The organism is Pedobacter sp., assembly GCF_037719805.1.
GTDB lineage: Bacteria > Bacteroidota > Bacteroidia > Sphingobacteriales > Sphingobacteriaceae > Pedobacter.
The window spans coordinates 346,029-445,211 of record NZ_JBBJLZ010000006.1 but is presented as its reverse complement, the minus strand read 5'-3'; the positions used below and the strand labels follow the sequence as shown (position 1 = coordinate 445,211).

Below are 99,183 nucleotides of genomic sequence, written 5' to 3'. Positions count from 1 at the left end.
TCATTCCGGCGAAAGCGGAAACTTAATACCGTATTGTAGTTGTTAAAAAGTGTGAAATTCTAATCCACAGCGTAATAAAAACGTATATTGGTTATCCCGTAACTAATAAATAATTTCTAATGAAATTCGCTAAAATAGTCTCCATCACCCTTTTAATACTTGCCAACTTAACTTCTTTTTCCCAAAGCAAAGACGTAAAACTACCACCGAATTGGTACAATCTTGATTTGATTAAGGACGGCTATTTTGGTATTAGCACCGAGAAAGCTTATTCTACTTTACTTAACGGAAGGTCACCTAAACAAAAGATAATTGTCGCCGTCATTGACGGTGGTGTTGATATTAATCATGAGGACCTAAAAGACATTTTATGGACCAACACAAAGGAGATTGCAGGCAATGGTATAGATGATGACGGAAACGGATATGTTGACGACGTTCATGGTTGGAACTTCATTGGCTCTAAACAGGGAAATTTGGCTTATGACAATTTGGAGTTAGTCCGAATATTACGAAAATATGCACCCCTTTATACCTCTACACTTCCTTCTACTGTATTAGACAGTACACAGAAGGAAGAATTTCGACTTTTCAATAAGGCTAGAACTGAGTTCGGTGTTCTTTACAATAACGCTGTCGATAATTTTAGATATATAAGCATTATCAATCATGTAATAGATTCGGTGGCTCGAGTTAATGGAAAGCCTATTCCCAGTGAGGAAGATTTCGATAGGTATACTCCAGATAATGAGGAAGAAGAGCAGGTGAAAAAGATTATTCGCTCTGGAATAAAAGAAAATAAAGGAGTTGATAAGTTTATTTCAGAAATGAAAGATGCTTATAAGCAATTTGATGTTATGCTTAAATACAATCTTAATCTAAAATATAATGAGCGTAAAGAGCTGGTTGGAGATAATTACGAAGATGCGTTTCAGCGTAATTATGGTAATAAGGACGTTATGGGTCCGAATGCTGACCATGGCTCACATGTTTCAGGTATTATTGCGGCGTCTCGAAATAATGGGATAGGAATTAATGGTATAGCGGCATCTGCAGTCATTATGCCCATTAGAGTTGTACCGGAGGGTGATGAGCGTGATAAGGATGTTGCAAATGGTATCCGTTATGCTGTAGATAACGGAGCAAAGGTTATTAACATGAGCTTTGGTAAAAGCTTTAAGTGGAATAAAAAAGTAGTAGATGACGCAGTCAAATATGCAGAACAAAAAGGTGTGCTTTTAGTCCATGCAGCCGGGAATGATAATGAGAACAATGATGCTTCTGAGAATTATCCTAACAAATATTTTGAAACACCCGAATCTATCGCTTATGAAAAAGCCAATAGGAAGTCAATAAGTATGATAACAATCACTAGGCCGGATGTTTCCACAGGAGGCCCTTATGATAGAAATCGAAGAACACCCCCGGCATCATTTAAAAAGCCTCCAATGGACACTACTAAATTCAATTTTCCACATGCATCAAACTGGATAGAAGTTGGGGCGAGTGCTTATTCCAATGACGCTAATTTGAAGGCCACTTTCTCAAATTACGGAAAGTATACCGTCGATGTGTTTGCACCTGGATTTATGATTAACTCAACAATACCTGGATCAAAGTATAAAGAATTCGATGGGACCAGCATGGCGTCGCCAGTAGTTTCCGGTTTGGCTGCACTAATCTTAAGTTATTATCCAGATTTGAAACCTGCACAAGTGAGAGAAATTATCATGAAGAGCGTGACAAAAGTTGATATAAAGGTTAAACACAAGACTGAGAAGGGGGAAGGTACTCGGGTTCTTTTTAGCGAACTATGTGTGAGCGGTGGAGTAGTGAATGCTTACCAAGCATTGTTGCTAGCTGAGAAGTATAGGAAGTAGTAACTGCTTTTAAGCAAATAGAAAATCCCTCGACTTTTAAGTTAAGGGATCTAATTCAAGTAGCGGGGAGCAGGATCGAACTGCCGACCTCAGGGTTATGAATCCTGCGCTCTAACCATCTGAGCTACCCCGCCGGGGATGTTATTTTTTGAAGAGTTGCAAATATAGAATAAATTACTTTTCTTTAGAAACAAATAGAAAATAATTAGTCCAATAATTCAGGTATAAGAATTAATCAATGTCAGAAAAGAAAAGGTTTACGCTAGAATACGAATTAAGATCATCTCCACGTATTTTATTTAGTTTTATAAGTGAGCCTAACGGTTTGTCCCAGTGGTTTGCTGATGACGTTGTTTTTAGAGATCAAGTTTATACATTTACCTGGGATGATGAGATCCAGAAAGCGAAACTGTTAAGCATTAAGGAGAACAGACTAGTTAAATTTAAATGGTTAGAGGATGAGCCACATTGCTATTTCGAAATGGAAATTGTCCAGGATGAACTTACTAACGATGTAGCATTATCAATCACAGACTTCGCTACTGATGAAACTTTAGCTGAGCGAACTTTGATATGGGATAATCAAATTACTTATTTACATAGTGTAATAGGTGCTTAATCTTCCAGCGTCTTTTTCTTAACTTTGTACCTTGAAAAAGATTCACTTACTATTACTAAAAGCATTCATCCGGCCATTTATAGTCACTTTCTTTATTGTGATGTTTATCTTGCTAATGCTTTTTCTTTTTAAGTATGTCGACGATTTAATAGGAAAAGGCTTTGAATGGTATACAATTTTAGAATTGATGTATTATGCATCTGCTTCTAATGTGTCTATGGCTCTTCCACTTTCGGTGTTGTTGTCATCCATCATGACTTTCGGAACCTTAGGTGAGAACTATGAGCTTGTAGCGATAAAATCAGCAGGGGTTTCGTTGCAGAAAGCAATGATGCCACTTTTAATTTTAATTATCGGGTTAGCAATAGGTTCGTTTTTATTTTCGGATTATATGCTGCCAAAAGCAAACCTAAAATTCGGCTCACTTTTATGGGATATACGAAATAAGAAGCTTTCGTTTTTAATCAAAGAAGGTGTTTTCAATAATAGCATTCCAGGGTATTCAATCAGAGTAGATAATAAAAGCTCGGACGGCATACTACACAATGTTATGATCTACGATCACACCAATACCGCAGGGATCGCAAAAATCATTATCGCAAAAGAAGGCGAAATGTCAAGTAATGATCAATTCTTGTTACTGAAACTCCGGAACGGTGTGAGCTATGAAGAATCTCAGGGAAGAAACACCTATAACAACCCAAGGCAAGAACTGAGACGGATCAGGTTTGGTGAAACGGATCAAAAGTTTGACATCTCTAGCTTCAAGATGAACAGGACTGATGAACAGGACTTTCGAGGTAATACACAGATGCTAAATCTCAAGGGACTTTCCAAAAAACGAGACTCTTTATCTAATGAGCTTGATAGTATCGATAAATTTGCAGCCACCAGCATTAGTACTTACTACAAGCAGTATAATTTTGCAAAGGGATACATGAAATTAAAAGTTCCTGCAACTGGTATTAAAGGCGATATTTTAGCTATAATTCCTGCTGACAAAAGAGCCGCAGTTATCCAAAATGCCATGGATCTGGCTACATCTGTTAAGCAAACAACAGCAGGCAGAATTGCTGATCATGATGATCGCTCACGCACCATTATAAAGGTAAAGATGGAATATCAGCGAAAATTCACGCTAGCGGCGTCTTGTTTATTGCTCTTCTTCATCGGGGCGCCTTTGGGTGCCATAATAAGGAAAGGTGGTCTTGGTTTGCCAGTAGTAATGGCAATCGTTTTCTTTTTGCTATATCATATAATAGCCACTGTTTCTGAGAAGTCAGCTACAACCGGATCATTAAACGCCTTCTTCGGTATGTGGTTGTCAATATTTGTTCTTTCACCTTTAGGTGCCTTCCTAACTTACAAAGCAACGGTAGATTCTGCCCTATTTGATGTGAATTATTTCAAGCAGCTTTTTATAAATCTCTTCCGCAAAAAAGGACTATCTCAAAAGGTCGATTAAGGCGCGGTATTGATTACTTAGTTGTGATAATATTAATAGGTAATGTTGGTCTCTAACATCGTAACTTTGGCAATAGTAACGGATGATCAACAAAACAGAGTTGATTCTGAACAAATAGAAAATGGAAATTAAACTTAATACGATAGAAGAAGCTATCGTTGATATTCAGGCAGGAAAAGTTATTATTGTTGTTGACGACGAAGATAGAGAGAATGAGGGTGATTTTGTAACAGCAGCACGAAATGCTACGCCTGAGGTGATCAACTTCATGGCAACATATGGACGTGGATTGATCTGTACACCGCTTACTGAATCCCGATGTGATGAGCTGGATTTGCCACTTATGGTAGGCAAAAATACCGCGGTTCACGAGACCAACTTTACAGTGTCAGTCGACCTTCGTGGTCATGGTTGCACTACCGGAATCTCCGCTTCCGATAGATCTAAAACAATTTTAGCCTTAATTAATCCTAACACAGATCCTACTGAACTTGGCAGACCAGGGCATATCTTTCCATTGAGGTCAAAGGAAGGTGGCGTATTGAGACGATCTGGACACACCGAAGCATCGGTAGATCTGGCAATATTGGCGGGCATGGAACCTGCTGGTGTTTTAGTTGAGATTATGAAGGATGATGGTGAAATGGCTAGACTACCGGATTTGATCAAAATCGCTGCTCAACATCAACTTAGCATTATTTCAATAAAAGATCTTATAACCTATCGTTTAGAACAAGAAAGTCTTATTAGGGAAGAAGTAAAAGTAAATCTCCCTACCCAATGGGGTGATTTTACGATGACTGCCTATACGCAGCTTGATACAAACGCGACTCATTTGGCCATCAGTAAGGGAGAATGGGCTATAGATGAGCCGGTATTAACCAGGGTTCACAGTTCATGTGTAACTGGAGACATATTTGGATCGTGTCGATGTGATTGCGGTCCGCAGTTACACAAAGCCATGGAGATGATTCATAAGGAAGGTAAGGGCGTAATTGTTTATATGAATCAGGAAGGCCGTGGGATCGGATTAGTTAACAAGCTGAGATCCTATAACCTGCAAGATGCTGGCTTCGATACCGTTGAGGCAAATATCAAGCTTGGGTTTAAAGGGGATGAGCGTGATTACGGCGTTGGAGCTCAAATTCTACGAGCGCAAGGTGTTACCAAAATGAAGTTAATGTCTAATAATCCAACGAAGCGTGCTGGGTTAACAGGATATGGCCTAGAGATTATAGAAAATATTCCTATCGAGATTAAGAGTAATGTTCACAATGAGCACTATCTAAAAACGAAAAGAGACAAAATGGGTCATCAAATCATGAAAGGCTAAATTATTTTTTCTTAGGGTCCCTGGTAACTGGTGTAGTATTAGGAGGTACAGAAGCGGATGGAAGCACAGGAGCCTTAACCGGTTCTGGTCTTTGTTCTGCTTCTTTTTGTTTCTGCGTCTTTTTATACTGTCCAGTAATCTTTCTCAAGAACTCACTAAACGAATCAAACTGTTGAGTGTAAATGAGTCCCATAGAAGTAACGTTATTATTCTGACTTATCCCAGTATTAAAGAAGTTGTTTTGCTGAGTCGGCGGTTTGTTCGCGAGCTTTCCAATGAGGGTACCGTCTTTCTTAATTAATCCAAGTACCTCTACCTCACCGCCGACGTTATTTCTAGAGAACCCGATCGGTGAAAGATCGTTCGTACTTCTTCTGTCTACGATACCCGCATTTAGTATTATACGCTCATTAAAAAACCTGAAGGACGCATTTGCTTCGCTTAAAGAGCGGATATTTATGTCAACAAAGTCAAGATTCAAAGAGGATAGGACATTGTTAAATTGGTTGAATAGGAGCTCTGTGGCTGTACTTGCCACACCTGATGTCAATTGCTTGCCGAGTGCTTCTTTTCCAGTTCCAGGAGCAAAACTCCGTCTAATAATTAAACTTAAAGCTTGAAGGTTACGGTTATTATCATCGTTAAAATATGATTGCATTTCCTCTTTAATTGCAGGGTTTGAGGGGAAGAAGATATCCAGTTTAATATCTGGCTTCAATAGCGATCCGGTAAGGCCCATTTCAACTTCAGTCAATACCCGTTCGTTCGCATTGGTCCCTTCACGGTTTGCCGCCGTATATAGATCACTTAAACCGGCTCTAAGAGCATAGATAGCTTTTAAATTAATTTGTGCGGTAGTGGGATTGCCGGTCCACCGAATGGTTCCCCCTTGCCTGATCTGGAATTTCTTGTTAATTATTTCCTGGGCTGTAAAATCAAAACTACCACTCTCGATAATGTAATCTCCAGACATTTCAAAATCCCCTAGACTGTTGATGTTCAAGGCCAGATTTTTTGAGTAACCTCTTCCTGAAAGATTTCCTAGAGTAGTAAAGAGGTTTGCAGTGCTATTAGCATCAACAACGAGGTTCAACCTCATTGTCAGACCATCGAAACTTGTCTCCTTTTTAGTTATTTTTGTGGTATCGCGACTTACAAACGTGATAAAATCTTTGCTCGAGACTGTCTCTGAACTGTTCAAAGGAAGATTGAATACAGTGCCTCTTTCCGTTTTTGCATCAATGTCGATGAAAATTTTATTTGTAGGCCCCTTGAATCTGAAGGTCCCGGTGCCATAAGCACGACCGAAATACAAAGGATTATCCTTTGCTGTGGTATTTAAGGCCATAAAGTCCTTCGCTTCGACAGTTACATTAATTGTCGGTGTGCTTAACACATTAAGGTCCACAGACCCGTTAGCTACTGCTTGGTGATTTTCTACGTCATTTAGCTTCAAATCGACTATTTTAATTACGCTGTTCTCCACTGTTACCTTATCGGAAATATTATACGCAGTTTTTAAATAGTTGATGGTCATTTCCCCTTTGTCGAACGAGATTTCCCCATTTATGGCAGGCTTAGAAAATGGACCAACGACAGCCAAATCCGCAGAAATTTGACCTTTTAAATTCGTTACGAGCTTCTTAACAAACGGTCCCAGAACAGCCAATTCACTTTCGTCTAGTTTAATTTTAACATCGATTTCCTTATTCTCTAAATCGAGGTTGCCTGTTGCTTTTAGTGTCTCTTTATCGCCGGAAACGATATTAGTGTAGACATTTGCAAGGTTCTTAGTTTTGTCGTAGGATGATGTATCAGTTAGTGTACCTATATATGTAGTGTTAAAGGTTAATGAATCGATTTTTAGATTATCATTTATCCTTGGAGATTTTAACACGTTGTAAAGCTGAGTCTGTCCATTCGCTTTACCGGACAACTTCACACCGAGTGTCTTCACAAAAGGATTCATTGTTTTTAAATCAAAGTCCTTAAAGCCTACGGAGAGAAGATCTGCCGGATCGTTAGATAGGATACCATCGATAGTTAGTAGTTGATTTCCATTACTTAGGTCGAAGTTTGTGATTTCTGTCTTCCCGTTTTGGAAACTAATTCTAACCTTCTCCTGGATTTTCCAATCTTCACTATTAATCTTTAAAATAGAAGGAAGTATGCTAACTTTAGCGGTAGTATCGTTTGCAAACTCGATCAAACCATTTAAATCCAGCTGGTTTGCGTCGTCTGCGTTTGACAGCTTAACGTTAAGTGTCAAACTATCATTACGCAAAATGTTTGAAATGTTAACGTTCTTAATGTATAAGCTGTCGTTCAAATCGACCCTGTCAGATGTTAAGGTCGCTTGTAGCTGGTTACTCGAGGTGCTTTCATCAATAATGATATTATTAACGATAACCCCCTTGTAATTAAGTTTTTTTACAAAACCGTTTAGAGTTGCAATGTTGTTTGGAGAATCAAAATTCCCTATCAAGATGGCTTGATCCTCAATCTCAAGCCCTGGCGCTACCAGTTCTGCGATTGGCTCGAATTTTTTAATGTTTAAGTTTAACGTGAATATCTGATCACGATACTTTAAATCCTTTGCTTTCAGTGACGGAATATATTTTTTGGCCAGCGCTGTATAATATGGAATGATCGTGTTTAAATCATATTGCCCCCTCAAGCTTGCGTCTAGAATGTCAGAGTTGATCTTCAATGTCCTGTCTCTACCGATTCCGTTCGCCTGCAGCCTCACAGAATCAATATTATAAATACCTTTTACGTTTTCCAATCTTATCTGTTGGATTACCAGGTTTCCCTGGATATTATTGAGGTTGTTACCAGAAAAGTTTGTACTGAATTTTGCATCAATCTTTAGGGAATCTTTATGAAGCTTAAGCTCCTTTAGTTTCGCATCCTTGATGGTAGCTTTGAAATTAAATACAGGTAATTTAGGATTTAGGTTGACGCCACCGTCGAATACAAGCTGAAGATTTTTATCATCTACTTGTACAGAACCATCAAAATACTTCTTAACAAATGTTCCATCAATTTTAACGTTTCTATATCGGTAGTTGTTAAAGTCGATGTAGTCGATGTCGCCCGACAGCTCTTCGGATAAGGTATTTATCTGCGTGCCACGTCCTTTGATATAAAGTTGAGCAGTGATGTTGCCTAGACTCTTTTCGTTTATTAACGGGCCGATGCCGAAATCATAAGTCTTTACATTGCCAGAATAGGAGGGAATACCCTTTTTGTCAATTTTCATGTTGACATCAGATACTAACCGGCCTATCTTAGTTTTAAACTCTCCATAAGCGATGAAATCGTTTTGGAACCCAGTAAAAGAGCCGTTGAAGTTTATATTACCAAACTTCCCTACCACAGCTGGGATTAATTTGGATTTCTTTCCCGAAACTGACGCTAGGATCTCGTCCAGATCTACCTTATTCGTGCCAGCCATTTCTATCTTCAGATCCATAAAGGTTTCTTTGAGATTTGGTAAGCCTTTTAAAAGAAAGTCTCCCTTTATATAGGTGGCTTTACCCGCTTTTATCGAAAACTTCTTTGCCTTTAAATTACTAACAAAACCCGATAATTGACCATCAACTTCCAGATTCAGACTGATCTTATTAAGCTGAGGGGTAAAATAGGAGATGTCACTAGAAGCTAGAAAACTATTTTTAAAGTTACCTTTCATTCTAACCTTATTAACAAAATCACGAAAGTCGGTGTATTTTTCAAAACTCATCTTGAAATAATCCGACAAACGGCTTTTGTTCGTTACCAGCATCAACTGTTTTAATTCTATCTGGTTTGTATCAATTGTAGCAAATGAGGTAAGGTTTTTTAAATAAAATCCGCTCTTTTCCTGGAAACTTAAGTTTTTAATATTCGCCTGCATCAGGTGATCGGAAGTGTTAAGCTGTTCGAAGATTCCGTTTAAAGAATTCATTTGAATATCATCAAAATTCACCCCTTTCATTAAAGTGTCAACTCTTAAGTTTTTGTATTTGAAACCAATGTTATTCAAAATGACTCTGTCGAACGATAGATTAAATGGCTTTTTCTTAGTCTTTACTTTAGGAGATCCCGAATTAAAATAGTTTATGATAAAGTCTACGTTCGTTGAACGGTCTTTGTAAGATTTAAGAAAGAAGTTACCGTTATTAATTTGAACAGTATTAACGTTAAGAATACGGCGTTTTAGAGAAAACTCATTTATATCGATTAAAAACTCTGGTGTATGGAGTAAAGTATCTTTCTGAAGATCCAAAACCAACAGGTCCTCAATGACTAGAGATTTAAAAGGTTTAAAGTATATACCAGAGAGTGAAACTCTGGTATTCAGCTCCTTCGACAGATAAGCTGCAGCGCGCTTTGCTACATACGTCTGAACGGGTTTGAATTGAAATGAAAATAAAATAATTGCTACCAATAATATAACTGATGCAACTATCCAAAGAAGTATTTTTAATAGTTTTTTAATAGTTTTGTAGCTTAATAATATAAAACGTGTCGATAATACTTGCTATTGAATCTTCCTGTGATGAAACCTCGGTTGCTATTAGTAACAACGGCAAAATTACTGCCAATGTTATTGCTAACCAAACAATTCATCAAAATTATGGAGGGGTCATTCCTGAGCTTGCCTCGAGAGTTCATCAACAAAATATTGTTCCCGTAATTCATCAGGCTTTATCCGACGCTAAAGTTAACAAAAAGGATCTTAATGCAGTTGCATTTACACGTGGTCCGGGCCTTCTGGGATCACTCCTGGTTGGTGTTTCTTTTGCGAAGTCCTTTGCCCTTGCACTCGGTCTGCCTTTAATTGCAGTCAATCATATGCATGCGCATATCCTGGCTCATTTTATCGATGATCCAAAACCCACATTTCCTTTCTTATGCCTTACTGTTTCGGGAGGTCATACACAGATCGTGTTGGTGAAAAGCTACTCCGAAATGGAAATAGTAGGAGAGACACTAGACGATGCTGCCGGCGAGGCTTTCGATAAGACCGCGAAGATACTAGGGCTTCCTTATCCAGGAGGACCATTAGTCGATAAACATGCAGGATTAGGAAATTCTTTGGCTTATAAGTTTGCAATCCCTCAGATTAAAGATTTCGATTACAGCTTTAGCGGTTTTAAGACCTCGATTTTATACTTCATAAGGGCACAAGAAAAGGACAACCCTAATTTTGTAGCTGAAAATTTGAACGATATTTGCGCTTCTGTACAATATAGTATCATTAATATCCTCTTGACAAAGCTTAAAAAAGCTGCCATTCAATTGGGAATCTCAGAGATTGCCATAGCAGGGGGCGTGTCCGCAAATTCAGGGTTACGCGCTAGCTTGCAGTCTATGGCCGCAGAACAAAACTGGAAGGTTTATATTCCTGGCTTTGAATATTGTACAGACAATGCAGCGATGATTGCGATGGCAGCACACTTTAAATATATTGATCAGGACTTTGTGCAGCAAGACGTCGCACCGTTGTCCAGAATGGAGTTTTAATCTAATTATAATTATTATGAGCGTAATGAGTTTTGTGTTTTTCGGTCTGATGTTGATACCGCTGATTGTATTTCTAATCTGGGTTATTAAAAAAGATAGAAATAAGAATTATTTAGGACTGGCTGTGTTGGTGTTTATGGCGGTTGTAGCGATCTATACCATCGTTAAATATGACAGTGCCTTCCTGGAAACTAATCCAACCTTAAACGGTAAATCTCAGACACCAAGTTATAGGTAAGTTCAAGATCGCAGTTTTGAACATAAAAAAAGGGGCAATCCACTCGGCTTGCCCCTTTTCTATAAAAATATAGAATCTTACTTTGCTTCCAATTTTTCCCCTGAAACTTCAGCTCTGATCTTGGCTTCAATTTCTTCCGAAAGCTCAGGATTATCCATTAGCAATTGCTTAACCGCATCACGTCCTTGTCCCAGTTTAGTATCACCATAGGAGAACCATGACCCGGCTTTCTTGATGATATTGAAATCAACGCCTAGATCGATGATCTCACCGGTTTTAGAGATACCTTCTCCAAACATAATATCGAATTCCGCAATACGGAAAGGAGGAGCAACCTTATTTTTGACAATCTTGACCTTAACACGGTTACCTGCAACCTCATCAGAATCTTTAATTTGTGAAGTTCTTCTGATGTCCAAACGAACTGAAGCATAAAACTTCAATGCGTTACCTCCGGTGGTAGTTTCCGGATTTCCGAACATCACGCCAATTTTCTCCCGCAACTGGTTAATAAATATACAGCAACATCCTGTTTTCGCAATGGTACCTGTTAACTTACGAAGAGCCTGAGACATCAAACGGGCATGTAATCCCATTTTTGAGTCTCCCATCTCCCCCTCAATCTCAGCTTTAGGCACAAGGGCGGCAACGGAGTCAATTACAATAACATCTATCGCTCCAGACCTGATCAGGTTGTCAGCAATCTCTAATGCCTGCTCACCATTGTCTGGCTGTGCAATTAACAAGTTGTCAACATCAACGCCCAACTTTTTAGCGTAACCTTTATCAAAAGCATGTTCTGCATCAATAAAGGCAGCAATACCACCTTTTTTCTGAGCCTCAGCAATAATGTGGGTAGCTAAAGTTGTTTTACCTGATGATTCCGGACCATAGATTTCGATTACACGACCTTTAGGTACACCACCTATGCCCAATGCAATGTCAAGGCTAATCGATCCTGTAGAAATTGATTCGATAGGCTCCACAGCATTATCGCCTAGTTTCATAACAGCACCCTTGCCATATGATTTTTCCAACTTATCAAGTGTAAGTTGTAATGCTTTTAACTTATCTGCGCCTGCGCTCATATTATTTGGTATTTCTTAATCATGTGCTAACTATATTAGCAAATATACGTTATATTTTAGATTAGCGAAAGAAAATGTAAAATATAATTTTGTTATCCACCCGTAACGCTAAATATATTAGTTATTTTATATGCTTTTTGGAAGTACTTACAAAAGGTTGTAATTTCACAGATGCTACATTTCGGCGATCTCGCTACACAAACATACCTACCATGTAGTATCAGCCAATGATGTGCGATGTAAATTGTGTCTTCCGGTAAATTCATTACCAACTCCTTTTCCACAGCCAAAGGTGTTTTGCCACTGGATAACCCAATTCTATTTGCTACTCGGAAAACGTGAGTATCTACCGCCATAGCCGGTGCATTATATATAACAGAAGCAATAACGTTTGCAGTTTTCCTTCCAACACCTGGGAGCTTCTGTAATTCGTTAACGTCAGAAGGGATCTCACTGTTAAACTCTTCCACCAGCATCTTAGCCATCCCTACCAAATGCTTTGCCTTATTATTAGGATAGCTTACACTTCGAATGTAATCGTATACTAAATCAGGTGTTACCTCTGAAAGCGCTTTAGCGTTCGGAAAACGTTGAAATAAAGCAGGTGTTAATAGATTAATACGCTTGTCTGTGCATTGTGCCGAAAGTATAACTGCCACAAGCAGTTGATAAGGATTGTCGTAGTGCAGTTCTGTTTCCGCATCAGGCTGACGCGCTGCAAAATGGTTAACAAAGAGCTTATACCGTTCTTTTTTGAGCATCAGCAAACATATATAAAAAGTATGTAACCAAAAAGGTCAGTCAAAATGAGCGTATTCGCAATCATTTCAACTGACCTTAAATCTTTAATAAATTACTTCTTCTTTGAGTAAGCTAAAATTTTCGAGATGGTCTCATCCGAGGGGTTTTTACTTAAAGCATCAAGTGAAAGCTTGATCGTTTCGTAGAAGGCTAAATCAGATGTATCTATATCTTCTATAGAAGTTTCCATCATTGATTTTTCGTAATTGAACTGATTAACTGAAGTAGAGGTTTCCATCATAAGCAATAACTGGGTGTAAATTTCTATTACAACGCTACTGATTATAATTTATTTTATACTTACAATAATTTTTTCAGATTCTTACTAGTTTTTATGAAACTTCTTTTACTTTCATCATTTTTCGCAAATTACTCAGGGCATATCTCATTCTCCCTAACGCTGTATTAATACTAACACCCGTTAAATCAGCAATTTCTTTAAAGCTTAAATCGGCATAATGTCGCATGATCAGAACTTCTTTTTGGTCTTCTGGAAGTAGTCTAATCATAGATCGCAGATCTAAATGCGTTTGTTCACGTAAAATCCTGTCCTCAGCGCTCTCCTCAAGAAATTGAAGCGTGTTAAAAACATCTGTGCCATCGGCACTTGTAATGATCGGCGCTCTTTTCTCCCGTCTAAAGTAATCGATAACTAAATTATGAGCAATCCGCATTACCCAAGGTAAAAACTTACCCTCTTCATTGTATTTGCCGGATCTGAGTGTGTTGATTACTTTTATAAAAGCGTCTTGAAAGATGTCTTCTGCCAGGTACTGGTCTTTCACTAATAAATATATAGAAGTGTAAATTTTTGACTTATGTCTGCGTAAAAGTTCTTCCAAAACAGACTCTTCGCCGTTGAGGTATAATTTTATCAGATCCTGATCGTTATAATGTTGTAATTTCATAGAAGTCCCTTACTAAATTCCCTTGCTGTTTGCTAAAAAAATACTTAGTAGATGTTTGATTCGATATCGGTTTCTCCTATTAAAGATTAGTGGGGTGAAAAGATTAAACAGTTATTAATTCAAAAGAAGCATTTTTTTATCATATTCCACTATAAAAAATGTTAAATAATATTAAATCTTCCCTGATGGGATTATTTTAGCCCATCCTTTCAAATCTTCATATCCTTATTTTGCGGTATATTTGCAATCTTCTATCGTGAAATTAATGAGTAAAGAAATAGAGAAAGATCCTCACAAACATATAATTATTAAAGGTGCAAGGGTTCACAACCTTAAAAACATTGACGTCGCCATCCCCAAAAATCGTCTTGTTGTCATTACAGGGATGTCTGGCTCCGGCAAATCGTCCTTAGCTTTTGATACCTTATATGCTGAAGGTCAGCGGCGATATGTAGAAAGTCTTTCCTCCTATGCCAGACAGTTTATGGGGCGGATGAATAAGCCCGATGTAGATTACATCAAAGGGATTGCACCCGCCATTGCCATTGAGCAAAAGGTCATAACCTCCAATCCAAGATCTACCGTAGGCACATCTACAGAAGTTTATGATTACCTTAAATTACTGTTTTCAAGAATTGGTAAAACCTATTCACCCGTATCTGGTAGTGTTGTAAAGCGCGATACGGTGACCACTGTGGTCGATTACATCCTCAGCCTTGGAACTGATAGTACCTCAACAGTCTATTGTCCATTATTTCCTCACAACAATAGATCAATAAAGGAAGAACTAGCAGTCTTGCTCCAAAAGGGCTTCTTAAGGATCTCCTATCAAGATAAGATCCAAAAAATAGAATCTATTCTTGAGGATGAATCCTTCGAAGACTTCGAGCTTAAAGATGAGTTTACAGTTAAGATTCTGATAGACCGCATCGTGGTCAGCGACGATGAGGAAACATTAAGTCGTACCGCCGATTCTGTTCAGACTGCTTTTTTTGAGGGTAAAGGTGATTGTTATGTAGAGTTTGAAAGTAAGCTTAAGCACTTTTGTGATCGTTTCGAACTCGATGAGATTCGCTTTGAAGAGCCAACACCAAACTTTTTCAGTTTCAATAATCCATATGGTGCATGCAAGCGTTGCGAAGGCTATGGTAACGTAATCGGAATAGATGAAGATCTTGTTATTCCCGATAAAAGCAAAAGCGTGTTCGACAATGCTATCGCTCCGTGGAGAGGTGAAAAGATGCGGGAATGGTTAAACAAATTTATTAAGGTATCTACTAAATTTGACTTCCCTATTCACAGACCATTTTCAGAGCTAACAGAAGAACAGCAACGCCTCATTTGGACTGGTAATAAATATTTTGCTGGCTTAGACGCTTTCTTTAAAGAACTTGAAGAGCAGACCTATAAGATCCAGTATAGAGTAATGTTATCTCGCTACCGCGGCAAAACCATCTGCCCGGATTGTAAAGGTTCCCGTTTAAGAAAAGACGCTTCTTACGTTAAGATCAACAACAAATCAATTATCGACATAGTGCTCATGCCATTATCAACGATACTTGACTTTTTTAGCAACCTTGAGCTCAGCAGTACAGAAGAAAAGATCGCTAAACGTTTACTAGCTGAAATCTCTACCAGAGTTCTTTTTCTTAATAACGTAGGTCTGGGATACTTAACACTTAATAGATTATCAAATACATTATCCGGCGGTGAGTCTCAAAGAATCAATCTTGCAACTTCACTAGGCAGTAGCCTGGTTGGGTCAATATACGTCCTTGACGAACCTAGTATTGGCCTCCACCCAAGGGATACCAATAAGCTTATCGAAGTTCTCATCTCCCTTAGGAACGTGGGCAATACGGTTATTGTCGTTGAACATGAGGAGGAAATGATGAGGGCAGCTGATCATATCATTGACATCGGCCCGGAAGCCGGCACTCACGGTGGTAATCTTGTATTTAGTGGCACCTACGATCAGATTATCAAAGATAAAAATAGTTTAACCGGTAAATACCTTTCGGGTAAAGAGCAAATTTCCGTTCCTGGTAGGCGAAGAGCATGGACAGATCATATTTTAGTAAAAGGTGCTCGGGAAAATAACCTCAAAAACGTAGATGTAAAGTTTCCTTTAGGAGTGTTTACTGTAGTAAGTGGCGTGTCTGGATCCGGAAAAACCAGCCTGATTAAAAAGATCCTATATCCTGCGCTTCAAAAGGCTATCGGAAATTACTCGGGAGAACAAACCGGCGCCTATGATGGTATTTTCGGCAATTATGACCTGGTGAGTCAGGTGGAGATGGTTGATCAGAATCCTATTGGAAGATCGTCCAGATCAAACCCTGTAACTTACGTAAAGGCCTGGGACGATATTAGAGCCCTTTTCTCCGCTTTACCTGCTTCCAAAGCATCTGGTCTAAAACCGGCAGCCTTCTCATTCAATGTTGAAGGTGGTCGCTGCGACGTTTGTCAGGGTGAAGGTGAAGTCAAAATAGAGATGCAATTTATGGCAGATATTTACTTGCCATGCGAAACCTGCGGAGGAAGAAGATTCAAGCAGCAAGTTCTTGATGTTACGTATCAGGATAAGAACGTTGCAGATATACTAGACCTCACTATTGAAGAAGCAGTAGCATTCTTTAAAAGCGAGTCAAAGATCCTCAATAAACTACAGCCACTTGTTGATGTAGGTCTTGGTTACGTCCATTTGGGTCAGTCATCCAATACCTTGTCTGGAGGTGAAGCTCAGCGTATAAAACTTGCATCATTTTTAATTAAAGGTAATAACGCTAACAAAACTGTGTTCATCTTCGATGAGCCCACTACTGGTCTCCATTTTCATGATATCAAAAAGTTATTGATTGCTTTAAATACACTTATAGAGCAAGGCAACACCATTCTGGTAATTGAGCACAATATGGACATGATTAAATCCGCTGACTGGATTATTGATATCGGACCTGAAGGCGGAGACAATGGTGGTAATGTAGTGTTTGAAGGTTTACCTGAAGATTTAGTGAAAGTAAAAGCTTCTTATACTGCTAAGTATTTAAAAGCCCATTTGAAATAAATGTATCTTCGGAAATGTTGTTTTTAACTCTCTTTCTAGGTGTGATATTAAATCTGATTGGATACATCCCACCGGGAAATATCAATCTAACCGTTGTACAAATCACGATCACGCGTGGTATAAAGCAAGCGCTTTATTTTATCGTTGCCTTTGCTTCGGTTGAAGTCTTGTTTACTTTCGGTGTGATGCGCTTCGTACAATGGCTCTCGAGTGAGATCAAACTTGGAGATATCATAGACGTGGTCATGATTCTAATGTTTGGTGTTTTAGGTGTTATCACTTGGCGGTCACGCAAGGAAATGCCTAAAGCAGACTATTCAAAGAAAGACAGCATCCGTTACGGGTTACTATTGGGAGTAATCAATCCCATGCAGATTCCCTATTGGTTGTTTGTGGGGACATACCTCATTTCGCATGAGTGGATCAGTATCGGCTACCTTTCTCTTTCCGTTTTCAGTATCGGATCAGGGATAGGGGCAGCCCTAGCCTTGTATGGCTTTGCCAGATTTGCACAGTTCGTTCAGGAGAAGTTTGCGCTAAGCAGCTATAAAGTAAGTAAAGGAATTGCACTTCTATTTTTTGCGCTTTCCGCATATCATCTTGTTAAGGTAGTTTACATCCACCTCATCAAATAGCTTAGCGCTTCAAAAACTCTACATTCCAAATCTTTTCTGCCTTTCTTCCAATCAGCCAAAATGATACTGCAAGTACGCAAAAGAATAATGCCTTATTCCAGCTGTCCCAGAAGTATTCAAAATAACGTGTGTAAAGATTTAAGAAAAGAAAAGTAATACCAAACTCGCGTGCAACATCGTCTCTGTATTTCAATCCAACAAAAATACTGCCTAGGGAGACGGCAGCTGATATAATTCCCCAGTAGAAAAGACTTAACTGTCTAACGCTATACCATTCCTCCAACGTTCCAAAATTGCCAAATACAGAGAGCAGCCAAAGCGAAACAAATAAATAAACCATCCCGCAGATGTAATTGGTCTGATAGAATAGACTCAATTTCTCGCTTCGACGCATTAAAAAGGAGAGCGCCGTTATTATTGCGCCAAAAAACACAAATCTTAATGGGTAGTTCATTCCTATGAAATACCATGACCATCTGGAAAGGTAGCCAGTTTCCGTTCCAAACCAGGCACCAAGGGATAACAATACAAATGCCCAGATTAGTCTGGACTGGAACACATATGCCAGAACGCCATAAATGAAAACAGACGCCAGTATCAACAACGAAAAATGCGAATTGCCGTTGTCAATAGCTTTCCCAAGGTACGCGATGGCATTAGCTGTAAGCATAATGCCGCTAAACACAAGTGCTTCGTTACTGAACACCTGATGCGACATAGATTTTTTCCTTTTAAAAGCGAAGTAGTAAATTAATACTGCTGCTATAGCAGAAATTATGCTGATCAGAACATCAGAAGCGTCAAATATAAATTTGAGATAGTTTAGAATTTTATCATCAATCAGCAGCGCACCTAAAGAGATCACGCCGCAGGCCATGGCTATCCAAAAAGAATACTGAGCCAAACGCCTCCAGTCAAACGTTTTTGTCTCATAACTGCTTTTAAGTTTTTTAATGTCCTCTTCCGTTAGCAGTTTTTCTTCCAGCCAATGACTAAGCATCTCATCTAAAAACTCGCTTTTTTCCTGGTCTACCTTCATGAAATCTATAGCGTTAGCTACTTTAACAAATTAGGTATCTTTTTGTTGTTTCCAACAATCCAAACCACATCTCCGTTTTCAAAGATCAGATTAGAGTCTGGATTCAAAATCCGCTCCCCTGCACGTTCAATACCAACAACAAGGCCTTGAGTGGTCTCCCTGATCCCTGAAGTACGTATACTTTGATTAAAGACGGGCGAACTGCTGTTAATGATTACTTTTTGTAAAGACATATCCTCCTTTGGAAAACTAGACTCTGCATTTGCAGCCATACCGCCTTCAAACAACTCTTTAATAGCCGCTAGTTGATCATCGGTACCTATTACCAATAACTTGTCATTAGGATAAAGCCTATCGTCTCTTCCCGGCGTTGGTATCATGACTTTACCACGCTCAATGAGGGCAATGTTGACACCAAACTTTTCACGTACTGAAAGTTCCATTAGCGTTTTGCCGACCAGGGCTGATTCCGGAGCAACTATCATTTCAGCAAGGTGAGTGTCCCAGGGTAAGATTTCAGGCTGCCTGTTTTGTGCTTCCCTGGCGTTCAGGTTCAACAAGAAGCGCTTTTCCAACTGGTCATAAAAGGACTGCAGCTTTCTCGAAAAAATAATCATTCCCAATATGATAAGCCCCAGTGCAATGATCGCAGCGATGGCGGTGTCGAAAAATTCATACATCAGAAAGCCAACATATAATACGCCTAATGCTATTCTGAATACCTCGATTGAGATGAGAGGCCCGCGTGTGTATTTTTTATTAAGCCAAAGATGTGAATAAGCCGTTCGCTTAATTCTTCTGATTGACAGCGCCCATAAAAATGGCGCCATTAGTATAAAAGATAAAACTACACTAATTATAGTTCCATTGATACCGGATGCAATGTTACCATGTATAAAAGGGTGAAGATATCGGTAGGCAAGAAAAATGATTGCTATGATAATGACCGAATGAATAATTGTATTGAACACATAAGCGCTTAATAATATTTTCCAGTCGCTTAGTTTTGTAATGCCTTCTGTGCCCGTACTATATCTGCCAATCGCGTCCTGCCAGCTTTTAGGTAAGATCCTTTGAAGAAAAATATAAAATGGATCTGCTAGTTTAATTAGGTAAGGGGTGGTGAAGGTCGTTACCGCCGCTGACGCAACGGCAATAGGATATAAAAAGTCACTGGTAACTTTCAACGTAACACCTAAGGTGGCGATGATAAAGGAAAACTCCCCAATCTGGGCCAGACTCATCCCTGCCTGTACTGACGTTTTCAATGGTTGTCCTGCCAATAACGCACCGAGTACTGTGAAAATTACTTTACCTAAGATGATCACAAACACAGCAAGTGCAATTGGTCCTGCATGCTTAACTAGCATTGCCGGATCTATAAGCATTCCAACCGAAACAAAGAATACTGCGGAAAAAAGATCCTTAACCGACTTTGTTAAATGTTCTATACGTTCTGCCTGAGTTGTCTCAGCAAGTATTGAGCCCATAATAAACGCACCCAGAGCAGGGGAGAAGCCAACTTTCACTGCCAACATCACCATCACCAAACAAAGTGCTAAGGATACCACCAACATGGTTTCGTCATTCATCAAAGGTTTCGTAACCTTCAGGAAAGTAGGAATAAGAAAAATGCCGCCCAAAAACCACAGTACCAAAAAGAATGCAAGCTTTAGGATGGAAAATAACATCTCAGATCCAGCAGATTGCTGGCTGACCGCCAAGGTAGAGAACAGCACTAACAATAAAATGGCCACCAAATCCTCCACAATAAGTACTCCAAAAACAAGGCCGGCGAACTTCTTATGTTTTACGCCAAGCTCCTCGAAGGCCTTGATCGTAATCATAGTGGAGGAGATCGAAAGGATACCTCCGAAAAAAAGGCCATCCATGTCAGACCACCCTAGCAACTTTCCCATACCATATCCACCAAGGATCAAAAAGCCGACTTTCACAATAGCTGTTATGGAGGCCGATCCCCCAACCTTAACAAGTTTCTTGAAGCTAAACTCTAAACCCAGGCTGAATAAAAGGAAAATAACACCAATTTCTCCCCAGATGTTAATGCTTTTACTGTCACTGACTGATGGGAGAAAGTCTAGATATGGACCTACTAAAACACCCGCCAAAATGTAACCTAATACCAGTGGTTGATTTATCTTTTTAAAGATCAGCGTGGTGATTCCGGCTGCGGCTAAAATAAGTCCTAAATCGGCTATTAAGTCGGGTAAGTGCATAGTTATGTTTGAGGGTATTCGCTAATATAAGAAAAAAACCCGCTTTTTCACTATTTAAAGGCACTTTCTTCGTTTAGACTGACTCCTCGAAGAATTTCATCGTAGCCAGCTTATCTGCATGCAACTGATCCTTTAGCGCGTCTAATCCAGTAAACTTTACATCATGACGCAAGAATTTGAGGAAGTTCATTGTGATCAGCTGACCATATATTTCTTGATCAAAATCGAAAATATTTACTTCAATGTTTCTGGTCATGCCATTTATTGTAGGTCGCTGACCTATGTAAGCCATCCCTTTGTAAGTAACCCCGCTCAGCTCCACCGTTACCGCATAAATTCCATCAGATGGAATCAGTTTATAAGTCTCTTCAACAAAAATATTAGCAGTTGGGAATCCAATTGTCCGACCAATTTTATCGCCTTTAATCACCCGCCCATGAATTGAAAAATTATACCCGAGGTAGCTTGACGCCAAAGCCACATCGCCATCAAGTAAAGCAGTGCGGATCTTCGTTGAACTAACTGCAACATCATTAATGTCCTGCTCTGGAATCTCTTCAATCTCGAAGCCATAAATGCTCGCAAACTTTTGGAGGTCGGCCATACTGCCCTGCCGATCCTTGCCGAACCTATGGTCATAGCCCACAATAGTGTGTTTTACTCCAATTGTGTCGATTAGTATTTCTTTAATATATTCCGACGGACTTAAATTAGAGAAATCACGTGTAAAAGGAGTGATTATGAGATGATCCACACCCAGAGCAGCCAGAATCTTAGCTTTTTCTTCGATGGTATTAATCATCTTTAGCTGTTGATTTTCAGGATCAATAATCAGTCTGGGATGAGGGAAAAAAGTGAGAATAACACTTTCCCCACCAGTCGATTTTGCCAATTCACATAAACGTCTGATAATCTTTTGATGTCCGAAATGCACGCCATCAAATGTGCCGATTGTAACAACGGCATTGTCTAGCTTTTTGAATTCGGAAAAGTGGTTATATATTTTCAAAGGGCCAGGTTTAATGTATAGATTGTCTCTTTACTACACCGCCTTTTATATCGGCGATTTGCTGTTGCACTACAAATGCATCCGGATCGATCTGCCTAATCTCTCCTTGCAATTTACTCATTTCTAACTTTGTGACAACGGTGTAAACGATGTCAATATCTTTCTTAACGCCGTAACCACCTTCACCTTTGTAGATAGTAACTCCGCGCTTCATTTTGTCTATAATAAACTGCTTGATTTCGTCATTCTTTTCAGAAATGATAGTAACCCCAGTATATTGCTCAAGTCCATTAACCACGAAGTCTATGGTCTTCGAAGCAGACAAATAGGTAAGAATTGAATACATTGCTGTCACAAGATCTAGAAATATTGCAACTACTCCGAAGATGAGAATGTTAAGCACCAGAATGATATTGCCTACTGTTAGTATGCTATTTCTGCTGATATAAAGTGCCAGCACTTCTGTACCATCAATAACACAACCGCCTCTCATAGCAAACCCAATCCCCGCTCCAAGGAATAAGCCGCCAAATACAGCAATTAGTAACTTATCGTGCGTAACTGGTTGAAACGGGATAACCAATAACGATATGGCTAACAAAGAGATCGCTATTGCGGTCTTTATGGCAAAACCTTTTCCTATCTGTTTAAAACCGAGGATAATGAAAGGAATATTAATAGCAACTATTAGATAAGATAATTCCAGTCCTGTTAGCCGGCTTACCAGCAGGGAAATTCCGGTCACGCCACCATCGATGAAATCATTAGGCATTAAAAAGCTTTTCAATCCAAAGCAAGCAGAGGTGATGCCGGCCGCAACTAACAAAACATCTCTTAAATACCGCGCCTTGTTATTGAGGTGCTTTTGCATTGGTTCTAGCTTAAAGAATTTGAACTGGATTGCTCTTCTCGCTTGCTACGGAGGTGTGCTACTAGATCAGAGACTTCAAATGCGTTTTCCAGCAGAAAACTTCCACTTCGTGTCCTGGTAAGTTTTGAAAGGTAGGCGCCGTTATTAAGGGCTTTCCCGAAATCTGAAACCAATGATCTGATGTAAGTTCCTTTACTACAAACGATCCGGAAATCTACTTCAGGTAAGTCAATGCGAGTGATTTCAAATACTGGAACGCTAACAAACCGCAAACGCAGTTCTGTTTCCTCCCCTCTTCTAGCCTTTACATACAAGCGTTCTCCATTTACCTTTACGGCAGAATGAGCAGGAGGATACTGTTGAATATCCCCAGTAAAAGCTTTGGTCGCAGCGTAAATCTGATCATCTTCAAGGCCATCCAGAGGAAATTCCTCTTCAACCACAGTTTCCATATCAAATGAAGGAGTTGTAGCGCCAAGTACCATTGTTCCGGTGTATTCTTTTTCTTCAGCCTGAAAAGTGTCTATTTGCTTCGTCAACTTGCCCGTACATAAGATCAAAAGTCCAGTCGCCAGCGGATCTAACGTACCGGCGTGACCAACCTTGAGTTTCAATGGTTTCAATGAGTTTCTGATCTTACCAACTACATCGAAACTAGTCCACTTGTAAGGTTTATTAATCAATAGAAGCTCACCTTCTGCAAACTTAAAATCAGGGAAGGCTATCTCAAGATGAGCGTTACTTTGTTGATCTGTCATTATGATACGTTCATTTCGATGCCAGCAAAGTAAAGTGCCAGAATTACAATACCTACTACGATTCTATACCATCCAAACATCCAGAAACCGTGTTTAGAAAGAAAACCAATGAAAGATTTAATGGCAATTATCGCTACGATAAAGGCGATCAAATTACCAAATAGCAACAGCTTTATATTGTCTGTATTTAACAATTCATAACCTTGTAGTAGCTTATAGCCGGTCGCAGCACACATCGTAGGCACTGCTAAAAAGAAAGAGAATTCAGCAGCAGCATGTCTGGTTAGCTTCTGTTGCATACCTCCGATGATGGTAGCTGCACTTCGGCTCAATCCAGGGAAAACAATTGCAAGAACCTGAAAACATCCTATTTTAAAGGCTGAAAGGTTAGTGATATTCGCTTCTTCGCTTATTTCAGGAGTCTTGAACAACTTATCAATAAATAATAATATAATACCTCCAACTAACAATACAATGGCTATAAATATCGGGTTGCCAAGTTTGTCGTCAATAAAGTCATTTAATAGCTTGCCAAAGATCAGAGCAGGTATCACTGCAATGATTAGCTTAAGATAAAACTGCCATTTACTAAAGTCGAAGAACTTTTTCCAATATAGTACTACAACTGCAAGGATTGCTCCTAACTGGATAGCTACCTCATATAATTTAACAAAATCATCATCACCTATACCCATGAAAGAGCTCGCGATTACCATATGCCCTGTGGACGATACCGGTAAAAATTCAGTTAATCCTTCAATTATTGCAAGGATTAACGCCTGTAAGTAATCCATTAAATATTACTTCTTTAAGATGGCGTATACACCGAATCCGAATCCGAACAATACCACCATTGGTGCAAGTAAGGTCTTTCTAAAATCATAGATGTCGGTGGTTCCCATCATTAAGACGAAGCCGACAACTACTATCGCAATGCTAATCAACAAAAGTTGATAATTTTTCTTGGTAAATACCAGTTCTGAATTTGCATCCTGCGTTGCAGGAGCTGATTTTTTCTCGATCATTATCTGTAAAGGTCGTAAATTTTAAGGCGTAAATATTTTCCAACGGCAAACGAAGTGCTTATTGCAGTAATAAAAATTCCAATGCCAACCAGGCTTAAGAGTACAATTCCGAACTCAGTATAATTTCTAAGAATGACAATTTCAGGAATCTCTCTTTGCGCATAATACAAAAGGCCTAAAAGTATTAATATGGCTATAAACGCTGCAATCAGCCCATGCAAAGCGGCCAGCAAAATGAAGGGCTTACGAATAAATGCACGTGTTGCACCCACCAATTGCATACTCTTAATAAGAAAGCGCTGGGAATAAATAGCTAATCTAATCGTATTATTAATTAGTGCTACGGAGATGATAAGTAAGATGGCTGCAAAACCCAGGATAATCAAACCGATGGTATTAATGTTATTATTAACCATATCGATAAGCGAACTCTGATAAATCACTTCCTTAACAACAGGATTTTTAGCGATACTCGCTTTGAGTGCATCAATCCCTTTTGCATTAGCAAAATCAGCTTTTAGATACACGTCAACAGTAGAGAGAAGCGGGTTGTAACCTAAAAAGTTAACGAAATCTTCCCCTAGATCAGCGGTAAGGTTTCTTGCAGCCATTTCCTTATTGACATATTGAGTGTTCTTTACAGCGGGATTGGCGTTTAATTCCTTTTGGAACTGCAGCACATCAGTATCTTTTGCACCTTCATCGACAATGATATTAAGCACAATATTCTCCTTCACATAGTTGGAAAGGTTCTTGGCGTGTACCAATATAAGACCGAGCATTCCAAGCATCAATAAAACCAACGCAATACTAAAGATTGTCGAGATATAAATGGTTTTTGTCTTCTTAGAAGCATCACTTACTTCAAATTCTTCCATGTACAGTAAATTATGTTCTGCGAAAATAAAAAAATATAAGCAACTAAATTACATTATATACCCTTTATCTGATTTTAAAACGAAGCATTTAACATTATTTAACGCGACAATGTCCGTAGGTTTGTCGTTCAGAAAGCTCGACCATTGATTATGATCCGCAAATATTTGGCAGATGATTTTGAAATACTTAATAGATGAGTTACTGATAGTTACCGACTCGTACAGTTGGTTTCAAATATCTACCGGATAAACAGATGACGATGTTTCATAATAACAAACGATTTACAAAATGACCCTGACCTTAAAAAAGTGATCACAATTTCAGCCACTTGGTAATTCTTAAATGACTTCTTGCCAGTGGTTTTGAATGATTAAACTATTTCATTGCCTTTTCCAACGCAACTAAGCCTCCTACAACAGGTATGGTCAATGTTGTTCCATTCAAATCAATGGTTACTTCTGTTCCTGCTTTCGGCCAAAGCGTAAATTCTTTATCGCTTGAAAAAATCATTAGCCCGATCTGCTTACCTGCCGGAATGATCTGGTCGTCGGGTTGAAGGTTAAACTTTAAATCGTAAAACTTACCGGGTACCAGGGGACTACTTTTGCTAATAGACTTGCTGTTTTGAGGATCTGCCCAACCACGCGTGATTACGTTATCCATCAACTTTGTACCCGCACCTTCAGTCCATGGCAATGCAACCAACCAAACTGAAAAGTTCGCTGCTGGTTTGCTACTCGAAAGTTTCACCGTAACCTGCGTAAGTCCTGATAAATGCAGCGACTTTTTTAATATAGGACTAACGTAAAGCAAACGGTGATCTGATGTCTCAGCTTTAGCTAACTCACTTCCCGAAAACGCAACGTCGTCAACTAACTTCTCAGAAGTCTGTTTCGCAGGCTTAGCCAAAACAAGCTTTCCTTGGCTTGTCCCACCAGCAGAAATATAAATTTTGACATCTTCCGCTGCAGGATTAGGGTAATCAGCGTAAGGAGTAGGGTTAGCATTCCCATCTTTCTCTCTAACGATCCATGCTTTGGGATCCTTTTCTACACCATTATCAATGCCGAAAAGATATCGCGTAAACCACCTGTTCATCATTTTCATGGGTGGTGGTCCGCCATGCTCGCCCTGGTGATAATAGATTTGAACAGGCAAACCTTTCGCCTCGGCCGCTTTGTAAATACGGTAGCTGTGCTCGGGCATCACGTTCCAGTCATTAAATCCGTGGGACATAAGCAAGGCGGCTTTCATTGGTTTCATTGCGTTTAGATAATCTCTTCCTGCCCAGAAACTGTTATAATCTCCGGTAACGCGATCCATTCCTTTTGCCATCTCTCTATCTCTCACGGTGCTGTCAGAATATGCTCGTTTATCCTCAGCTCCACTATGTATAAAATCATACAATACATCGATATCCTCGCCTAAATATCCACCCGGGTTTCTGATCAGCCCGTTTGAGCGGTAATAGTGGTAGTACGAAGTATTGGGTGCAACAGGAATAATGGCTTTCAGACCTTCAACACCGGTAGTCGCCGCTGCTAAAGGAAGTGTACCGTTGTAAGAAGTGCCGGTCATGCCTACACTCCCTGTACTCCAAAAGGCCTTAATTTTTTCATTTCCATCAGCAGATGTATACCCATTGTCCTTACCAGATAGCCACTCGATTACTGCCTTCGGAGCTAGCGATTCGTTGATGCCTCCAACAGTTGGTGATCCTTGTGAAAGCCCCGTTCCTGGTGATGAAGAGTGCACAATGATGAATCCTCTTTTTACCCACTCCCTAATCAGAGAGTTTGAGATTATTGGACGCTTTCCCGTTCGTATGACGCTTGGGTGAACCCTGGCTATAGGAGGTTTCTCACCGACTTCATGCTTTACATCCCAAAATAACCCCGGAACATCGGCGGCTGTTCCCGCATAATACGGACTACTCTCATAAATGACAGGAAGTTTTAAACCTTCAGTTTCGGTCTGAAAAGGTCTGGTTACATCCACGTGCATCCGATCAAGTTTCCCATTACCATCCGTATCAAATGTGGTTTCTACCCAAAGATCATGGCGGATCCATTTGTCGGGAGTATCAAACAAGGCTACAACCTGCGCTTCCCCATCTTTGAATACGGGTTTTGCCTTCTCCTGTGCGTTTGTAGAAAAAGCAGTCAAATAAAGCGACAAAGACAATAGAACTATAGTTCTGTTCTTGAAGTTGAAATACATCATAATGGTTAGCTTGGAAAAGATAAATATAGAAATAATCTCCATAGCGGTGATTAACCGCTTTCCAAACTTTATTCCTAATGAATCTGATCACAAATCAGCTATTATTTATATCTAATTACATATAAATCTTAGAATATCTAACTTATTATATCTTTTTACATATACTTTTGCATTTGAATATTAAATACGCGTAATTGCATATAATGAAACACTTGTCGCAGTTTATAAAGGAAAAGAGAAAAGAAGAAAAGTTAACGCAGGAAGAATTTGCTGACCGGGCCGGAGTTGCGCTAACTGTGATCAGAAAAATTGAACAAGGAAAGGAGAACTTAAATCTTTCAAGTATAAATCAGGTACTAAAGATGTTTGGATATACGCTTGCACCGGTGTCACTAACTAAAACCGATCAAGGTTATTTATAATGAGAAAGGCAGAAATATTTTATCAGCACTTATTGGCGGGGATACTTACTGAAACTGATGACGGAGAATATACTTTTCAATATAATGCCGATTACATAGCTCATTATCCCAATCTGTTTATTACATTTTCAATGCCTGTCAAAGAAGGAGTGTATTTAGAAAAAAGACTTTTTCCTTTCTTTGAAGGCTTAATACCTGAAGGATGGCTTTTGAATATTGCATCACAAAGTTGGAAGATTAACCCGAACGACAGGATGGGTCTCTTACTCGCCTGTTGTCAGAATTGTATCGGCGCTGTGAGTGTTCAACGTATAAATGGAAACGATGAATAGGAAATGTCTTTATTGTTACGATACTCTTAATGAACTGGAAGGTGATTTTCATAGCAGTTGTAGCCTTGATTTTTTTGGCACAAAGCAACCTCCTGAATTTTCCTATTCTTTAGCACAAATGGATGAATTGGCAAAAGATGTTGTTGAGCGAAGTATAGCCGTTCCAGGAGTGCAACCCAAGCTCTCTTTAACAATGGTGATTAGTGGTGCGTTAGAAGATGGTAAAAGCGGTCGCTTGACAGTCGTTGGTGCGCTCGGTGGCAACTATATTTTCAAACCACCATTGACCTTGTTTCCCGAAATGCCTCAAAATGAACATGTAACTATGAGACTAGCCGAAGCTTATGGAATAAGGACGGCAAAGTCAAGTCTTATCCGTTTAAAATCAGGAGAACTTTCCTACATCACTAAACGCTTTGATAGGAAAGATCAAGGTGAAAAGATACACATGTTAGACATGTATCAAGTCCTGGAGGCCTTCGATAAATATAAAGGCTCCATGGAAAAAGTGGGGAAAGGGATTGGTCAGTACTCGAGCCGTGCCCTTTTCGACAAGCTTACCTATTTTGAACTCACAATCTTCAGCTATTTAACGGGAAATAATGATATGCATCTCAAGAACTTCTCGTTATTGGCAAGGGAAGGAAATTGGGCATTGTCCCCTGCTTATGATCTGCTAAATGTTGCGATTGTCAATCCGGAAGATAAAGAGGAACTGGCGCTTACACTTGATGGCAAAAAGCGAAAGCTTAGGTTGGAACATTTCCAAGGTTTGGGCAATGGACTCGATCTTAACAGTAAACAAATAAGAAGGGTATTCGAAAAGTTCAAAAGCTTCCAGTTGGAAGCTCAAGGGTGGGTCGGAAAGTCCTTTCTATCACAAGAGTATCAACAGAAATATATTGAGTTACTAAAAGAGAGATACACTACCCTTTTTTCGTAAGCTAATTAATTCTTGATTTTTATTGAAGAACTGTTACCGCCAAACCTGCCCATTAAATCTGCTCCTTGAACATTCAAAGAATAATTGCCCGCTTCATCAGTAGCATAAAAACTTATCACTGCCTTTCCATCTTTATTGGTGATAATGTTTGGTTCCCAGTGAACTGTGGACCGCTGATTTTTGACTTCTACGAACTCTGGTAAGTATTTTGGCTGATAGTACCTTTGAGGTGAAAGCATAGATAGTGCATTATAAAAGTTAGATGAAGACTTAACAATTGTAAACCTTACCACTACAGGTTTCGGCCCATTTTCATTGGGCATTATCAATCCCGCTTCTGCATAAGCTTTCAACAACAGCGCCCGCTCTCCGGGTTTGAAGGTTTGTGGTGGCTTAAGAGGGAAAAATTTGTTAGTGTATTGTTCTGAGTACATAATCTCAATCATTTTAGAAGAACTTACGTACTGGCTCATCCAAAACTCTTTAACTCCTTGCCTCGTCTCATCAATCATTACGTGTAAGTCATCAAATTTCCCATCCAATTCACTGATTGTGTGAATCTGCCGTCCTTGCCACGTAAGTATATATCGTTTATCTGTCGAAAATGCTGAGAGATACGGTTCAATCGTCATACCCGGTAGCTTCTGTCTCAATATTTGATACACGTTCTCCGCACCAGTAATTTTTATATCATTTGAGTCTAAAACTATATCTGCAAAACCTACACCTTTCCATTGTCTTTTATTCGTTATGGTTACCTCATCAAGAACGTTGGCAGTAGCGGTGATAGTTTTGCCGGAACCAGCGACTGCGTCTTTAGGAAACAGGACCTTTTTAGGCAATCTATCAAAAAACCATGGTTCTACTAGATAGTGCTTGACAATGGGAAATTCCATATACTTTATGTGATTCCATCTAGTTAGGCTAAGAGTTGTCTTATCAAACCTTGGGAGTTCAAAAGGCTGAAATGCTGCCTTCCATTCGTAACCAACCCAACCTTGCGTCAATAGCAAATTGTCTAAGGCCCTCCACGCGGTAGGTGTGGATCTATTTAAATAAAAGCCAGGCTCTTCAATCAATCCTTTTAAGTTGGAATTGAGCAATAAGCTAACATCAATCCCATGATTACCTTTCATATCAGGCAATACCTGACCGTCGTCGGTTACGGCCAAAGAAAATGAACCCATTACCGGCTTACCAAACTTATCCTTCACATCCACTTCAAGCGAAATGCTATCTCTTGACTTGTAAAATGGCTTACCAGCTGATATAGCGATTTGAAGATTGTCATGATGGTCGATAAAAACAGATCGTTCGTTTATTGCTATCTTCTCTTTAAGCAATAGGATTCTCGCAATTCCTCCAGGAAACAATCTTTTCGAAATCTTAATAACCTTCGGACTGTTCAATATCAATGGCCTGGCATAAGAGACCAGACCTCTCGCTGAACCCACTAAATAAAACAGTTGCTTTTTTACTATAAGGTCTGGACTCGCCTTAACAAATACGCTTATTGAATCACTCTGTTCATCGTTTTCTACTAAAAGAGTTGTACCTGAAACCTTTACTACCGGAAGCTTGTAAGTTGTCTCAGATCCTGTAGGCTTAGTGAGTTTTGCGAGGTACTTCTCCCCAGAAACTGGTTTAAGCTTAAAATTGCCCATGCCTTTGTGCAAGCTTTCAAATGCAGCAACTTCCTTACCTTTGCTGTCAAAAACAATCCCACTTACATCGACGCCTGCTCCGCTCTCTGAAACAGCCTTGAAACCTACAACTCCTGTCACTCCCACAACAAGCTGACCACCTTCCGGTAAGAACTGCAGGTCTATTTTACCAGCCCGGTTCGGGAATAAAGGAATTTGAAGTCTTTGTTTGGTCCCATCTTTTCGGAGATCCAGAATCTCCACTCGAAGACTGCTGATACGTCGTGAATCAGTTAAAGGTGTTAGTAGTTCAAATTTACCATCCTGGGATGTTTGAAGATTTTTATCCAGTAATACCCTGTTACTATCCATCACCATAACATTCAGATTTCTCAACCCTACAGGCATGCGGTCTAAATCCTTTAACGATACTTCGCCTGTCAATTGCTCCTTCCCGTTTACAGTCTTCAAATCAATTGTTGAACTCGCGAGCCAAGAATCGTTAGCGATTTTACCAATGTAAATACGCTTGCTAAAGGCAGAGGCGCTTCCAAAATTCTGCATCCAGTTTGTGTAGGCTTTTATCGTATATCCTCCCTCATGGAATGCGTTTCTAGTCAGAGGAATTTGAGCATTGCCTATGCCGTTCTTGATAACGACTGAAACTCTTCTAATGATGTCTGTGCTATCGTCATGCACTTCTATAAACAGAACTTTGCTTTTGTCGGCGGCCGAGAGATACGTCGCATCCAACACATAAGCCTTGAACCAAAGCGTATCCCCAGCAAAGTATAAGTCCTTGTCTGTGTGTAGGTATATTTTTTCCTGAGGCATCGCCCTTTGAAAGTTTGAAGCAGCCTGCCGAAGTTTACTGACCCCTATTGTGGAGATCTTTTGAGCCTGAACGGCGCTTAGGCCAAGCGTTGATATGAGCAGGTATCGTAAAAGATGCCAAAGAATACCAGTTTTGAGAGCGGTAATTTGAATCATAATTTTTGGCTAGAGAGTTAACTAATATAGTTAAACGCTTGATGTTAAACAAGTAAATGCCTAATTTCATCTTTATGAAAACTTACGCTCTCCTCGTTTTTCTGCTTTTTAACCATTTCAATACAGTCGCTCAGTCCCACTTCACCTTGAGCGGAACTATCCTTGATGAGAATTCTGAGCCTGTCGAAGCAGCTACAGTGTTTATCGATGGCTCCCAGAAGATATCCCAAACTGATGCAAAAGGCCGTTACAGTTTTACCGGATTAACCAGTGGTGGGTATCAACTTGTAGTAAACATGATTGGCTCCGGATCGATGAAACAAGAGGTGTTGATTCAAGACAAATCAATAGTTCTGAATATTAGGCTAACTACCAAATCCCAAAACTTAAAGGAAGTTATAATAACTGGCGATGGCCAGCGACTGAAATATCTGACCACTTTTAAAAAGTTCTTCCTTGGCGAATCCGAGAATGCGAAAAGATGTAAGATACTCAACCTGGAGGTGCTTAATTTCTCTCTTGAAAAACAGATACTCCGAGCCAGTACAAACGATTTCTTATTAATAGAGAACCCAGTATTAGGCTATACAGTCAAATACCTATTAAGGGATTTTCAATACAACGGATACCTTGAAACTACTCAGTATCATGGCGAATGTATCTTCGAAGAGATGGAAGGTTCAGACGCCCAAAAGCAAACATGGCTGGAGAGCAGGAGAGAAGCTTACTATGGCTCACTAATGCATTACCTACGATCGTTACACAAAGGTGATATCAAAAGCCAGGGCTTTTTAACTTATAAAGTGACTAATGATAGACTTCCTGCCGTGATTAATATAGACGCCATAGCGCCTAAGCAATTCGCCCAGCGAGTTGACAGCAACCTCATCAGAATTAGATATAAACGACGACTTTACACCATTTACAACAGAGACCTTGCTGCCCGGAATTATTCCTTCGAAAAAAAAGACCGAATAATTACGCAGTTTAAAGATACAGGGTCAATATTCAGTACAGACGGGCAGATAGATAGTAAAGGTAATTATTTTAGTTACAAAGCATTGCTCATCCAAGGGTATTGGGGGCGAAAGCGGATAGGCGACCAATTACCATACGAGTATGTTCCTGATTAATTCGATCTTTGTTGATATTACAGTAATTGTCAACAATTAAGAAAGCCTTGCATAGACAAATAAGGACGGTAAAATACATTTTATATAAAGAAACATTAGTCCGAACCGGCAGCCTTAAGCAATCCTTTAATTTCTCTGTTCCTTGTGTCTGAATCAGCGAGCGTCCAGCTTACTTGTACAGGTAAAGCTATTCCACCTTCCGGATAGATTTACTTCGTCAAAAAAGAACATGCATTTTCCAGACTAGTTTGCGGATTGAGTTCCTGCCAGGCTTGTAGAATGAAATCTAGTTGATGAGGTTCAAATTGTACCCGCTCATCTTCAAAATTGAAATAGATAATTTGCCCGGGCAATTTCCCCCTGGTCGTTTTTAGTTCTTCAATAGCCAATCGCATCGCTGAAGTTTTACCTACACGCCGAAGACCAATAATAGCCTGTATCTTTTCAAGATCCAAGGATATTCCCGTGTTGCGTACCTAAGCCCTATAGAAGGGTCCCGTTCCTGATTTTGAACCAAAATTTCCTTTATGATCTCTTTCATGTCGAAAAAAGATATAAAATCGTCTTTATTAAAACTATGATTATTCAATAATCGTCTTTTTCAGAAAGACAGTTAAGAGTTAGGCTCGGCTTTGAATCGTACACTTTTCTATTCTAATCACTGTCAAGTGTTTCATTCCCAACTTCGCCGACTTCAAAGTTTTTAGCTATATCTTTGAGTGCAACGTTTTCATTGCTTTAAAATAAGTGCAAGCTATTCGATTGGCTCACTATTATTATATTCTTCGATCAGTTCCAACGCGCGCTGGCTATCTGCTTGAGAAACTTTTAGTGTAACATGACTTGCCACGGTAGTACTTATAATGACTGGATCTATGCTACTTAACAGCTCATTACCAATGTATGCGAATATATCATGTTCCGATAGTAACTGACGCATTAACGATGCTTGCCAAAATTCACCGGAAAAAACTTCGATTTGCATTGATGTGTTTGGAGTGCTCATGTGTTTTTTATTGGGAATTACAAGGTAGACAATTTCGTGATAACGTTTACTACTGGCGTCATCAAATCAGTTTAAGCTTCTGAGCGCTTCTTTAACAATTTCTCGGTTTTGTCTCGATATGGGTACTTTTTCTTGATTTGTTAAAAGTAGCCCTCTCGTATGCTGTATTCTTTCACGTTTTTCACCTCTACCAAAAGTTGTTTACCCAAGGCTTTGAATGTACCTATGAATCCATATGGTTGCTTGGCGCCGTACTTTTGTTCAAGACGTTGGATTTTGCTCCAAGGAATTACTTCGGTACTATCGTTCTCCACAACCCTATACTCATACTCATGGTAATTGTCTTTATTGATTCCAACAGCAATTACAATGGCTTCCGATCCATCAGAAATTATGTAACCCACGAACGACTTCGACATTGATTTTATTGGGGTAGTGAAATAGTCGGTAAGTAAAGGGTTGAGCTTTTTCCCGAGAAGAATAGGGCTAGCAGGTTTTCTTCCAAAGTGCAACTCATCTGTAGGATTATTCAGCCAGTCAAGTGCTTGGTAGACAGCAGTATCTTGCGCAAGGAGGGTGGTGGGCATCTCAGCGTTCAGAAACCTATCTCTAGTAAAAAATTCAAATGCGACGTGCCGACCAAACTTCATAGGAGCTGTTTGAGCACTTGAACTTCCTGAAGTCCACCAACAGGATACTAACCAAACTAAAAAAAGTACACTTTGTTTCATGATGCTTAATTGTTAAATGTTAATTATTACTGCATCAAAAATGTGTTAATGCTAATCCGTTTACAATGATAAAAGAGTATTCGGTAAGTTTGGCATAGCAACCAGCAAAATAACAAACATGTATCAATCGCTCTCCAATTATTGGCAGTTCCTAAAAAGACCCAGACTCTTAAGATTTAGCAAGAATAAACTTGAACTCCGGAAGGATTTTATTACCCTCTTGATCCTCGATTTTGTGATAGCTTTTGCGGTGATGGGAACTATAAGTACTCTACTCCACTATAAGCTCATAAAAGAATATCCAATCATAGATTTAACTAAACAGTACGGTTTGCTGGTTACTGGTATTTTACTGTGCGTAGTAGCGCCTCTTCTGGAAGAAAGCGTCTTTAGATATCAACTCCGAAAGAGAAGGCTTTCTATTTATTTTATAGCGATTTCGCTTGCTTGGATTGTAATTTCAAATGTCAATAACAGCTACCTACAGCTTTCGTTTCTCATTGCATTCATAATTCTGGCGATACTTTGTGATATGCGTTTTAAATCGATGTCAATGACTCGGAGTTATTTGCTATGGCAAAGATGGTATGGATGGTTGTTTTATTTAACGGCCTTTATTTTTGCGTACGCTCACCTAAGTAACATAAAGGGCCTGACAGTAGCTGACCCTTCCTTCATTCTTTACATTTTAGCGCAGTTGGTTGTCGGTATGTCGCTTGGGTATTTGCGCATTAAATATGGGCTGATTTATGCCATGCTCGGTCATGCGAGTTATAACGGCTTGATTTTTATTGCAATGGCATTTAGCGGCAGCTAATCATTAGTCATTCTATTTAGCATTGTGCCGTGGGTCATATCTGGTTTAATACCAAAAGCATAATTGTGTCGTTACTATTCTAACCTCAAAATATGTAATCATATGAAATTATCCCTGACTAAACGAATAAATCTAGCTACCAAACCAGTGCTAATCTTTACTGCCCTTCTCCTGATCTTTGCCAGTTGCAAAAAACAGGATGACGAGACAAAATCTTTGAAATCTAAGATGGTAGGTAAGTGGCAACTCGCAAAAGTGGAAACTACTGTCGCAGGTTCAGCTACTACAACGGTAAATGGAGGAAGTAACGACTACGTAGAATTCAAAAGCGGTGAAGATGATATTGTAGAAATCAACTTAGCCCCTTCACTTCAATCAGGTACCTATTCTGTAACCGTTGGTAATACTTTTTACATGTCAATAGGGGCTAAACTACATGCAGGTGCACCCACGTTAATCAATGACAATAAGTTTGAGTTTACCGCAACCGAGGAGAAATCAACACCAAATACAGTTAGAAAGTATTTTCTTGTCCGCTAAGAGATAAACAGTGATCCTGATGTCAAGGTTCCGAATAAAATGTCTCTAAGTTTTCACACTCATATCCGAGTTTGTTCACTACGGAGATAATTTCTTCGTTTTTGTTAACGCTGGATATTACCCGTAAGATCCTATCAGAATCAAACAAATCAATTGTCCATTTTAAGTCTTCTTTTAGAGAATTCAGATAGGGCGTTAATTTGTTTAGATCCTGACTAGAAGCTACGCTTGTTTTAAAGATTGATATCATAATAGGTTTAATTTATTCTAATCCTGTTTTAGTTGGGTTCCAGAAAGGCTTTGTTTTTATACGGCGAGCGTCCCATTTCAATTCCTTACGGAGGTGGGTGCTTAGCGCAAGACAGACCCGACTATCACCGCCTATGTATACGATTGTATTAGACGAAATATCTTTTAAGGTGTCAGGAAGTAAATTTAATAGCGTTGGAACAGCGTTCGTGCTGGAGATTTCAAGGAAATCAAAAGGTTTGCTGCCATTCAGGTCTGCAAAAAGATTTTCTTTTCTGTCATCGTAAATGAGACTTTTAATCACCTTCCCCTTACCAAGGTTCCGATGCACTTCGTACAAGTGGCCTAGTGCAGCGGAGTCTCCTACAAATAGATAGTTATCTGCGGAGTTATCTACCACCAGATTGCATTTTTTCCAGGTAAAAGATACTTCATCACCCACTCTGCATTCCTTTGCCCATGTAGAACCTGGGCCTCCGGCATGTGTGCATACTGCCAACTCAAGTGTTCCATTCAGTTTATTGAGTTTCCATGCTGAATAGCTCCGCAGGTTGTCTTTAAAGGCCAGATCCTTACCGCGGCCAACAAAAACACGAACAAAATAACCGGGTAGATAATTGGCTTTTTTTAATGCTTCACCATGCAACTGTATATGATAAGTTGTAGGATTGAGCTGCGTTTTATAGGAAATAGTAGCCTTTTCCAAAAAGCCCGCAATTAGGTTAGTTATAATTCCCATGTTAAACCTCAGGTTGACTGCTTGCTGTGTTCTTTCCATCACCTTTGCGGATGTCTTCGCAGCAATTAAACATTCTACTCCCCAATTTTTCCTTAAAGCGCTCGCGTTCTTCAGGTGTCATTGTTTTTACCCGTTCCGCCATGCGATTTTTGAAGTGCGTCTTGTCTCCCCTAAAACCACCCATCCGTCCGAAGCCAAATAGAAGCTTGCAAAGAATGAAGATCCCTGCTGCCTGCCAAATGTTTACTGCTTCGACTTGGATAATTTGAGGTAGAAGGTTATTCCAAAGCAACATTACCACCAGACTAACCAGTGAAAGGAATGCTATTGCCATAATTGGGATAAAAATGAAGCGGGCTGCCCGCGGCATTCTGTAATATATCTTTTTCATAATTACTTGATTAATCAGTTAACTCGTCGTACAATTGTTTTAGCCGCTCCCGCAAATGCAACACTGCATACCTTTTTCTTGAAACAAGGGTTTGCACGTTCACACCCGTTTGTTCCGCAATCGTCTGGAATGGAATACCGTCTAGCTCCTGCCATATAAAAACCTGTTTCTGCTCTTCAGGCAAGTCGTCCAGCGCCAGGAACAATTGTTTCCAGAATAGATTTCGCAGATACTCAGTTTCCGGTGTAGTAGAGTCAGAGAAGAGTATGGAACTGTAATCGAATTCGTCTTCTTCTTCAAACAAATCATCCAATGAACTTTCCGTTCGCTTCCTGTATTTATCGGTGATTTTGTTTCTGGCAACTTTATAAAGCCAGGCACTCGTTTGTTCCACTGGTGAGGTATTCACGATGAGGCTTAGACTATACCAGATATCCTGCAGAATATCTTGTGCATCAGCATCGTTTTTTACCCTTCCACGGATGAACGACAACAGCCCTTTTCCATAATCTTGTATGGTTTTTAATAGGTAACTGTTATTGTCTTCGCGCATCGGCCGTTAAAAAAATGTACTTTGTTTAGTAAGGTAGACGATCGACGAGGGTAAACATTTCAAAGAAATGCAAATTAATTTAAGAACGTTGGTTTCCGGGCTTAGAAATGTACCACGCCCAGTAGATCAACACAAACTGCACTGGAAGTCTTATGATTGCCAGGGTAATGGAACCAATGGCGGGATGACTTTTAAAGACGTCAATGAAATGTAATGGTAGAAACATAATCATGAGCATCACAACACCAGTAGCAGCAGGTTTACGATATTTTTCAAATAACAAGCCAGCACCTAAAATGACTTCTACTATGCCGACTAGAATATTGGTCAGTAGAAGTGGCATCCAATCAGGAATAAAGGGACTGTAAATTCTGAAATTGATAAAATGATTGATACCTGCAATAATGAGGATTGCAGCAAATAGTATAGTAAGGGTCCGCTTAAATGTTTTCATTTGAAAGCATACTATTGATAGTAGAAATTAATTAGGCCATTTCTTTGAAAATGTCGTTAATTTGAAGCAAAATGTCAAACGATAAATATTTCAGCTCGTCAGCGATTTTAAAATGGACACTGTTATTAATTATTGTGGGAGTAGCCGCCGGAACACTATCGGCCTTGTTTTTGGCTTCGCTGAACTGGGTTACTAATTATCGAGAATCACATCAGTGGCTAATTTATCTGCTTCCAATTGCGGGGTTGATTATTGGTTTGCTTTATTACCACAAAGGAAAAGAGGTGGAGCGTGGAAATAACCTCGTGTTTGATTCAATTCATAACCCAAAAGACGTTATTCCTCTAAAAATGTTGCCCCTGGTTTTAGGAGGTACTTTGATTACACATCTGTTCGGAGGATCGGCTGGGAGAGAAGGAACGGCATTGCAGATGTCCGCTTCTGTAGCAGATCAATTACATAAGCCCTTTAAACTAAATTCAGAAGAGCGGAGTATTTTGCTCATTGCTGGTTTAAGTGCCGGTTTTGCATCTGTGTTTGGTACACCGCTCGCCGGTGCTATCTTCGGAATAGAGGTTTTGCTGATGAGGAAGTTTCCGGTAAAAGCGATTATCCCTGCTGTACTAGCAGCCTATCTCGGTGCACTCGTTACTGAACTTTGGGGCGTTGGCCATACCCATTATTACATTACCGAGGTTCCTTCCTTTTCTCTAAAAGGTATGGGCCTTGGTACTATCGCTGGTATTTCATTCGGACTAGCTGCCGTATTATTCGTGAAATCGACACATTATATTTCTAGTTTCTCAAAGTTGATCAAGTACCCGCCGTTAAGGCTAGTCGTCGGAGGATTAATAATAGTTCTTGCTTTTCTGATACTCGACAGCACCAAATACCTTGGGCTAGGCGTACCCGAAATCGTCAGATCTTTCGAGCAACCTTCTTTACCTCAAGACTTTTTGCTAAAGATATTACTTACGGCAGTCACATTAGGGTTCGGTTTTAAAGGAGGAGAAGTTACTCCACTATTTTTTATAGGCGCAACCTTAGGCAGCGCATTGTCTATATATCTACCACTGCCTGTAGGGTTGTTGGCAGGCATGGGCTTCATGGCGGTCTTTTCTGCTGCTGCAAAAACACCGATTGCCTGCTGTTTCATGGCCATTGAGCTCTTTGGTATTTCTTGTGGAATTTTTGTAGCGATCGCCTGTATTGTGGCTTATCTTGTTTCCGGCAAACAAGGCATTTACAATTTCCCGGAGAACAAAACTCCACGTCACTTTGTATTCGGCTCCTTCTCTCTATTTTCTTAATCCTTTCCCAAAGCAATCTATAATTCTTATTTTTGCCGTTTATTAAGAATTACACCACGCTGCGGAAGCGTTAATCAACATAGTACTAATGGATTACCAATTTACAGAAATCGAGCAAAAATGGCAAAAACACTGGGCTCAAAATCAAACCTTTAAAGTAGAACAAGATAGCGCAAAGCCTAAATTCTATGTGCTTGATATGTTTCCTTATCCATCTGGAGCTGGTCTGCACGTTGGTCACCCGCTTGGTTACATTGCTTCAGACATTTTCGCGCGTTATAAAAGACTAAAAGGATTCAATGTTTTGCACCCAATGGGATATGATTCCTTCGGACTACCAGCAGAGCAGTATGCAATACAAACCGGTCAGCACCCCGCTTTAACTACGGATACCAATATCAATACCTACCGTACGCAGTTGGACCAGATTGGGTTCTCTTTCGATTGGAGTAAAGAAGTTCGTACCAGTGATCCGGAATATTACAAATGGACACAATGGATATTCATGCAACTTTTTAACTCCTGGTATAACCTGGAGACGGATCGTGCAGAAGACATCACTACCTTGGTTGAAAAGTTCAACAGCGCCGGCAGTGCCGATGTAAAAGCTGTGTGTGATGAAGATGTCCGTTCTTTTCTGCCGACAGACTGGGCCACCATGTCTGAAGAAGAGCGGCAAGCTGAACTTTTAAAGTATCGTCTTACTTACCTTCGCGAAAGTACCGTAAACTGGTGTGCCGCTTTGGGAACAGTTTTGGCGAATGACGAAGTTAAAGATGGCTATTCTGAAAGAGGTGGCCACCCGGTTGAGCAGAAGAAAATGATGCAATGGAGCATGCGGATTTCTGCCTATGCTGAGCGTTTGCTTCAAGGCCTAAACACCATTGATTGGCCAGAACCGGTCAAAGAAATGCAACGCAACTGGATTGGTAAGAGCATCGGTGCAAGCGTAAGGTTTGCGATTGATAATGTTCCTGCCGGATTACCAGAATATATAGAAGTTTTCACAACCAGAGTGGATACTATTTTCGGTGTGTCTTATCTGGTATTAGCACCAGAGCATGAGTTGGTTTCCGCATTAACCACTGTAGAACAGCAAGACGCAGTTAGCACTTACATCGCTCAGACTAAAAAGAAATCAGAACTCGACCGTATGGCTGATACTAAAACGGTATCAGGGGCCTTTACAGGAAGTTATGTAATTAATCCTGTAGATGGCACGCGTATTCAACTTTGGATTGCCGATTATGTGCTTGCAGGGTATGGAACGGGTGCAGTAATGGGTGTGCCAAGTGGCGATCAGCGCGACTGGTTGTTTGCGACACATTTCAACTTACCAATCATCCAAATCTTAGACGGTCAAAAAGATATCGATCAACAAGCCGATCCAACAAAAGAAGGTGTTTATATCAACTCTGGATTTGTGAATGGCTTAACTTATAAAGAAGCAATTTCTACTTTAAATATTTGGTTGGAGGAAAACGGAGCTGGTAAAGCAAAGATCAATTACCGGATGCGTGACGCAATCTTTGGTCGCCAGCGTTATTGGGGAGAACCACTTCCCGTATACTTTAAAGATGGATTGCCATATCTAATTAAAGAAGAAGAGCTTCCATTACTGCTTCCTGAGATAGACAAATACTTGCCGACAGAAACTGGCGAACCGCCTTTAGGTAGGGCTGAAAACTGGAGTTATGAAGACCAATTTGAATATGAATTAAGTACGATGCCAGGTTGGGCAGGTTCCAGCTGGTATTGGTACCGGTATATGGACTCTCAGAACAGTTCAGAATTTGCTTCCAAAGAAGCGATCGAGTACTGGAAAGATGTGGATCTTTACATCGGTGGTGCAGAACATGCAACAGGGCATTTGCTCTATAGCAGATACTGGAACAAGTTTTTGAAAGATCTTGGCTATGTGAAGGAAGAGGAGCCTTTCAAAAAACTAATTAACCAAGGTATGATTCAGGGGCGTAGCAACTTTGTTTACCGCGTGGTAGACGAGGATGGCCGTGGCACTAATACGTTGGTTTCGCAAGGACTAAGAAAAGATTACAAGACTACTGCGTTGCATGTTGACGTTAACATTGTAGAGAACGAAATTTTGAATATCGACAAGTTCAAGCTGTTCAGGCCAGAGTTTGCAGAAGCTGAATTTATTCTGGAGAACGAGAAATACGTCTGTGGCGTTGAAGTTGAGAAGATGTCTAAGTCCAAATTCAACGTGGTTAACCCGGATGTGCTGATTGCAAATTACGGTGCCGATACCTTGCGCATGTATGAAATGTTCTTAGGGCCCTTGGAGCAAAGTAAGCCCTGGAATACCAATGGTATTGAAGGTGTGTTCAAGTTCTTGCGTAAGTTTTGGAGATTATTTCACAACGATCAATGGGTGTTCAGTGTAGAAGATTCCATGCCTTCGAAAGCCGAATTGAAAGCGCTGCATAAGATTATTAAGAAAGTCCAGGATGATATTGAGCGTTTTTCATTCAATACCTCTGTTTCTAGCTTTATGATTGCCGTAAATGAGCTTACAGATTTCAAATGCAAAAACCGTCAGGTTTTAGAAGATCTGGTTATCGTTTTAGCATCTTATGCGCCGCATATTTGTGAAGAGCTGTGGTCGCAATTGGGTCATGAGCCAGGCAGCTTGTCATTTGCTAAATATCCAACCTTCAATCCGGAGTACCTAGTAGAAGATGAGTTCAGCTACCCAATATCTGTAAACGGGAAAACAAGGTTGAACTTGAATCTAAGCTTGTCGCTTGATGTCAAAGAAATTGAAGATCTTGTTTTAGCGAATGAAGACGTTCAAAAGTATTTAGACGGTAAAACTCCAAAAAAGGTTATCGTGGTTAAAGGCAGGATTGTAAATTTAGTCGTTTAATTCGATGGATGTGACCAGGAATGTTCATGTAATTTTTGGTCTATATTTGAAAAGCAGCTTGGAAAGAAGTTTTTCTGTCGCAGCACATTTAGCAGGTGAAGTGTTTAGCTTAGGCGATGATCATCGAATAGGCCCAATAGCAACATTAGATACTCCAGAAGGCTTTTTAGCCAGGAAGGAGTGGTTCAAAAACATTGATGATGATTGCCTTAACCGTAACTTTGAAGCCGAGGGTGTCAATGATTATGCGACTATTGAAGCCATTAAGCAACTGCTTTTAAAAGGCCAGGTCATTCATATTTGGTTTGGAGATAATTCATTTGATCTTTTAGCTTTGGGCAGACTTTTTACGGCAATCCAGCACTTTGCGAAGCAATTGATTTTAGTCCCTGTATCAGAATCGATTCAAAAATCGCTAAATAATCGGGAGTTTGTTCCAAAGGCGCTAGCCGTGTTAAGAATTGAACAAATCCCACTTTTAGAGCAACATTTTAGAGCTACTACTGACTTAGATTTAGAACGGTTTTTGAAAATTTGGTCAGCAGCGACCCTGCGGACAGAAAGCTTAAGAATGGTTAATGCTAAAGGTGAATTTCAAGAAAATGTATTGGAAAAAATTAACGATGTGCTCATTTCTTTCTGTACAGATGAGTATCAGAAATCTGCCCGGGTAATTGGTGAAACTTTCGTGCAATTAGATTTTGAAGTATCTGATGCAACGCTGAACTGGATGCTTAAGACACTCATTACAACCGGGCAACTCCAGGCACAGGGAACATTGGGGGCGATGCGTGATTACAAGGTTAAGCTCATCCCTTTAGCAATCAAAAATGCAAAGTAATTTTCCTGCTTAATCGTAGCTCATTCTGCTTTGTGCACAAAGCCTTCCTAATATTTATAAAATCGGGTTTATTTCACTGCTGTGAGAATTGATCGGCGAGCTTTACAAATTGTCATCACTTGCCCGTGTAAAGGTTTAGGTTGGTAGGGCCTTGGTTCCCCCTTCCGACCGCGTTGGTACCGGGTTGGTTCCGCTAACGCGGAAACAATGCGGTATTAATGCGGAAACATCGGGATATTAACGATACCTTACAGAATCACAAACCAAATATAATCATGGGAAAATTACCTCAAGGCCCTTTCGGGGCAACAACCGGGAAAATAGGGAACATCGTTAGTTATGTGCTTAAAGGGGAAACTGTCTTTCGAAGGGTCGGAAAGACTAAGAAAAAGCGTTCGGCTGGACAAGCAGCTTCCAGACAACGATTTAAATTGGTAAACGATTTGCTACACCACATCACAGGATTTATCAATCTCGGCTTCTTGTTCAAGATGGAGGGTACACCACTAAATCAACACAACATTGCAACATCCCTTAATATGCGAAACGCCATTAAGGGAAGCTATCCTAATTTTGAAATTGACTATCGTAAAGTCGTCGTTAGCGAAGGTAAACTTTTAGCTGCTAATTCACCTACAGCCATAGTTACGCAACACAATGTGACCATAAATTGGGATTACGTGGAAGAACGGGACTTTTCTTTTAGAAATGACCGGGCAATGGTCTTACTCATTTATCCGTTAAAACAGTCTTCAATATACTATTTAAGCGCCGCGGAACGCTCCGCCGGAACTCAGGTTTTCACAATTGCTGCGGACGAAACAAACGAAAGCCCGGAAATTTATATTTCTTTTTTAGCTGAGGACAGGTTGAGCGTGAGTAATAGTACCTGGATAAGTTATTTGGCAAACGAACAAAGTTCCAGTGTAATTCCATTGCTGTGCAACAGTTGCTTTTTCAACGTCAAGTAAGGGAAAGTTTATGGGGGAAGAATTATTTAAATCGTCATTTTAACTGGAGCGGTAATTACTGCAGAAAGCGGCATTAATAATTATTGGGTTCCAAGCTTTGTAGCAGCGAAGTTATTTCCTTATTTTCGTATCGATGAGATCGATTTTAATGTGGCTCTTACTTTTCGCCGTTCCCACATTCGCACAGACGCAGCCAACGGATTCGTTGTCAACTATTAAAGCGGTTGAAAAAACGAATATGCCGAGGACTTCCGGCTGGATAATTCCTGGCATGCTGATTAGTTATGGTGCAATATCACTGCTTGGAAACACGGAGGTTAGAAGTCTCGATTATACCACTCAAGCTGAACTTCAGGAAGATCATCCCACCTTTGCTTTTAAAATAGACAATTATACCCGGTACGTTCCAGCTATCGCTGTTTACGGCTTAGATTTAATTGGGGTTAAAGCGAAGAACAATATAAAAGACAGGACCGGAATGTTACTTCTCTCTGCTGGCCTGGTTAGTGGCAGCGTGGGAGTTACCAAGCTACTTGCACACCGGCTTAGACCCAATGGCGCAGATAACAGATCATTTCCTTCCGGGCATACTTCGTTTGCATTTATGACTGCTGAATTTTTGCATCAGGAATATAAAGATCAATCGATCTGGTATAGTGTTGGAGGATATGCCCTCGCAACGGGAACAGGAATGCTCCGTTTGTACAACAACGCACATTGGTTTAGTGACGTGGTAGCTGGAGCTGGTTTCGGAATTCTCTCCACAAAAGTATCTTACTGGATTTACCCTTCGTTGAAACGAAGGTTATTCAAGAATAAGCCTGGCAGCATGCAGTTTGCTCCAAGTTATCAGAAAGGTAACGCAGGCTTCAACTTCAATTATCAGTTCTAATCCTTACAATTAGTTTTGGCGACCGTCAAAAAGCGTTTGTTCACCGATGAAATTTGGTGAATAGTCAGTAGTCTGTTTAGAAATTATGTAACATAATCGACCTTGCGCAGACTAATTGATCAAGAACAAACGAAATGAAACAACTTTTACTTTTACTTGCTGTTTGGGGAATTGCACTTTCAGCTTATGCACAATATCCAACAGGTCCCGGGGCTCAAAAACCAAAAGTTACCGGCCGGATCTCGGCATTAATACTTGACTCGCTTACTAAAAAGCCAATAGATTATGCTAGTATAGCCCTGACCAAAGGGCCAACAAATATATCTGTAAATGGTGGAGTAACTGATGTAAAAGGTAAAGTGGTGTTGCAAAACATCGCTCCAGACACTTATACACTTTCAATCGGCTTTCTTGGATATAAAACAAAGTCACTTCGTGTTAAAACAAGTCCAGAAAAACCCGATGCAAACCTGGGCACCATTTATATTAGCCCCACAGAAAGCAATCTGAAAGAAGTAGCAATTGTTGGTCAGAAGGCCATGATTGAAAACAAAGTGGACAAGCTGGTATATAATGCAGAGAATGATATCACTAATGCTGGCGGAGATGCGACGGATGTGTTGCGTAAGGTGCCAATGCTTTCTGTAGATATGAATGGAAACATCCAGCTTAGAGGAAGTGCAGTTCGGGTACTTATCAACGGCAAACCTTCTGGAACTATGGCAAACAGCGTAGCTGATGCCTTGAAAATGATTCCGGCAGAGCAGATAAAAAGCGTCGAGGTCATCACAAGTCCGTCGGCTAAGTACGATGCGGAGGGATCAGGGGGGATCATCAACATTATTACCAAAAAGACTAGTGCAGAAGGTGTGAGTGGAAGTGTAAATACATCTGCAGGTACTCGCTCAAATAACGGAGCATTTAATCTAAACGTTAAGTCCGGCCGGTTGGCGTTGACTACAAACTTAGGAGTTAACCATGCCTATCCACAAAGTTCCAGAATGGATAACTTCAATAGCTCGACTATCAACGGAACGACTAACACTGTTTCTCAAACTGGTTTCTCGAAATGGTCACGAGTTGGGTATAATGGTAGCGCAGGTTTAGATTACGATTTAAATGGTTATAATAATTTCTCTACCAATGTGAAGTTTAATAGCTTCTCTAATGGGGGGCCGGGTAGCTCTGACATCTTAATTAACCAGGTATTGTCGCGCAACATCAGAGACATGGATATGGGCTTCAATAATGTGGACTGGACTGCAGATTATAGGAAGACGACAAAAAGGAAAGGTGAAGAATTTAGTATTTCAGGCCAACTTACTTCAGGAAGAAACACAAGTGACTTTTCTAACGAATTTATCAATGCCAATCTACCTTCACAATTTGTGATTAACAGCAATACCGGAAAGAATAATGAATACACTTTGCAGAGTGACTATGTGTACCCATTTAGCAAAACAACAACATTTGAAACTGGTGTAAAAGGCATAGCAAGAAAAATATCGAGCGACTATGATGTTGCTGCTCAAGACTTCGACTATGATCAGAATGTAGCCTCTGCATATGGTGTGCTTGGTTTCAAGCTGACAAAGAAGATCACTGCAAAAGCGGGTTTACGCGCTGAGTATACAGATATTAGTGGTTTAGCCGGAAATGCTCAGAATTTCGACAATGACTATTTCAACCTTTTTCCTAGTCTAATCCTATCTCAAACGCTGAAAGGTATGAGTACGATCAAGTTAAGTTACAACAAAAGGGTACAGCGCCCGAGTTTGTTCTACTTGAATCCATTTAGAAACGAAAGCGATATTTACAACCCGATTGAGGGTAATCCACAGCTTGATCCGGAGTTGACGAATAACATAGAAATGGGTTATTCTACTTTTATCAAGGGAGCTGTAATCAGTGCCTCTATTTTCTATAAAAATACTCAGAATGTAATAGAAAGTGCGATTCGTCCGCTTGTGGAGAATGGAGTAAATAAGAATTTAACATCTTATTTGAACGTCGGTACCAGTGAATCTTACGGTGTTAATGTATTTGGATCTTATAATCCAAACACTAAATGGACATTGATGAGCAATTTTGGATTGAATACCTACGAAGTAAATAACGATGCGCTCGATATCAACACAGGAACTTTGATAAACTACAATGTCTATGCACGTTCGTCCTATCGGTTTAACGCAGGTTGGAGCACAGAGCTTTGGGGCGTGATTAACTCTCCAAAACGGACCTTCCAGGGAAAAACTGACATGATGTATTTTTACGGTGCTGCGGTTAAAAAAGACTTAATGGGTAAGAAAGCAACTATTGGATTGAATGTATTAAACCCATTCAACAGGGATCTGAACATTAAAACAGTGAACAATACAGCGAACTCGATTCAAAGTACAGATATTCATTATCCATTGCGTTCTTTCGGATTAAGCTTTAGCTACAACTTTGGAAAATTAAAGTTTGTGCAGAAGAAATCAGTTAAGAATGACGACTTAAAGAAAGAAGAGCAACAGCAAGGTGGAATGGGCGGAGTACAAAATTAATTCTTTTTAACAGTCTTGAGGATCATCAAATTTAGCGGGTTGTTACCATACCCGCTAATATTGTTTTGAGTCATGATGACTGACTGGTCATAAAAAATAGGAACCATATTGCCGTTTTCCATCACCATATTGTCCATCTTCTGATACAATTTAAAACGCTCCTTGTCGTCACTCACGTAATAACTCTTTTCAAATAGTTTATCAAACTCCTTGTTGTAATAAGCAGTATAGTTCGGTCCGTTAGGAACCTTATTTTTAGAATAAAAAACTGCGAGGTAGTTTTCAGCATCGGGATAATCTGCTATCCAGGAACCACGAAAGAAATTAACTTCATTTTTAGACATCAGATCTCTGAGGCTGGCACTAGGACTAGCATCAACTTTCACCTTGATGCCAATTGCATTTAGCTCGCCCTGTATAAATTCTATAAGGTCTTTGTAAGTTGTAGAGGTATTCAAAGTGACTTCAGGCATGCCTTTCCCGTTAGGGAATCCAGCTTCGGCAAGTAATCTGGCTGCCTTCTCAGGTTCGTAATGATAACCCTTTACAGCGGTGCTGTCGTAACCTGGCATTCCCTTAGGAACAAATCCTGCAGTTGCGGGAATTCCAACTCCATTGCGCAAGTATTTAATGAGCTTTTGCTTGTCGATCGCATAGTTGATCGCCTGGCGCACTTTCTTGTATTTTAAAGGAGAGTTTTTGACCATGGCAAGGTTAGTGTCAACCAGAATCCCTACGTATTCAGTACATAAATAGGATCCTTTTGTCAGGTTGAATTTACCCTTATACTTATTGGTCATCTTACCGCTTTTCGTGAGAATGTCATCCCGGTAGCTTCCGTCAACCTTATCAAAGAAGTCAAGTTCTTTTTTAATGAAATTCATAAAAGCACTTTGTTTGTCGCTGATGAAGCTGACTTTGACTGCATCGAGGTAGGGGAGTTGTACCCGGCCTTCCTTTTCCCAGTAGTGCTCATTTCTAAGCAAGACCATGACTTCATCTTCTTTCCAGTATTTGAATTTGAACGGCCCTGTACCTACAGGATGGTTTCTAAAATCTTTCCCATAATGATCCACGATTTCTCTGGGTACTACCGAGCAATATTGAATAGCAAGAATCTTCATGAAAGCAGGAGAGGGCTTAGTCAAATGAACTTGAAATGTCGTGTCATTTAACGCTTTGAAGCTGTTTGCATCTTTCACTTTATCATTGAAGATCCAACCGCCTGAAGAGCCGACCTTAGGATCTATGAGTCTGTAAAAACTGTAAGCGAAATCAGAGGCGACAACTTTACGTCCCTTACCCTTAGGAAACAGCGGATGGTCATGAAAGTAAACGTCGTTTCTTAAGTTAAAGGTATAAGTGAGGCCATCAGGACTGATTTGCCAGGTTTTGGCTATTGCAGGAACTGTGTTTAGGGCACTGTCAATTTGTACGAGACCATTAAAAATCTGGTTGGTCATCCACATCGCGTTTTGGTTACGCGAGAAAGCCGGGTCCAGTGAAGTTAAGCCCTGGTCAAGATTCATATTGAAAACCTTTTTATCAGATTGCTTTTGGGAAGTACCGCAGGAAACCATAAGCGTAAGCAAGACGGCACAAAATATATTGGGGAAAATACAACGCATCGGCTCAGGAATACTATTTTTGCACAAATTAGGAAGAAAGTTGGATAAACAAATCATATGTCTTTTTTAAATACGCTTATTGATACGGTAAGAGATGAGGACTTGCGTGAGCGCCTACAAGAGCGTGTAGACATCATACAGCATAAGATTAAATTTATGGACCCGGTTTCTGTAGCTATTCTGGAAACAGATAACGGGGGGTCATATCATCTTACCGTTCTGCTGGAAGAAGCTGGTGGATCCTTGCAAGATGATCCGATAAACGCGAGAGTAATAATTTATACGGAACAAGGCTATCCGGTGCTTCAGCTGATGGGGATCGTACCTTCGTTATTGAGAGAAGAATGGCCTGCTGTGCAATTTAGCCGTGTGTATCTGTGGGATGATGAGGCCGCAGTAACGGATACGGCAGAACAAGCCGTTCTCGCATTAGAAGATCTTGCAGAAATGTTATATCCAGGGTACTTTGTTTTTGGAAATGAGGGCGAAACCTGGATCAGCTTTAAAACGAGATAAACTTATCCATCTGTTCGTTCGTAAACTTTAAAGTATCCTCTTTAAAAAAATCTCCTTCGTCATTAAACTCTGTTTTGATATAAGGAATGTGCAGCCTAAGCGGCAAGACAGTCAGGTGCAGATAGCTGCATACGCCTGCAAAGTGGTCTATCCCACGAATATTGCCATATTTACCAGAAGAAACGCCTACTAAGGCTGCTTTTTTATCGTAAAAGCTTTCCGGAAAGTTGCAGGCATCGATGAACGTCTTAAGCACACCAGGGAAACTTCCGTTGTACTCAGGGATAATAAATAAGAATTTCGTAGTCTTGGTCACCTGATCCTGTATCACCTGAAACTGCTCGCTTCGCTTACCAAAAAGGTCGGTGCTGATCAAGGTGTCTGGTAAATCGGTCAAATTGAATAAGTTGGTTTCCAGCCCCTTTGATGACAAAGTTTTCTGGTAATATTTAGCGACTTTATAGGTATTACTTCCCTGTCTGTTAGTGCCCGAAATGATGGTTACCATGTTTGAATTGTTAATAAGATGTGTAAAACACGTGTGGCCGGAGTACCGAAATTATCATTTACTTTGTATCTTAGCTGATCGTGTAAAAATGCCCAAAACGTCGCAAAAATAGCATTTTTTACGCATTTATACCGAGCAACACAAGTCTTCACACAACAATTGAACCTAGTTATAGAATAGATGAGTAAAATTATTGCATTAGCAAATCAGAAAGGTGGTGTTGGTAAAACTACTTCATCCATCAATCTGGCCGCAAGTTTAGCAGTACTGGAATATAAAACGTTATTAGTTGATGCAGACCCTCAGGCAAATTCGACCTCAGGCATCGGATTTGACCCAAGAGCTATTAAGAATAGCATTTACGAATGTATCATCAATGATATTGAGCCATCTGAAGCCATTCAGAAAACGGAGACTCCAAATCTTGACCTTTTACCTGCACATATTGATCTGGTAGGTGCAGAAATAGAAATGATCAACCTGAACAACAGGGAATATAAAATGAAAGCTGTTTTGGAAAAGATCAAAGATCAGTACGACTTTATCATCGTCGACTGCTCTCCATCTTTAGGTTTGATTACCATCAACGCATTAACGGCTGCTGATTCTGTGATTATCCCGGTCCAGTGCGAGTATTTCGCTCTGGAAGGTCTGGGTAAGTTGTTGAATACAATTAAAATTGTGCAGAACCGTTTAAATCCTGAGTTGGAGATTGAAGGAATTTTGTTAACAATGTATGACGTACGTTTGCGACTTTCTAATCAGGTTGTGGAGGAAGTTAGGACGCATTTCCAGGATCTGGTTTTTGAAACGATCATTCAACGAAATACCCGTTTAAGTGAGGCGCCTAGCTATGGAGTTTCAGTAATTATGCACGATGCAAATTGTAAAGGTGCGATAAACTATTTGAACCTTGCAAGAGAGATCGTTCGTAAGAATGGGATGGTTAAAGAATTGGAAAGCGAGACTACAGCTATTATTAAATAAGTATTGATGACATCTTTTCAGCGAAAAACGGGTTTAGGTAGGGGATTGAGTGCGCTTTTGGACGACTCCGATGCCGTTAATCTGCCTAAGAGCGGTGGCGTTATTCCAACTGGGGAAACCAAGCCAGAGAGCAAGAACGGCAACAGTATCGGCAATGTAAACATCAATGATGTCGAGACCAATCCTTTCCAGCCGCGTACCGAATTTGATCAGGTCGCACTAAACGAACTGTCGGAGTCTATTAAAATCCAGGGTCTGATTCAGCCAATAACAGTAAGGAAAAAAGATAGCGGTGGTTATCAGTTAATTGCAGGGGAACGGAGGCTTAGGGCTTCTAAGTTGGCTGGTTTAACTGAGATCCCCGCATATATTCGCCTGGCGAATGACCAACAGATGCTGGAAATGGCGCTTATCGAGAACATTCAACGTGAAAACCTGAATGCGATTGAGGTGGCGTTAAGTTTCCAGAGAATGATGGAAGAGTGTAATTTTAAACAGGAGCAACTTGGAGAACGGGTTGGTAAAAACCGGTCTACTGTAACCAACTATCTTAGGTTATTGAAGTTGCCTCCGGCAATTCAGGTATCCATCAGAGACGGAAAAATATCTATGGGACATGCAAGGGCGTTGATCAGCGTGGAAAGCACGGAACAGCAATTGTTTATTCACCATGAGATTATCGACAAAGGCCTTTCTGTACGTAAAGTAGAGGAACTGGTTAGAAACATAGGGATTATACCGGATGCGAAACCTGGTAAAAAGTCCGCGCCTATCTCTTTCGAGTATCAAAAGCTGCAGAGGGAACTTACTTCGAAGTTTTCTACACGGGTGAAGCTTAAGGTCTCTGAAAATGGAAAGGGTGCAATTGAAATCCCCTTCGGTTCTCAAGATGATTTAAGTAGAATTCTGGAATTACTTGACTGGTGATGTATAGGTTAATATTTGTATTGTTAATGTTGACTGCTTTTGCAGTTCATGGACAAGTTCGGCCTGTGCCTTCAACTGGACGCCCGGATACCAATAGATTGGATACGTTGAAATCTGCTGGTACCGACACGTTAAAACCTAAATACATCAACATGGGTAAGATCCAGGGGCGACGCGCAGCGATAAGCTCAGCAATTCTTCCGGGTCTTGGACAGATTAGAAACGGAGTTACGTTTTATCGTTTATTGAAGGTTGCTGGTATTTATACTGGAGGTACGTTGCTAACCCTGTCTTATATCGACAACAGTAAAAAATACAAAGACTTTTTGGCCGAGATTAATGCCAGAGCAGCCAATGGTGGAGTTGCTAAGCCTGGAAGTCAGTATGAAGCATACCCTTCGCCTGGCCTCGTTGCAGCTAAGGATAATGCCAGAAGGAACAGGGAGGTAGTTATATTCTCAATGGCAGGGCTATACCTTTTAAATATTATTGAGGCATACATAGACGCAAGATTGAAATATTTCGATGTTGGTGAGGTTACTTTCAAGGTCAGGCCAGGCCTTCTTAATACTGGCAGCATGTATGGCTTTAGTCCGGTATCTCCCGGATTAAGAATTACACTTGCTTTATAATATCTTTGCAATTAAGAGATACTTAATCTGAAGCTTTGGTTTCAACAAATTAACAGAGAATAATAATGAAAATAGCTTTACTCGGATACGGTAAAATGGGTCAAATCATTGAACGTTTCGCCATAGATAGAGGTCACGAAATTGTGTTGAAGATAGCGGGTGACAATAAAGAAGAATTAACTGAATCCAATCTGCGTAAGGCAGATGTGGCTATAGACTTCAGTGCTCCTGATGCAGCCTTAGAAAATATATATGCCTGTTTTACAGCGAATTTACCTGTTGTAGTTGGCACGACTGGATGGTATGGGCAGTTGCAAGAAGTAAAGAATGAGTGCCTCACAAGTAACAATACGCTGCTTTATGGGTCGAACTTTAGTATTGGGGTTAATATTTTCTTTCATATGAATAAGATGCTGGCAAAGTTAATGAACAACTTTCCTGCATATGAAGTTCAGGTAGAAGAGATTCATCATACTCAAAAGTTGGATTCACCAAGCGGGACGGCCATGACGATTGCTGAAGGGATCATTGATAACCTTGATCGCAAAACAGAATGGGTCAATGAACTGATCGGAACTCCCTTCGAAAACATTTTGAAAAAAGAAGAGCTGTTGATTGAATCGCATAGGATTGAGAACATCCCTGGTACACACACCGTAGTTTATAGCTCTGAGGTTGATGAGATTGAATTTAAACATACTGCACATAGTCGCTCTGGTTTCGCACTAGGTGCAATTGTTGCCGCAGAATGGTTAGAAAACCGACAGGGCTTTTATAATATCACTGATATATTTAATTTTAAATAAGATACAATATGAGTTGGAAATTCTGGCAAAAGAATAACGATGGTAAGCCAAAAAAGAAAAAGACCAAGAGCAGGGAATGGGTTGATGCCATCCTTTTCGCTGTAATAGCTGCTACTATAATTCGTGTATTCTTTATTGAAGCCTATACGATTCCAACTGGATCAATGGAGCGCTCTTTGTTAATAGGAGACTTTTTATTTGTAAGTAAAGTTAATTATGGCGCACGTATACCAATGACTCCGGTTGCTTTTCCATTTGCGCATCATACGATGCCATACACCACAAGTACAAAGGCATACTGGGACGGCGTTCAATGGAAGTATAGGAGATTACCTGGTTTACAAGAGATCAAAAGAAATGATGTTGTAGTGTTTAACTATCCGCAAGGCGATACAGTAGCTGTTGAAGCGCAGGATAACGATTATTACAGGATGGTGAGAAATACAAGCTGGAAGCAGATCAACTCTTCTTATACCATCATTTACAGGCCTGTTGATAAAAGAGAAAATTACATCAAGAGATGTATAGGTATCGCAGGGGATATTATATCCATGAAAAATGGCTTGGTATCAGTTAATGGAAAGCCAGAAAAACTGAAGAATACCGGTCAATTCACTTACGAAGTTAAGTTCAAGAGTGCAGAGGTCAATTTCGGCATATTCGAGGAGATGGGCTTTAATTTAAATGGCGACTATCCGGATATTTATCCGCAATCTGATGGTTCCTATAAATTTACTGCAACGGAGCCAATGATGAATGAGGTGAAGAAGCTTGACTTTGTCGGATCGGTGAGAGAACTATCTGCAGCCTCCGGAGAAGCGGAGTCAGACGTGTTTCCATTTGACGCCAAAAGAAAGTGGAATGTAGACAACTTTGGTCCTGTGCAAATTCCTAAAAAGGGTTGGACGGTTCAGTTAGACAGTAACACGATGCCTTTGTATGAAAGGAGCATTAGGATCTATGAAGGTAACAAAGTAGAGAAATCGGGTACAGGATGGCTGATCAATGGGCAGCCGGCAAGCAGTTATACTTTCAAGATGGACTATTACTGGATGATGGGTGATAACAGGCACAATTCATTAGATTCAAGATATTGGGGTTTTGTACCAGAAGATCACATAGTAGGTAAAGCGTTATTCATTTGGATGAGCTATGATACCAATGGGTCATGGTTCGGAAAGATCCGCTGGAACAGACTATTGAGAGGAATAAACTAAACCTTCAACGCCTAATTTGGAAGCGAGTTCATTTAAATCGTTTACAACGGCATCTATCAACGGGATGCCGTTTTTTTTACGATCAATCTCAAAAGCATACTCCGGTTCTCCCGGAATGATTACTTTCTTATCTGGATCAATCGTCTTTGCGCTTTTAAAGCGTTCTATCCAGTTATCCAGATGATCTTTAAAGTCTTGTGCAGGTCTAAACCCATCTATTCGCATAGCGCCTAAGAAGTGACCAATTCCTTCACCCACTGGGTTCGCAGACGGCTCAAGAAATGCGACAAATGGCGGCACCCATGGGCCGTAATTGGCGCCGGATAGTACTGCAGATAAAATATCGACTGTTGCGCTAAGTCCATAGCCCTTATGACTCCCATGTTCTTTATCACTTCCAAGTGGCAACAAGGAACCCCCTGCTTTCAGTTCATTCGGATCAGTCGTAGGATTTCCTGATTTATCTTGTGCCCAACCTTCGGGAATTGGAAGATTGGCACGTTGCGCAATCTCAAGCTTACCATTAGCTGCGGCCGCCGTTGCCATATCAACGATTACCGGTGGATATTTTCCGGCAGGGAAGCCATAGCACATTGGATTTGTCCCTAAAAGGCGTTCATTGGCATAAGTTGGAGCAACGAGTGGGCTTGCATTGGTCATGCTTATACCAATCATATCCTGTTCTACAGCCATTAACGAATGGTAAGCTGCAATCCCGAAATGATTGGAATTTTTAACAGCCACCCAGCCGCTTCCGTATACTTTTGCTTTTTCGATGGCTACTTTCATAGCAAAGGGCGCCACAACTAATCCAAGGCCAGCATCTCCGTCTATTGTGGCAGTTGTAGGCGTCTCGTGGACTATTCTGATGTTAGGTTTTGGATTGATTCGTTCTTTTTCCCATAAGCGGATGTACCCGCTAAGACGAGCAACTCCATGCGAGTCAATTCCTCTTAAGTCAGACTTTAATAAAACATCTGTTGCAAGGTCAGCATCATTAGTAGGGCAGCCCATTTTAAGAAAAACCGACTTAGTGAACGCACGAAGTTGCTGTTCGGGAAAGGTTATAAAGGTCATCAGTTAAGCAAATAGGATGGTAAATTGGAAGTCCAGCGGCTTAAAGCTTTGAACCAGGAAGTCGATAAATTCATCGCCATATAACACATACATCGGGGCGATATTCATAGTACGCTCTTGCAAACCATCTGATGGAAATAGCTTTGCCTTTAGGTTTTCAATTTGTGCGAGCGAAGTTGTATGCTTTCTCTTTTCCGCCCTAAGCATTTTCTTCTCAAGATTACTGATAAGTCTTGATGCCCTAGTTTTAGCAGCATCAACCGACTGTGAAAGTGTTTTATCGATCTTATAAGCGTTGAGCTTTATTTGATCGAATAACGCGTTAAGCGTCCTCTCCTCATCCTTGAGAGTCAACTGTATATTGACATGGGATTTTATCCACTCATTTTTGAGAAGTAGTGTGTCATTGAAAATATCCCGTTGAGAGATGCCGAGAATATGCATTCGTTGGGCCGTCCTTTTATCTATGAATTGTGCAGAATTCCTCAAGATCAGTACAGGGAAATCAATGTTGTAGTGAATAAAATTTGCCTTAAGCTGCAGCCAATAAGTGATTTCCGCACCGCCTCCTATATAGGCGAGATTCGGTAAAATTAACTCCTGATAAACAGGGCGCATGACAACATTAGGGCTAAAACGCTCGGGGTAATCGCTAATCTCTTCTTTTAGTTCTTCTGCAGAAAAGCGAATGTCGGAATGATGTACTTTATAGCTTCCCATTTCCTCTATTATTCGCTCTCGAAGACCGTCAATCATGTAAAAAAAGTTAATCTCTCTGGGGTTAACCTGCGGTTTGTATCCGAGTTCTTCAAGTTTAGCGTTGCTTTCCGCTATGTATTTAGAACTGTTTTCTTCAATGATATCCTTCTGGATGATCTGAGCAAATTGCCTTTTCAAAGCCGTTTCATCAGCATCGATGCACACTAACCCATAGCGTCCGAACAATGCATCTACAAGCTCGCGAGTTGCGTCAGTTAAATTATCATGACGAGAGTAAGCTTCTTCAACAATCTGTGAAAGACTTAAACCGTTATCACTTATACCTAAAAAGCCCTTGTAGGCATTGAGGACTTCCTCTATGTCTTTGGGATTAAGCTTGCCAGTTGCACCCGCTGCCTTCTTTTCCCAGGTTAGCATCTTGTCCTCCAGTTTCACATGATTGATCTCTTCAAAGTCATGGTCTTCTGTAGCCATCCAATAAACAGGTACAAAGTTAAAATCCGGGAACTCTTGCTTCAGTTGCTCAGAAAGATTAATCGCAGTTACGATCTTATATATGAAGTAAAGCGGACCTGTAAAAATGTTCAGCTGATGGCCTGTAGTAATAGTGAATGTACGTTCATCAGCCAGTAAGTTCAAGTTAGCTTTGACACTGCTCGATGTTTTGATGGAACTATACTGATCGTGCAAAACCTCAACCAGCGTTGCTCTGTCACCTTGAAAGTTTCGCTTTGCAATCGCGTCCCGAAATCCATTTAAGTCCGGACTAAATTGATAAAAAGGTTTCAGCTGATCTTTGCCACTAATGTAGTCAAGAATGGCAGCAGAGAAAGCGTTGGTTTCCTTGTAAGAGATGTATTTAGCCTGCATTGCCACGAATTTAAATTAATATACTACACTTCGTAAGATCCAGCTTTTATTTTACAATCCGTCCATACAGATCGAAATCTTCAGCACGATCTATTTTTACGTTAACAAAACTACCTACAGCGGCATATCCGGTAATCGCATCGATTAGAACTTCATTGTCGACCTCTGGAGAATCGAATTCAGTTCTTCCAATTAAAAATTCACCTTCTTTCCGATCAACCAAGACTTTATAGGTATTTCCGATCTTTTCCTGATTGATATCAAAAGAGATACCTTGTTGGATTTCCATTATCGCATCTACACGTTCCTGTTTAATCTCATCCGGGACATTATCTATCAAGTTGTGTGCGTGTGTTTTCTCTTCATGAGAGTAAGTAAAACAACCTAAACGGTCAAAACGTGTTTCTTCTACCCAATTCATCATTTCTTCAAAGTCTTCTTGAGTCTCTCCAGGATAACCACAAATTAGAGTAGTACGCATAGCAATGCCAGGAACCTTATCTCTTATCTGATTTACAATATCTATCGTTTTTTGCTTCGTTATTCCGCGACGCATAGATTTCAACATATTATCGGTAATATGCTGTAATGGCATATCAAGGTACTTGCAGATGTTTTCACGCTCATTCATTGCATCGAGTATTTCCATAGGAAATCCAGATGGATAGGCATATTGTAGTCTGATCCACTCGATACCGGGAACGTCAGATAATCTGCGTAGCAATTCATCAAGGTTCCTTTTTCCGTAAATATCCAGGCCGTAATAGGTAAGATCCTGGGCGATAAGTATCAGTTCTTTCGTTCCGTTTGCTGCAAGTATCTTAGCCTCATTTACCAACTCATGCATATCACGGGAAACGTGTTTACCGCGCATTAATGGAATGGCACAAAACGAGCAGGGGCGATTACATCCCTCAGCAATCTTAAAGTATGCGAAGTGAGCTGGAGTAGTTAGCAATCGCTCACCAATCAGCTCATGCTTATAATTTGCGCCCAATGAATGCAGCAGGTTATTTAAATCGTTGGTGCCAAAAAACGCATCAACATTAGTTATCTCAGCCTCTAATTCCGGTTTGTATCGCTCAGAAAGGCATCCGGTTACAATCACCTTCGATATCTTACCTTGCTCTTTAAGCTCACTATACTGCAAAATAGTGTCAATAGATTCTTGCTTGGCATTATCTATAAACCCACAGGTATTGATAACTACAATGTCGTCTTTACCCACGCTATTTGCTTCGTGAACAACATCCATGCTATTGCCCCGCAATTGACCCATTAACACTTCAGAATCATAGGTGTTCTTTGAACAACCTAGGGTAATGACGTTAACTCTGGGTTTTTTAACGGGTATAATTTTAGATATTGTTTTAGTATTCATGTATATGTATTTGTATTTAATTGAATAGGCTATCAACAAAAGCCTTCTTGTCGAACAATTGTAAGTCATCCATACTTTCTCCCACGCCAATATACTTGACTGGGATTTTGAACTGATCAGATATTCCAATCACCACACCGCCTTTAGCAGTACCGTCTAACTTGGTAATTGCCAATGCATTTACATCCGTTGCTTCTGTAAATTGTTTGCATTGTTCAAATGCGTTTTGGCCAGTAGAACCATCAAGCACTAGAAGTATCTCATGTGGAGCACCAGGAACAACCCTGTTCATCACATTTTTAATCTTGCCTAGCTCATTCATCAACCCCACTTTATTATGTAATCGGCCCGCAGTATCTATAATTACCACATCCTCACCGTTTGCTACTGCAGACTGTAAAGTGTCAAAAGCAACAGAGGCAGGATCAGATCCCATTGCCTGTGCTACCACTCTAACACCGACACGCTCGCCCCAAAGCTTGATTTGCTCAACCGCTGCTGCCCTGAAGGTATCGGCTGCTCCCAATACTACCTTCAAATTTTCAGCTTTAAGTTTGTGTGCAAGTTTACCAATGGTGGTTGTTTTGCCTACACCATTAACGCCAACTACCATAATAACGTATGGCTTATGCTCGCCGCCATATTCGAAACTTCGGAAATCGTTACTGTTGTTCTCAGCAAGTAACAGTTGGATCTCATCCCGAAGCAGGTTGTGAAGCTCAGTAGTTGATAAATATTTATCCTTAGCTACACGGGCCTGGATTCTATCAATTATTTTAAGGGTGGTACTAACGCCCACATCAGAAGTGACAAGAACCTCTTCCAGATTATCCAAAACATCATCGTCGACCGTAGACTTACCCGCTACGGCTTTAGTAATTTTGGTAAGAAATCCTGATTTAGTTTTTTCTAATCCCTTATCCAGGGCCGCTTGAGCTTCCGGAGCAGTTTCTTTCTTCTTGAAAAAATCGAATAAACCCATAATAATGTATAACAAAACAAAAAAAGCCCTCCCAGAATAAAGGGACGGCTTTAATATTAAAAAATATTAATATTATTTTTTAGATGCGATTGCATCAGCAACGTGATCGTTATGAACAATAACTTCTTTGAAAGAATAAGCACCTTTAGGTGACTTCGCCATTGTGATAACTTTCGAATATTCTTTTCCTTTACCCGTTTTCAGGGTCGCAACTACTTTCTTTGCCATGATCTAAATAGATTTGTATTTAATGAATACGAAAAATGTATTACTTAATTTCTTTATGAACCGTTACTTTTCTCATTACCGGATTGAATTTTTTCAATTCTAAACGCTCAGTAGTGTTTTTACGGTTTTTGGTAGTGATATATCTAGACATACCAGGCATGCCACTGGTTTTATGTTCTGTACACTCTAGAATAACTTGTACTCTGTTGCCTTTTTTAGCCATTTTTTTAATGTTAAGGTTGATTCACATCAACCAATGTTTTCTACAAAAATCCTTTTTTCATGAAGCGGTTAATTGCTTCTGTAATACCAATTTTATTAATGGTTTTGATAGCTGAAGTAGATACTTTCAGTGTTATCCAACGATCCTCATCAGGAATATAAAATTTCTGAAGTTGTAAGTTGGGATAAAACTTACGCTTAGTTTTAACGTTTGAGTGAGAAACATTAAAACCTGTCATTGCCATTTTTCCGGTTAGATCACAAACTCTAGACATGCCTTATTATATATTGTTAATTGTTATTCTGCTTAATTTTTTAAGAGTGTGCAAATATCAATAAAATATTTGTAATCATCAAGAACCCAACTGAATTATTTTCAACTAAATATTGTTTAGACTAACCGCATTTTTCTCTAAGTTTGAGTTTTAGAGATTGAAATCACACCAAATATGCAGATTACTTCACTTGACAAATATAAGGAAACCTATCAGTTTAGTATAGACCAACCCGAAGAGTTCTGGGCTGGTATTGCCGAACAATTTGTATGGAAAAGGAAATGGGACAAGGTCCTGTCCTGGAATTTTTCTGAACCCGAAATAAAATGGTTTGAAGGAGCCAAACTGAATATCACTGAAAATTGTTTAGACAGGCATCTGGAAAAGAATGGCGACAAGCCTGCGATCATTTGGGAACCAAATGATCCGCATCGTGATAGCGTGACCTTAACTTATAAGATTCTTCACGAACAGGTTTGCAGGTTCGCCAATGTGCTCAAAAAAAATGATGTTAAAAAAGGGGACAGGGTGTGTATCTATATGCCGATGGTTCCAGAACTAGCGGTTGCCGTGCTTGCCTGCGCTAGAATTGGTGCAGTGCATTCGGTAGTGTTTGGTGGATTTTCTGCGAAGTCCATTGCTGATCGCATCAATGATGCAGCATGTAAGATTGTAATCACCGCCGATGGTGCTTTTCGTGGAAGTAAACAAATACCGCTCAAAGAAGTGATTGACGATGCGTTGATCGCTTGTCCAACCGTCGAAAGAGTCGTCGTGCTTACCCATACCAGAACTCCTGTATCCATGCTTAAAGGCAGAGATATTTGGTGGGAGGATGAAATTAAGCTTGTAAATACGGATTGTCCAGCTGAGGAAATGGATGCGGAAGATCTTTTGTTCATCCTATACACATCAGGATCCACAGGTAAGCCTAAAGGCGTTGTGCATACTATTGGGGGTTATATGGTTTATGCAGGGTATACTTTTGCTAACGTATTTAATTATCAGCCGGAAGAAGTGTTTTTCTGTACCGCTGATATCGGCTGGATTACAGGCCACTCTTACATCGTTTACGGGCCACTATCACAAGGAGCTACAACTCTGATGTTCGAAGGCGTGCCTACTTATCCTGACGCCTCCCGTATGTGGCAGATCGTAGAAAAGCATAAAGTAAATATCTTATATACCGCACCAACTGCGATCAGGTCTCTCATGAGCTTCGGCTTGGAACCTTTGAACGGTATTGACATGAGCACAATAAGAGTACTGGGTTCAGTAGGAGAACCAATCAATGAAGAAGCCTGGCACTGGTTCGATGAGCATGTGGGCAAAGGTAATGCACCGATCGTAGATACCTGGTGGCAAACGGAAACAGGCGGTATTATGATCTCACCAATTGCATATGTTACGCCTACTAAGCCCGGTTTTGCAACGCTTCCATTACCCGGGATTCAGCCTATATTAGTTGATGAAAATGGTAAGGAACTGATTGGAAACGGTGTCAGCGGTAACCTTTGTATAAAGTTTCCCTGGCCAGGAATTTTAAGGACAACCTATGGCGATCATGAGCGTTGTAAGCTAACCTACTTCTCGACCTATCCCGACTTGTACTTTACAGGGGATGGCTGCTTAAGAGATGAAGACGGGTATTATAGAATCACCGGAAGGGTTGATGATGTAATTAATGTATCCGGACACAGGATAGGAACGGCAGAAGTAGAAAATGCAATCAACATGCACGCTGGAGTGGTTGAAAGTGCTGTTGTCGGTTATCCCCACGAAGTAAAAGGTCAGGGGATCTACGCTTTCGTGATTTTTCCTAAGGCACATGAGGATGAGACCCTTACCCGCAAAGACATCCTTCAAACCGTAACTCGTGTGATTGGAGCTATTGCCAAGCCGGATAAAATTTTGTTTGTATCTGGCTTGCCGAAAACGAGGTCCGGAAAGATTATGAGGCGTATTTTAAGGAAGATAGCAGAAGGGGATACCACAAACATGGGAGACATAACTACATTACTTGACCCTACAATTGTAGAAGAGATCGTTCAGAAAGCTAACCAGTAAAACTTTTCAAATGCTATCATGTTTTATACCCAACAGCTAATGTTTAATTTAAAAAAGCAAAAACATGGATAAGTTAGAATTGAAAGGAAAGTGGAATGAAGTTAAAGGTAAAGTGAAACAAGCATACGCTGATTTTACCGATGATGATCTGAAATACGAAGAAGGACAAGATGAGGAACTTTACGGAAGACTGCAACAGAAGACCGGAAAAACCCGCGATGAGGTTGTAGACTGGATTAAAAGTTTATAAGACATAGTAATAGAAAAGGCTCCGGAAACCCGGAGCCTTTTCTATTTACAATCAAATTAATATCCAAAGATTTGCGATAAGGTCAGTTTGTTGACCGTTCCAAATTTCTGCATATCGGCAAGCGATACTTTCTTTTCAGAGGCAACAATACAATAATTGTATGGCTTACCCGAAACATTCCCTGTATGGAAAGCCTTGATGTCTTCAAATGTTAGTGGCTTCAATCCATTAAACTGATCGATTCTTGAATCATGATCAAAGCCTAATTTTTTATCTGCGAGGTAGCTAAATATAATACCATCTTTTGTTATTCTGTCTGTAGCTATTGCATTTAGTGCATTGTATTTAGAAGCTTCAAACGACTTGTCTGTTTGAGGTAAATCAGTCAGCAACTCATTCATTCCATTAACGGCATCGGTCATTTTATCAGCCTGACTTCCAACATAGGCGATCATTGAAGTCTCTCTTCCCAACTTGTCTGGTGCTGAATATAAGGCAAAAGTCGAATAAGCCAAAGCTTTTGATTCACGGATCGTTTGAAATACAATCGATCCCATGCCTCCACCAAAGTAACTGTTGAATAAGGAGATTTTTGGCGAAGTAGTAGGGTCATACAATCCGCCATTGCGTACCCACCTTACTTCAGATTGAACCATGTCATAATCTGCAAAATAAACCTGGTTTGTTGTGTTATGTGTATATGCAAACGCCTTTGCAGGAGCAGCCAGAGTGAACTCAGTCGGCAGCTTATGAACCTTACTTAAACCAGCGCTAAAAAGAGGCAATGTTTGAGGGCCATAATACGTTATGGTATGTTTATAGTTGTTAATGTTATGCAGGATATATAACAACTGCTCTGAAGTAATTGCTTTGACTTCGTCATTCGTCAACACGTAATTTGTTGGATTAACTGCACCATATTGAGCATATGACATTAAGCCCGTAAGGATAGCGCCCTTATTCAATTTCGTATTCTCTCTGGATTTCAGTATACGGCTCTTTAGTTCAGTCAAAGCCTGCTCATTTGCTTTACAATTTGCAAATATGTGCTCAACTAATGAAACTGCCTTGTCGAAGTTTTCTTGTAAACCACTAATGTTTACAGTGGCAGTTTCATTACTCACATTAAAACTATAACTGCAGGCTATGTTGTAAAATTGTTTGCTGATTTCTTCTGCTGAATATTTGTCCGTTGCCAAAAAAGTGAGGTACTGCGCTGCATAAGGTTCTAGCTTATAGTTCCATGCGCCCATATCAAATCTATAAGATAAACGAAAAATGCTGTTTTCTTTATTTTGTACTGCAATGACATCAGCAATTCCCACTTTTCCAAAATTTAGGTCTTTTTGATAATCAAGGAACTTAGGAGCGATTTCCTTCGAAGGTGCTGCCAATAGACTTTTTGTAAAATCCGACGTTGCGCCAGCATTAGCATTAATTGGAGTAATTAGTGGCTTATCTACTTTTAAAGTGTTTTTGTCACCTCCTTTGTGCTTAAATCCTACAACATAATTGGCCTTAAAGAACGTATTGGCAAAATCAACTACTTGTTGCTTTGTGATTTTTGACATGTCATCTGGCGTGCTCAATGATTTGTTCCAGTTTACACCGCGATTCATGATGAAGGCTGAAGTTGCCGTCTCTACCCTATAACCATTGTTATCAAAAGCCTGCAAGAGATTAAGCTTTGTATTAGCAACTGTAGCTTTAATTAGAGATTCATCAAATTCTCCTTTTTTAAGCAACGCTATTTGATCTAACAAAAGGTTTTGTGCTTCCTCAAGGGTTTGGCCTTGTTTAGGTTGGGCTGTAAGACTAAACACACCATAATCTTTCATCTGCTGATAACCCGCATTAGCACGTAGCACCTTTTGTTGTTTATTTAGGTTGATGTCAAATAAACCCGCTTTTCCATTTGAGAGTATGCTCGAGATCAGATCCAGCATCAAGCTCTGTTTGGTGTTTTGTGCATAGCCTCTATAATACATTTCAACACTTTCCGCACTTGGCCCATAAACATCAACTTTTTGAACCGATATTAACGGTTTCTCCGAAGCTGGATTGTAAAGGTCAAGTGGCTTAGATTGCATAAATGCAAAAGAATGATCAACCTTCTTAATCATTTCGTCAGCATTGAAATCTCCTGAAAGTACCACAGCCATATTATTTGGAACATAGTATTTGTTGTAATACTTTCTGATTTCCAGAAGGGAAGGGTTTTTCAAATGCTCGATCGTTCCGATAGTGGTTTGCTGACCGTAATTATGGGTTGGAAATAACAACTCAGACATCTGTTCATCAAGTTTCCATCCGTCGTTATCCAAGCCGCGGTTTTTCTCTTCATATACTGCTTCTAACTCTGTATGAAAGATTCGGAAAATTGGATTGCGAAAACGCTCCGCTTGCAATGCCAGAAATTTGTCTGTTGCATTAGAAGGAAAATCCTCATTGTAAACAGTTTCTTCATACCAGGTATGAGCATTAGTTGACTGTCCACCAATGGCTTTCATCATTTTATCATACTCATTTGCTATAGAATAATTTGAAGCTAACCCTGATGTTTTGTCTATTTCGGCATAGATCGCCTTACGTTTTGCAGAGTCAGTAGTCGTATTATAAGTCTCGTATAACGCATCTATTTTATCAAGTAGTGGCTTTTCTTTCGCAAAATCCATTGTTCCAAACTTGTCTGTCCCTTTGAACAAAAGGTGTTCCAGATAATGGGCTAAGCCGGTGGCATTACGTGGGTCAGTATTGCTGCCTGCTCTCACCGCCATACGGAATTCCACATTAGGGTCTTTGGTGTTTTGAGAAAGGATAACCGTCAGTCCGTTCTTTAAAGTATAAAAACGTGACTTAGTAGGGTCATTCGTTACATACTTGTAAGTGTAACCTCCTGACGTGGTTGTCTTCCATTGATAACCAGATTGCGCCATAACCCCTGATCCTGCCAGTAGAAGGCAGGCAAGGAGTAGTAATTTGTTCTTCATAAAATTATAATAAGTTATGCTCAAACTTAGATAAAACTGCCCTACCTTTTGCCTTAGGCAATAAAATAATATTCAAATCTGACTATATGTTGTCGTACTTTTGTATCGATCAACAAAACGAGCAATTTTATATGAAGAAACAGCAAGGTAAACCTAATATTTTAGTCGTAAACGACGATGGTATCACCGCTCCTGGGATTAAAAATTTGATTGAGGTGGTTCAGGAAATCGGAAACGTGGTTGTAGTAGCGCCCGACGGGCCACAGTCGGGAATGGGTCACGCAATAACGATTGGCAAACCATTGCGTTTTGACCGGGTGGATTTATATCCAGGGGTTGAGATGTACAAATGTTCAGGTACGCCGGTTGACTGTGTAAAACTTGCAGTTAATAAGATTTTCAAAGGTAAAAAGCCGGATCTTTGCGTTTCTGGCGTAAACCACGGATTGAATAACTCTATTAATGTAATTTACTCGGGAACCATGTCTGCTGCTGTTGAGGGTGCAATTGAAGGCATACCTTCCATCGGTTTCTCATTAGACGATTTTAGTCAGGAAGCGGACTTCAGTCATGCTAAGAAATACATTAAAGAAATCTCCTTACAGGTATTGGAACATGGTCTCCCAACTGCGACTTTATTGAATGTGAATTTTCCTAAAGGTTCTGATCTTAAAGGAATCAAGATCTGCAGGCAAGCCAACGCCAAATGGGCAGAGGAGTTTGATGAGCGGAAAGATCCGTACGAAAGACCTTACTACTGGTTAACGGGTGTTTTCCAAAATAATGATAAGGGAGAAGATACAGATGTGTGGGCCTTGGAAAATGGATTTGTATCTGTAGTGCCAGTCCAATTTGATCTCACTGCTCATCATGCTATCCCAGTATTGAACTCTTGGACTTTCAATGTTTAAAAACCTTCCTAATTCAGTTTTTATAGGCTTAGGTCTGGGCATTTTGGTGCCTGGTGTACTGTTGTCTATCATTTGGTACCTGATGCATAAATATGCTTATCTTGAAAAAGCCGACTTGCTGCTTATAGCAGGGGTAGCAGTAAACGCGTTGTTCATGCACTACTTTTTCAATAGAAATAAAGAGCAAACTGGCCGAGCCGTCATCAGTGCGACTTTCTTATGGGCAATTTTGTTCTACTTTTATAAGATCAATCAATAATGAAGTATTACTTAATCGCCGGCGAAGCTTCGGGAGATCTCCACGGAGCGAACTTAATTAAGGCTTTGAAGCAATATGACTCAGAGGCTGAGTTTCGTTATTATGGCGGCGATAAGATGCTGGCGGAAGGTGGTACTCTGGTAAAGCATTATGCCGAGATGGCGTTTATGGGTTTTACCGAAGTGCTGATGAACCTGAGAACCATCCTTAGAAACATGAAGGCTTGCAAGGCTGATGTCTTGAGCTACAGTCCCGATACCTTAATATTAATTGACTTCCCGGGCTTTAACTTGAAGATTGCGGAATTTGCAAAGCAAAAAGGAATTAAGGTTTGCTATTACATCTCACCTAAAGTATGGGCATGGAACCAGAAACGGGTATTAAAAATTAAGAGAGACGTTGACAAACTCTTCTGTATTCTTCCATTTGAGGTTGAATTTTTCAAGCGCTGGGGAATGGAAGTAAATTACGTAGGTAATCCTTTATTAGATGAAATAGCACAGTTTCAATTTAATCCTTCATTTCTCGAATCACATGGACTTGATGAAAAGCCTGTTGTTGCGCTTTTACCCGGAAGTCGAAAGCAGGAAATAGAACGCCTCCTACCTTCAATGCTGGAAATAGTTCCGCTATTTGAGGAGTATAACTTCGTGATTGCAGCAGCACCGACATTTAGTCCATCGTATTATCAAAAATTCATTGGAAATGAAAAAGTTAAATTGGTGTTTAATCAAACTTATGACCTGTTGACAGTAGCGCATTCCTCGATTGTGGCTTCAGGAACTGCAACTTTAGAAACGGCCCTGTTCAATGTGCCACAGGTGGTTGTTTACAAGGGAGGGAAAATATCCATAGCTATTGCAAGAATGCTGATAAAAATTAAGTTTATCTCCCTGGTTAATCTAATAATGAATAAAAAAGTTGTAACTGAGCTTATTCAGGAGCAATGTAATAAGTTCATGCTAACAAAAAATGTAAAGGAGATTTCCAGTGGGCCAGAGCGCGCTTTGATGCTAGCAGACTATAGGGAACTTTCAAAGATCATGGGAGAACCCGGGGCCTCAAGCCGTACGGCAGAACATATTGTAAAATTCCTCAATGGCGTTAAAAGTGTCTCAGTATAAGGTGCTGATAACCTGATAATTCATAATTATTTAACTTTTTTTAACACCTGAATGAAACATTTCGGTTCATTGTTGCGTTTCAACTTAATATATATCCCCCTATATGTTATGAAAGCAATACAAAACTTCAATACCAAACGGAATAAACTTTCTGGTCCCCACGTCATTAGAAAAAACCTAAATTATCTTATCGTTACCTACGATCATTAGGATTTTACTCATTCCCTTCACCTAGACTCATTCTCAAAGCTTCACCTGCCTTGATCTTAGACTTTTAAGTCGAGGTCCAAGGTTGGATAACTGTAAGCTATCACCTTGAGGAATACTTCCAAAGAATAAATACTAATCCAATACATAATTTAACAAAAATCATCCATGAGAATTAAACTACTTATCAGTACAGTCATCTTTTTGACTTGTACGCTGTGTTTAAGGAGTTACGCTGGCGCATCCGGGGGGATTGCCGCTAGTGTCCTGAAACGCAGCTATCTATTTCAACAAGATACAACCAAAAAAGACACTACTAAGAAAGTGGTGCCAACAACAACGCCACAGCCAGTTGCTGCACCAGCGCCTCAAGATACAACTAAGGGCAAGGTGATCACTGGTATTGTTGTTGATGAAAAATCATTACCTCTGCCAGGTGTAGGAGTAAAAACTGCATCAAATAAAACAACAGTTACTGATGGAACTGGAAAGTTTGCCATTGCAACGACTTCCCCAACGGAGCAAATTTCCTTCACTTATGTAGGTTATGCGCCATTAAGCAGAGCTGCTGGTGCCGGTACAGCACCTTTAAGTATTAGGCTAGCACCTGCGGAAGGCCAGACGCTGGAGGATGTACAGATTGTTGCTATAGGTTACGGTAACCTGTCAGCTAAAGAAGTTACCTCTGCTGTTGCACATGTTGGAACGGAAGATTTTAGGCAAAGTGGCGCAAGGAGCCCTCTAGATTTGATTCAGGGTAAAGTAGCAGGTTTACAAATCTCTCGTCCCGGAGGATCAAATCCCAACTCTACGGTTAGTGTTCAATTAAGAGGCGCGGTAACTACTCAAGGAAGTGGCGCACCTCTATATGTAATTGATGGAATACCTGGTGGAAATCCAGACCTTCTACAGCAGGATGATATTGCCTCCGTAGACATATTAAAAGATGGGTCTGGAGCTGCGATTTACGGTACAAGTGCCAATGCTGGAGTAATTATCATTACTACAAAAAAAGGAAAGCCCGGTCCGCCAACCATTAATTATTCGTCATACGTCCGCAAGGAATTCTTGCAAAATCCACCAGACTTCCTGTCTGCTGATGAATTCAGAAGCAGAGTTAATTCGGGAGATATTAAACAAGAGGATTTCGGGTCTAATACTGATTTTTTTGATGGTTTAATTAACCATCAGAACGTATCCCATAATCATAACCTTTCGCTAGCCGGCGGTACGGAACAAACTACTTATCGTGCTAGTGTTAATTATCGTGATCTACAAGGACTGAGTAGAGAAAATGGAAGGGAAGAATATAGTGTTCGTTTCAATTTGAACCAGAAAGCATTTGATAATCGCGTCAATGTTCAACTTAATCTTGTTACCAACCTTAACAAATCTAATCGTTTGGGTGGTGGAGGCTGGGAAAGTGAATCAGCTAAAAACCCTACCTTATCCAACTTCAATCCTGACGGGTCATTTCGGTACGATCTAACGAGTACTAATGAATTCGCTCGTCTTGAAATGGAGACAAATAACAGGAAACAACAAACCTCTTCTGCAGATGGTAAAGTGGATGTCGAAATTCTTCCTGGTTTAAGAGGTTCCATCTTCGGATCGGTTACCAGAGATAGTTATACAGATGGACAATATCGGATGTTGCGGAGTGAAGATTCTATGGAGAATTCTGATTTTCCAAGTGGCGGATATGCATACAAAGGTGACTTTTTATCGCAGAGATTCGCTGTTGAACCAACTTTAACCTATAACAAGAAGTTTCTTGATAAACATGATGTTACCGCAGTACTGGGCTATAGCTATAGATACGATATGGAAGAATCATCAAGTGGATCTAATAGAGGTTTTTTAAACGATCAATTTAATGAAGACAACTTAGGTGCAGGTGCTGCTCTTGGTACAGGGAAAGCAACTTTAGCAAGTGGTAAATTTGACAATACACTTATCGCGTTTTTTGGAAGAGTAAATTATTCATACAACAACAAATATCTGGCGCAGTTTATTCTTCGTCGTGAAGGATCAGCTAGGTTTGGAGCTAATAACCGCTGGGGAAGTTTTCCTGCAGTTTCAGCAGGATGGAATATTTCTGAGGAAGATTTCATGAAGGATAATAAAGTAGTAAGTTACTTGAAGCTTAGAGCTGGGTTCGGAGTAACTGGAAATGCACCTACGGCGAGAAATGTTTCAAGTTTAGTATATGATACTGGAGGTAAATACCTTTTCCCTGATGGCAATTACTATCAAACTTATGGACCTCAAAGAAATCCAAACCCTGATTTGGTTTGGGAAAAGAAAAAAGAGCTGAACATTGGAGTTGACTTTCGCTTATTTGATAACAAATTAAGCGGTTCAGTCGATGTGTTCAATAGAAAAACAGAGGATCTTTTAGATAATTATGATACACCTCAGCCAGCTTACGTTCGTGAAAGTATTTTTACCAACGTAGGAACAATTTCTTCAAAGGGTATTGAAGTCGCTTTAGGGTATCAGGCTTTACAAGGTGAAGGGTTAAACTGGAATATTGATTTCACAGCAAGTACTACCAAAAATACCCTTGATAGCTATTCAAATAGCTTATTCAAACGTTTGTTTATTCAAACAGGTGGAATTGGAGGTGCAGGAGACCTAGGTAACGCCTTCACAACTTACGAAGGGTCGAAAATTGGAACATTCTTCGGAAAACGCTTTGCCGGGTTTACACCTGAAGGCAAATGGTTATTCTACAATAGAAATGGAGAAGCTGTTCTGAACGATCAGATTAACAACTCTAGAAATGATTTGGGTATAACTGATCTTGCTCCGATAGGTAATGCAGTTCCGAAATATTATATGTCATTGACCAATAGCTTCACCTATAAGAATTGGGATTTAAGAGTATTTTTAAGAGGTAAGTTTGGCTTTGATGTACTGAATACTACCGCTTTGACTTATGGTAATAAAACCTGGAGCGGTAACGTAATCCAAGACACTTTTACGAAGTATGCTCAAATAAATGATACCTACATGTATTCTGATTATTACTTGGAAAGTGGAAGTTTTGTGAAAATTGACGAGGTAACGATTGGTTACAATTTTAAGTTCAAAACTAAAGCATTGAGCAACTTAAGAGTATATGCTACAGGGCAAAACCTATTTACATTTACCGGTTATTCTGGTAATGATCCGGATTTTATCCTTGATAACGGTATCGGAAATGAAGTGGAAGGTAAAGTTTTAGGATTAGATACTAGAGGGCCTTACCCTAGTTCACGTTCTTTCTTAATCGGCCTTAATGTTGGATTTTAATAATTAACAAAAATGAAAGCTAAATACTTAATATATACTGCACTTGCTACCGGCTTGTGCTTTTCCCAAGGTTGCACGAAGATAGATGAAGGGGCTTATGATGTCGTTCTGGCTTCAGATTTCTATACCAATAAAAATGAGGTAATATCTGCACTTTTAAGACCTTATACACATGCCAATGCCTGGGTAACACCTGCAGGACAAGATAATTTGTGGAGAGCGTCTGAATTATCAGCCGATCAGCTTGCCTGGCCTACAAAAGGGCGACACGGAGAGGATGGTGGAAAGTGGAAAAGATTTCACTATCACAGTTGGACCGTTGATGAATCTGGCTTAAATCAGGCCTGGATATTACTGTTTGGTGGATTAGGTTATTGTAATTCCCCAATTGAAATTATCAGTTCTTCGGATTTAGGCAGGATGGGCATTACTGCTCAAGAAAGGGACGCTTATGTGGCTGAACTGAAGTTGTTAAGAGCTTTTCACTATCTTAAAGCAATGGACCTATGGGGAAATCTGCCTATTGCCACAAATACAACTGACCCACTTCGTCCGTCGACATCAACACGGGTAGAAGTATTTAATTTTATCGAGAAGGAAATTAAAGATAATATTGCAGCAGCGCCAAAGCTTTCACGCGGTATGGTTGGTCGAATGTCACAAGCAGGAGCTTATGCCATGTTAACTGAATTGTATTTGAATGCTGAAGTTTGGACTGGGACGGCACGTTGGGACGATTGTATTGCCGCTGCTGATATGGTTATTAGTGGTCAGGGAGGCGCACAAAACGGTACCATGGCGTTAGATCCAAATATAAAGGATCAATTTAAAACAACTAATGACTTATCGAAAGAAGCTATTTTTTCCATCGCCTATAACTATACCGTAGCTGCATTTGAACCATCTTGGCCAGGTGAGTTTTACCACTTTAAACAACGTGAAATCTACGGTGGCGGTCGTAACGGTAACGATGGTATTGTTTTGGTACCAGGGGTATACACTACCTACGCTGATAATGACCTTCGTAAAAAAGAATGGTTACTTGAAGGCCCGCAGCTGAATTTCACTACCGGTGCACCAGTTACGGGTTCCGAAGAATACAATAATCAGCCACTGGTTTTTGTAGACAACATCCGAAAAAATAGAGCTAGTTCTACTGTTTCAACCATGAGTGAGGGTGAAGAAAATAGCGGTGTTCGTTTCAATAAATATAAGTTAGGAAATTCTGCTCCTGGTTTAGGAGGTATAGCAATTGATCCTAATTATAATAATACAGATTGGAACGTTTATCGACTTACCTGGATCTATTTTGCAAAGGCAGAGGCCTTAATGCGCAAAAACGGTGGCGCGGCTGATGCCGTTTCCTTAAAATTGATCAACGATAGTAGGTCAAGGTCATTCGCTGCGGCAGATCAAGGTGCGGCTGCTTTCACTGCTTCTTCACTCACACTAGATGCACTTCTGGCTGAGCGCGGAAGAGAATTTATCTTTGAAGGTTTTAGAAGACAGGACCTTATTCGTTTTAACAAGTTTACTACAGCTACCTGGTGGGATCATACTCCTTCCACAGCTACACGAAATTTATATCCTATACCGCAACAACAACGCGATTTAAATCCTAACCTAACCCAAAATCCAGGTTACAACTAGAGGTTGAATCTTAGTTCACAATAAAAGCGCAGGTGGTTGTTACAAAAACAATCACCTGTTCTTTTTTATAAGTTCCTGAAAATTCCTATGTTTAGCTATCAAAACATTCCGGCTAACCAAAACCCTTTTAATTAGGTATATAGGGATTTAAACACACACATGAAACTAAAGCATTTTTCTTTTGCACTGTTGCTGCTTACGAAGACCTCCTTCGCACAACAGGCAGACCTTGTTACTTATGTAAATACATTACAGGGCACAAATTCCAAGCATGAGCTCACAAGAGGAAATACTTATCCGACAACGGCATTGCCTTTTGGAATGCATACCTGGACACCCCAAACAGGCAAAAACGGAGACGGCTGGAAATACCAGTATTTTAAAGATAAAATTCGCGGATTTCAGCAGGCCCACCAGTGCAGTTCATGGACGCGAGACTATGCCGTTTTCTCTTTAATGCCAATGTCTGAGTTGCAAACAGATGAAAATAAGCGGGAAGCTAAGTTCAGCCATGCTAATGAGATCGCGAAGCCTAATTATTATAAAGTAACGTTCGACAATAAAATCACGACTGAAATATCTCCCTCTGAACGTGGGGCACATCTTCGGTTTAGTTACCCGAAAGGAAGTAAAAGTTTTCTGGTATTGGATGGGTATAACCGTACAAGCGGTGTAACGGTCTTTCCTAAAGAAAATAAGATCACCGGATGGGTGAGTAACGGACAGGGTTTCAGAAACAACTGGAAAAGCTTTTTCGTCATCCAGTTTGATCAACCGATCCAATCTTACGGCACCTGGGATAATAAAAGTAATATTGTATTTCCCGGTTCTTTATCGGCTGAAGGTAGCGGCAAAGGTGCTTACATAGAATTCAAAGCCGGAACTAAGGTTCAGGTTAAAACAGCCTCTTCTTATATTAGTCCTGAACAGGCACAGCTTAACTTAGACAGAGAGCTTGGTGCAGATAAAACGCTTGAACAAACCAAAGCAAAGGCAGCTGCGGTTTGGAATAAGTCATTGGGACGCGTAGCCGTCGAAGGTGGGACCAAAGCTGATAAAGAAACCTTTTACTCTTGTTTTTTTAGAGCGAGTCTTTTTTCAAGAAAATTTTACGAAATCAATAAGGACGGTAAGCCGTATTACTTCAGCCCATATGATGGCCAGGTTCACGATGGCTATATGTTCACGGATACTGGTTTTTGGGATACGTTTAGGGCTCAATTTCCATTAAATACTTTAATGCATCCAGAAATGCATGGGCAATACATGCAGGCAATGATCGATGCTTATAAACAATGTAAATGGCTTCCTTCGTGGTCCTTTCCGAGTGAGGGTGGGAGTATGATCGGTAACCATGCCATTTCGCTTCTTGCAGATGCATGGGCAAAAGGCATTCGCACCTTTGATCCAAAAGAAGCCCTGGATGCCTATTACCATGAAGCGATGAACAAAGGACCATGGGGGCCAGCAAACGGTCGTGATGGGGTTAAAGAATACAATGAGCTTGGCTACGTTCCATATCCAAATTACAGAGAATCAACAGCTAAAACGTTAGAATATGCTTATGATGATTATTGCGGGTATGAATTAGCAAGAATGACCGGCAATAAGAAGTACATGGACATTTTCGAGAAGCCTATGTATAATTATAAAAATGTTTACGATCCGTCTACTAAATTCATGCGTGGAAAAGGTAGCGATGGTACCTGGACCAAGAATTTCGATCCAATCGAATGGGGTGGGCCTTTTACCGAAGGTAATGCCTGGCATTATCACTGGTCAGTGTTTCAGGATACGAAAGGATTGATCAACTTAATGGGCGGAAACAAAAACTTTACTGCAAAGCTGGACTCAGTGTTTACAGAGCCAAATAAAGTCAAGGTAGGTACTTATGGCGGAATGATTCACGAGATGACAGAAATGGTGATGGCAGACCTTGGTCAATATGCTCACGGAAATCAACCCATCCAACACATGGTTTACCTCTATAATTACGCCAACCAACCCTGGAAGTCACAATTTCATGCCAGGCAGGTGATGACCAAGTTATATAACGCGACGGAAAACGGTTATCCTGGCGATGAAGATCAAGGCCAGACTTCTTCCTGGTATGTATTAAGTGCCCTTGGTTTTTACAGCGTTACTCCAGGGACAGGAGAATATGTGATCGGAAGTCCGATGTTTAAGAAAATATCCATTAATTTGGAGAACGGAAAGAAATTCGTTGTAGATGCGCCCTTAAATGATAAGGATCACGTTTACATCCAATCTGCCACGCTAAATGGAAAACCGTATACAAAGAATTTCATCACCCACAGCGACTTGATCAAAGGTGGAATTCTCAAATTAGAAATGAGTAATAAACCCAATGAGCAAAGAGGATTATCTGCTGATGATAAGCCCTTTTCTCTAACCAAATAGTAATATGAAAAGAAGAATTTTTTTACAAAACACAGGGTTATTAGCAGCTGGAATTGCGGCGAGCAAAGTATCTTTTGCCGCAGCTCCTGACTTTCCTGTAGTCAGAGTCGCTGCCTCCAAGAGACATTTTATTAGCCAATCTGTAGATGCTGCAATTGTTGAGTTCCACAAAAACGTTAAAAATAAAGAACTTGCTTATCTCTTTGAAAATTGCTTCCCAAATACATTAGATACTACGGTTACCTATACAGAAAAAGACGGTAAACCTGATACCTATGTAATTACCGGAGATATTGATGCGATGTGGTTACGCGACAGTACAGCACAGGTAACGCCATACCTTCCATTAGTTAAAGGTGATAAAAAGCTACAGAATCTGATACATGGGGTAGTCAATCATCAGGTAAAAAGCATCATCAAAGATCCTTATGCAAATGCATTCTATGGTGATCCTAATAAGGTAGGAGAGTGGAAAACTGACCATACTGACATGAAGCCTGGAGTTCACGAACGTAAATGGGAGATTGATTCCCTTTGTTACCCAATTCGTTTGAGCTACCAGTATTGGAAACTTACAGGAGATACTACACCCTTCGACAATACCTGGAGAGAAGCCATTACTGTGATTCTGAAAACATTCAAAGAGCAGCAACGTAAAAATGGACAGGGTCCATATCATTTCCAACGCGAAACCATGTTTGCTACCGATACAACCCCTCTGAGCGGTTATGGATATCCGGTAAAACCGGTTGGATTGATCTGCTCTGCGTTCAGACCAAGTGATGACGCTACGATCTACAACTTCCTGATACCTTCAAACTTCTTTGCGGTTGTTAGCTTAAGACAAGCTGCTGAGATTTTAACAGCAGTGCATAAAGACGCTACCCTTGTGTCGGAATTAAAAGCGTTGGCAACGGAAGTGGAAGCCGCTATTCAGAAGTATGCAGTAGTAACACACCCTAAATTTGGTAAAGTATACGCTTTCGAAGTGAACGGTTATGGAAGTTTTAACATTATGGATGATGCAAACGTGCCTAGTCTTTTAGCATTGCCATATTTGGGTGCAGTAAAAAGTACTGATCCAATCTATATCAATACCCGGAAGTTAATCCTCTCTTCTGAAAACCCTTTTTATTTCCAGGGAACAGCTGCAAAAGGCATTGGTAGTCCACATACAGGGATTGACAGAATCTGGCCAATCGCAGTTACAATGCAAGGTTTGACTGCAAGCACTGATGCTGAAATCAAATCTTGTCTGCAGATACTTCAGAAATGTCACGCTGGCACAGGATTTATGCATGAGTCCTTCCATATGGATGATCCAAGTAAATTTACAAGGTCATGGTTTGCTTGGTCAAATACGATCTTCGGTGAATTCTTGTGGAAAGTTTATAAAGAGAAACCACACCTATTGGCGTAGTCAATAACAGCAGCGGGATCTTGAAATTCTTTCCCACGTCATCTTGAATTTATTTCAAGATCCCGCTCCTTACTATTCAGCGCTCCTGACCATGCTGTCCAACAGCTTAAATATAGAATCAAGCGCAGTATCCGTGGCACTATTCGCCATAATTACATATGCCAGATTCTTATCCTTATTAATCAGCGTATAACAATAAACTGTTCCTGCTGATCCAGCATGTTCAGAGCTGTGTTTATCCGCTTTGTTAATGTTCAGCCATCCAATTGAGTATGACGGATGCCCATAATGCAAGTAATTAATTGTTTGCGGTTTCAATAAGCCAGCTTTCCCTTCTAAACCGGCAAGATTCATTTGAACGAATTTCACATAGTCTGCAAGAGGCATGCTGATGTCACCCGCAGGTTCTATGAGATTTAGATTATAAGAGGTGTTAGAATCAAGTGGAGTAAGCACTTTATCTTCCATCCAATGTCCTGACGGCTGAGCGCTATCCCGCCTGTTCGGCCAACCGAATTTATACCGTAGATGAAGTTTTTTTCCCAGAACCTCCTCAACCAGGTCTTCCCAGGTTTTACCAGATGCTTGTTCAAGCATCAATGCTGCTAGACTATAGCCAGCATTGGAGTAAATATAGGGTTCCGAACTCTTAGCTACTGGCTCGTTTGTAAGCAGGTAGTAGGCAAATAACTTTCGCTGTGCAGACTTTGTGCCCGCAAATTTGGGCAATGCCTGAAACTCCGCACCGCTTGTGTACGGTTTAATCCTGGCACGATGAGACAAGAGGTCTGCTAGCGTAATTTCATAATAATCTGGATTCGCGACAGCTCTCCATTCCGGAAATAATGCAAAAAGTTTAGCCGTCCAGCTGATCTTCCTTTGTTCAACAAGGTATGCGGCAATGAGTCCGGTGATCGCTTTGGTGTTGGAGCCAAGGTGCATATAATCTGTTGGCAAGGCTTTGGTATCGTCGTTTTTTAGTGTCGACCTGTGGAAACCCAGCGTATTAGTAGCCAAAATGGAGTCACTAGTTAAGATCGCATAGCTTAATTCAGGAATATTCCCGGCCACCCTTAGACTGTCTGCCGACTTACTCAGTTGCTGAGCACTCGCAGAAAGAATACCCAGACTCCATATGATTAAAAAAATACTTCTCCGCACTCTTTATATTTTGCTTACACCTCCTGATCCGATCACACGTTGCTCTACGTTTGGATTTCCACTGTAATTCACCCTTCCTGAGCCACTTACTAAAGCTTTGATGTTATCTTCAACTTTAACATTAACTGATCCTGATCCACTAATTCTAGTGTCAAGATTATTCATAGAAAGAGTTTTGCCACCAAACTTGCCTGAGCCACTAACGGTCACACTTGCCTTATCAGTCTTACCAGTTAGATTTACACTTCCTGACCCACTAACCACACATGTCAACTCATCTGCATCTACATGTGCGTTGATTGTTCCTGAGCCACTTAAAGTGGTTGCAAGCTCTGCAGCCTGGATGGTCCCATTGACTTTTATACCTCCATTGCCACTCATTGTCAAGCTTGTAATCGTCTTAGCAGTTACTCTTGCTATAATCTTCTTATTTTCATATTTATGGGACCAGCTTGTCCAGCTTGTTTTCGGTCTGATGATAAGGATGTTTCCTTTAACTTCAGTAACTAAGGTAGAAATAGCCTCGGCATCACCCTCAAACTTGATGCTTTCAGTGTTTCCTAGAGTTATAATCACTTCGATTGGTCCGCCTGCTGCTAAACCATTGAAATTTTTAACATCTCGGTTTTCCTGATTAGGCATAGTGCCTTTAATTGCAGAGGAAAGACTTATACCATTTTCTTCTGAAATAGGTTTTGATGCGTAAGAATTGAGATGTGCAGTCATAAAGGCGCCTGCAATGAGTATAGAGAAGAATCTTTTCATGATTAGTTCTTATGGTTTGTCAAATATATCAATTGTCATTTATTAATGAATTGGATATAAGACGTTGAAAACTTACAGATGTTGCATCCTACTTATAAATAACTGATTTCATTTTGTAATTAACCAAAAATAACTACTTTTGCCAGCCAAGGGGGATTAGCTCATTTGGCTAGAGCGCTTCGCTGGCAGTGAAGAGGTGATCGGTTCGAATCCGATATTCTCCACCATTCTAAAAGCAGCTTCTAAAGCTGCTTTTTTTGCGTCCGCCGGGCATGGCGATCCGCTATAGCCTGAGAGTTCTGAACTCACTTTGCAGTAGGAAAGGTTAGCCAAAGGCAAGGGTGTCATGGCTGACTGCGAATCTCAAGGCATCAGCGTTCAATCATTAGCCGCTTGAAACAGCTAAGGTTCAGTATCCTCTTGATCATAATGCTGAGTTACAAACTATTAAAAGTCTGATCTGGCAAAGTATTAGTCCGATTTCGTCAAGTGTAATTGTTAATACTGTGGTATTTTTGGTTATTATGAATGTACTATCTAAAGTTGCATCACTTTATTTGTTGATTTTTTCTATCGTCCAGCAGGCTGACGCGCAACAACAGGCTGGTGATTTTAGCGTTGGAAAGAAAGGGTTTTTATTGAACGAAAAGCCTTATGTAATGCGTGCTGCGGAACTTCACTATGCAAGGATTCGATTATAGCTTTCAAAAGAAAGCCAAGTTCAAAAGGCTTACAACCGGCCGGCCGGCATGGAATCGCACAACCTTTAACCTAACCGAAATCGGTGATACTTTTCTAGATGTTAGCACCTGGGGTAAAGGTATGGTATCGGCAAATGATCTACATTCTGGCAGAGCCAGGCAACCGGTGCCAAACCGGGCTATCCGCATCAGGTGGTAATAGATCTGGGCGAACGAACCAGCTTAACAGGATTGCGATTTTTACCAAAATCCGACGGGAAAACCGACGGAAACATAATAACTACCACGTGTACTTAAAACAACACCCTTTTAACTTATGATTTCTTTTATAAAATCACTCCCAATAATCCTGTTAGTATTAGTAAGTAGTTTAGACCTTCGTGCGCAGGAAGATTTGAAACTTCATTACACTCAGCCCGCAGTCATGTGGACTGAGGCCTTGCCTGTTGGAAATGGCCGGCTAGGTGCAATGGTTTTTGGGAAAGTAGACGAAGAACTAATTCAGCTCAATGAAGCATCGCTTTGGAGCGGTGGACCGGTATCAAAAAATACAAATCCTAATGCTTTTGAAAATCTCGCCTTTACCAGAGAAGCATTGTTCAAGGGAGATTATGCGAAAGCCTATGAGCTCACCAAGAAGATGCAGGGCTTATACTGTGAAAGTTTTATGCCACTCGGCGATTTAATCTTAAAACAAGAATTTGCTCCCAATAAACCCACAAGCTACCGTAGGGAATTAGATATTGAGAATGGAATTGCCACCACAACGTTTATAGTATCCGGTGTAACCTACAAAAGAGAAGTGTTCTCATCTGCCCCCGGACAATGCATTGTAATCCGAATGACAGCCAGTCAGCCAAACAAACTATCTGTTGTTGTAGATGCTAAAAGTAAGCTGCAAAATAAACGAAGGGTTGATCAATATTCCATAATATTAGATGGTAAAGCGCCTGCACACGTAGATCCAAATTATGTGGGCTACAACAAAAAGCCAATCATTTATGATGATACTGCGGGTTGTCGCGGAATGCGTTTCGAAACCATCATTAAACCAGTTGTAAAAGACGGAACTGTTACCAACAACATTGATAAAGGCATTTCAATTAGGAACGCTACAGAGATTATTCTGCTGGTGTCAGCAGCTACTAGTTTCAACGGATTTGATAAATGTCCGGACAGCGAAGGTAAGGATGAACGCAAGCTAGCTAAAGATTATCTTTCTAAATCTTTAGGTAAAAACTACAACCAGTTGTTAGGGGCACACCTGTCTGATTTTAAAAAATATTTTAGCCGTGTGTCTTTAAAGCTCAATACAGAGGAGGCAGACCAATCGGCTAACGCAACAGATCAAAGACTAGAAGAGTATGCAAAAGGTAAAAAAGACTCGAAACTGGAAGCATTATTTTTTCAGTATGGGCGATACTTACTGATGTCCTCATCGCGCACTAATGATGCACCTGCAAACTTACAAGGGATCTGGAACAAAGAATTGCGCGCGCCATGGAGCAGCAATTACACCACTAATATCAATGTACAAATGAATTATTGGCCAGTTGAAACCGCTAATCTTTCAGAATTTTTCTCACCTTTAAATGACTTGATTAAAAACCTATCAATTAACGGAGCTGAAACCGCCAAGAGTTATTATGGAGCAAGAGGTTGGGTAGTACACCACAACTCTGATATATGGGCAATGAGTAATCCGGTCGGCGATCTTGGAAAAGGAGATCCCATGTGGGCCAACTGGTACATGGGTGCAAATTGGTTGAGCAGACACTTATGGGAGCATTACCAATTTACTGGCGACAAAATATACCTTAAATCAGTGTACCCCATTATAAAGCAGGCGGCCTTATTTTCTTTAGATTGGCTTCAAAAGGACAAAGAAGGTTATCTGGTTACGATGCCTTCTACGTCACCCGAAAACAAGTACTACTATAATGGTAAAAAGACGGGTGCGGTAACTATCGCGAGTACCATGGATATGGGTATCATCAGGGATTTATTTACCAACACGATGGATGCGTCGAAGGTCTTAAACATCGATCAAAATTTCAGGGATACAGTTCAAAAGGCCACTGAAAGACTGTATCCTTTTAAAATTGGTAGCAAAGGTCAGCTTCAGGAGTGGTACCAAGATTTTGAAGAAGAGGATCCGCACCATAGACACACGTCGCATTTATATGCGTTACATCCATCAAATGCTATTTCGCCACTGAGAACACCTGACCTGGCAAATGCGGCCAGAAAAACACTGGAAATGAGAGGCGATGATGGTACAGGTTGGAGTCTGGCCTGGAAAGTGAATATGTGGGCCAGGCTTTTAGACGGAAACCATGCCTATAAACTATTTCGAAACCAGTTAAGGCTTACCAAAGAAAACGATGCAAATTACAATAGTGGCGGTGGGGTGTATCCTAATCTTTTTGACGCGCATCCGCCTTTTCAAATTGACGGCAATTTTGCAGGTACTGCGGGTGTGATTGAAATGCTGATCCAAAGCCAGAACAATGAAATACACTTATTGCCTGCATTGCCTGATGCGTGGAAAGATGGTACACTAAAAGGCATAAAAGCTAAAGGTAATTTTACCGTAAATATTGAATGGAATGCTGGTAAATTAAAAGCAGCAACGATAGTTTCAAATGTAGGCGGCAACTGCACTATTCGGGCAAGTCAGCCATTTAAGGTAGAAGGAGTAACTTTCAAAAGTGCACAATCCAATCTTGGATTTACCCTAACCTTTGAAACCAAAAGGGGAAAATCATATAAGATAAGCACATAATCATATAGTTTATGTGACGATTGCTAATAGGTCTATCGGAAAGTGATGCATATTTTCTACATCCTAATTATATTAGAATGAGTTGCCTTTTAAGGGAAATCATGATCGCAATCACTAAGAATGTATAGTTTAAAATGAAAGTTTAGTCTAAACTAATCTTTCATTTTAATTTTATCGGTACCCTAGGGCTTTTCAAAATTTCTTGAACCTGTCTTTTTAATTCTTCACTGTCATAATATCTCATTGATTCCAAGATTATTGCTTTTTTCTTCTGATAATCTTCAATTTGCGAAGGTGGTATGGACTGAATCTTGATTTTGACAAGTGAATCTAGTTTTCTTCCATGCGAGGTTAATCTTACATACTCCGTGATATCATTTAAGACGGAAAATGTAATATCTTTCTCAAAAACTTTATCCTTGTCAAAGCCAATATAGATACACTCAGCTAAAACATACCATCGGTAATAAGACTCCATTTCTTTAGCAGAAGGCTCTATTTGTGCTTTAGTATTATCTGAAAATCCTAAGATAAATAAAGAAGCAAGTATGATTGTCCTATATTTCATAATTCTTAAGTAATTCCATTTGTAAGTGCTACGACTGTTAGGCTTTTGATATACAATTTCATTCGCATCAATTAGAATCGTCGTTCTAGAGTGAGAGTTGAATTGCAAGGTACCAAAATCTAAACAATTTTAAAACCCATTGAATATCTCTCTTTTTGGAACAAAAGTCTTCGTTTCCTGAGACATTTACTTTCTATTTGCTCGTTTTTCGGGTTTCACATTAAAAGCAACCTTGCTTTGCTTACATTAGGATACGCTGAACAATTATCCTATTCGTATGAAGATATTCAATTCCATTTTTATCACTTTGTTTATCCTATTTGCAGGCTTACAATACAATGACCCAGATCCCTATTTATGGGTAAGCATCTACTTATATGGTGCACTTGTCTCTTATTTAGCTTTTACTAACCGGTTCAAACCCGGTTTGTATTATATTGGCTTTACGATTTATATAGGATATGCCTTATTCTTACTGTTTGACAAAACAGGGGCAATCAGCTGGGCTACCGAACATCATGCAGAAAACATCGTCCAAAGTATGAAGGCTACAAAGCCATGGATAGAAGAAACGAGGGAATTTGGAGGATTGGCTATTTTGCTCTCGGTATTGTTATCAATTTCTTCTACCAGAAGAAAGCAAAGAGAATGGACCATTTGCGGGGTATCCGTAACTATTAGTGTATGGTTTATACCCACCTTCATGGAGCCCTGTTTCTATTTGCACCACTGGGGCATACCTTTAAACTCAAAAGGCTTGACGATGGAATCGAATTTATCAACCTAATTAAGCAATACTTGGATCACGATGAATTCCCTGTCTATGTAGCAGAAGGAAAATCAGAAGAAAAACTGAAAGCGGTCAATAATAATTATTAATTAAGAACTGCGCACAATAAGCTTAAGTATCGAGCTTCACTGATTATTTCTATCCGGCAGAGAGTTAGTATAAAGAAGTTAAAAAGGAACTTAGTAGATTAAGAATGAAATTAGACAGCTTTCGTCGAATTTAAAATGAAAAGACTACATTATAGCTCAGATATCAAGGTATAAATATATAATGATATCAATGTATCCTGATGTGATTAAACTTAAGATCCTTAAACTTTTTTGTTGTAAACAGTAATTAATATGGTCGATATATGATACCACTTGGTTACAGGTGCCTAATTACCATAGGAGGGCAGGTAAAGCTTAGTTTCTTAAGACAGTCTAGTCACCAGAGGTAGGTGGTGATATATAGAAAAACAATAATCCTAAAAAAGTATAGTATGTAAATACTATTATGCCAAAATAGAAATAATAATTTTAGTTGCGGTTCTGATTTAAACCGAACAGATGCTGCTAAGGCTGATATATTAAGCTTAACCTGAATCAAGTAAATAAAAATAAACTAGACTAATGACTATAAGTGCGATTGTAATTATAATTTTAGGATTGGTAGCATTAAACCGAATATTTAAAACAAAAACCTTAAATTTCAAGATAATAGCTTCGACGTTTTTTGTAGTGCTTTGTGGTGCATTATATTTGTCATTTGTAGTTATCATGTGGAATTCATCTAAAGATCCAAGAGAATTACGTTTAAAAGAATATGAAAGAGAACAAGTTGATGTAAAACAAAATGTAAACTGGGAAGGACAATATTCATTCAATGCATTAAATAAAGACGGTTTAATTACAAGTTTTGAAATAACAATTGCAGACATAAATAATATTCTCCTGGTCTATATAAGTGATAGCGGGAAGCCTGAAACTTACAAAAACCTGAAAGCTCAGGTTTTACAAACGGATCAAATAAAAATTATTTTTAATAAAGAATATGGCGATATGGGAGCTATTACTTTAGAAAAAAGTAACAATGAGTTTATGATTTCTGGGCAACCGATATATTATATTAATCCAGGTAATAATACCAGAATTATTAAAAAAATTATGTAGTTCGTTTTTTAAGACAATCTGATTTTCGATTACATAAGTATAAGGCATTTGATATCAATATATTTAATGTATAATAATATAATTATATACTGATGTCGTTATCATTTGAAAAAAGATTAATAGGAGTTGAAAGCGCAAATTAAATCGTTACAGCTAGGTAGATAAAGCTCCTATTTAGATAAGTGAGATATAGAATCGAAAAGGCTATATTTAGAACCTTAATTATATGCTACTTTACTCTTAAAGTTAATTTTCCGAGACAGTTTTTCCAGTTACTACTGTGGTATTTTCTGTTGCAATTGTATTTACATATCTCCATTCAGACTTCGCTTGACTAGCTGTAAAGGAAGCCATAACATAGCCCCGTTGTGTAGCATTCAAGTATTGCAAATCATCGATAAGTAAGGCAATTGCGCCTTCAAAGCCTGCAACTGTTGCTGCATTGGAACCAAAGATGGCCTCAAAGCCAGGAGAAGAAACAGAAGCTGTTGCAAATTCAACTCCTGCTTTTCGGCCGCTAACATCTTTCAAATCTGAATACCAAGCATTGTGTGTATCCCCAGCTAGTGAGATTAATTTCTTGCCATTGGCTGCAGCAAAAACGGCCTCACGTTCGACAGGATAGCCATCCCAGGCGTCTAAGTTGTATGGTAAAACGGTTTGTACTCTGGCCTTTTCTGCTGAAGTCAGGGTTGGATCATTTTGCAACAATCTTGTTTTGATCACTACTAATTGGCTCATTACTGTATTAAACTGCGCCAACACTGCAGGATCGGTGATTCCAGCAGAAATTTGTGCTACCAAGAGTAGCAACTCAGCAGGCATGTACATCTTTCCCATTAGGACCTGATTGCCTAAAACCTGCCATTTGGCTGTGCTTCCTGAAAGCTTACCGCTTAACCAATTCTTCTGTTCCGATCCAAGTATACTGCGTTGTGGATTCTGCCAGGCTGTTAGAAAAGCATTCGTATTTAAACCCGTTACACTCAGATAATCATTATAATTTAGCTGCTTATCGCGACCGATAATACGGGTATCCAACATGATAAGATTTACTAATCCAGCAATCTCAAAATTACGGTATATTTTGGCATTATCTGTAACCCGTGCTGGTAGGTATTCGTGCCATACTTGTATCGCACTCATTTTTCTGGTATTGAAATCGCCTTCAGTTGACTGGTGATTTTGTGCTCCGTCCTTATAAGCATCATTAGCGATTTCATGATCATCCCAAACACAAATGAAAGGTTTTAGCTGATGTGCCTTCTGCAGTTGCTTATCACTTCGATATTGGCGGTAACGTTCCCTGTAATCTTCCAGCTTAATGATTTCTCCGGCCGGCTTGTGCGAGCGATCGATTCCAGGAGTAGCATTAGTTCCGTAACCCCCTGCCTGGTATTCGTAAATGTAATCGCCGAGATGCACTACAAAGTCGGCATCTGATTCAGCTACGGCACCATAAACGTTAAATAATCCCGATTGGAAGTTGGCACAAGAAACTACTGCCATCTTTATTTCTGAACTTTGTCCGGCTGCAGGTAATGTTTTAGTCTCTCCGGTTACTGAAACGGTCTGAGTCGTATCAGAACGGAAACGGTAGTAATATTTAGTGTTCGATGTCAAGTTGCTTACATCGACATATATCGTATTGTCGCTTTTAGTATCCGCTTGTACAGATTGGCTAACGACGAGACTTTTAAAATCCTTATCTCTTGCTACGTCAAGAAGTATAATCGGCTTGCCAGTCTCCTGACTTGAAGGAGTGTATCTGCTCCATAATATTACTCTATCTTGTGAAGGATCAAAACTAGCGACACCTTCATAAAAACCTTGTCCTTCATGGACAGTATCTTTGTTGCCGTCTTTCTTTTTACAGCTGGCAAGCGCTGATGGTATTAAAAAGGCCCCTGTTGCCGCAATTACAGAGTTTCTTATAAATTTCCTGCGACTTAGTCGTTGGAGTACATCTTCTGATTTCATATTCGTAATATTGAATCGAAGATATCTCTCTCAAGTTTTCTTAACAACAAATTTGCGTGATCCTACTGTTAATTTTCAGTACCTCAGTTGCCTCAGATGCCTTATCAGTTATCATAAAGCTTCGTTTAGTGAGACTTTTCAGACCATCACCGACCCACAAACACGCTCGTTTTTCGGGTTTCACATTAAAAGCAAACTTGCTTTGCTTACATTAGGATACGCTGAAAAATTATTCTATTCGTATGAAGATATTCAATTCCATTTTTATCATTTTGTTTATCCTATTTGCAGGATTACAATACAATGACCCGGATCCCTATATATGGGTTAGCATCTACTTATATGGGGCATTTGTCACTTATTTAGCTTTAACCAACCGGTTCAAACCCGTTTTGTATTATATTGGCTTTACGGTTTATTTAGGGTATGCCTTATTCTTACTGTTTGACAAAACAGGGGCAATCAGCTGGGCGACTGAACATCATGCGGAAAACATTGTCCAAAGTATGAAGGCTACAAAGCCATGGATAGAAGAAACGAGGGAATTTGGAGGATTGACTATTTTGCTCACGGTATTTGTGATCAATTTCTTCTATCAGAAGAAAACAGAGAGAATGAACCATTTGCGGGGTGTCCGTAACTATTAGTGTCCGGTTTATACCCATAAACAGTAAAACTCCTCGTTCAGTGAGACGTTTGTTTTTCCATTGCCTTTCTTGCTCGCAAAGACTACAGCTAACAGAAAGCGAGCTTATTTCTTCAAGCTAATCTTCGTATTTTGAACTTGCCAATATAGGAGTACTTACTATGCTCCGATCTTTGGCCAAAGACCTGGAACTTTTTTACCGACGTCTTCACTAATAATTACGATGTGTTCTTATATACAATTATTCTCGCTGGTAATCTGCTAACAGAAATGAAACTGGAGTCTTTTGAGCTTTTTAATGATGGATTTTACGAGGAAGTTAGTAATGGAAAATAGGGCTTTGTGGACTTCAACCTATACCCGAGGAATTAGTTTACCTTCATGGAGCCCTGTTTCTATTTGCACCACTGGGGAATACCTTTAAACTCAAAAGGCTTGACGATGGAACCAATCACTTAAGGTATCTTTTTCTTTAGTCTGAGTGTTTCCGCATAAGAATGTCTGAAATTTTTTGGTTTGAGGCACTGACTTATATATATTTATGTCAAAAAATCGAACCAAACATAACTATGACTACCACACAGTCTAAGCCTGTTGAGCAGGCCGACCGCATTGTTGCCGTTGATACCTTGCGTGGCGTTGCGCTTCTCGGGATTCTAATGATGAATATTCCTTATTTCGCATTAGCCGAAAACTCTGATACCTATAGCAGTAATTTTCACAATCCAAGTTTCTGGGCAGACTTTGTAGTTACGGTCATATTTGAAGGTAAAATGAGAGCCTTATTTTCCATGATCTTCGGCGCAGGTATTCTGCTATTCATAGAGCGGAAGAAAAAGGCAGGCGTGGGCTACAAGGGATTGTATTTTAGCCGTATGGGTTGGTTAGTTCTTTTTGGTCTTATTCACGCACATGTATTGCTTTTCAGAGGCGATATTTTATATTCTTACGGTTTGATTGGAATGCTGGCCTTCCTCTTCCGTAATTTGAAAGCTAAATACTTGGTTTGGGGAGTGCCTATTGTGGCTGTTATAGGCTTTGTAACCAACACGATGTTCTTTCAGCGCATGCGTCATGCACGTCTCGAATACAATACTGGGGTTGCACTTAAAAAGCAGCATAAGCCGCTTAGTGCTGACCAGAAAGCTGCTGTTGTCAATTGGCAGGAAATGGAAAAAGAGTTCCTCCCAAATGAGACGCTAGTTAACGAGCACACTGCATTGATGAAAGGAAACTATAGTTCTGTAGCCAGCTACATCCGGCCATTATCCTGGGATAGTCAAACTAAATATTTGCCAAATAGTATCGGAGATATCCTCGCTCTGATGATGTTGGGCATGGCTTTATACAAATGGAATTTCTTCTCCGGAGGCTGGACGACCAAACAATACAGAAAAACTGCCCTAATTGGCTACGGCATAGGTTTGCCTTTAGTATTGATTAGCTTTTATCACTCCTATTTGCAAGCGTCCGGAAACGCCGCAGAAATCAGTTTCATTGAGAACAATACGGTGCCCTGGTGGGGTATGATTTATCCCTTTCAAAGAATTTTTTTGGTAATGGCCCATGCCAGCCTCATTCTACTGCTAATCCGTGGAGGGGTTTTGAAATGGCTAACTCATAGACTATCAGCGGTTGGCCAAATGGCTTTTAGTAATTACATTATGCATACAGTAATCTGTAGCCTGTTCTTCTTTGGTTATGGTTTGAATTACTTTGCGGAACTGCAATATTACAAGTTATTTTACCTGGTTGCCGTAATATGGTTATTCCAGCTAATTATAAGTCCCATCTGGCTAAAATACTTCTTGTTCGGCCCTTTAGAATGGTTGTGGAGGACGTTAACTTACAGGCGGGTACAGCCCATGCGGCGAAGAAAGGTACTGCCTAATTAGGCAGCAATCTTACTTTAATGTCTTTGAAGAAAATCACGCTTCCTGGGTCATGTCCCTGCAATGCAAATTAACCAAGTAATCTTAAACTTTTTACTAAGGCAATAATTATATTTTTCATATTTAATACCTAGAGTTTAATTAGTAGGTAAGATATACATTGGTGGCAAAATCTATGCAGGCGATAAGCTTTAAAAAATTGTTGCGCCTTTACTTGTCTGATGCTTTGAATACAGTTCGCGAGAAGGAATTTTCAGTGAACAATGGCACCATGATCGATTTTTATCAAAAGCGGCAGAACCAGAATATCAGCCTATCCTTCATTTATAACTTTAGCCTCGGCAGCAAGTTTAATCAACACAATATCGAAGGAAGAAAACAGACGGATGGGTAACTAATTGTTCAGTAAAAACAGGTAAACAGCACTAGGCAAATAATTACTATCCAAGGCAGTTTCGAATAATTGTTAGATATGTTCTTGGTAATGAAAGGGTCAAATCACTAAATTGTCAAACCGGAAATGCCGAAGAAGCAACAAGGACCAATTAGAATTTAGTCCAATTGAACGGTATAAAGACTATTATGATAAACGCTAACTTAAGGATTACTTGTTTTTTATTCTGCATTCTGACGAGTTTTTGTTCGAAGTCCTTTGCACAAAACAATCAGGGTGTTATCTTAAAAGGTATCATTAAAAATGCGAACAATGAAGTTGTAGACGGTGCAACCTTATTTTTGAAAAATGGTAGTGATGGTCACGTAATAAAACAGACATTGAGCGATAAGGATGGGATCTTTTCTATTACGATTGAAGCTGGTACTTATGTAATTTCAATTAGTTATTTGGGCATGTTGTCTTACCAGAGTGACCTGTTAAAGTCCTCTGGCGATATGGATCTGGGTGTTATTAAGATTAAAACTACTGCCAGAAGTTTAAAAGAAGTTGTTATTCAGAGTTCCGGTAGTAAGCCACTTATTAGGATAGAAGGGCGAAAAATGATTTATAACGTGGAGAAGAGCATAACAGCTCAGGGACTAAATGGCTTGGAAGCTATAAAGAAAACACCGGGAATAATCGTGAACCAGGACAATACCATCACCCTCAATGGAGCCAGTGCAGCATTGGTGATGATTAATGGCAGACAAACCTATTTACAGGCAGAGGAATTGGCCCAATTGCTTAAGTCAATGTCTGCATCTGATTTAAAGGCCATTGAAGTCATCAAAAACCCTTCTTCTGAGTATGACGCTGCCGGAACTGGTGGCATTGTTAATCTCGTGCTTCAAAAATCAATTGCCGAAGGGTTTAATGGCAGTATCAATAATGGTGTCGCTTATGGAATCACCTTAAAGCAAAATACCAATTTGAACCTTAATTATCGAAAGTGTAAAGTCAACGCTTTTGGTAGTTACAATCATAATTTTGGACACTATTCAATGGACTATGACTATGACCGGACAACAAACGGGAAGGTATACCTAAACTCCAATCATGATGTAGACAAAAAACATAGCAACGGATCTACTGTTGGTTTGGATTACGCAATAGATACCACTAAAACGATAGGAGTGTTGCTCAATGCTAACTTTTCAAGTGGTGGTGGCCTGATTACGCCAACAACGAATATCTTTGATCAGGGAACGGGTGCACTTTTACAGACGCTTAGAAGTGAAAGCAGCTATCCGGAACAAATGGCCAGCCGTTATAATGCCAATTTGAATTACAGATATATAGGGGGTAATCGAACGAGTTTAGACTTAGATGCAGACTATGGGGTTTTTGATGCGGCTACAGATAATTTGAGCACGAATGCTTATTACGCAGCAGACGGAACTTTTCAGTCTTCAAACAATTTTCTTGTGGCCAATAGTCGCAATATCAAATTATATGCCTTGAAGGCTGATTATGGATTCCCAATGGGGAAGGGGCGGATGTTAATAGGTGCCAAGTTTTCCGAAGTAAACGCAGAAAATATATTCAATCAATATGATGTAAATACTAGCGTCAAGATTATAGATATTAACAGGTCTAACACGTTCGACTACAAGGAACAAATAAGCGCTGGATACGTCAAGTATGAGACCCCAATAAATGATGCAATAAGCTTCGATCTTGGTCTGAGATTGGAAAATACGCATTCCGTAGGAGACCTAAAGCCGACAGAAGGTAGTAGTCAATCTGCAACTTCCGTTGTTAGAAATTACCTGAACGTTTTTCCCACGGCTGCAATAACCTATAAAACTGATCGACAGGGTACTTACAACCTAAGTTTTGCACGTAGAGTCGACCGTCCTGCCTATAATAACCTTAACCCGTTTTCTTATCCTGTAGACGAACTTTCTTATTGGAAAGGTAATCCATTTTTGCAACCTCAATACGCAAATACATTAGCGATTCAATATATCTTCAAGAGCACCACGATCGGTACCAGTTATACACACACCAATGATATAAGCAGCACCATTACGGAAGTCATGGAAGGGGATGTTATTAATATGGTACCCAGGAACATTGGATTTCAGAACAATCTGAACCTAACCATAACACAACAGATCAGCTTGGCAAAATGGTGGAACTTGAGCCTTACCGGTATTGGATACCGACTGGAGAATAAGGTCGGCACCTTGACCTATGGAAATTATAGTCGCAGCCGTTTTGTAGGCACAATCAATATTCAACAGACTTTTAACCTTCCTGGTCACCTAACTGCCGAGGTAGCAGGGGTAGTCAATTCAAAAAGCATAAGCGGGTTAAATACCTACATGAATGGTAACTCACAAGTAGATTTAGGCTTACAAAAGAATTTGTTTCATGATAAAGCAACGCTTAGACTTGCTGCTACAGATATCCTGCGAACAAATAAGATCATTTCAAATACTCAACTTAATAATTTACTGCTACATAGCACTTATGTTGGTGAGAGCCGGCAGATCAGATTGAACTTTTCCTATCGTTTTGGAAATACGAGCATTAAATCAAAGGACAACCGCAAGTCTGGGTTGGAAACTGAGTCACAACGATTATAACTACAATCGTAATGGCAAATTATATTAATTTAACAAAATGAATTGAAAATTCATGATGAAGTAAAGGGGAGTAATGATACCGCATTTAACGCAAAATAATTTACTTTCCTAAAGTTCTTGGCATACGACTACTATAGTTTAAAACCAAATAGCCTGATAACCCTGATATTACTGAACCGACAAGAATTGAAAACTTCGCTTCTTGGACAAGCGATGGATCCACGAAGGATGTTCCAGTTTTATTAAAGGAGATTCATTACTATCTGCTGTTGATGGCAGCATCAAGGCAGTTAGAACACCTGCAATCGTTGCATGAATCCCAGAGTTATGTACAAAATACCAAATAAAAACACTTGGAATAAGGTGAAAGGTAAGATTTTTTACACCAAAGCGGTTAAATAAGAACAAGAGAGTAAGGATGGCGCCTGCATAAACTCGATACCGCAGGCATAAAGGTTATCGCCAGCTTGCAAGTCCGGCAATTAATAAAATCGGGATATAATACTCCATTATAGCTTAGAGTATTTCCAACAATATTTAAAGTAGTATGTTATAATAGATTAACTAAAGATAGATTATGAAAGTATATTTCACTCAGCTCATTGATTATTCTCTAGGCGCATTAGATGGAGAGATAGGTAAGATAAAAGATGTTTATTTTGATGACCATGACTGGATTGTTCGTTATTTTGTGGCTCAGACCGGTAATTGGCTATTTAAACGTGAGGTGTTAATCTCGCCTGTTGCCGTTGAACAGTCTATAGAAATTACTAATGATGTGCTGAATGTAAATTTGAGTAAAGATCAGGTTAAGAACAGTCCGGCTATTGATACCGAGCTACCGGTGTCCGTGCAACAAGAGTCTAGCTTGTTTGATCATTATTCCTGGCCATCTTTTGGCAGGGCAGGAACGGGCTGGCCAACAGCAGGTATGGTGAGAGGCACAACAGCTGTAATTAACAAAGCTGAACTTCCTGAAGAGTTTGATCCGCATTTGCGAAGTTTTCTTCATGTGTCACAGTATGAAGTTCTTAATGAAACTGGTCGGGTTGGGTTAGTTAAAGATTTGTTAATCGATTTAGAAAACTGGTCGATTCCATTTCTTCTAATTGATGATATTTTTACTTCGGATAAAGAAAGGGTAATGATTCCAACTGAAAAGATCGTTTCGATTGATTGGGATACCTTTCAGGTAAAGATATCTTCCAATCAGGATGAAATACAAAATGCACCAAGGATAAATGCGGAAGGTTTCTTTTTAAATGATAGTAATAAATTATTTCCTTCCAAGTAGAAATTAATATATTATTCTTGACTCAACGACGCCTGAGTGTAAATCTTCGTTTTGCGACACACATTCTTATTTGTTTCTAGTGAACAATTTGACGTGAAATTCATTTATCTTATTTTGTTACGAAAATATCCGGAGGGAGATTAGTTATCCTTTCAAAACGTTTAACGGAGAAATATTAATTTCTATCAAAAATTAATACTTCTCCAGTTTCAGCATGTATTTCCTGCTCTGAAATTATCGTAAACTTATAAGGTTCAGATCTACTGGTAGTTCTTAAGGTTAATTTGTTGCCGCTTATCCTATAACGACCCTCTGAAGCCATATCACCTCCCTCAATAAGTATTGCGCTGCCATTTGGTTTTAATCGCAAACCCATACCATCTCCTCCCCACCCTCCAGGAGGGTTTATAACACGTTCATAATAAGCTTTTTCTGTTCTTACCGAAATGGCATCTTTTTTACAGGCTTGAAAGCAAATGACCAATAGGAGTAACATGCTCCATTGGAATGTTTTAGCATTATAGATCATCGAATATTTGGTTAGTGTTTTTTTAAACAAAGAAATGAAATTTGTTGTTAATAATGAAGTCTTCGTTCCCTGAGACAGACATTCTCTTTTTTTGTTAGTTAGAGAAACATACCAATTATAATTGTACCACTTTTTTTTATCAAAAAAATGAGATGGATAATGATCATTAATTATACTGAATGTTAAACCTTTTTTAAGGTCGTGTTTATCATCAGTAGGGGTATATAGGGAGACTTTTCGGTACATTTTCTTAAAGCTTTAATGGTGGACCTAGGACTTTCATGCCGCAATCTTCGTGAATTTTATCAATCTCCTGCCTTGTAGGAACATGCTTTAGATTATTCATTGTCCTGAAAAAAGATTCGGCCTTACCTGCAGGCTGTACAAAATATACCAGTTTGCCCGAATCTGTTAGTTGTATCCATGTATGCGATATGTTACGTGGCAAAAAGATAGTATCACCTGGGCCCATCATCATAGTCTCTTCGCCAACAACAAATCGATATGTGCCCTCTATAATATAAAAAACTTCATCTTGATGAAAATGGACATGCAGTGAAGGCCCGGTTTTTTCAAAACCGATATATTCAAACATAGCTACTTGATCGTTAGTATCCTTTCCTGAAATCTTAATATCATTTGGATTTTTCCCCTTATACAAGAAAGATTCTCCAAAACGACTTTTGCCTGCCGGTACCATAAATGATTTTTTTGCACTATGATTTCCTTTAGTGATGTTTGTTAGGGCTAATAAACCTACTGTGCCTAAACTTGCTTGTAAAAATGCTTTCCTTTTCATGCTCTTGCGATTAGTTGCATAAAGATCAAAATTACGCTAGCTTTCACAGTGGTAGGAAATGGACATTTTAGTATATTTCCTCTGTGCCCAAAATTCTCTCAGGTGTTTCCAGTGCAAAAAATGCAGGAGGCGTATGACCTGTAAATTCCTTATAGTCTTTACTAAGATGTTGATAATCAAAGTATCCACAACTTATTGCAATATTGAACCAACTCATTTCAGGAAAGCAGTTCTTCATTCGGTAAGCTTTGTCAAACCTTATAATTCTAAGATATTCCTTTGGGCTTACCCCTAAACGTTGTATAAACTTACGATCAAATTGTCTATGGCATAGAAATGCGTTCGACACATACCAGTCTAGTGGATAAAAAAGGTTGAGCATTTGCTGTGATACTAAATCAATTGATTCTAAACTTTTCCTGCAACGGTTCACTATTTTTATCAAAAACTGCTCTATGATCAATATCATATGTTCGTGATTGTTAGCATGAAACAATTGATCATTAACTATGTCAACTTCAGGCCCTAAGACATCCCTTGCTTCAGCTAAGTGATCAGTCATTTCAGAAAGTGAAAATCCTACTAATCGGTGTAAGGCACCAGGCTGGAATAATACCTGCAATGAGAGGAATTTTTGAAACACTGTTCTGTTATTAATAATGGTATGTTGGCCAATTATTAAAGCATTTTTCGGACGGACGCTTTTGTTTTGATCAGGGTAATCAATTATAGTTGGTGTAGGAAAAAATTGTAGGCATTGCTCAGGGCGAGGGGTATAAGCTTTAGGAGGTATAGGATCCTGATTGGGAAATTGAAAATCAATAATTCGGTATAGCCTAACATAATTGGCCAGTTGAGGACTGGGCAGAATTTCGCGCAAATACATGATTGAATATACCTGTTTCTAAAGTATTTACAGCTATGATTTTTCTCACAGATATTTAGTTAATATTTAACTTGATATGTTAAACGTGATAGATTACATACCTTCGTTTTTAAGACAGATTGTCAAGTGCATAGGTCAAAGATTCTTATTGAAATTCACAGTTTTTTATAGGACAACCTAGTGTCTCTTAACTTAGAAAATTTTTCTTCCTATCTAGAAACAGATTAGGAACCCCTTGAGTTACCGCTTCAATGAATATCTGATTTATATTCAGTAGTCTCATCGCCATCTCGTTTGTAATTGTACCTTTCCACATCCGGCACTAAAGGTAATTTGATTGCAGACAGTTGGACATATTGCAGCAGGTCACGAGTCACCCAAGGAAGAATTCGATTTTTCATCCTTAAAATATTTCCGTTATATTCAATAACTACATTCTTAGCCGCTCCACTAGAAAGCCATCGGTCAGGAATCCAGCCTTGTAATTTTCTAATACCACTGCGTTGTAAGAGGTTATTCAGAGTATCCAATTGCATCGAACTAAGTTTCCCTTTAAAATACCCGGTATCCAGGCCAGCACCTTTTTTAACATAGCAATTGCCTTTATTGTCTATATTAACAGTTCTTAGCCCGCATCCCGCACATCCGCCGACATTGTAATGCAAACTCTTAAATTTTAAAGTATGATCGACAGTATAGTCTGTGTTTCTGAATGTGTAATAGGGTACTTTGCTAAACCTTTTTGCATTATCATTTATTGGGGTTAGGATGAGCAGTTCATTTCCTTTTCGGCTCATCAGAAACTTATGAGCTCGAGCACGGATTTCATTAGACGGGAAAACTTTATCAACCAGTACTAAGGTGTCTATTGATAGGTAATATAAATAATCTTCACCTTCACGGTTGGGTTCAAACGTAACGTCACTGCCAACAAAGCGCATCATATGCATTTCCTCAGAGATCCATGCAATAGATTGCACGGGTTTTAATTGTCCATATGCTTTACTACAGAACAGGAGAAAAAAAATAAGAGACATTTTGTTCATAAGCTGATTTAATAAAATTCACGTTATAAATACAATTTACTGAAATTCTTTAAGCAACTTCATTTTTGAGGCGAATGCCTTCGTTAAGTGAGATAGATTGTTTTCACTTTGCCGTACTTGATGCTTTAAATCATAAGGTGACCAGTAATTAAATCATTGACGTCCCGAAATTGTTCACTCTGCTTTTGAAGGTGCCCTTTTCCCACAAGTTGCTTTAAGCCTGGTGAGGTTTCGATAAAAGTATTTTAGTAATCTGTACAATAAACTTTCATATATAAATCATGAAAATCATTGCTAAGAAGGGAGAAATGGATGTATCTCGACAAGCATTTAAAAGTAGATGTCTATATAATCAGTGGTCTGCCCATCACAGTTGAGCATTTGCTGCAGCCTCCAGTATTGTCTTTTGCCACTGGCCTTAAAAATTGAGAGTCCATTAAGCTCGCAAGGCTGACCGCCATTAATGGTGTTTATTTTAGAAACGATCTTTCCATTAAATTTTAATATCCGGCCTCGGTTCAAAAAAGTCCCTTTAATGGTCACATATTCGTTTGATTTACGATCTCTTTGTTCACCCTGGATACTGTATTCATCATCACCAGTTTTTTTTATAAATACCTTTCCAGGCGTGAATTTATTGAAGCTGATCCATTGGATAGTAATAGAGTGAGTACCTGTCCGAACCGGTTTTACAGTCTCCTGCGTTTGGATTAGTGTATACAAAAGGGAAGTGGCAATCAAAAGGTATTTCATACAGCAAGTGGATTTGAATTTTATTGTTCAATCAAAATGCCATTAATGGAAAGAGAGCTGCAGCTAATGGATATAGCAACACTACCTACGCTATCATTATAGTAAGTGGATGAATACTGATCTGAATAGCTATACAAATTTGCTTTAAAGAACTTGATCGTTCTGGAAGGTAATTTCCCAAAGCTATCGGTAATAGTTACAGTTCCATCAAAAGTACTATTCTTTCCAGCTATTAATTTTAGCAGATCATCAGGAACGCTTTTTGCATCCAGGTTCAAATAGAAAATGCCTGCTTTGACTCCCGTTGCTGGTACATTTAATTTGGCTGCAACAGTATCTTTAGCTTTTGCACCCACTGGTGCGGATATTGCCTCATCATAATACCTTGCTACAGATGTAGAGACACCATTTAGGGGGGTGTTGATTGCTTTTCCGTTAGCATTTACACTTAAAACGATTTTGATACGTGAATCTTCCTGCGCATAACCATTAAAAGATAAAATCATTAACGCAAGTAAAATTGCTGTAGTGAATAGATTTTTCATAATTCCTTAAGTTTTAATGGATGATACTGTTGATTTCTATTATAAAACGCTCGACTTTTCGCGTGCTAAAAAAACTTTGAAGAACTATTACATCTTCCTTTTGAGATCCGGGTTTAAAGAAATAAACCTGCACATCGGTGCCTGAGTAGATTAAGTTTGTAGATTTCCTTACAGTTTGCACGCCATTAAAATCGTTAAATGAAAAAGACTTATTTCCTAGTCCAATTGGGCTGGTTCGGGTGAGCAAACGGGAACTTTTATCAAGCCTCACGTCAGTGAAGGCGGCAAGAATGATAGCGGGACCGCCAATGAGCGTA

90 protein-coding genes and 2 tRNA genes (1 of these 92 cut by a window edge) are annotated in these 99,183 nt (G+C 39.7%); 46 read left to right on the top strand and 46 right to left on the bottom strand.

Annotation, left to right across the window (positions count from 1 at the left end; all coding sequences use genetic code 11):
* Positions 1-119 precede the first annotated feature (119 nt).
* Positions 120-1,880: a S8 family peptidase gene (locus WKF66_RS21355; protein WP_489676541.1), complete on the top strand. Its 1,761-nt coding sequence runs from the start codon at positions 120-122 to the stop codon at positions 1,878-1,880.
* Positions 1,881-1,940: 60 nt separating this feature from the next.
* On the opposite strand, the gene WKF66_RS21350 is transcribed toward WKF66_RS21355, so the two are convergent.
* Positions 1,941-2,014, bottom strand: a tRNA-Met gene (locus WKF66_RS21350).
* A gap of 104 nt (positions 2,015-2,118) precedes the next feature.
* On the opposite strand from WKF66_RS21350, the gene WKF66_RS21345 reads away from it, so the two are divergent.
* The 3 genes from WKF66_RS21345 (at position 2,119) to WKF66_RS21335 (ending at position 5,297) form a co-directional block, all read left to right on the top strand.
* On the top strand, positions 2,119-2,499 hold the full coding sequence (locus WKF66_RS21345; RefSeq protein WP_489676540.1) for an START-like domain-containing protein: 381 nt from the start codon (positions 2,119-2,121) through the stop codon (positions 2,497-2,499).
* 31 nt (positions 2,500-2,530) lie between these two features.
* Positions 2,531-3,964: an LptF/LptG family permease gene (locus WKF66_RS21340; protein WP_489676539.1), complete on the top strand. Its 1,434-nt coding sequence runs from the start codon at positions 2,531-2,533 to the stop codon at positions 3,962-3,964.
* A gap of 121 nt (positions 3,965-4,085) precedes the next feature.
* Complete coding sequence (locus WKF66_RS21335; RefSeq protein ID WP_489676538.1) at positions 4,086-5,297, top strand: bifunctional 3,4-dihydroxy-2-butanone-4-phosphate synthase/GTP cyclohydrolase II; 1,212 nt, start codon at positions 4,086-4,088, stop codon at positions 5,295-5,297.
* 1 nt (position 5,298) lies between these two features.
* Here WKF66_RS21335 and WKF66_RS21330 read toward each other — a convergent pair whose 3' ends face one another.
* Positions 5,299-9,729: a translocation/assembly module TamB domain-containing protein gene (locus WKF66_RS21330; RefSeq protein ID WP_489676537.1), complete on the bottom strand. Its 4,431-nt coding sequence runs from the start codon at positions 9,727-9,729 to the stop codon at positions 5,299-5,301.
* A gap of 77 nt (positions 9,730-9,806) precedes the next feature.
* Between WKF66_RS21330 and tsaD the strand changes: the two genes are divergently transcribed.
* Positions 9,807-10,808 carry a tRNA (adenosine(37)-N6)-threonylcarbamoyltransferase complex transferase subunit TsaD gene (gene tsaD, locus WKF66_RS21325; protein ID WP_489676536.1) on the top strand — a complete coding sequence of 334 codons (1,002 nt, stop codon included), beginning with the start codon at positions 9,807-9,809 and terminating at the stop codon, positions 10,806-10,808.
* Positions 10,809-10,824: 16 nt separating this feature from the next.
* On the top strand, positions 10,825-11,046 hold the full coding sequence (locus WKF66_RS21320; protein ID WP_489676535.1) for a hypothetical protein: 222 nt from the start codon (positions 10,825-10,827) through the stop codon (positions 11,044-11,046).
* A 77-nt stretch (positions 11,047-11,123) separates the two neighbouring features.
* Here the strand turns inward: WKF66_RS21320 and recA are convergent, their stop codons facing one another.
* The 4 genes from recA to WKF66_RS21300 form a co-directional block, all read right to left on the bottom strand.
* Positions 11,124-12,134 (bottom strand): recombinase RecA, encoded by a 1,011-nt coding sequence (gene recA, locus WKF66_RS21315; protein ID WP_489676534.1) that lies wholly within the window; start codon positions 12,132-12,134, stop codon positions 11,124-11,126.
* Between the two features lie 92 nt (positions 12,135-12,226).
* Positions 12,227-12,895, bottom strand: a complete 669-nt coding sequence (gene nth / locus WKF66_RS21310) for an endonuclease III (RefSeq protein ID WP_489676533.1) — start codon at positions 12,893-12,895, stop codon at positions 12,227-12,229.
* Positions 12,896-12,987: 92 nt separating this feature from the next.
* On the bottom strand, positions 12,988-13,176 hold the full coding sequence (locus WKF66_RS21305) for a hypothetical protein (protein WP_489676532.1): 189 nt from the start codon (positions 13,174-13,176) through the stop codon (positions 12,988-12,990).
* Between the two features lie 91 nt (positions 13,177-13,267).
* On the bottom strand, positions 13,268-13,843 hold the full coding sequence (locus tag WKF66_RS21300) for an RNA polymerase sigma factor (RefSeq protein ID WP_489676531.1): 576 nt from the start codon (positions 13,841-13,843) through the stop codon (positions 13,268-13,270).
* A gap of 265 nt (positions 13,844-14,108) precedes the next feature.
* On the opposite strand from WKF66_RS21300, the gene uvrA reads away from it, so the two are divergent.
* Both uvrA and WKF66_RS21290 read left to right on the top strand, forming a co-directional pair.
* The gene (gene uvrA / locus WKF66_RS21295) at positions 14,109-16,910 is read left to right on the top strand and encodes an excinuclease ABC subunit UvrA (protein WP_489676530.1); all 2,802 of its coding nucleotides are present in this window, start codon (positions 14,109-14,111) and stop codon (positions 16,908-16,910) included.
* A gap of 14 nt (positions 16,911-16,924) precedes the next feature.
* Positions 16,925-17,545 (top strand): LysE family transporter, encoded by a 621-nt coding sequence (locus tag WKF66_RS21290; RefSeq protein ID WP_489676529.1) that lies wholly within the window; start codon positions 16,925-16,927, stop codon positions 17,543-17,545.
* 1 nt (position 17,546) lies between these two features.
* On the opposite strand, the gene WKF66_RS21285 is transcribed toward WKF66_RS21290, so the two are convergent.
* The 9 genes from WKF66_RS21285 to WKF66_RS21245 form a co-directional block, all read right to left on the bottom strand.
* Positions 17,547-18,584, bottom strand: a complete 1,038-nt coding sequence (locus tag WKF66_RS21285) for a DUF2157 domain-containing protein (RefSeq protein WP_489676528.1) — start codon at positions 18,582-18,584, stop codon at positions 17,547-17,549.
* A 17-nt stretch (positions 18,585-18,601) separates the two neighbouring features.
* The gene (locus WKF66_RS21280) at positions 18,602-20,821 is read right to left on the bottom strand and encodes a monovalent cation:proton antiporter family protein (RefSeq protein ID WP_489676527.1); all 2,220 of its coding nucleotides are present in this window, start codon (positions 20,819-20,821) and stop codon (positions 18,602-18,604) included.
* A gap of 73 nt (positions 20,822-20,894) precedes the next feature.
* Positions 20,895-21,830, bottom strand: a complete 936-nt coding sequence (locus WKF66_RS21275; protein ID WP_489676526.1) for a bifunctional riboflavin kinase/FAD synthetase — start codon at positions 21,828-21,830, stop codon at positions 20,895-20,897.
* 10 nt (positions 21,831-21,840) lie between these two features.
* Positions 21,841-22,701: a YitT family protein gene (locus WKF66_RS21270; RefSeq protein WP_489676525.1), complete on the bottom strand. Its 861-nt coding sequence runs from the start codon at positions 22,699-22,701 to the stop codon at positions 21,841-21,843.
* Positions 22,702-22,706: 5 nt separating this feature from the next.
* Positions 22,707-23,459, bottom strand: a complete 753-nt coding sequence (truB, locus tag WKF66_RS21265) for a tRNA pseudouridine(55) synthase TruB (protein WP_489676524.1) — start codon at positions 23,457-23,459, stop codon at positions 22,707-22,709.
* Positions 23,459-24,253 carry an undecaprenyl-diphosphate phosphatase gene (locus WKF66_RS21260; protein ID WP_489676523.1) on the bottom strand — a complete coding sequence of 265 codons (795 nt, stop codon included), beginning with the start codon at positions 24,251-24,253 and terminating at the stop codon, positions 23,459-23,461. Before WKF66_RS21260 ends, truB begins: the two co-directional genes overlap by 1 nt.
* 6 nt (positions 24,254-24,259) lie before the next feature.
* Positions 24,260-24,484, bottom strand: a complete 225-nt coding sequence (locus WKF66_RS21255; RefSeq protein ID WP_489676522.1) for a DUF3098 domain-containing protein — start codon at positions 24,482-24,484, stop codon at positions 24,260-24,262.
* A complete protein-coding gene (locus tag WKF66_RS21250) occupies positions 24,484-25,362 on the bottom strand; it encodes a cell division protein FtsX (protein WP_489676521.1) in 879 nt (292 codons plus the stop codon). The genes WKF66_RS21255 and WKF66_RS21250 overlap by 1 nt, the downstream gene beginning before the upstream one ends.
* A gap of 376 nt (positions 25,363-25,738) precedes the next feature.
* Positions 25,739-27,628 carry a Xaa-Pro dipeptidyl-peptidase gene (locus WKF66_RS21245; protein ID WP_489676520.1) on the bottom strand — a complete coding sequence of 630 codons (1,890 nt, stop codon included), beginning with the start codon at positions 27,626-27,628 and terminating at the stop codon, positions 25,739-25,741.
* 161 nt (positions 27,629-27,789) lie between these two features.
* Between WKF66_RS21245 and WKF66_RS21240 the strand changes: the two genes are divergently transcribed.
* From WKF66_RS21240 to WKF66_RS21230, 3 genes are read left to right on the top strand one after another with little or no spacing between them, the layout of a single operon-like run.
* Positions 27,790-28,008, top strand: coding sequence for a type II toxin-antitoxin system Y4mF family antitoxin (locus WKF66_RS21240; RefSeq protein ID WP_489676519.1), 219 nt, complete (start codon positions 27,790-27,792; stop codon positions 28,006-28,008).
* Positions 28,008-28,340 (top strand): HipA N-terminal domain-containing protein, encoded by a 333-nt coding sequence (locus WKF66_RS21235; protein WP_489676518.1) that lies wholly within the window; start codon positions 28,008-28,010, stop codon positions 28,338-28,340. Before WKF66_RS21240 ends, WKF66_RS21235 begins: the two co-directional genes overlap by 1 nt.
* Positions 28,333-29,283, top strand: coding sequence for a HipA domain-containing protein (locus WKF66_RS21230; RefSeq protein ID WP_489676517.1), 951 nt, complete (start codon positions 28,333-28,335; stop codon positions 29,281-29,283). The genes WKF66_RS21235 and WKF66_RS21230 overlap by 8 nt, the downstream gene beginning before the upstream one ends.
* Positions 29,284-29,288: 5 nt before the next feature.
* Here WKF66_RS21230 and WKF66_RS21225 read toward each other — a convergent pair whose 3' ends face one another.
* On the bottom strand, positions 29,289-31,916 hold the full coding sequence (locus WKF66_RS21225; protein ID WP_489676516.1) for a hypothetical protein: 2,628 nt from the start codon (positions 31,914-31,916) through the stop codon (positions 29,289-29,291).
* Between the two features lie 74 nt (positions 31,917-31,990).
* Here WKF66_RS21225 and WKF66_RS21220 point away from each other — a divergent pair, with 74 nt between their 5' ends.
* A complete protein-coding gene (locus tag WKF66_RS21220) occupies positions 31,991-33,049 on the top strand; it encodes a carboxypeptidase-like regulatory domain-containing protein (RefSeq protein ID WP_489676515.1) in 1,059 nt (352 codons plus the stop codon).
* Between the two features lie 209 nt (positions 33,050-33,258).
* Here WKF66_RS21220 and WKF66_RS21215 read toward each other — a convergent pair whose 3' ends face one another.
* The 3 genes from WKF66_RS21215 to WKF66_RS21205 all read right to left on the bottom strand — a co-directional run bounded on the left by WKF66_RS21215 (position 33,259) and on the right by WKF66_RS21205 (position 34,786).
* Positions 33,259-33,504 carry an AAA family ATPase gene (locus tag WKF66_RS21215; RefSeq protein WP_489676514.1) on the bottom strand — a complete coding sequence of 82 codons (246 nt, stop codon included), beginning with the start codon at positions 33,502-33,504 and terminating at the stop codon, positions 33,259-33,261.
* A gap of 299 nt (positions 33,505-33,803) precedes the next feature.
* Entirely contained in the window at positions 33,804-33,989 is a 186-nt protein-coding gene (locus WKF66_RS21210) for a hypothetical protein (protein WP_489676513.1), read from the bottom strand.
* A gap of 206 nt (positions 33,990-34,195) precedes the next feature.
* Complete coding sequence (locus WKF66_RS21205; protein WP_489676512.1) at positions 34,196-34,786, bottom strand: hypothetical protein; 591 nt, start codon at positions 34,784-34,786, stop codon at positions 34,196-34,198.
* A 118-nt stretch (positions 34,787-34,904) separates the two neighbouring features.
* On the opposite strand from WKF66_RS21205, the gene WKF66_RS21200 reads away from it, so the two are divergent.
* Both WKF66_RS21200 and WKF66_RS21195 read left to right on the top strand, forming a co-directional pair.
* Positions 34,905-35,603 (top strand): CPBP family glutamic-type intramembrane protease, encoded by a 699-nt coding sequence (locus WKF66_RS21200; RefSeq protein ID WP_489676511.1) that lies wholly within the window; start codon positions 34,905-34,907, stop codon positions 35,601-35,603.
* Between the two features lie 102 nt (positions 35,604-35,705).
* Positions 35,706-36,143, top strand: coding sequence for a lipocalin family protein (locus WKF66_RS21195; protein ID WP_489676510.1), 438 nt, complete (start codon positions 35,706-35,708; stop codon positions 36,141-36,143).
* Between the two features lie 22 nt (positions 36,144-36,165).
* On the opposite strand, the gene WKF66_RS21190 is transcribed toward WKF66_RS21195, so the two are convergent.
* The 5 genes from WKF66_RS21190 to WKF66_RS21170 form a co-directional block, all read right to left on the bottom strand.
* Positions 36,166-36,393: a hypothetical protein gene (locus tag WKF66_RS21190; protein WP_489676509.1), complete on the bottom strand. Its 228-nt coding sequence runs from the start codon at positions 36,391-36,393 to the stop codon at positions 36,166-36,168.
* A 12-nt stretch (positions 36,394-36,405) separates the two neighbouring features.
* The gene (locus WKF66_RS21185) at positions 36,406-37,131 is read right to left on the bottom strand and encodes a siderophore-interacting protein (RefSeq protein WP_489676508.1); all 726 of its coding nucleotides are present in this window, start codon (positions 37,129-37,131) and stop codon (positions 36,406-36,408) included.
* 1 nt (position 37,132) lies between these two features.
* Entirely contained in the window at positions 37,133-37,522 is a 390-nt protein-coding gene (locus tag WKF66_RS21180) for a hypothetical protein (RefSeq protein ID WP_489676507.1), read from the bottom strand.
* A 10-nt stretch (positions 37,523-37,532) separates the two neighbouring features.
* Complete coding sequence (locus WKF66_RS21175) at positions 37,533-38,075, bottom strand: RNA polymerase sigma factor (RefSeq protein ID WP_489676506.1); 543 nt, start codon at positions 38,073-38,075, stop codon at positions 37,533-37,535.
* A 79-nt stretch (positions 38,076-38,154) separates the two neighbouring features.
* Entirely contained in the window at positions 38,155-38,529 is a 375-nt protein-coding gene (locus WKF66_RS21170) for a DoxX family protein (RefSeq protein ID WP_489676505.1), read from the bottom strand.
* Between the two features lie 71 nt (positions 38,530-38,600).
* Here WKF66_RS21170 and WKF66_RS21165 point away from each other — a divergent pair, with 71 nt between their 5' ends.
* The 6 genes from WKF66_RS21165 (at position 38,601) to WKF66_RS21140 (ending at position 47,976) form a co-directional block, all read left to right on the top strand.
* Complete coding sequence (locus WKF66_RS21165) at positions 38,601-39,839, top strand: voltage-gated chloride channel family protein (RefSeq protein ID WP_489676504.1); 1,239 nt, start codon at positions 38,601-38,603, stop codon at positions 39,837-39,839.
* A gap of 88 nt (positions 39,840-39,927) precedes the next feature.
* Complete coding sequence (gene leuS / locus WKF66_RS21160) at positions 39,928-42,726, top strand: leucine--tRNA ligase (protein WP_489676503.1); 2,799 nt, start codon at positions 39,928-39,930, stop codon at positions 42,724-42,726.
* A 4-nt stretch (positions 42,727-42,730) separates the two neighbouring features.
* Positions 42,731-43,567, top strand: a complete 837-nt coding sequence (locus WKF66_RS21155) for a DUF3658 domain-containing protein (RefSeq protein ID WP_489676502.1) — start codon at positions 42,731-42,733, stop codon at positions 43,565-43,567.
* 275 nt (positions 43,568-43,842) lie between these two features.
* Positions 43,843-44,538, top strand: a complete 696-nt coding sequence (locus tag WKF66_RS21150) for a DUF6266 family protein (RefSeq protein WP_489676501.1) — start codon at positions 43,843-43,845, stop codon at positions 44,536-44,538.
* A 133-nt stretch (positions 44,539-44,671) separates the two neighbouring features.
* On the top strand, positions 44,672-45,430 hold the full coding sequence (locus WKF66_RS21145; RefSeq protein ID WP_489676500.1) for a phosphatase PAP2 family protein: 759 nt from the start codon (positions 44,672-44,674) through the stop codon (positions 45,428-45,430).
* Positions 45,431-45,564: 134 nt separating this feature from the next.
* Positions 45,565-47,976 carry a TonB-dependent receptor gene (locus WKF66_RS21140; protein WP_489676499.1) on the top strand — a complete coding sequence of 804 codons (2,412 nt, stop codon included), beginning with the start codon at positions 45,565-45,567 and terminating at the stop codon, positions 47,974-47,976.
* On the opposite strand, the gene WKF66_RS21135 is transcribed toward WKF66_RS21140, so the two are convergent.
* Positions 47,973-49,661: an ABC transporter substrate-binding protein gene (locus WKF66_RS21135; protein ID WP_489676498.1), complete on the bottom strand. Its 1,689-nt coding sequence runs from the start codon at positions 49,659-49,661 to the stop codon at positions 47,973-47,975. The genes WKF66_RS21140 and WKF66_RS21135 overlap by 4 nt on opposite strands.
* Between WKF66_RS21135 and WKF66_RS21130 the strand changes: the two genes are divergently transcribed.
* Complete coding sequence (locus tag WKF66_RS21130; RefSeq protein ID WP_489676497.1) at positions 49,662-50,120, top strand: substrate-binding domain-containing protein; 459 nt, start codon at positions 49,662-49,664, stop codon at positions 50,118-50,120.
* On the opposite strand, the gene WKF66_RS21125 is transcribed toward WKF66_RS21130, so the two are convergent.
* On the bottom strand, positions 50,107-50,628 hold the full coding sequence (locus WKF66_RS21125; RefSeq protein ID WP_489676496.1) for an NADPH-dependent FMN reductase: 522 nt from the start codon (positions 50,626-50,628) through the stop codon (positions 50,107-50,109). The two genes, WKF66_RS21130 and WKF66_RS21125, sit on opposite strands and share 14 nt — an antisense overlap.
* Positions 50,629-50,808: 180 nt before the next feature.
* Here WKF66_RS21125 and WKF66_RS21120 point away from each other — a divergent pair, with 180 nt between their 5' ends.
* The 5 genes from WKF66_RS21120 to lepB all read left to right on the top strand — a co-directional run bounded on the left by WKF66_RS21120 (position 50,809) and on the right by lepB (position 55,197).
* Complete coding sequence (locus tag WKF66_RS21120; RefSeq protein WP_489676495.1) at positions 50,809-51,615, top strand: ParA family protein; 807 nt, start codon at positions 50,809-50,811, stop codon at positions 51,613-51,615.
* A gap of 6 nt (positions 51,616-51,621) precedes the next feature.
* Positions 51,622-52,542: a ParB/RepB/Spo0J family partition protein gene (locus tag WKF66_RS21115; protein WP_489676494.1), complete on the top strand. Its 921-nt coding sequence runs from the start codon at positions 51,622-51,624 to the stop codon at positions 52,540-52,542.
* Complete coding sequence (locus WKF66_RS21110) at positions 52,542-53,174, top strand: DUF5683 domain-containing protein (protein WP_489676493.1); 633 nt, start codon at positions 52,542-52,544, stop codon at positions 53,172-53,174. The genes WKF66_RS21115 and WKF66_RS21110 overlap by 1 nt, the downstream gene beginning before the upstream one ends.
* A 65-nt stretch (positions 53,175-53,239) precedes the next feature.
* The gene (dapB, locus tag WKF66_RS21105; RefSeq protein ID WP_489676492.1) at positions 53,240-53,980 is read left to right on the top strand and encodes a 4-hydroxy-tetrahydrodipicolinate reductase; all 741 of its coding nucleotides are present in this window, start codon (positions 53,240-53,242) and stop codon (positions 53,978-53,980) included.
* 8 nt (positions 53,981-53,988) lie between these two features.
* Positions 53,989-55,197 carry a signal peptidase I gene (gene lepB, locus WKF66_RS21100; protein WP_489676491.1) on the top strand — a complete coding sequence of 403 codons (1,209 nt, stop codon included), beginning with the start codon at positions 53,989-53,991 and terminating at the stop codon, positions 55,195-55,197.
* Here lepB and WKF66_RS21095 read toward each other — a convergent pair.
* The 7 genes from WKF66_RS21095 to rpmB form a co-directional block, all read right to left on the bottom strand.
* Positions 55,177-56,274 carry an Ldh family oxidoreductase gene (locus tag WKF66_RS21095; RefSeq protein ID WP_489676490.1) on the bottom strand — a complete coding sequence of 366 codons (1,098 nt, stop codon included), beginning with the start codon at positions 56,272-56,274 and terminating at the stop codon, positions 55,177-55,179. The genes lepB and WKF66_RS21095 overlap by 21 nt on opposite strands.
* Before the next feature lie 3 nt (positions 56,275-56,277).
* Positions 56,278-57,864, bottom strand: a complete 1,587-nt coding sequence (bshC, locus tag WKF66_RS21090; protein WP_489676489.1) for a bacillithiol biosynthesis cysteine-adding enzyme BshC — start codon at positions 57,862-57,864, stop codon at positions 56,278-56,280.
* 46 nt (positions 57,865-57,910) lie between these two features.
* Positions 57,911-59,245: a 30S ribosomal protein S12 methylthiotransferase RimO gene (gene rimO, locus WKF66_RS21085; RefSeq protein WP_489676488.1), complete on the bottom strand. Its 1,335-nt coding sequence runs from the start codon at positions 59,243-59,245 to the stop codon at positions 57,911-57,913.
* Positions 59,246-59,261: 16 nt separating this feature from the next.
* Positions 59,262-60,227 carry a signal recognition particle-docking protein FtsY gene (gene ftsY / locus WKF66_RS21080; protein WP_489676487.1) on the bottom strand — a complete coding sequence of 322 codons (966 nt, stop codon included), beginning with the start codon at positions 60,225-60,227 and terminating at the stop codon, positions 59,262-59,264.
* A gap of 72 nt (positions 60,228-60,299) precedes the next feature.
* Entirely contained in the window at positions 60,300-60,455 is a 156-nt protein-coding gene (locus WKF66_RS21075) for a DUF4295 domain-containing protein (RefSeq protein WP_489676486.1), read from the bottom strand.
* Between the two features lie 40 nt (positions 60,456-60,495).
* A complete protein-coding gene (gene rpmG, locus WKF66_RS21070) occupies positions 60,496-60,678 on the bottom strand; it encodes a 50S ribosomal protein L33 (RefSeq protein WP_489676485.1) in 183 nt (60 codons plus the stop codon).
* Positions 60,679-60,718: 40 nt separating this feature from the next.
* A complete protein-coding gene (gene rpmB / locus WKF66_RS21065) occupies positions 60,719-60,952 on the bottom strand; it encodes a 50S ribosomal protein L28 (protein ID WP_489676484.1) in 234 nt (77 codons plus the stop codon).
* A gap of 174 nt (positions 60,953-61,126) precedes the next feature.
* Between rpmB and acs the strand changes: the two genes are divergently transcribed.
* Together acs and WKF66_RS21055 are read left to right on the top strand one after the other, a co-directional pair.
* Positions 61,127-63,019: an acetate--CoA ligase gene (gene acs, locus WKF66_RS21060; protein WP_489676483.1), complete on the top strand. Its 1,893-nt coding sequence runs from the start codon at positions 61,127-61,129 to the stop codon at positions 63,017-63,019.
* Between the two features lie 64 nt (positions 63,020-63,083).
* Entirely contained in the window at positions 63,084-63,269 is a 186-nt protein-coding gene (locus WKF66_RS21055; protein ID WP_489676482.1) for a CsbD family protein, read from the top strand.
* Between the two features lie 56 nt (positions 63,270-63,325).
* Here the strand turns inward: WKF66_RS21055 and WKF66_RS21050 are convergent, their stop codons facing one another.
* Entirely contained in the window at positions 63,326-66,259 is a 2,934-nt protein-coding gene (locus tag WKF66_RS21050; RefSeq protein WP_489676481.1) for a M16 family metallopeptidase, read from the bottom strand.
* Positions 66,260-66,390: 131 nt separating this feature from the next.
* On the opposite strand from WKF66_RS21050, the gene surE reads away from it, so the two are divergent.
* From surE to WKF66_RS21015, 7 genes are all read left to right on the top strand, one after another.
* Complete coding sequence (surE, locus tag WKF66_RS21045; protein ID WP_489676480.1) at positions 66,391-67,170, top strand: 5'/3'-nucleotidase SurE; 780 nt, start codon at positions 66,391-66,393, stop codon at positions 67,168-67,170.
* Positions 67,163-67,429: a stationary phase survival protein SurE gene (locus WKF66_RS21040; protein WP_489676479.1), complete on the top strand. Its 267-nt coding sequence runs from the start codon at positions 67,163-67,165 to the stop codon at positions 67,427-67,429. Before surE ends, WKF66_RS21040 begins: the two co-directional genes overlap by 8 nt.
* The gene (gene lpxB, locus WKF66_RS21035; RefSeq protein WP_489676478.1) at positions 67,429-68,553 is read left to right on the top strand and encodes a lipid-A-disaccharide synthase; all 1,125 of its coding nucleotides are present in this window, start codon (positions 67,429-67,431) and stop codon (positions 68,551-68,553) included. Before WKF66_RS21040 ends, lpxB begins: the two co-directional genes overlap by 1 nt.
* Positions 68,554-68,928: 375 nt before the next feature.
* Complete coding sequence (locus WKF66_RS21030; RefSeq protein ID WP_489676477.1) at positions 68,929-72,057, top strand: SusC/RagA family TonB-linked outer membrane protein; 3,129 nt, start codon at positions 68,929-68,931, stop codon at positions 72,055-72,057.
* A gap of 12 nt (positions 72,058-72,069) precedes the next feature.
* A complete protein-coding gene (locus tag WKF66_RS21025) occupies positions 72,070-73,707 on the top strand; it encodes a RagB/SusD family nutrient uptake outer membrane protein (protein ID WP_489676476.1) in 1,638 nt (545 codons plus the stop codon).
* A gap of 159 nt (positions 73,708-73,866) precedes the next feature.
* The gene (locus tag WKF66_RS21020; protein WP_489676475.1) at positions 73,867-76,128 is read left to right on the top strand and encodes a GH92 family glycosyl hydrolase; all 2,262 of its coding nucleotides are present in this window, start codon (positions 73,867-73,869) and stop codon (positions 76,126-76,128) included.
* Positions 76,129-76,132: 4 nt separating this feature from the next.
* Positions 76,133-77,548 carry a glycoside hydrolase family 125 protein gene (locus WKF66_RS21015; protein WP_489676474.1) on the top strand — a complete coding sequence of 472 codons (1,416 nt, stop codon included), beginning with the start codon at positions 76,133-76,135 and terminating at the stop codon, positions 77,546-77,548.
* A gap of 72 nt (positions 77,549-77,620) precedes the next feature.
* Here the strand turns inward: WKF66_RS21015 and WKF66_RS21010 are convergent, their stop codons facing one another.
* Positions 77,621-78,709: a serine hydrolase domain-containing protein gene (locus tag WKF66_RS21010; protein ID WP_489676473.1), complete on the bottom strand. Its 1,089-nt coding sequence runs from the start codon at positions 78,707-78,709 to the stop codon at positions 77,621-77,623.
* Positions 78,710-78,712: 3 nt separating this feature from the next.
* Complete coding sequence (locus tag WKF66_RS21005; protein ID WP_489676472.1) at positions 78,713-79,474, bottom strand: head GIN domain-containing protein; 762 nt, start codon at positions 79,472-79,474, stop codon at positions 78,713-78,715.
* Positions 79,475-79,624: 150 nt separating this feature from the next.
* Between WKF66_RS21005 and WKF66_RS21000 the strand changes: the two genes are divergently transcribed.
* The 4 genes from WKF66_RS21000 (at position 79,625) to WKF66_RS20985 (ending at position 82,960) form a co-directional block, all read left to right on the top strand.
* Positions 79,625-79,701, top strand: a tRNA-Ala gene (locus tag WKF66_RS21000).
* Positions 79,702-79,998: 297 nt separating this feature from the next.
* Positions 79,999-80,175, top strand: coding sequence for a hypothetical protein (locus WKF66_RS20995; RefSeq protein ID WP_489676471.1), 177 nt, complete (start codon positions 79,999-80,001; stop codon positions 80,173-80,175).
* Positions 80,156-80,374, top strand: a complete 219-nt coding sequence (locus WKF66_RS20990; protein ID WP_489676470.1) for a hypothetical protein — start codon at positions 80,156-80,158, stop codon at positions 80,372-80,374. The genes WKF66_RS20995 and WKF66_RS20990 overlap by 20 nt, the downstream gene beginning before the upstream one ends.
* Before the next feature lie 117 nt (positions 80,375-80,491).
* Positions 80,492-82,960: a glycoside hydrolase family 95 protein gene (locus WKF66_RS20985; RefSeq protein WP_489676469.1), complete on the top strand. Its 2,469-nt coding sequence runs from the start codon at positions 80,492-80,494 to the stop codon at positions 82,958-82,960.
* Positions 82,961-83,120: 160 nt separating this feature from the next.
* On the opposite strand, the gene WKF66_RS20980 is transcribed toward WKF66_RS20985, so the two are convergent.
* Positions 83,121-83,528 (bottom strand): hypothetical protein, encoded by a 408-nt coding sequence (locus WKF66_RS20980; protein WP_489676468.1) that lies wholly within the window; start codon positions 83,526-83,528, stop codon positions 83,121-83,123.
* Between the two features lie 277 nt (positions 83,529-83,805).
* Here WKF66_RS20980 and WKF66_RS20975 point away from each other — a divergent pair, with 277 nt between their 5' ends.
* Both WKF66_RS20975 and WKF66_RS20970 read left to right on the top strand, forming a co-directional pair.
* Positions 83,806-84,315: a transmembrane 220 family protein gene (locus tag WKF66_RS20975; protein WP_489676467.1), complete on the top strand. Its 510-nt coding sequence runs from the start codon at positions 83,806-83,808 to the stop codon at positions 84,313-84,315.
* A 614-nt stretch (positions 84,316-84,929) separates the two neighbouring features.
* Positions 84,930-85,469 (top strand): hypothetical protein, encoded by a 540-nt coding sequence (locus tag WKF66_RS20970; protein WP_489676466.1) that lies wholly within the window; start codon positions 84,930-84,932, stop codon positions 85,467-85,469.
* Positions 85,470-85,715: 246 nt separating this feature from the next.
* Here the strand turns inward: WKF66_RS20970 and WKF66_RS20965 are convergent, their stop codons facing one another.
* Positions 85,716-87,449 (bottom strand): alkaline phosphatase D family protein, encoded by a 1,734-nt coding sequence (locus WKF66_RS20965; RefSeq protein WP_489676465.1) that lies wholly within the window; start codon positions 87,447-87,449, stop codon positions 85,716-85,718.
* Positions 87,450-87,691: 242 nt separating this feature from the next.
* Between WKF66_RS20965 and WKF66_RS20960 the strand changes: the two genes are divergently transcribed.
* The 4 genes from WKF66_RS20960 (at position 87,692) to WKF66_RS20945 (ending at position 93,014) form a co-directional block, all read left to right on the top strand.
* Positions 87,692-88,096, top strand: coding sequence for a transmembrane 220 family protein (locus tag WKF66_RS20960; RefSeq protein WP_489676464.1), 405 nt, complete (start codon positions 87,692-87,694; stop codon positions 88,094-88,096).
* 568 nt (positions 88,097-88,664) lie between these two features.
* Positions 88,665-89,990: a DUF418 domain-containing protein gene (locus WKF66_RS20955; protein ID WP_489676463.1), complete on the top strand. Its 1,326-nt coding sequence runs from the start codon at positions 88,665-88,667 to the stop codon at positions 89,988-89,990.
* A 172-nt stretch (positions 89,991-90,162) separates the two neighbouring features.
* Positions 90,163-90,381: a hypothetical protein gene (locus WKF66_RS20950; protein WP_489676462.1), complete on the top strand. Its 219-nt coding sequence runs from the start codon at positions 90,163-90,165 to the stop codon at positions 90,379-90,381.
* Between the two features lie 188 nt (positions 90,382-90,569).
* Positions 90,570-93,014 (top strand): outer membrane beta-barrel protein, encoded by a 2,445-nt coding sequence (locus WKF66_RS20945; RefSeq protein WP_489676461.1) that lies wholly within the window; start codon positions 90,570-90,572, stop codon positions 93,012-93,014.
* 168 nt (positions 93,015-93,182) lie between these two features.
* Here the strand turns inward: WKF66_RS20945 and WKF66_RS20940 are convergent, their stop codons facing one another.
* Complete coding sequence (locus WKF66_RS20940; protein WP_489676543.1) at positions 93,183-93,461, bottom strand: Na+/H+ antiporter NhaA; 279 nt, start codon at positions 93,459-93,461, stop codon at positions 93,183-93,185.
* A gap of 130 nt (positions 93,462-93,591) precedes the next feature.
* Here WKF66_RS20940 and WKF66_RS20935 point away from each other — a divergent pair, with 130 nt between their 5' ends.
* Positions 93,592-94,308, top strand: a complete 717-nt coding sequence (locus WKF66_RS20935) for a PRC-barrel domain-containing protein (RefSeq protein WP_489676460.1) — start codon at positions 93,592-93,594, stop codon at positions 94,306-94,308.
* Positions 94,309-94,483: 175 nt separating this feature from the next.
* Here WKF66_RS20935 and WKF66_RS20930 read toward each other — a convergent pair whose 3' ends face one another.
* From WKF66_RS20930 to WKF66_RS20900, 7 genes are all read right to left on the bottom strand, one after another.
* Positions 94,484-95,083, bottom strand: coding sequence for a hypothetical protein (locus WKF66_RS20930; protein ID WP_489676459.1), 600 nt, complete (start codon positions 95,081-95,083; stop codon positions 94,484-94,486).
* A gap of 4 nt (positions 95,084-95,087) precedes the next feature.
* Entirely contained in the window at positions 95,088-95,636 is a 549-nt protein-coding gene (locus WKF66_RS20925; protein WP_489676458.1) for a cupin domain-containing protein, read from the bottom strand.
* Positions 95,637-95,703: 67 nt separating this feature from the next.
* Positions 95,704-96,516, bottom strand: coding sequence for a helix-turn-helix domain-containing protein (locus tag WKF66_RS20920; RefSeq protein WP_489676457.1), 813 nt, complete (start codon positions 96,514-96,516; stop codon positions 95,704-95,706).
* 254 nt (positions 96,517-96,770) lie between these two features.
* A complete protein-coding gene (locus WKF66_RS20915; protein WP_489676456.1) occupies positions 96,771-97,559 on the bottom strand; it encodes a hypothetical protein in 789 nt (262 codons plus the stop codon).
* 339 nt (positions 97,560-97,898) lie between these two features.
* Positions 97,899-98,321 (bottom strand): hypothetical protein, encoded by a 423-nt coding sequence (locus tag WKF66_RS20910; protein ID WP_489676455.1) that lies wholly within the window; start codon positions 98,319-98,321, stop codon positions 97,899-97,901.
* A 20-nt stretch (positions 98,322-98,341) separates the two neighbouring features.
* The gene (tssD, locus tag WKF66_RS20905; protein ID WP_489676454.1) at positions 98,342-98,866 is read right to left on the bottom strand and encodes a type VI secretion system tube protein TssD; all 525 of its coding nucleotides are present in this window, start codon (positions 98,864-98,866) and stop codon (positions 98,342-98,344) included.
* Between the two features lie 13 nt (positions 98,867-98,879).
* Positions 98,880-99,183: the end of a hypothetical protein gene (locus WKF66_RS20900; protein WP_489676453.1), read on the bottom strand. The gene runs 689 nt beyond the window's last position; only the last 304 of its 993 coding nucleotides appear in the window; the start codon falls outside the window, past its right edge — the gene reads right to left on this strand; its stop codon occupies positions 98,880-98,882.

What these genes read in the sequence shown, in the direction of transcription:
- WKF66_RS20980 (WP_489676468.1), bottom strand. Translation starts at nt 83,528, where the DNA reads ATGAAATATAGGACAATCATACTTGCTTCTTTATTTATCTTAGGATTT.
- WKF66_RS21170 (WP_489676505.1), bottom strand. Translation starts at nt 38,529, where the DNA reads ATGAAAACATTTAAGCGGACCCTTACTATACTATTTGCTGCAATCCTC.
- WKF66_RS20965 (WP_489676465.1), bottom strand. Translation starts at nt 87,449, where the DNA reads ATGAAATCAGAAGATGTACTCCAACGACTAAGTCGCAGGAAATTTATA.
- WKF66_RS21230 (WP_489676517.1), top strand. Translation starts at nt 28,333, where the DNA reads ATGAATAGGAAATGTCTTTATTGTTACGATACTCTTAATGAACTGGAA.
- rpmG (WP_489676485.1), bottom strand. Translation starts at nt 60,678, where the DNA reads ATGGCTAAAAAAGGCAACAGAGTACAAGTTATTCTAGAGTGTACAGAA.
- WKF66_RS21300 (WP_489676531.1), bottom strand. Translation starts at nt 13,843, where the DNA reads ATGAAATTACAACATTATAACGATCAGGATCTGATAAAATTATACCTC.
- WKF66_RS21110 (WP_489676493.1), top strand. Translation starts at nt 52,542, where the DNA reads ATGTATAGGTTAATATTTGTATTGTTAATGTTGACTGCTTTTGCAGTT.
- recA (WP_489676534.1), bottom strand. Translation starts at nt 12,134, where the DNA reads ATGAGCGCAGGCGCAGATAAGTTAAAAGCATTACAACTTACACTTGAT.
- WKF66_RS21120 (WP_489676495.1), top strand. Translation starts at nt 50,809, where the DNA reads ATGAGTAAAATTATTGCATTAGCAAATCAGAAAGGTGGTGTTGGTAAA.
- WKF66_RS21030 (WP_489676477.1), top strand. Translation starts at nt 68,929, where the DNA reads ATGAGAATTAAACTACTTATCAGTACAGTCATCTTTTTGACTTGTACG.
- lepB (WP_489676491.1), top strand. Translation starts at nt 53,989, where the DNA reads ATGAGTTGGAAATTCTGGCAAAAGAATAACGATGGTAAGCCAAAAAAG.
- WKF66_RS21005 (WP_489676472.1), bottom strand. Translation starts at nt 79,474, where the DNA reads ATGAAAAGATTCTTCTCTATACTCATTGCAGGCGCCTTTATGACTGCA.
- WKF66_RS21115 (WP_489676494.1), top strand. Translation starts at nt 51,622, where the DNA reads ATGACATCTTTTCAGCGAAAAACGGGTTTAGGTAGGGGATTGAGTGCG.
- WKF66_RS21335 (WP_489676538.1), top strand. Translation starts at nt 4,086, where the DNA reads ATGGAAATTAAACTTAATACGATAGAAGAAGCTATCGTTGATATTCAG.
- WKF66_RS20960 (WP_489676464.1), top strand. Translation starts at nt 87,692, where the DNA reads ATGAAGATATTCAATTCCATTTTTATCATTTTGTTTATCCTATTTGCA.
- acs (WP_489676483.1), top strand. Translation starts at nt 61,127, where the DNA reads ATGCAGATTACTTCACTTGACAAATATAAGGAAACCTATCAGTTTAGT.
- WKF66_RS21345 (WP_489676540.1), top strand. Translation starts at nt 2,119, where the DNA reads ATGTCAGAAAAGAAAAGGTTTACGCTAGAATACGAATTAAGATCATCT.
- WKF66_RS20925 (WP_489676458.1), bottom strand. Translation starts at nt 95,636, where the DNA reads ATGAAAAGGAAAGCATTTTTACAAGCAAGTTTAGGCACAGTAGGTTTA.
- WKF66_RS20915 (WP_489676456.1), bottom strand. Translation starts at nt 97,559, where the DNA reads ATGTCTCTTATTTTTTTTCTCCTGTTCTGTAGTAAAGCATATGGACAA.
- WKF66_RS21025 (WP_489676476.1), top strand. Translation starts at nt 72,070, where the DNA reads ATGAAAGCTAAATACTTAATATATACTGCACTTGCTACCGGCTTGTGC.
- WKF66_RS21180 (WP_489676507.1), bottom strand. Translation starts at nt 37,522, where the DNA reads ATGAAAAAGATATATTACAGAATGCCGCGGGCAGCCCGCTTCATTTTT.
- WKF66_RS21220 (WP_489676515.1), top strand. Translation starts at nt 31,991, where the DNA reads ATGAAAACTTACGCTCTCCTCGTTTTTCTGCTTTTTAACCATTTCAAT.
- nth (WP_489676533.1), bottom strand. Translation starts at nt 12,895, where the DNA reads ATGCTCAAAAAAGAACGGTATAAGCTCTTTGTTAACCATTTTGCAGCG.
- WKF66_RS21055 (WP_489676482.1), top strand. Translation starts at nt 63,084, where the DNA reads ATGGATAAGTTAGAATTGAAAGGAAAGTGGAATGAAGTTAAAGGTAAA.
- WKF66_RS21270 (WP_489676525.1), bottom strand. Translation starts at nt 22,701, where the DNA reads ATGCAAAAGCACCTCAATAACAAGGCGCGGTATTTAAGAGATGTTTTG.
- WKF66_RS21150 (WP_489676501.1), top strand. Translation starts at nt 43,843, where the DNA reads ATGGGAAAATTACCTCAAGGCCCTTTCGGGGCAACAACCGGGAAAATA.
- rimO (WP_489676488.1), bottom strand. Translation starts at nt 59,245, where the DNA reads ATGAATACTAAAACAATATCTAAAATTATACCCGTTAAAAAACCCAGA.
- WKF66_RS21225 (WP_489676516.1), bottom strand. Translation starts at nt 31,916, where the DNA reads ATGATTCAAATTACCGCTCTCAAAACTGGTATTCTTTGGCATCTTTTA.
- WKF66_RS21165 (WP_489676504.1), top strand. Translation starts at nt 38,601, where the DNA reads ATGTCAAACGATAAATATTTCAGCTCGTCAGCGATTTTAAAATGGACA.
- bshC (WP_489676489.1), bottom strand. Translation starts at nt 57,864, where the DNA reads ATGCAGGCTAAATACATCTCTTACAAGGAAACCAACGCTTTCTCTGCT.
- WKF66_RS20975 (WP_489676467.1), top strand. Translation starts at nt 83,806, where the DNA reads ATGAAGATATTCAATTCCATTTTTATCACTTTGTTTATCCTATTTGCA.
- WKF66_RS21320 (WP_489676535.1), top strand. Translation starts at nt 10,825, where the DNA reads ATGAGCGTAATGAGTTTTGTGTTTTTCGGTCTGATGTTGATACCGCTG.
- WKF66_RS21235 (WP_489676518.1), top strand. Translation starts at nt 28,008, where the DNA reads ATGAGAAAGGCAGAAATATTTTATCAGCACTTATTGGCGGGGATACTT.
- WKF66_RS21040 (WP_489676479.1), top strand. Translation starts at nt 67,163, where the DNA reads ATGTTTAAAAACCTTCCTAATTCAGTTTTTATAGGCTTAGGTCTGGGC.
- WKF66_RS21155 (WP_489676502.1), top strand. Translation starts at nt 42,731, where the DNA reads ATGGATGTGACCAGGAATGTTCATGTAATTTTTGGTCTATATTTGAAA.
- WKF66_RS21290 (WP_489676529.1), top strand. Translation starts at nt 16,925, where the DNA reads ATGTTGTTTTTAACTCTCTTTCTAGGTGTGATATTAAATCTGATTGGA.
- ftsY (WP_489676487.1), bottom strand. Translation starts at nt 60,227, where the DNA reads ATGGGTTTATTCGATTTTTTCAAGAAGAAAGAAACTGCTCCGGAAGCT.
- WKF66_RS21095 (WP_489676490.1), bottom strand. Translation starts at nt 56,274, where the DNA reads ATGACCTTTATAACCTTTCCCGAACAGCAACTTCGTGCGTTCACTAAG.
- truB (WP_489676524.1), bottom strand. Translation starts at nt 23,459, where the DNA reads ATGACAGATCAACAAAGTAACGCTCATCTTGAGATAGCCTTCCCTGAT.
- WKF66_RS21195 (WP_489676510.1), top strand. Translation starts at nt 35,706, where the DNA reads ATGAAATTATCCCTGACTAAACGAATAAATCTAGCTACCAAACCAGTG.
- WKF66_RS21285 (WP_489676528.1), bottom strand. Translation starts at nt 18,584, where the DNA reads ATGAAGGTAGACCAGGAAAAAAGCGAGTTTTTAGATGAGATGCTTAGT.
- WKF66_RS21125 (WP_489676496.1), bottom strand. Translation starts at nt 50,628, where the DNA reads ATGGTAACCATCATTTCGGGCACTAACAGACAGGGAAGTAATACCTAT.
- WKF66_RS21075 (WP_489676486.1), bottom strand. Translation starts at nt 60,455, where the DNA reads ATGGCAAAGAAAGTAGTTGCGACCCTGAAAACGGGTAAAGGAAAAGAA.
- WKF66_RS21140 (WP_489676499.1), top strand. Translation starts at nt 45,565, where the DNA reads ATGAAACAACTTTTACTTTTACTTGCTGTTTGGGGAATTGCACTTTCA.
- leuS (WP_489676503.1), top strand. Translation starts at nt 39,928, where the DNA reads ATGGATTACCAATTTACAGAAATCGAGCAAAAATGGCAAAAACACTGG.
- WKF66_RS20955 (WP_489676463.1), top strand. Translation starts at nt 88,665, where the DNA reads ATGACTACCACACAGTCTAAGCCTGTTGAGCAGGCCGACCGCATTGTT.
- WKF66_RS21260 (WP_489676523.1), bottom strand. Translation starts at nt 24,253, where the DNA reads ATGGATTACTTACAGGCGTTAATCCTTGCAATAATTGAAGGATTAACT.
- WKF66_RS21135 (WP_489676498.1), bottom strand. Translation starts at nt 49,661, where the DNA reads ATGATTTGTTTATCCAACTTTCTTCCTAATTTGTGCAAAAATAGTATT.
- WKF66_RS21190 (WP_489676509.1), bottom strand. Translation starts at nt 36,393, where the DNA reads ATGATATCAATCTTTAAAACAAGCGTAGCTTCTAGTCAGGATCTAAAC.
- WKF66_RS20950 (WP_489676462.1), top strand. Translation starts at nt 90,163, where the DNA reads ATGCAGGCGATAAGCTTTAAAAAATTGTTGCGCCTTTACTTGTCTGAT.
- WKF66_RS21240 (WP_489676519.1), top strand. Translation starts at nt 27,790, where the DNA reads ATGAAACACTTGTCGCAGTTTATAAAGGAAAAGAGAAAAGAAGAAAAG.
- lpxB (WP_489676478.1), top strand. Translation starts at nt 67,429, where the DNA reads ATGAAGTATTACTTAATCGCCGGCGAAGCTTCGGGAGATCTCCACGGA.
- WKF66_RS20970 (WP_489676466.1), top strand. Translation starts at nt 84,930, where the DNA reads ATGACTATAAGTGCGATTGTAATTATAATTTTAGGATTGGTAGCATTA.
- WKF66_RS20945 (WP_489676461.1), top strand. Translation starts at nt 90,570, where the DNA reads ATGATAAACGCTAACTTAAGGATTACTTGTTTTTTATTCTGCATTCTG.
- WKF66_RS20935 (WP_489676460.1), top strand. Translation starts at nt 93,592, where the DNA reads ATGAAAGTATATTTCACTCAGCTCATTGATTATTCTCTAGGCGCATTA.
- WKF66_RS21245 (WP_489676520.1), bottom strand. Translation starts at nt 27,628, where the DNA reads ATGGAGATTATTTCTATATTTATCTTTTCCAAGCTAACCATTATGATG.
- WKF66_RS21185 (WP_489676508.1), bottom strand. Translation starts at nt 37,131, where the DNA reads ATGGGAATTATAACTAACCTAATTGCGGGCTTTTTGGAAAAGGCTACT.
- WKF66_RS21250 (WP_489676521.1), bottom strand. Translation starts at nt 25,362, where the DNA reads ATGGAAGAATTTGAAGTAAGTGATGCTTCTAAGAAGACAAAAACCATT.
- WKF66_RS21175 (WP_489676506.1), bottom strand. Translation starts at nt 38,075, where the DNA reads ATGCGCGAAGACAATAACAGTTACCTATTAAAAACCATACAAGATTAT.
- WKF66_RS21130 (WP_489676497.1), top strand. Translation starts at nt 49,662, where the DNA reads ATGTCTTTTTTAAATACGCTTATTGATACGGTAAGAGATGAGGACTTG.
- WKF66_RS21210 (WP_489676513.1), bottom strand. Translation starts at nt 33,989, where the DNA reads ATGCGTCAGTTACTATCGGAACATGATATATTCGCATACATTGGTAAT.
- WKF66_RS21255 (WP_489676522.1), bottom strand. Translation starts at nt 24,484, where the DNA reads ATGATCGAGAAAAAATCAGCTCCTGCAACGCAGGATGCAAATTCAGAA.
- WKF66_RS20910 (WP_489676455.1), bottom strand. Translation starts at nt 98,321, where the DNA reads ATGAAATACCTTTTGATTGCCACTTCCCTTTTGTATACACTAATCCAA.
- WKF66_RS21305 (WP_489676532.1), bottom strand. Translation starts at nt 13,176, where the DNA reads ATGATGGAAACCTCTACTTCAGTTAATCAGTTCAATTACGAAAAATCA.
- WKF66_RS20990 (WP_489676470.1), top strand. Translation starts at nt 80,156, where the DNA reads ATGCAAGGATTCGATTATAGCTTTCAAAAGAAAGCCAAGTTCAAAAGG.
- tssD (WP_489676454.1), bottom strand. Translation starts at nt 98,866, where the DNA reads ATGAAAAATCTATTCACTACAGCAATTTTACTTGCGTTAATGATTTTA.
- WKF66_RS21015 (WP_489676474.1), top strand. Translation starts at nt 76,133, where the DNA reads ATGAAAAGAAGAATTTTTTTACAAAACACAGGGTTATTAGCAGCTGGA.
- WKF66_RS21355 (WP_489676541.1), top strand. Translation starts at nt 120, where the DNA reads ATGAAATTCGCTAAAATAGTCTCCATCACCCTTTTAATACTTGCCAAC.
- WKF66_RS20985 (WP_489676469.1), top strand. Translation starts at nt 80,492, where the DNA reads ATGATTTCTTTTATAAAATCACTCCCAATAATCCTGTTAGTATTAGTA.
- uvrA (WP_489676530.1), top strand. Translation starts at nt 14,109, where the DNA reads ATGAGTAAAGAAATAGAGAAAGATCCTCACAAACATATAATTATTAAA.
- WKF66_RS21050 (WP_489676481.1), bottom strand. Translation starts at nt 66,259, where the DNA reads ATGAAGAACAAATTACTACTCCTTGCCTGCCTTCTACTGGCAGGATCA.
- WKF66_RS21020 (WP_489676475.1), top strand. Translation starts at nt 73,867, where the DNA reads ATGAAACTAAAGCATTTTTCTTTTGCACTGTTGCTGCTTACGAAGACC.
- rpmB (WP_489676484.1), bottom strand. Translation starts at nt 60,952, where the DNA reads ATGTCTAGAGTTTGTGATCTAACCGGAAAAATGGCAATGACAGGTTTT.
- WKF66_RS20995 (WP_489676471.1), top strand. Translation starts at nt 79,999, where the DNA reads ATGAATGTACTATCTAAAGTTGCATCACTTTATTTGTTGATTTTTTCT.
- surE (WP_489676480.1), top strand. Translation starts at nt 66,391, where the DNA reads ATGAAGAAACAGCAAGGTAAACCTAATATTTTAGTCGTAAACGACGAT.
- dapB (WP_489676492.1), top strand. Translation starts at nt 53,240, where the DNA reads ATGAAAATAGCTTTACTCGGATACGGTAAAATGGGTCAAATCATTGAA.
- WKF66_RS21205 (WP_489676512.1), bottom strand. Translation starts at nt 34,786, where the DNA reads ATGAAACAAAGTGTACTTTTTTTAGTTTGGTTAGTATCCTGTTGGTGG.
- WKF66_RS21200 (WP_489676511.1), top strand. Translation starts at nt 34,905, where the DNA reads ATGTATCAATCGCTCTCCAATTATTGGCAGTTCCTAAAAAGACCCAGA.
- WKF66_RS21145 (WP_489676500.1), top strand. Translation starts at nt 44,672, where the DNA reads ATGAGATCGATTTTAATGTGGCTCTTACTTTTCGCCGTTCCCACATTC.
- WKF66_RS21280 (WP_489676527.1), bottom strand. Translation starts at nt 20,821, where the DNA reads ATGCACTTACCCGACTTAATAGCCGATTTAGGACTTATTTTAGCCGCA.
- WKF66_RS20930 (WP_489676459.1), bottom strand. Translation starts at nt 95,083, where the DNA reads ATGTACCGAAAAGTCTCCCTATATACCCCTACTGATGATAAACACGAC.